Below are 95,124 nucleotides of genomic sequence, written 5' to 3'. Positions count from 1 at the left end.
CACTTGTTGATATAGCTCCCGCACTTGTTGATATAGCTCCCGCACTTGTTGATATGGCTCCTGCACTTGTTGATATGGCTCCCGCACTTGTTGATATGGCTCCCGCACTTGTTGATATAGCTCCCGTAATTGCTGACCAGAAAGAAAAAGGTACAAGCCCCGAAATAAATGATGTTGTTGGCGAATTAACAACTCCTTCAGAAATTCACATATTGCAGGTTGCTACTTCCTTTTAAATTTGGCAATTTTACTGTTTATTTCCCGATACAGAACTTACTAAAAATCCTCTCTAAAACTGATTCTGTTACTTCTTCTCCGGTAATTTCTCCCAAAGCTTGAATCACACCCCGTAAGTCAATTGTCCAAAAATCAAGAGGTAACTGCTGAACAATTGTTGCTTGTACTTGTTCCAAAGATATTTTAGCTTGAGTTAAGGCTGCTGCCTGCCTTTGGTTTATGGCTAAATCCATATCAGCCGCTTGCACTTTTCCCGATTGAACTATCTCTAAAATTGCTGTTTCTAAAGCATCAATACCTTGATTTTGGGCTGCGGCTGTGACAATTGTAGATTTTGGGTCGCACATTTGGTGCATTTCTAGCGCAACTGGAATTTTGGATTGAAGGTTTTCCCGATCGCTTTCTTCTACTAAATCTATTTTGTTAATAACTATAATCAACGGACGATGTTGCACCTGTTGGTAAATTTCTTCATCGCCTTCTGTCCAACCTGCGGAAGCATCGATGGTAAGCAAAACTAAATCAGCTGCATTGGCGGCACGACGCGATCGCTCGACGCCAATTTTTTCCACTTGGTCTGTTGTTTCCCGAATCCCGGCTGTATCTAGCACTTGTACGGGAATTCCCCCAACAACTAACTGAGATTCTACCACATCGCGGGTTGTACCGGGTAAATCAGTCACAATGGCGCGATCGCTCCGACTCCAAGCGTTCAATAAACTCGACTTACCCACATTTGGACGCCCAACAATTGCCACTTTTAAACCAGTGCGTAGCAACTCACCTTGATCTTTGGTTGCCAATAACCTAGTTATTTCTGCGGCAATTTTATCGATTGCTGATATGATTGCTTTATCATCCAACGGCGGCAGGTCTTCCTCAAAATCAATCCGAGCTTCGATTTCTGCCAAAATATCCAAACAGTTAGCGCGTAACTGCCGAATCGGATCAGCTAATTTTCCTTGTAAACCAGCTAAGGCACTTTGAGCAGCTTGGGGCGATTTAGCTCCGACTAAATCGGCAATACCTTCGGCTTGAGTTAAATCCAATCGTCCATTCAAAAAGGCGCGGAGGGTAAATTCTCCAGGTTGCGCTAGTCTGGCTCCATTTTCCAAACACAGTTGTAATACCTGCTGCACTGCCATAATTCCCCCGTGGCAATGAAATTCCACTACATCTTCACGGGTGTAAGAACGGGGTGCTTTCATAATCAGCAACAAGGCTTCATCCACTATTTGTTGCGTCTGGGGATGGCGAATGTAACCGTAGAGAATCCGGTGACTTTCCCAAACTTGTCGCCCTGGTGCATGAAAGAGACTTTGGGCGATTGCCATTACTTGAGAACCGGACACCCGCACAATGCCAACACTACCCTGTTGGGGGACAACAGCAGTGGCGATCGCGGCTATAGTTCCAGTAGTAGCAAAGAGTTCTGACATGAGCGCCCTTTATTAAGAATGAGGAGTAAAAATCATAGCTTATAACTCCCGGTTCGCCTATTTTTTCGGGAGTTAGAAGAAAAAACTCTTTGAATTGCTGGAACATATAATGGGTCGTCGGCTTTTTCTCCTGATAATATTTCAGCTGCAATTGGCATTCCCAAAGGATCTAATGTTGATAACATTATTTTGACCTGTGCCAAGTCCGGACGGTGGTCTTTACTATGACCCATTGGAATAACCCTTAGCAGTACAGGGATATCATCGACTCGTTCGTTTGTGATTATGGGTGCTGTTGCCATAATACCGAACATATACTCATTTACTTGTTGTTAGGAATATGTCTTTTGGTATACTTAGCTTTGCTCTTTTTTTCTAAATTGGCAAAACTAGCGATCGCCTACAGCAGCCACTTGGTGCAATCGTAGTATTCGATAGAGTCTTTCGTTCAGCACATTTTTACCATACTCGAAAACTCTGATAAAATCCTTCAGCTTTTTCTAACTCGATTTTTAATAAGCGAACCGGGAGTTATATAGTGATGATTCGTATTATGGTCAGACGACTGGCTTAATTTTTACTACCTTCGACTTTTAAAACATCCTCTAAATCTTGCATCTTGAGGAATTTTTTTCACCAGGCTGTTTCGTAAATATCTGGCGATAGGCGTTGCAATCTTGGGCAAAGACCATGCCATTCGACCACTGATTGTCGCCATCCAGGCTGTTAATAAACCCCAGCATGACATTCGGCTGTTGGAGACGCACAGAACTTCCCAGATCGCTCAGTAGACGATTCACTTCACTTTGACTTAGCAGAATCAGTTTGCTCATAACGATCGTGTTGTAGGCCGCAGGCACCACATTGGGATTGAAGTATTCGCTGGGGTTGGTGTAGCCCGGATCGTTGATCTTCAGGTAATCGGCGTTGAAGCGTTGCAAGCTGGTATTTTCGCCGGCTCCAATACCCAACACCTGATTGAAGTATTTGTCCGGGCTTGTGAGGTATTCCTTCAGCTCCTGCTTGGTCATGCCGATCGCAGACTTTAGCAACGTATTCAGCAGATCTTCCTTCAGTTTACGGATCGGTTCGAGGAGAAAGTCTGGTGTAATCGCGCTGATAATATTGCTGACTACACCAACAGTCAGACCGACAAAATCAGGAGCTCCTGACATTGACAGCAAATGATCCGTGACATATTGCTGCAACACATCTTCCGCCCGTTGAGTGTCTGCTGATCGACCGGGGTTAAAAAACAGTGCCTTTGCCACCTCATGGCTAACCCCAGGCCAAGCCCGAAGACCACTGTCAATGTCATCCCGCCATGCTTCTTTGTAGGTGACTTGAATCCCATTAGCGGCGACGTAGGCCGCTTTTTGAGCTAGGATGGCCACTCGGCTACAACTAAAGTCCAAGGGGCGACAGGCGTTGGCGCGGCGATCATAGTCCGCTTTTTTGGCATAGTAAGCATCGATATCGCGCTGGAGATTAGCCCGCAAGGTCGAATAAATCCGAGGAATGGATAAGTCTGTGCCATTACCTCCAGCTCGCAGTAGCTGACTATTTAGAGATGTTCCTGGTCGAGCATCGACCATGTTTTGGTAAATAAAGTCGTCAACACCACTAATGCTGACATTAAAAAAATTGGCGTCCAGGGCACTGGCATCTATACGTTTATCAACATAGCCCTCTAGAACGATGTGCTTCACTGCATTGGCAGGCCCTGCGGGTGGCGTGATGGCAAAGGAGCCGCCCGAGAAATTATTGATAAAGGTATGGCCGTACATATCCCCAGCTGCATGGGTGAGGTAGCCCACCGTAAACGCCCGAACTGCTGCGGTATTAGTGACGTTTGCGCGGTTCCATAGATAGGTCAGCCAAGCATCCGACCCCCCAGTAATTCCTGTATCTGACGAGGATGGGTGTATCACTTGCTGCCCAGTTAAGATGTCGGGATAGGCATCGGGCCCCAAAATTCCAGCACGGTATTGGGGGGCATAGCTGCGGAGGGCGGCAAGAATGCTGGGATCGACTTGGTAGGTACCGACTTCTCCAATAATTTGCCCATTATCATAGTTCACCCGAGGAATCGTGATTTTGCCGTCGTCTAAGGCATCATCAAGAGCCTGTTTGCCAAGGTAGACATGGGTAGTCGGCTTCCAAGCCCAAGCTTCCGTAGGATGCGATATCAAACCGAGGGAAATGATAAGTAGGCTCGGACTACCCACTTTTAGCCAGTGCCAGAGAGAATGAAGCGCCGATAGCATAGTGATCAGGGTGTTGCTGAATTAAGAGATGATTGGAGGTAAGTTGCTATTTATTTAACTGTTAAGTTATGAGCGAACACTTTTAAGATTACTACCTACTTTCCTAAAAAACAAGCGATCTTATTCACACTTAGACGCTACCAGAAAATTTATTGAAGATACTCCCTTAGAGAAAATGCTGGAGTTGGCACAAGAACGTCTGCAAAAAAAAATGACGGAACCGCCAAAATGGGTTTTTCCTGAAGATCCATAGCATTTGAGCCAACAGGCACAAGCAAGACAGCGTGGAAGTTAAATGGTATCTGGATCTATATCTAATTCTCGCAGTTTTGCTGCCAAGCGATCGCTACGTTGTTTCTGGTGTTGTGCCACTTCTTCCGGTGTGGGAATCAGTTCTCCTTCACCAGTGTAAAAGCGTAATTTTTCTTGAACAACCCCTAAATATAAACCTAGCTGTTGACTCCATAACCAGCCTTGGGGATTTTGTTCTAGCGGTTGATATTCACCATCCACCAAATGGAACCCTGAAAATTCTAACGTTTCTGGGTCAAACCAGAAGTAATCTGGTGTGCGAAATATATCTTGGTAAATTTGTTTTTTTAAGCCTTTATCAGTGTCGCCTGTGCTATCCGAGATAATTTCTATAATTACATTGGGATATTTGCCATCTTCTTCCCAGACAACCCAACTTTTACGGGGTTTGCGTTCAGTCCCCAGTACCACAAAAAAATCTGGCCCCCGGAAATTTTCTGATTTGCGCTGGCGTGGACTGTAGTAAATGGTAAGATTACCCGATGCATAAAAATCTTTGCGATTTTGCCACAGCCACTCCAAACATTGGATGAGCAGTGTCATTTGCAACCGATGCAAGTCAGTTTCCAAAGGCGGTTCGTCACTATATAAATCCCCTGGGGGAAATATAACATTTTCTGGGGATTCTAAATCTTGGGCGACAGACATGGCAACAAGTGTCTCATTGCTATAAGTTTAGCGTAGCACTCAGCCCAACTCTTAGAGACGCTGTTTGCGTTCAGGGAATTTAAAATTCAAAACTGGTCAGGGTTAAAGCATTCTACAGCAACTAATTATTCATCACCGCATCTAAAAGCACATTGGCATCAAAGCGAACTACATCGGTGCAAGGTAGTCCCGTTTCTGCTATTGTTTGAGCGATGCTTTCCTGAGCCGCAGATTCATCTAAATGGGCTGTGTTCAGTGCTATACCCACTACAGAAACACTTCCAAAAGCACCACCAGCATTAGCAACAGTTTCATAAAGCCGAATCACCTCTGGTAAAGGTGGAATTATGACATGGGGATGATTGCGTACATGAACTTGTCCCGCCCGATGTACTAACAGCAGTTGGGTTGGTTGCGAACCACGGATTAGGGGTAGAGTTGCCGTTGAACCAGGGTGTAGCAGTGAACCTTGTCCTTCAATATGCAAGATGTCGTAGTTTTTGCCATAGCGCATAACAATCTGTTCCACAGCACCAGCGGCAAAGTCTACCCGCACGGCATCTAAAGCCACGCCGTCTCCTTCTAACATCACCCCAGTTTGCCCTGTGGCGAGGAATTTAGAACGCCAGCCCCGCAGTTTTGACGCCCAATGTAACTCTAGACTAGTTGACATTTTACCAATTGCCATGTCGGTTCCCACTGTCAATACCCGCCGACACGGAAGGGTACGTGCCATTCCACTAGCAACACTAATATTAGCTGGCTCTTTGCGGACATCCCAAATTAGTTGCCCTGGTTTGAGCAGTGCATTTAATTCTGGGATACTTGCCATTGGTGTATGTAAACCATTCACTAAAGACATTCCCGCTTCTAAAGCGTCTTTGATTTCCAGCCAGTAATTATCTGGTACAGCACCACCTCCTGGAGCAATACCAATTACCAAAACTTCTGGTTTGTACTCTAGGGCTGCGGCTACCGATGCCACAATCGGCATATCACGCTTGATACCTGTTAATTCTGGTAGGGATTTACCAGCACACTCGCGATCAATTACGGCTACGATTGGGGCTTCACTGTAACGTAAAATTCCTAACCCTGTTTTGCCGTGAGTCCCAATAGTCCCTTCATGTAGCAAGATAGCTACTCGTTGATTAAGTGGTAGACGCACTGTGTTGTACTCCCAAACCTGGTAAATCGTTTGGCAAAACTTTTCCTTCTTTTAGCAATGCACCCGTAAAAGGGTCATCAATTAAGTTAAGGTGACTGTCTAAATCTAAATAATCAGCTAGTGGCGCCAGCTGTAATGCTGCTGTATTAGCTAGCGAACTGTCAGAATAGCAACCGAACATTACTTGCAACCGATATGCTCGTGCTGTATGTACCATTCGCATTGCCTCTGTTAGCCCCCCTGATTTCATTAGTTTGATATTAATGCCATCCACGTAATTTGCCAAATCGGGAATATCGGCGCTGGTGAAACAACTTTCATCGACAAAAATGGGGAGGGGAGAGTGTTCTTTGAGTTTTGCTAAACTTGGTTCCTGTCCTCGTGGCAATGGCTGTTCTACATACTTTATACCTAAATCAGCCAGCCAATTGCACATGGCGATCGCATCTTCTAAACTCCAACCGCCGTTGGCATCAACAAAAAATTCTAGTAATGGTGCTTCTTCTCGCACTGCTAAGAGCATTTTTTGATCTGCATCTATGCCATCTGGACTACCTAGCTTCACCTTAAAAAGACGGACATCAGTAAATTTTAACCAGTCTCGCGCTCTCGCCCTAGCGCCTTCAGGTGAATTAATCCCAATTGTGACTGAAGTCGGGACTATTTGATTGCGATCGAGTCCCCAAAGTTGCCACAAGGGTAAACCTACGCGCTTACCCAACCAGTCGTGGATAGCCATATCTAAGGCAGCTCTTGCAGCAGAAGGAACCTGGTTTTGTGTTAAAACTTGCTCAATTTCTTGACGTTGTAAGGGGCTGAATGTTTGTAACAGAGGCACAACTTGCTCTAGGGCATTTTTGATTCCATCAGTTGATTGCCGATGATTACCGACACCAAATGGTGATGCTTCCCCCCAACCTTCGATCCCATCATGTGAGATCCTCACCCACACATTCGTTGTCTGTGCCGTTGTGCCACGACTAATGGTCAACGGAAATCTCTTGTTTACTGTAAATAAATTTACATTTATTTGCATATTTATTCTGCATATTATGTTATGCAAAAGCCAGTGTAAGTTCAAAGTTTAGATTATCGGATGCATCTGTTATACTTTTTTACATTCATTGCTTAGTTACTAAAGTTTTTATATAGGACTCATATTTGATTTTTGAAAAAACTCAGTACACTTTTATTCCTTCTTCCCAGTCCCCAGTCCCCAGTCCCCAATCCCCAGTCCCCAGTCCCTGGTCCCTGGTCTCTACGAGTAATTCAGAAATCAAATCGGATTGCTATACATAATTTTATTTGTTACTTAGTTTATGGATAACTTAAAAAAATGGAAGACTTTGAAATCAAAAATGGTTTTAGATCACCCTTGGTGTCAGGTAAGGCAAGATGAAATAGAATTACCTAATGGTAAAATTATAGATGATTATTTTGTCAGTATTAAGCCAGACGTTGCGATGATTTTACCTATTACTAGTAGCAAAGAGATAATTTTTGTCCGGCAATACAGACATGCAATAGGTGAATTTTTCTTAGAACTGCCAGCAGGTAATTTCGATCCCACAAAAGAGAGTGCAGAAGTAGCAGCAATTAGAGAACTGACAGAAGAAACTGGTTATATTCCCCAAGAATTTAGAAAAATCGCAACTCTATACGATAAGCCGAGTAAAGATACTAATCAAATACATCTATTTGTAGCAGAAAATGTGAGTAAAGTTGGAGAGCAGAACTTAGATATTACAGAAGAAATTGAAGTTGTATTTATTCCTGTAGAATCAGTTTTAGATAAAATTATTCAAGGTGAAATTTCGGTTGCGGGAACTGTTGCGGCTCTCTTCTTAGGTTTAAAATTTATCACTTACGCCTAATGTGAATTAGAAAAAAGTTACAAAGTCCAAATGACAGCCAACTCCAAAAATATTTCACAAATGATTTAGGACTGCTATATGAGCTAAATCTTTACCCACGACTTAGTATATATTTTTGGCATCTATAATTTTTCCTCTTAGCTGTTATGATCCTGTGCCCTGATTCTACCCTGAGCTTGGTTTCTCCTAGCACTACCGATATTTGCCAACAATTCGCCCCTTTAAAACTGGCAATTATGGCTTCTGGGAATGGCAGCAATTTTGATGTAGTTGCTCAAGCTATCCAAGATCGGCGGCTAAATGCCCAAATTCAAGTTTTAATTTACAATAATCCCTCGGCGAAAGCAGCCGTCAGAGCAGCTAATAGAGGTGTAGAAACTGTCTTATTAAATCACCGCAACTATCAAAATCGAGAAGAGTTTGATGAAAAAATTGTGCAGACATTGCGGCACTACGATGTAGAATGGGTGATTTTGGCAGGGTGGATGCGACTATTAACGTCAGTTTTCATTGATGCCTTTCCTGAGAGGATTATTAATATCCATCCTAGTTTGTTACCTAGTTTCAAGGGAATCCATGCTGTAGAACAAGCCTTGGCATCTGGGGTAAAAATCACTGGTTGTACAGTGCATATAGCTTGCTTAGAAATGGATAGCGGTCCAATATTAATGCAAGCCGCAGTACCAGTGCTGCCAGATGATACAGCAGAAACACTCCACGCCAGGATTCAAATTCAGGAACATCGAATTTTACCATTAGCGATCGCTCTAGCAGCTTCTTCGTCAGAAGTTACACTCAGCTTGTCGTAAAAATACATATATTAAGTAGGGGTACACAGCTGTCATCGGTGTCAACTTAACGTGAAAGCCAGCTGAGAACCAGCTTTTAGCAGATTGTCTCGTTCCCAGGTTAAGAGCATCGCTCCCTTAAGACTCAAGAATCCCCGGACTTTTAATTAAACGAATGTAAAAATTTTTATCAACTTCTGAATTCTTCTTCAATCAGTCCGGGGAGTGCCATTCGGTTAAAACCTAAAGACAGTACGAACCCAAGCAAATAAACTATCAGGATTGCTGGCATCCGAATTCGGTGCAGTAATCCAGATCAAACCGGGCGTAACCTCAATATGATCTCCGATTTTATATTGGTAGAATGCCTCAACGTGCAGGGAAGTATCTTTGTCCGCTTGTCCTGCACCTGCTCCCAAATTTACATTCTGACTGAGCCTAGTGAGTTTCGGCTCCATACCAACTAAAAGCCCTCCTAAAGCACCTTCCTTAAAAAGATCCGGGAATGCTAGTCCTACCGCCCAATCCATTGCACTACCATCTCCGCGTCCCAAATAGCGGTGTATCCCATAACTTACCCACGCATTGATTGCCAACTTGGAATTAACTTGATAGAACGCCTGTAGACCATAAAGATTGCCTAGAGTTGCTACTCCATCCACGGTGCTGTTTACCAAGTTACTCCCGACTGCTGGACCGAAATTTGTCCCACTAAAACCTAGTGTCCTTGGTGGGCTATAGGTATTAACATAAGTTGCAGCCACCCGAAAATTCCTATTACCGGAGTAGTATATTAACTGTGCTAAAGCTAAATACCTGCCTGTAAATAAGCCATTATTAAGTGTGGGATTACCACCGTTTGGTGCGCTGTACGCTATCCCAAGTTGAAGCTGTTTGCCTAATCCCTGGAGTATGGCAATTCCGGGGCCGCTATCTCCATAGTTATAAACCAAAGACCGCCGTGAAAATCGTGAAATCCCATTAGCACCAGTCGCAGAAGACGATTCAAAATATGGGTTAATGGGGCCAGAAAGCCCTATCTCACTAGCTCCATCGGACAAGGGATAAATGTTGACTTGGGTATTTGGAAAAGGTAGAAACCGATAGCGAACACCACTAAGAATAATAGTATTGCGTGCAAAACTAATATTGGAGTTATCAGCAGTTCTCCCCTCATAAGTTCCCAATAATCCACCTGTTGGATTTATCCCAGATGGTGTTTGTCCCAATGATTCAATATTTCCACCTCCTATTGTTATACCTAGTGAATCTTTACCATTAAAACTGGTGTTTAACCGTAAAGAAGTTGAGCCTTGAAGTGTGACATTGTTAGGTGCTGGTCTCTTGCTGACGACGTTATTGCCTGCTATAAGTTCGCCAAGGACAATCTGAGATCGACCTATAAGTTTGGTTGTGGTCGTAAACTGAGTTGATTCTAACTTCGCATTTCGTACTTCCAAGCTATCTAAGCGTCCCCGAAGTTGAGCGAGTTCTGGAGAAAATTGTTCTTGTAGTTTTTTGATGGTATCCAAGTCTTCGCGTTTGACTAAATCTGTTGTCGAAGTCGCTATTAGTTCATTGAGGCGATCTAAAGCTGCATTCAATCCAGCTGCAAATTCATAGCGCGTTAAGGAGCGATCGCCTTTAAATGTACCATCTGTATATCCTGCAATTACACCATAGCGCTCAACTAGAGACTGTAATGCTTGAAATGCCCAATCTGTCGGCTTAATATCTGATAGTTGCGAGACGGATGTTACTTGTCCTGCTGCATTATTTGGAGCTTTTTTGTTAGCTGGCGGTGCAACTTGCAACAATTGCGAGACAGGTGTGACTCGATCTCGGAGATCGTTTGGAGCTTTTTTAAGAGTGGCTGGTGGAATTGAAGTGTCTACTGTTTGATTGACAACTGCTTCTGGAGCTTTGTTCTCTTGTACTTCAATAGTAGATACATCAGATTTAGGTAGTTCAGCCTGACTTTTGGCTGGATGAAAAACTAGGATAGCTAGAATATCTAACAACGAAAGCAGGAACACTATGGATCTATAATTCCAGCGAAAATTTGACATGACTCCTTAACTCCTCAACCTTAAAGATGAATAAATTAGCCCTTAAATAGACAGAAAAACCCAGGTAAATCATTGTTATAATATTTATATAAAAAAATTAGAACATAGATATACCAAAGATTTAGCTCCTAAAAAAGTACAAAATTCTGATAAATATCGAAGCCAGTACTAAGTAGTTGAATGTCCAATCAAAAATTTGCGATAAACTAGCATTTTGATGCTTAAAAATAATCCTAAAAACGTCTGAAATGAGACAATCACTGCCTTAGTAAAGACTTCTCTACTTTTAAGGGGAACTCAACCACACACTAGATGAACTGATACTTCTGAGACATCCTAAAGTCCGTTTTTTTTAGTTATGCTGTACAAAGTTCATCAATGGCTACTGACATTGACGAAAGCTTGATTTCTATTCAAGTGATTATTTGCCAATTAACATTAGTTGAAAACACTATTTTGTAATCAGCTATATTTTGACAGCATCAATCACTATTTAATTACGATAATTCTATCGATTTACCGTACTTTAGTATGATTATCTTTGCATAGAGCTTGGTACAATGCAAGACCTAGTACCGCAAGGCGGAATTCAAAATTCAAAATTCACGCATGTCAAAATTCAAATAGGTAGACAGCGTAAGCGTTTCGTTGATTTGGAATGGTGAGGCAGTGCGGTCTTCTCCCAAGCTTGGGAGAGAGATTTAGGGTGAGGGCTTTTTAGGATCTTCTAAATTATCTAGTTTGTCAGAATTACTCGTTGAGTTAGAGGATTTGCGCTCAAAACCACCTACCTCTGCCAAAGTATAGAGGGGCCTGGCTTTAACTTCTTCATAGATCCGCCCTATATATTCGCCTAAGATGCCAACACTGACTAACTGCACAGATCCGAGGAAGAAAATTGCCATCAAAATAATCGTAAACCCGGTTAAAGGCGAATGGGGGACAAAAAGACGCCAATACAAGACTAATAAAGCCATGAAGATAGCTGCCGCCGCCGCTACTAACCCTAAGTAAGTTGATAACCGCAGTGGCACTATTGAAAAAGACACTAAACCATTGATAGCAAGGGCTAAGGATTTCCTAAAAGTGTATTTAACTTCCCCTGCAAAGCGGGGGTTGCGCTCGAACCGAATTGCTGTTTGCTGAAAGCCAACCCAAGAACGCAGGCCACGAATATAGCGGGTACGTTCTGGCATAGAATTGAGAATATCTACGATCTGCCGATCCATTAGACAAAAATCACCAGTATCAGTAGGAATCTCTACATCTGCCAGCTTCTTAAGGATACGATAAAAGAAATAGGCAGTAAAACGCTTAAACCATCCTTCTTTAAGGCGTTGAGTGCGTTGAGCGTAGACGACCTGATATCCCTGTCGCCATTTTTCAACCATATCGGGAATTAGTTCTGGTGGATCTTGGAGGTCAGCATCAAGGATGACGATAACTTGACCCCGGACAAAATTGAGACCAGCAGTAACTGCTATTTGATGACCAAAGTTACGAGCAAAACTTAGATAGCAAATGCGCGGGTCTTTTTGATGAAGGTCTCGTACTAATTGTAGGGAGCGATCGCGGCTACCATCATTGATGAAAATTAATTCGACAAGCCCATCCATCCGATTCATTACTGCACTCAGTCTGCGGTATAGTTCTGGAATAATTTCTTCTTCGTTATAAATTGGAACAATGAATGAATACTTTGGTAGCATCTAAAAATATGGTTTAATTTTGAACAGCCAAGCTAACAGACTGCTTGCGATCGTAAAGGTTTGCTTCACAGTATACCTAGCAAGACTCAAGTCTCATTCCCATAATTTATTTATTCTTCGGATTGATGTAATCTGAAGAGTCTGATTCTTTAAGACTTTCTACAGCTTTTTTAGGAAAAGTCCGACGATGGCGGTACCAAGTAGACCCTGCTACCAGCATTCCAGTTAAGCCTAATGCAAGTATTAGCGGCAAAAAATCGCCTGTATTTACTGCCTTCAAACCAGAACTACCCAGTAGTACAAAAGGTAAGACACTAGGAACAGTACCAAGTGTTGTACCGAAAACATAATCTTTAAAACTGATCGAAGTCAGTCCCGCGACAAAGTTGACCAAACCATAGGGCATGATCGGTACTAATCGGATGGCAAACATATAAAAAAGCCCTCCACGTCGCACTTCAGCATCCATAGCTTGCCAGCGCCCTGCTAATCGTTTTGCGACTGTTTGGCGTCCAATAGTCCGAGTAAAAACAAAGGCAATTATTGCTGCAATCACTGCTGCCACACTAGTCCAGACAGTACCCAGCCAAGGCCCAAAAATTGCACCTCCAGTCAAATTAAGCACCGTTGAGGGCAAAACTAACATCGTTGCCACAACGTACAAAGCAATATAAATAATAGGTGCCCAGATACCAGAAGATTTCAGCAATGCTTGGATTTGTGCTGGTTCAATGCCACCAAGAAGATATACTGCTATACCAGTTGCAATTATACAACTCAGTGTGAGTAGCAAGATACCAGCTTTCAAGTTCCACACCAGAATACTCCTACTTTTTTTGTAACCCAACCCATCTTTCTTAAACTTCTCCTTTAATTAACTTTTGAAAACTTTGGTTCTGGAAACTAGTACTCCGACACATTAATTTTGATAAATTCGTAGTGTTACCACACTGCTGTTATGTACTTAAGGAGTCCAGTCATCAGCGATCATAACCTTTATCCAAACACAGACTTAAAAAGTGCAAGTTAGCAAGGCTTCTGTTGGTGAAACCAGAAGCGAACACTTCCAAGTCGCAAAAATATGGGTAATTGACACAAAACTTGTATTCTTCACGACAGCTATTGTTGCAAAAAAAGTGTCATGATTATTGGAATTGTGCGTGAAAACGTCAATCTTGTAGGCAGTTATTCTTTATGAATCGTTAATCCATACTGGCGTTTTAAATAATTTCCTGTAAAATGCTGACTGTAAACTACGGCAAATCGATCGATCTACCGTATAAAATATCCTTGTACCCTGCTTGATACAAATGCAAATTCTTTGGTTTATTCCTACTGGATCTCATGACGGACGCTATTTAGGCACAGATATTGGTTCTCGTGTTGTCACACCTGATTATTTACAACAAATTGCCCAAGCTGTGGATAGTTTAGGCTACACGGGCGCACTATTACCCACAGGGAGTTCTTGTGAAGATGCTTGGATAACGGCGGCGGCTTTTATATCTGTCACCAAGCAGATGAAGTTTCTGGTGGCAATTCGTCCGGGAATTACTTCCCCAGGTGTTGCTGCACGGATGGCAGCAACATTTGACCGAATTTCTAAAGGAAGATTGTTAATTAATGTAGTCACAGGTGGAGATCCGGTGCAGCTGGCTGGGGATGGCTTGCATCTTAGTCATGACGATCGCTATGATTTAACCGATGAATTTCTCAGAGTTTGGCGGGGTATCGTCGGTGGGGAAACAGTCGATTTTAAAGGAAACTACCTGAATATTAAAGGTGGTAAACTTCTATTCCCACCAGTTCAAAAACCCTATCCACCTTTGTGGTTTGGTGGCTCATCTGCTGCTGCTAAGAGGGTTGCTGCTAAACATATAGATGTTTACCTGACTTGGGGTGAACCTCCACAACAAGTGGCTCAAAAGATTGCCGAAGTTAGGAAATTGGCGGCAGAACAAGGTAGAACAGTGCGTTTTGGGATTCGCTTGCATGTAATTGTGCGAGAAACCGAGTCAGCTGCTTGGGATGCTGCCAATGAGCTAATTAAGTATGTCGATGAGGATGCGATCGCTAAAGCTCAGAAAGACTTAGCTCAATCTGATTCTGAAGGACAGCGGCGCATGAGTCAACTACATAGTGGTAGTCGAGAAGCCTTAGAAATTAGCCCCAACCTGTGGACAGGAATTGGATTGGTGCGGGGTGGTGCTGGTACGGCCTTAGTTGGAGATCCTGACACCGTTGCCGCTAGGATGCTGGAATATCGCAATTTGGGCATAGAAACATTCGTTTTTTCTGGATATCCCCATTTAGAAGAAGCGTATCGCACTGCTGAATTATTATTTCCCCGTCTACCTTTGCAGAGCGAACCTGCACCTTTAACGCCACCAGTTTTGAGTCCCATTGACGATAATTTCGCCAATGCAAAATTTGCCAAACAACTAACGAGTGCTTCATAACTAATTCGTAGTTCGTAATTCGTAATTCATAATTAAAAAGCAAATTACGAATTATGTGGACGATGTTTCTAGATTCATCTTTGTGGACAATCTAAAATCTAAAATCCCAAATTCAAAATTCCATGACTATTTCCCTTAAACACACCAAAAGCAATAACAATACAATATTTCTGAACGAATTGTGGGAAAACCAACAATTTCAGAAGTTAGTTCCTTGGATTGTGCCTATTACCGTATTAATTGTTTGGGAACTTGCTTCTAGAACTGGTCTACTTTCAACCAGGATTTTACCAGCCCCAAGTGGTGTAATAGCTACAGCGATAAAACTTGGCTCAACTGGAGAACTGTTCCAACATATAGGAATTAGTGCTGGGCGGGCGATATCTGGTTTTATAGTTGGTGGCAGTATTGGGTTCGGTTTGGGATTACTTAATGGCTTTTCCCGTGTAGCAGAAAAGTTATTGGATAGTTCCCTGCAAATGCTCCGTACTATCCCTAATTTGGCATTAATTCCGCTAGTGATTCTCTGGTTTGGTATTGGCGATCAAGCTAGATTATTTCTAGTTTCTATGGGGGTATTTTTCCCGATATATCTCAATACATTTCATGGTATTCGCAGTGTTGACCCTGGACTGATTGAAATGGGAAAAGTCTATGGATTAAAAACACCACAACTTCTGTGGCAAATTATTTTTCCAGGAGCTTTGTCTTCAATTCTCGTTGGTGTCCGTTTTTCCTTGGGGATTATGTGGCTGACACTAATTGTAGCAGAAACGATCGCAGCAGATTCTGGTCTTGGTTATATGGCAATGAATGCCCGTGAATTTATGCAAACCGATGTTGTAGTTTTGAGTATTTTAATCTATGCACTGCTGGGTAAATTAGCAGATGCTGTTGCTAGAGGATTAGAAACAAAATTCTTGGCTTGGAACCCCAATTATCAAAAGTCATAAATGCTAAACTTACCAAAATCAAAGGTTGAAAAATCTTGATTTTAAGTTTTGACTTCTATTGATTTTCAATGTGGTTTGCTTTCTTCAACGTCTGATCAAATAATTCCGTTCCAATTGTTCTCAAAAGGAGGTTTTGCAAGTGAGTTCAAATGTACAGGGTACACAACTAAGTATTTTGGATTTGACGAAAGCTTTTGGTAAGAAAACTGTTTTAAACTCGCTGAATTTAGAAGTTGAAGCAGGTGAGTTTGTCGCTATTGTCGGACGAAGTGGTTGTGGTAAGAGTACCCTATTGCGTCTGGTGTCAGGATTAGATAGAGCAACTTCAGGTGGAATACTACTAGATGGAGAACCACTACATAGACTCAGCCGCTTTGTAACAGTGATGTTTCAAGATTCCCGCTTGCTGCCGTGGAAGCGCGTTGTTCAGAACGTGGGGTTGGGCTTAGAAGGTAATTGGCGTGAAAAAGCTTTGTGGGTACTCAATAAAGTCGGACTCAAAGATAGAGCTGATGAGTGGCCTTATGTTTTGTCTGGAGGACAACGGCAACGGGTATCATTGGCCAGAGCATTAGCCAGTCAACCCCGTTTGTTGTTGTTAGATGAACCTTTGGGAGCATTGGATGCTCTTACTCGCCAAGAGATGCAGGGTTTGATTGAAAACTTATGGCAAGAGCGAAGGTTTACTGCATTTTTGGTTACTCATGATGTGGAAGAGGCTGTGGCGTTGGCAGACCGAGTGATAGTGATTGAAGAAGGAAAGATTTCTATGGATTTGCCTGTGAGACTTTCACGCCCGCGGGATAGAAGTAGCGAAGTGTTTATCAATATCAGAGAAGCAGTTTTAGAACGAGTAATGAGCAATGAAAATACTCAGATAAACAACCAGTTATTACAATTGAGTAGTTGAAATTTAAGCTTTTTGTAGCCAATCAATATTAAACTTGAGGTAGCTGCGGTAAATAGGCTACTTCGAGATTAAAACTTACTTTTAAAAAGCAGCTATCTATAGCAATAAAAAATTATTGATGAACAATCAAAATATTTCCCAACTCTCCTCTCTGCTGGTCTGGGTGATTTTTTCTCTATTCACGATCTAGATAAACTAAAATATAATAATCTATATTGCTTTAGTGAAAACAAATAATACACAAGTATCTAATGATCGTCAAAAAATTAACAACGTATGATGCAGAAGATTATAGACAGTTGAGATTAGAAGCTTTAGAGACAAATCCCGATTCATTTGGCACAACGTATCAAGAAGAAGTAATTAAGACGATAGAACAATTTCGGGATAGAATTCCAGTAGATAACAATAATTTTATTTTGGGATGTTTTGAGGATAGAAATTTAATTGGGATAGTCAGATTTCACCAAGAATCAAGAATAAAACTCCGGCATAAAGCATATATTAGTAGCATGTATGTTCAACAAGAATATCGGGGCAAAGGTATAGGTAAAATATTATTAAATGAATTAATTGAAAGAGCAAAAACTATTAACGCGGTAGAAATATTATTACTTGATATTGTTAAAACCAATGTCTTAGCAAAAGCACTTTATTTATCATTGGGATTTCAAATATATGGAACAGAGAAAAAGGCGTATAAATATAATAATCAATATTTTGATCTAGAGCTTATGTGTTTACAGATTAAATAATCAGCCCGGAAATAAGCTGTTAATCACTTAATTTGCAGTTTAGACCGCTCTTGTGCAGGGGAGAGGGTTTCAGTCATTAATTCATAATTTTAATAGTGCAGTTTGTATGCTCAACAGCTTATTACTAAATATTATCATAATCTGTGTCAAGGAAAAATGGCACTCAATTTTTATCAAACATAGGCAATTTCCAGAGATAGCCTTATAAATAAAGAAGAGGTAATCTACAATGAAACTCATTTTGCCGCTCGATCTGGTTGCTGACATTGAGCCACATCTACCACCCAATACACAGATTGTACGAGTAGATGTAGAAGGAAATTTAGATGGAGATGCTACCGATGCTGAAGTTTATTTCAGTTGGTTTTTATCGAGAAGTCCTATACTGCATAAAATATTAGAAGCAGCACCAGCACTACGTTGGCATCATGCACCAAATGCAGGGGTGAATCACATCCTAACACCAACTTATTTGCAAAGAGATATTATCCTCACTAATGGGGCTGGAGTGCATGGAATTCCGATCGCAGAATTTGTCATTACTTATATACTGGCTCATGCCAAACACCTGCCAGAATTATATGCTTTACAGGCGGAACGTCACTGGAAAAGAGGCTTTGCTATCCAAGAATTAACAGATGCAACCTTGCTAATTATTGGCGCTGGTGGTATCGGTCAAGAAATTGCCGCCCGTGCTAAACCTTTCGGCTTAAGAATTATTGGCAGTCGTCGTCATCCCCAGGAACTACCAAATTTTGATAAAGTAGTGGGTGCTGATGAATGGCGATCGCTCCTGCCAGAGGTAGATTATGTAGTTATTGCAACACCCCTAACTCCCGAAACCAAAGAATTTATTGATGAATCTGTATTGCGATTACTCCCAAATCATGCCTACCTAATTAATATTGCGCGCGGTGGCGTCATCGATGAATCGGCATTAATAAAAGCGCTCAAAGAAGGTTGGATTGCAGGTGCAGCATTAGACACAGTTAATTCAGAACCGCTACCACCAGAAAGTCCTTTGTGGTCACTTCCTAATATCTTTATTACACCTCATACTTCCGGTCATTCCCCAAAAAGTAAACAGCGTTCAATAGCGCTATTTATCGACAATCTAAACCGTTACCAAGCTGGTAAACCATTACGAAATGTAGTAGATAAAAAAGCAGGATACTAAATATTGGGCATTGGGCATTGGGCATTGGTAAAGAATTTAACTTTTAATCTTCTGCCTCTCTGCCCTAATACCCAGTCCCTTTAAAAATTAAAAATGAAATGGAAGACTAGCAAATGGTGAAACTAATTTTACCCGATCATCTCATTGCAGATATAGAGCCACACCTACCATCTAATATAGATGTCGTGGAGGTGGATAGTGAAGGTAATCTTGATGGTGATGCTAGTGATGCAGAAGTTTATGTCAATGGATTTTACCTGAAAACCTCTACACTTGACAAAGTACTGACAGCAGCACCCGCGCTGCGTTGGCAACAGTCACCCAGTGCTGGCGTAAATCACATCCTCACGTCAACTTTTTTGCAAAAGGACATTATTCTCACCAATGGTGCAGGGGTTCATGCAATTCCAATTTCAGAATTTGTACTGGCATTTATGCTCTATCACGCCAAGAATCTGCGGAAATTGCAAACTTTGCAGGATGAACACACTTGGGTAAGAGGAGTGTTTCTCGAAGAGTTGGCAGACGCGACTTTATTAATTCTCGGCACTGAAAATATTGGTCAAGCGATGCCTTCGGCGGGCTACGCCAACGCATCTCGTGCCAAAGCCTTTGGAGTCACAGTTTGGGGTAGTCGCCGCCATCCCGAACCCCTAGCGAATTTTGACAAAGTTGTGGGTGCTGATGAGTGGCGTAGTTTACCGCCGTAGGCATCGCTCCTCCCAACCGCAGACTATGTAGTTATTGCTACTCCATTAACCCCAGAAACTAAAGGCTTGATCGATGAAGCTGCATTCCGCTCTATGCGTCAGTCTGCTTACCTAATTAACATTGCTTGCGGTGCGATCGTAGATGAAGCCGCATTGCTTACCGCACTACGTGAGGGCTGGATTGCGGGTGCTGGATTAGACACTGTTGCAACCGAACCTCTGCCGCCAGAAAGTCCCTTATGGTCGCTACCGAACGCCTTACGCCTTTATCACACCCCATTGTTCAGCCTTATCGCCACGCCTGAGAGAGCGTATAGCACAACTGTTTATCGACAATCTTCAACGCTACCAAACCGGTCAGCCCTTGCGGAATGTTGTAGATAAGCAAGCTGGATATTAAATATTGGGGATTGGGGATTGGGCATTGGGCATTGGGGATTGGGCATTGGGAAGATGGGAGAGACAAGGTGACTCTAATGAGAACTTGCAATAAGTCTTCCCCCATTCCCCATTCCCCATGCCCGATCACTTGATTTTCAGCACCGACTTCCCTAATGACTGGCAAATAACATCATTTTGTGGTGTATGGATACGGCTGCATAAAACGTCACGGTAGTGTCGCTCTAAAGGATTCCTTTTTAATAAACCAGGATTACCAGTTAATTCTAAGGCAATCTCTATAGCATGAATCGAGTTGGTTGTGGTGAGGTATTTAACAGCCTGTGCCTGTAATCCTACGTTAGGCTCATACTCGCCCTTGTCAATATCTTCAGCCAAACTATAAATCAATCTATTATTAGCAAATAGCAGTGCTTCTATCTCACCCACGGCAGTTTGGAAGCGTGGCAGAGTTGCCAGTGGCTCTTGGAGATTAGAAGGCGATCGCTCCCAAAGATATTTAGCAAGCCAGTCTCGCGCACTACTAGCAACACCGAGATATAAGGCACTCACTGTCAAACTGCCCCAAGTGGAAATTAGCGGATCAAAAGATGGCGCAGCAGATATGGGGTTAATATTTAGAGCATACTCTAAAGGAATTAATACATTCTCTAAAATGAGATCGTGACTGCCTGTAGCTCTCATCCCCAAGTGATCCCAGGTTTCGACAATTCGCAAACCTGGCAGATCGCGCGGAACTAAAAAATTACCAACTTGTGGTTCATCTTCAATTGTCCGTGCCCAAACAACAAAATAGCTGAGGATGGGACTGCCCGTGGTGTATTGCTTATGTCCTGTTAAACGCCAGCCCTCTGCTGTTCGTTCGGCAATTGTCGCAGGCAATCCGCCTCTAGCTGGCGTTCCTAACTCTGGTTCAACACGGGCAGCATTCAGCAGGGCAATGCCTTCAATTGATTCACGACACAGCCGCTTATATACTTCTGGATGCCAGCGACGGCTACGGGCTGCATGAGCATGTTGAAGATAGTGCATTGTCAGTACTAATGCGGTCGAAGCATCACCACGCGCTATCCCTTCAATCACGCGGCAGATAGTTGCCAATCCCAAATCCTGACCACCAAATTCACGTGGAATGGTGAGGTTGAGCAATCCTGCCTCATGCAAAGCTGTAAAATTCTCGAAGGGAAAGGAAGCATCTTTATCGTGTGCCCCTGCGCGGGTGGCAAAATCTTTGGCCAGAGCCTCAACTCGCTCGAAAATATTGGGGAGAGTTTCTAAGCCTTTGGCTACAAAGGTTTCTGGCACTGCTTGCTCCAACTGTGACATAAATACTCCTTCACAATTCACTGTACTACTAAACCAGAGATGTTTTTCAATATGGAAGCATCTTAAGTTTGCAGGAACATCAATTTTTCGCACGCCGCCAGTCTTCCCTCAATCCCCAATCCTTATTGCCCTAACTGTATTACTTCTAGCGATCCTGAAGATACTACTTAAAATCGACCGAAATTTAGTAATTAGTGATTTCTGTAAGTATGACACAAACTACTTTCATAGAGCAAGCCAAGCAGAGAATTCAGCGATCGCCCCACAACTTAAGAACTGAATTGCCTACTGGTCTTTTAAGCTAATCGTCATTCAAATTAAATCTCCGCATTCTTGCGTCTTTCTAGCGATTTGAACTATGGAACTTACAGCACTTTTCAAGTAATTGAACTATACTACTCCCCACTCCCTACTCCCTACCTCATCTCACTTGTAATCTAAATCCCTGAAAATTCCTGTAAAAGCGCATCGGTTGATGTTTATTGAGGAGGGAAAACTAAGATGCTCACCTTAAGTCTTTTTTAAAGCCCTGCTCGATCGGCAAAGCTAAAAAATCGGAGAAACAAGCGGGTAAATATTCTCTGCCCAGAGAAATATAAATATCCCTATATATACATAACAAAGGGATAATTTTCTCATCAAGTAGATTTTCCAATAAATAAATATGCAGCAACAGCATTGCCGATCGCAACCGCAACCAAGGTGATATTGATTGCTTTGATAGCAGTTCCTCTGTTACTGAGGTATAACTGGACTTGATATATAAATTTTTTAACTTTGAGGATGTACCTGATCTGATTGAGAACCGCTATGGATAATTTCGTATATTTTACCCAATCTATGGTGTCACACTTTCATCAGGGCACTAGCTGTATAACCACCATTTAATTTATTCATTTATTACTTTACTTGGTCCCATCGCAATCTTCGGTTTTAAAACACGAATTTGCGAGCTATTGTCATTTTTGGAACTATAGGCTCATTTAAACATGATGGTTATTTCTCAACTTCTATCAAGTTGTAATATGTATTGCTGCCATGTCCTTGATGGAAAAAAATGCTAAGATTACCGTAGTTAACTATAGTGTGTGCTCGATCACAACATTCATGTGTTTTAACTCACAGCTAATTCCAACAACTTAAATATCATCTTTAAGTAAACAATAGTCGCCGTTATGACTCCCATCATCTTATGCCGCCTAGCTATTTAAAGATTTCATGTATAAATGGTTGTGAAATATATTTTTTTTGTTAAAAATCATCTATTAGGTGACTTGTCAGAAAATTTACATTAAGAAACTCCTAAAATATCTAAATTTAAGAGCTAAGGAGTGTAAGCTAATTATGTAAATATCATGTTTGTATGTAAATATGATGATGTCCGCAAGTCTCTTTTAGTCACTTGCATTTGTTACACTATAGGAGGTATAATACAAACGTTAAATAACTTGCTAGATGCTCCCTTAAAGATACTAGGCAGTGCTGGAAAAAGATCCATTCTGGAATCTCCAAGCAGACTCCAGCAATATTTGTTTAAGTGGAATTTTGCTTAATTGGTAAAATACTACTTCAACAAAAATTACAATGTGCTTTTATACCTTTATAGTTTTTATAGTCTTCTGTTTCCTGTAACCCACTCAAAATCCTTTTTTATTCCAGGTTGCAGGATCGGGATGAAGCTATCCCGGAGACTATCCCCTAGACTCACAAAGCACTAGGGGAATATGCAGAGCGCTAATTGCACATTGTATAAATTTCTGATTAACATTATAAGGTTAGTCAGATTTGTAGCTATGTTTTTTTTGCTGTCAGGCTTTGATTACACAACTGCAATGAATTACGTTTTCACATAATTTACGACTCAATGCAATTTATAACTGCAATTATGTCACACCATTTAAGTCAATACAAGGCTGTTAAAAGGTTAGGAATGTCCCGATCTAGAAAAAACTTCGAGAGTTTGTGATTGAGAAATGAAATACTTTGCATAGCTATTGTTGCAGATAGCAAATTCCGATCCGAAAATAATTCCTCTTAATCATCACTTCCCACCGCCGCAGATTGCCAAAATGAGTAATCGCTATTTGTGTGGAGTATGTCAATGCAGTTAGTTGCTTTGAAAGCTGAATGTAGGTAAACAAAGCTCTAGCTCGATATTTTGGCATTTAGACTAGTTATTGCCACATGAAGAACTGGCTGCAACAAATGGGTTGTCCACCTAATAAAAATCCTTGATATGTACTTTATATGTAAAAGATAAATGCTTTGCTACTAGACTATTTCTCTCTAACTTTACTCTCAGAAAGCTTAGAGTTTCCTCGGTGGAAATACGGGATTAAATAATATTTTTAATGAATTTTTGAATCGGATTCAGACTGATAACTAAATTTTTTTGTGGAGATGAGAAAATGCCACCAGTGCTTTCTGAGCAACATGTGGGTGAAAGACTTTTGTATACCTTGGGTACAAAACTTTCAGAAAAAGAATTAGAGAACTTATTGGCAGAAATGGAAATTGTGGAGCCACCATCAGCAAAGCAATTTTGGCAATCTGCACAGACGCATCCTGGTATATACATTATTCTTACAGGTAAAGTCCGACTGTTAGATAGTTCTGAGAATTTAATTACTACCTTTGGTGCATGGTCTGTTTTTGGTGAATTGACTTTGTTTCCCGAAGTTAATTTTAGTCCTTATGTAGTTAAAGCTTCGACAAGCTTAAAACTTGGCTATTTCAGGCAAGAAGCATTGCAAAGGTTGATAGACAAGTATCCTAACATTGGCGATCGCCTATTCAGCCGTGCAGAACTTTGGGATTTGTTGTTGTTATGTCGCCAAGTAGGACAATTCCCATGCCATACATCACAAGTTTCAGGAATGCTCAAAGCCTTATCTTTGTTTGAGCGACACCAGTTAGAAACTGGTTCTGTAAGTCCACAAATATCCCAAGATTCACAGTTGTGGCTATTATACAAAGGTCAACTGCGGCATTCTCAAGGCCATTCTTTGACACCAGGTACAATCTTTGCTCAACCAAAACAAGGAGATTGGCAAGCAACGCAACCAGCAATTGCATACATTCTGAAAAACCACCAGATGCAAACAGCACTAGAATACTTCCCGGAGTTAGGGGAGTGGGGATTAGGGACTGAGGATTGGGCACTGGGCACTGGGGAAAAAACTTTCCAATCTCCAAAATCTAAATCTAAAATTATTCCTTTTCCCCAAAGAGAGAAGCAGTCACAACAACAGCCAATAAAAAAATCACGTTTTTACTTTCCCAGTCCGAAAGTACAAATGGGGCATTGGTGGAAACGTATCACCAAAAGCTATCCCTTCTATGCCCAACAAAGTGCAGCTGATTGTGGCTCTGCTTGCTTGGTGATGATTGGTAACTATTGGGGCAAACATTTTAATATCAATCGCCTACGGGATATGACCAATGTCACTCGCAACGGTGCATCCCTAAAGGCGATGGCAGCAACAGCAGAATACCTGGGTTTTGCCACCCGTCCAGTGAAAGCTACTCTTGATAAATTAGCAGAACAACCTTTACCTGCAATTGCTCACTGGGAAGGTAAACACTTTATTGTTGTCTATGAAATCACCCAAAAGCGGGTGATTGTATGTGACCCAGCTCTTGGTCAACGCAGCCTGACAAAAGCTGAATTTCAAGCAGGTTGGACTGGTTATGCATTGTTACTGCAACCTACAGCTCTACTAAAAAGTGCTAAGGACGAAAGTAGAAGCTTCTGGAAATTTTTTGAGTTAGTCAAACCTCACTATCGAACACTGGTAGAAATTTTCATAGCTTCGGTAGTAATTCAATTATTTGGGTTAGTAACGCCAGTATTTACCCAGTTGTTGCTCGACAGAGTACTTGTGCAACGCAGCGTTCCAACCTTGAACGCCATTGGTTTGGGAATGATTGTTTTTGGGTTGTTTGGTGTTGCTGTCAACGGTGTACGGCAATATCTCTTATTTCACACTGCTAACCGCATTAGTATCGCCTTACTCGTAGGCTTCATCAAACATACCCTCCGTTTACCCCTTGCTTATTTCGAGTCGCGTTACGTTGGGGATATAGTCTCGCGCATCCAAGAAAACCAGAAAATTCAGCACTTCCTTACTGGTCAGACACTCTCCATCGTGTTGGATATGCTGACATTAGTGGTTTATCTGGCTTTGATGTTCTCCTATAGCTGGCGGATGGCATTATTCGTGCTGTGTATTGTACCGCCATTTTTTATCTTGGCGCTAGCCAGCACAAGTATTTTGCGCCGCATCTCCAGAGAAATTTTTAATGCAAATAATAAAGAACAAAGCTATCTCATAGAATCCCTAAGCGGAATTCGTACCGTCCGCTCATTAGCAATTGAACAGACAGTGCGTTGGCGTTGGGAGGAACTGCTGAATGATTTAATCAAAAAAGACTTTAATGCTCAAATAATTGGCAATCGCTTGCAAATTATCAGTGGCGTCATCCACACCTTTGTAAATACTTCATTGCTGTGGTACGGAGCAACCCAGGTAATTAATAACGAACTAACTATTGGACAACTAGTTGCTTTCAATATGTTGGTGGGTAACGTCTTGAGTCCTTTCCAACGGCTAGCTTTGCTGTGGAATGAATTACAGGAAATCGTGATTTCTACCGAACGGATTAATGATGTGTTGGAGGCCGAACCAGAAGAAGACTTAGCAAATAAACCTCGCAAGTCGTTGGGTAAACTCCGTGGTAACATTTGTTTTCAGAATGTTACCTTTCGTTATCACTCAGAAAGTGACACTAACGTATTAGAAAATCTCAGCTTTGAAATTCAGCCGGAACAGATGGTTGCAGTCGTAGGGCGCAGCGGTTCTGGAAAAACAACTCTTAGTAAATTGATTTTGGGTTTATACCCACCGACAGATGGCAAAATACTCATTGATGGTCACGATCTCACCAGTGTATCTATGCGATCGCTCCGTTCCCAAATCGGCGTTGTAGACCAAGATACTTTTCTGTTTGGGGGGACTGTTCAGGAAAACATTGCGATCGCTAATCCAAATGCTTCTTCAGAAGAAATTATCCAAGCAGCAAAATATGCTGGAGCTGATGAATTTATTCAAAAATTACCGATGGGTTATGAATCCGAAATTGGTGAAAGTGGCGGAATGCTCTCTGGGGGACAGCGCCAACGCCTAGCAATTGCTCGTGCTTTGCTCGGAAATCCTCGGTTATTACTGTTTGATGAAGCCACTAGTCACCTAGATTCAGAATCAGAACGAATTATTCAAAACAACCTCAAAACAATTCTTAAAGGACGCACAAGTGTAATTATTGCCCATCGCCTCTCTACAGTCCGCAACGCGGACTTAATCCTGGTTTTGGATCAAGGTATTTTGGTAGAAAGCGGTACCCACGACGAATTAATCGCGAAAAAAGGTCATTATTACTACCTGAATCAACAACAGATGTCTCAAGTTAGTTGATGGGGCATTGCGAGACTCTGCGCGTAGTTGCTTCCCTATAAGGGTACAATTTTGAATTGATTTCTCCTGCACTCCCCATCTACTGTTATTGGAAATAAAATCATGCCACATCCCAATAGATCGTCCCCACTTCCCCAAGATAAGCAAGATGAATATCAAGGTTACAAACAGCAAGAGGAATCGCTAGAGTTTGACGAGCAGACAGAGGCAGAAAATGAAAGTCAAGATTTGTACTACGGTACAGAAAAACTACTCGATGCCTTACCTCGAATTTGGACTCGTAGTTTGTTGTATGTGCTCATCGCCTTTGCTGGTCTATTCTTACCTTGGGCAATTCTTTCAAAAGTAGATGAAACTGGTAGTGCCAGAGGGCGTGTAGAACCTAAAGGTGCAACTCAAAAATTAGACGCTCAAGCTGCTGGAAGTGTCAAAGCAGTTACGGTCAAAGAAGGAGATAGAGTTAGAGCCGGCCAGGTTTTACTGGAACTAGATTCTGATTTACTACAAACGGAACTGCAACAAGTCCAGAGCAAATTGCAAGGGTTACAAAATCGGCAATCCCAACTGGAACTGCTGAAAAATCAACTCCTAATGTCAACGAGTCTTTTAGAACAACAAAATAAATCCCAAGAATTAGAAAAATTGGCTCAACTCAACCAGGTGCAGCAAAACCTGGATGCCAAACTGAGTAGCTATAACCTGCAAAAGTTAGAAAAACAATCATTAGTTAAACAAGCAGAGGAGCAAATTTCCACCAGTCAAGACGATCGAGAATCGGCTGAAGCCCGTTTGAGTATAGATTCTACGCAAGCTAAACGTTTTAGCCAACTCGTTGACGATAAAATAGTTGCTCCAACCCAATTTGATGAAATCAAAAAACAAGAGCAAGAAAGCAAACGACTTTATAAAAAGTCTCTATCAGATATTAAACAAGCTCAATTGCGTTTAGACCAAGAGCTAAATAATTATCAAGTAACGATCAAAACGTTAGAGTCTGATATTAAACAAGCAAAACTCCGACTGCAAGAAGAACAAAGTAGCTATAAAAGTGCCACGCAAGCCGGAGAACTAGCTGTAATGAAAAATCAGGAGCAGCTAAAAGATATACAAACACAAATAACAGCAACGCAATCAGAAATCGCTCAGACAAAAAGCCAGCTGATATCTACAAAACTGCAAATTCAGCAGCGAGTGGTGCGATCGCCAATTAATGGGGTGATTTTTGAATTACCCACCACTAAGCCCGGAGCGGTGGTACAAGTCGGTCAAAGGATTGCCCAAATTGCACCCATGAAAACAGACTTCGTACTCAGAGCCAATATACCAAATCAGGAGAGCGGTTTTTTGAAGGTTGGAATGCCAGTAAAAGTTAAGTTTGATGCCTATCCTTTCCAAGAGTATGGCATTGTTCCAGGGAAAGTTACTTGGATCTCTCCTGACTCGAAAGTTAGCCAAACACCCCAAGGCAACATCGAAACCTATGAATTAGAAATCACCTTAGACCAGCAGTATGTCCAAAATGGCAACAAACGTATTCCATTAGGTGCTGGTCAGACAGCAAATGCTGAAGTCATCATTCGTCAACGGCGAGTAATTGACTTTGTTCTAGATCCGTTCAAGAAACTGAAAAAGGGCGGTTTGGAGATGTAGTTAAAGGTATCGCACTGAAATCAGGAAATTGGACAAGGGAGACTGGAGGAATAATCAATGCTCCGTGCCCAATCCCCAATCTGCTTAATTATTGGAGATATCGTGTTATGTCCCACAATCTGAACATTTCCACTTCAGATATCATTCACAGTCTGAAACTCTCCTGTCAGATACCTGCTGTTGTGGAAGCGATCGCATCGCAAAGTATTATTGCCGAAGCAGCTCAAGCGGCAGGAATTACAGTCACACCAGAAGAAGTGCAGCAAGAAGGAGATAACTTACGGTTCGCCAAGAAGCTTGTTAAAGCTAAAGACACTTGGTCATGGCTAGAAAAACACCACCTGTCTGTGGATGAGTTTGATGAATTAGCCTACAACAAAGTCCTTTCACGGAAGTTAGCAAATCATCTATTTTCCAATCAACTGGAAAAGCACTTTTATGAACATCAGCTAGATTATATCGCCGCCGTTACCTACGAAGTCGTCTTCGAGGATCGAGACTTGGCTTTAGAGCTTTTTTATGCCCTAGAAGAAGGCGAAATCAATTTTCCAGACATTGCTCGTCTATATATCTCAGAGCCAGAAATCCGCCGTGCTTATGGATACCAAGGACTCCGATACCGCAAAGATTTTCGTCCAGAGATTGCAGCCGCTGTCTTTGCTGCTGCACCACCAGAAGCTCTCAAACCAATTACGACTCCCAAGGGAGTGTATTTAATTTGGGTGGAAGAAGTCATTCAACCCCAATTAGATGAACAGTTGCGCCAAAAAATCATTACAGAATCCTTTGCTGATTGGTTAAAGCAACAAATCAACGCTATGAAAATAGTTACTCAAATAGACTCAGACGGATCGCAGGAGGAATTAATAGATATGTTATTTACCAAGACTAAATAATTTATGAAATTTAAAATGTTTTTGTTGCTAACTATCTCCTCTGACTTAGAGTAGATATCTCTAGTCTTCAAAAATGTTGCAAATACAGGTTTTGTTTGCTTAAAAACTTAATAACTTTTCTTTTTAGTGTTTTGTGAATACATCTACAAAGTGCTAATTTAGCGTTATTAAAAAAAATAAACTAAATCGCTATAGTTCTTGCTAGGCAGCAATAATTTCAATTACTGCTTAAATTTATCATGCAATTTTTTCTAAATTCAATTATTACTATATTATGATGATTACTCGACTTAAACCTATTAGTTTTTCTAATCAAAATTTTTTCAAAAAAGCATTGACTTCTTTGAAAAATGAAGTATATTAAGTACATAGCCAAACAAAACAAGTTGGTTATACAAACAGATCCCAACAACAGTTACAAATCTTAGGAGAAACTCAAATGATTATTTCTGATCTAAACTACTTGGAAAATACCTCTGAAGAAATTGTTGGTGGAGCCAACAAGGCTTTTGCAGATGCACTTGCTAATGCATACGGCAACAACACCTACACTTCTACCTACACTTTCGCCGTAACCACTAATAATTCTTCTGCTAGTGGTTCATCAAGTACTGCTATTACTTACTAAGTAGTAACTAATAATTAAATTCTACTCGCAAAAAGTATTAACTCCTTCCTGCAAGTAGAGTTAGGCTCGAAAGCCTAGTAGGTTCTATAAATTGCCGAAGGTTCTTTGCTCATTTGAGCCTTCGGCTTTTACCTAAAATACACCCTTTGGTCTCAAAAAACTATTTCCGCAATAAATTTTTACAATATTTAGTTCTCAACTCAGGTTACTGTCTGTAATGTTTGCTAACGCTGAATTAAAACTCTGGGTTAATAGTTATAAGTAAAACACTTTCCCGTAGCCGTAAGCTTCTTGATAGATCCCCGAAAGGTAGAGAAGCGTAAAATTTCTTTTAACTAAGTTTAGTAAGTAATCAAGCAGACATGATATCAGTTGATTTGAACCAAATTCAGTTATAAGTTTTAAAAACTTGAGTTCCTTGCAGATATATAGGACTCGTATTTGATTTTTGCGAAGCTAGGTACATCTTTATTTCCTGTTCCCTGTTAAGAGTTCCCCGTTCCCTGTTCCCTCCCTAGGCAAGTAAGTTCAGTAATCAAATCGGATTCCCATAGGAACAAAAGACATATTAAATAAAAGTAAAGGATATAAACTCCTAAATTTATTTATGGGGATTGTTAATTTTGAACTCGGAGCAAAGCGACGTGACCACAATTCCTGATGCTCTCCAACTCGCTCTTCAATATCAACGAGCCAAGCGCTTCACTCAAGCTGAAGAGGTTTATCGTCAAATTATAGACAAAAATCCCAAGCAGTCAGAGGCATTATATGGATTAGGTATGCTGGCACAGCAGCAGGGAAAATATCAAAATGCAGAACAATTTTTTCAAGCAGCTTTGCAATTACAGCCAAAAGCAGGGGAAATATACAACAGCTTGGGGTTTAGTCTGCAACAACAGGGCAAACTAGAAGAAGCGATCGCCTGTTATGAAAAAGCACTGTTGATTCTCCCCGACTCCATAGAAGTGCAAATCAACATCAGTAATACTCTCCATATTCAAGGAAAGCTGTCACCAGAAGAACAAGTCCACTATGCAGGCTTAAATCACGAGTTTGCTTTAACTAGACACCAAGCAGGCGATTTCAAGTTTGCAGAGTTATATTATCGCCAAGCTATTGCATTACAGCCAGATTTAGGAAAATCTCATAGTAATTTAGGAGAGATACTCCAAAAACAAGGGCGATTAAATGATGCTATCAAATCTTGTCAGCAAGCAATCAAAATTAAACCAGACGATGCCAATGCCTATCACAACTTAGGGTATTTTTTCCACGAAAAAGGCAGATTTGAGCAAGCAATAGAAGCTTATGAAAAAGCTTTAAGTATTCAACCTGATTTGGCAGTCACCTATAACAACTTGGGAAATCTTCTGAAGGCACAAAATAGAATTGATGCCGCCATAGAATCTTATCAGAAAGCTATTAAAATTCGACCTGATATTGATTACATCTATTGCAACTTAGGAACAGTATTTATACCTGCTAACAAAATAGAAGCAGCAGTCGAGGCATTTGAACAAGCCGTAAAGATGACACCAAACTATGATTTGGCTAAATTTGGTGCTTGTATCAGCCAACTGCCAATTATCTATTCTAGTGTTGATGAAATTGCATTCAGACGAAATCAGTATCAACAGTATTTGCAAAATTTAGCTAAAGGTTATGAATTAACTAGTCAGGAAGAACGGGCAAAAGCAGCTGATGCTGTGGGAACATTTCAGCCTTTTTATTTGGCATATCAAGGCTTAAATGACCGAGATTTACAGCAAACTTATGGGGAGATGATTTCCCAGATTATGTCGAGTCGCTATCCCCAAGATAGCCAGCCGCTTGTTCTGCCAAATTTAGATCAAAATCAAAAGGTTCGTGTTGGTATTATCTCTGGGTTTTTCTCTAGCCATTCTAATTGGAAAATTCCTATTAAAGGTTGGGTAGAAAATCTAGATCGAAGTGAATTTGAATTATTTGGTTATCACACTGCCGTCAGAAAAGATTCTTCAACAATCAGTGCCAACAAGAGTTTTGATAAATTTGTCCAAGGTGTTCGCTCAGTTGAAGAATGGTGTGAGGTAATAACAAAAGATAAATTACATATCCTGATTTTCCCAGAATTTGGCATGAATTTAATGACAATCAAACTAGGTTGTCTGAGATTAGCGCCAATTCAAATGACATCTTGGGGACACCCTGAGACTAGTGGACTCCCGACAATTGACTATTACTTGAGCAGTGACTTAATGGAACCAGAAAATGCTCAAGAACATTATACAGAAAAATTAGTTAGATTACCAAATCTATCGATTCATTACACACCTTTAGTAATTCAACCCGAAGAAATTAAGAAACCAGATATAGGTTTAAAAGAGGATGATATTTTCTTCTGGTGTTGTCAGTCATTATATAAATATCTGCCCAATCATGATGATGTTTTTCCCTCCATTGCTAAAGAGTTAGGGAATTCTAAATTTGTGTTTATTGAAAATCCAACTGAAGAGCTTACAGAAGTATTTCGCCAGCGCTTAAACCATGCTTTTGCAGCATTAGGGTTGGATTATCAAAATCACTGTTTATTTTTGTCTCCCCTCAATGAAAGGAAGTTTGCTGGGACTACAGCCTTAGCAGATGTCTTCTTAGATAGTATTGGTTGGTCTGGATGTAACTCTACGCTCGAATCTATTGCTCATAATATTCCGGTTGTCACATTACCAGGAGAACTGATGCGGGGACGACATTCTCTGGCAATTCTCAAGATGATGGGTATAGAAGAGACGATCGCTTCAAATAAAGCAGAATACGTACAAATCGCCATCCGTCTGGGGAAAGATGCTAAATATCGGCAATATATTTCTCAGCAAATTGCAGAAAATAAACATAAATTATATGACGATTTAAAGCCAGTCAGAGCGCTGGAAGATTTTCTTTTGCAGCTGGTTAATAAACCAAGACAATTTAACGCTAAAGATGTTGCTGAACTGTTTCAACTTGCACTTCAAGATCATCGAGCTAATCGCTTAGATACAGCCGAACAGCTATATCGTCAGGTGATCGAAAAACAACCAGACTATTCCGAAGCATTATACAATTTAGGGATGCTGACACAGCAGAAAGGTGACTTGCAGGAAGCTCAGAAGCATTTGAGTGCAGCTTCGCAAGTTCAGCCTAACTCTGTGAAAATTTGGTTTAGTTTAGGCAATTTGCTGCAAGGCCAAGGACAGTTACCGTCAGCTGAAGCAGCTTACCAAAAAGCTATTGCTTTACGACCAGATGCAGGGACAATTTACAACAATTTGGGCTACACCTTGCAACAACAAGGTAAGTGTGAGGAAGCGATCGCATCTTATCAAAAAGCTCTGGAATTTCAGCCCAACTGCATAGAAGCCGAAATCAATTTAGGGAATGCGCTTTTTGCCCAAGGGAAGCTTTCGACAGAGAAACAAGCCTATTATGCTGAATTGAATTATAAATTGGGCATGGCCCGCCAACAAGCAGCTGATTGGCAAACTGCTGTTGTTTACTATCGAACTGCGATCGCACTACAACCTGATTTAGTAGATGCCCATTATAACTTGGGGGTGATACTGCAAGAACAAGGGAAGCTAGAAGAAGCGCTTGCTTGCTATCAAAAAGCTTTGGAGTTAAATCCCCAACACCAGGAAGCCAATATCAAATTAGGAGAGATTTACCAAACCCAGCAACAAGAAGTTACACAAGTGGACTCACTAAAGTTTTCTGGCTAGACGTGTTATTTCATTGCCATCAATCTAAACTTAAATAAAAAATCCAATCACCATAACAACACACCAAAAATTATGTCATTAACAATTTTCGAGAAAGTTAAAGAGTTCATAATCAGAATAGTTAAAGACGAAACTTTTTACACTCAATTGATGAGCGATAAACTTGACGAAGTGATAAAAGTAATGGAAGAAAGTGGCTATAATTTTTCTCAAGAAGAATTTGAAACAGCCTCGATTCAAATATTGGAATTAAAAGAATTAGGTCAGTTTGACGACCTCACTGAAGAGGAATTAGTAGGAGCCTTTGGCGGGGCTATAAACACCAAGGAACAAGTTTTTCAGCCATTGTATGGTGTTGTAGTCTCACCTCCCGAAGAATGTGGAAAACCACCAATTAAATGTAAATGGATTCCTAAACCAAATCCAAAGCCATGGCCAGATCCTACCCAAGGAGTACATCCACCTGTACAAGCGTTATATGGAGTAGTTGTTAGCCCAACAGAAGTACAATAACCCGATAAAACGATGAAGAAATAGAATGCGTTCGTTTATTTTCAGGGTTGAGATTGAGAGTTAACCTATGACATATCACCGCAAAAGCTACGCAGTTTGGGAAATTACCTTAAAGTGCAATCTAGCTTGTAGTCACTGTGGTTCCCGTGCAGGACATGAGCGTGCCAAAGAACTTTCCCCAGAAGAAGCTTTGGATCTCGTCAAGCAGATGGCAGAAGTTGGAATTAAAGAAGTTACTCTCATTGGTGGTGAAGCATTTCTGCGTCCAGACTGGCTGGAAATTGCCAAAGCTATCAACGAGGCGGGAATGTTATGTGGTATGACTACGGGCGGCTATGGCATTTCGTTAGAAACCGCCCAAAAAATGAAGGAAGCAGGAATTCGTACCGTCTCTGTTTCTATTGATGGCTTGGAAGCAACTCATGACCACCTGCGGGGAAAGAAAGGCTCCTGGAAATATGCATTTAAAACCATGAGTCATCTGCGAGAAGTGGGTATTTCTTTTGGTTGCAACACCCAAATTAACCGCCTGTCAGCGCCAGAGTTTCCGTGCATCTATGAGTGCATTCGTGATGCAGGTGCTCGTGCTTGGCAAGTTCAGCTAACTGTACCAATGGGAAATGCAGCCGATAACGCAGATATCCTCCTCCAACCCCATGAATTGTTAGATATCTACCCCATGCTTGCCCGTGTGGCGCGTCGTGCTTACCAAGAAGGTGTGCAACTTCAGGCGGGAAATAACATTGGTTACTACGGCCCTTATGAACGATTGTTGCGGGGACGGGGAAAGGAGCATGACTTCTCATTTTGGCAAGGTTGCGGAGCAGGACTCTCTACTTTGGGAATTGAAGCTGACGGAGCGATTAAAGGCTGTCCCTCACTACCGACTACTGCCTATACAGGTGGTAATATTCGAGAACAGACCTTGCATGATATTATCGAAGGTGCAGAAGAATTACGCTTCAATCTAGGAGCAGGAACACCTGAAGGCACAAAACACCTGTGGGGTTTCTGTAAAACCTGCGAATATGCTGAACTTTGTCGTGGGGGTTGCAGTTGGACTGCCCATGTTTTCTTTAATCAGAGAGGTAATAATCCTTACTGTCATCATCGCGCTCTTGTTCATGCCAAACAAGGTATGAGAGAGCGTGTAGTTCTCAAAGTAAAGGCGCAAGGATTGCCATTTGATAATGGCGAATTTGAGCTAATTGTCGAGTCTACAGATACCTTATTGCCAGCAAACGACCGATTACACTTTACTGCTGATAGCATTCAATGGTCAGAAAGTTGGCAACAAGAACGCGAATTTTATTACTCTTTCGTGAGATAATAAATCATGGCAGAAAATTCAGAAAGTACCACAATTTCAGACAACAAAACTGACATTGAGTCATTACCATCTCCAGAATTAGAGAAAATCCCACTGCTTCCACGTTCAGCTTGGAATAGTCAATTAGGCTATTTAAAAGTGCTGTTAAAAGCAAAGCAAGTCCTAGATAAAAGCTGACCGTTTTATAGGGCTATCGAGAGATTTAGCTCGTAAATTCGGAGAGAATTACTCCCCGAATATTTAGGCACAAATTTGTTAACTCACAAAATCAACACAGGTTTTTTATGGCATCAAGAGTAAGTCTAACACTGACACTTCAAAATTTACTTTCTTTCAATGGGAGAACTAATCTCAATAATAAGCCCAATCCCAAGCCCGATCCTAGTCCTAATTTTGCTACCGCTGAAGGGGATGCTACTTTTTCTAACTATAGTGAAGGTACTTCAAGCATTTTAACTGCTACCCAGACGGACGCATTAGTTCAAGGTGGTGTAGCTGCTGCAATTGCTGACGCTCAAGCAAGTTTTGACCCAACTTTTTCATCACTTTTCACTCAGGCTGCTGTCGTTGGATTAAGTGGTCAATTTGAAGGTACTTCCAACAGCGAAGCAAAGGTACTTGCTAGTTTTGCAGTTGGTCGTAATGAAAACTTCTCTTTTGATTTTTCAGCAGATTTAAAACTGACAGCTAAAGAAATTGAAAATCCTGACGTTGAATATAACAAGGCTCAGTCTACAACCACTTTTTTGGTATTAGATACCACAAATCCTAACAAGGCCAGAGTTTTAGATTATTTTGGCATCCAAGGTAAATTAATCTCCTCCGATGAAATCGGGAATCTAACATTTGGTCGTAGTCGCAATGTCACAATCAATAGTCGTGATAAAGATTCTGATATTGATGGCAACAATGGTACTGACTTCCTGAATGGTAGTGCTGTTGGTACTTATGAGCGGAGTTTTAATCGCAATACCAATCTAACTATAGTCAAAATTAATACTAGTTCTGTGGAATTAGCAGGAGATACTTTAATCGGCAACCTGGGTACAGATGTTATCTATGGCACGATTCGGAAGGATAATCTGACGGGAACCAACGGGGCAGACAAACTTTATGCCAGCTTGGGGGATGATAAGCTATCTGGAAACAGAGGTAATGATAACCTCGACGCCGGCCAAGGTAACGATTCGCTAAATGGTGGCGATGGCAATGATACACTTTATGGCGGTAAAGGCAATGATACACTCTATGGTGGTAGTGGTAATGATGTTTTAGTTGGTAGCGATGGTAATGACACATTTACTTTCAAACGTAGTGATACCTTGCTTAAAAAAGACTTTGATGTGATTCAAGATTTCCAGGTTGGTATTGATAAGCTTGAATTAAATGGCTGGGGAAGTCGAGGTAACATCACAGATACCAACGATGGCGCTCTTCTCACCTTTAATTCTTTGTCTCTCGGTATTTCTTTGTCTGTCGGTAATTCTTTGTCTCTCATTAATAATGCTCAACAAAGCATACTATTTTCAAACGTGAGTGCCAGTGAGCTAAACTCGGTAATATAATTTGCTTAAGGCTAATTACTTTCCAGGAAAACTACTCTGATTCTGGATAATTCTCACCTGAAAAAACAGAGCTATTTCATTCTCTAAAAGACTCTGATTTACAAGCATTTCAGTCAAAACAATCAGGTAAGTCAAAAATCTGATTGGACAATAAAATATTGATAGCTTTTCTGGGAGAGACTCTCTGCCAACAGTAACCCCTATGGTGTAAGTACCGAAATTTACTTGAATTGGTAATTTTTAGATTACTGATTTCAGGCTAGTTTCTCGTACAGACTGTTGACAAAATCTCTCCCTTGTCTAATGAAATAGCCCTGCTTTATTAACAGGTAAAAATAGGTAAAATAAATATTTATTTTCTTGATACCTATCATCTATTTTCTGAAGCTATACTAAAATCTATAACAATAACAATCTAATATCAAATTAATTAAGTTATGGATACTACAAATATTTCAGAATCTAAAGTTAAATCTCTTATTCAAATGGCGGTGCAGAAGCATCTGTCAGGTCAAAAGGATGATGCTGAATCGCTAGATAAAACAGCAGTAGCTGAAATCCTCGAACTAGCAGTTCAACAGCAACGAGACAATCGTTTAGTGGAATCGGAACTGCTATATATTCAAGTTCTGGAAAAACAACCTGACAACTCTGAAGCTTTACATGGTTTAGGGATGTTGGCGGAGCAGATGGGACAATATCAAACTGCTGAACAGTGCCTAAGTGCGGCTTCGCAAGTTCAACCAGATTCTGTTAAGACTTGGTTCAGTTTAGGTAATTTGCGTCTAGCACAGAAACAGTTTTCGGAAGCAGAGAAAGCTTATCGACAAGCTTTAGTTTTATTACCTAACTCACTGCAAATTTACAATAACTTGGGTTATACTCTGCAAGAACAAGGATTATTTGAAGAAGCAATTAACTATTATCAAAAAGCTCTAGAGTTAAAGCCAGACTTTATAGAAGCAGAGGCTAGTTTGGGCAATGCCTTACACGCTCAAGGTAAGCTCTCGGTCAATCAAAAAATGCACTATGCACAATTGAATAATAAATTGGGTGTTGCCCGGAAAAAAGCTCTTGATTTGAAAAATGCTGTTACTTGTTACAAGCAAGCGATCGCACTACAACCAAATTTGCTAGAAGCTCATTATAACCTGGGGTTGGCGCTGCAAGAACAAGGGGAGTTTGAAGAAGCGATCGCATCCTACCAAAAACTCTTGGAACTTAATCCCAACGATGGAGAAGTTTACCTCAATTTAGGCAAAATTTACCAACAGCAGGACCAATACCAGAAAGCAGTTTCTGCCTATCAACAAGGGTTAAAGCTAATTAATCCCCACTATGCCAAAGCATTAGCAGCTGGCAAAGATGCTGAAATTTCTCAAAAAATATCAGTTACACCCCCAATTCCCCAAGGGGAGGTAATTGTAGGCAGGCATAGGTTCCTAGCGATTCCCCCAATCGCCCATGATAGAAAACGACCTTTTTGGAGTGTTGTACTCCCAATTTACAGCACAAATAACCGGACTAATTACCTCTTTGAATGTTTGGTGAGTGTTCTGAGGCAATGGTCTGGAGAAGAAGAGATGGAAATTGTCGTTGTTGATGATGCCAGTCCTGTCCCTTTGAAAGATTTAGTCGATGAAATTGGTCAGGGAATCATCCGCTACTATCGCAATAGCCAAAACAGGGGAGCATATCAAAATTTTAATACCGCAGTTGCCATCAGCCAAGGGCAGTGGATTCATTTACTTCACGATGATGATTATGTTCTTCCAGGTTTTTATGCTCGCCTGAGACAGTCTTTAGAAACATGTTCGCCATCTGTCGGGGCTGCTTTTACAGGCTATGAAAACATTAATGAGCAGGGAAAGGTGGTCTTCTCCCAACAAATTTATGGAGACAACAGAGGGATTGCTGAAAATTTTATACAAATGATTGGGGTAGGAAATCCATTAAATATGCCTGCGGTGGTTGTCCGTCGTTCAACGTATGAACATTTAGGGGGATATCTTCCTGAGTTAAATTATACTGGAGACTGGGAGTTTTATAAGCGCGTTACCGCTTTTTATGATTGGTGGTACGAACCGGAAATCTTAGCTCGTTACCGTCATCACACTCACAATATTACAACCGAATCTATACTATCTGGTTCTCAGAGTAAATGTCTGCGACGTGCGATTGAAATTTCCGAGGATTATATTCCTGTAGAAATCACAGCAAAATCTCGTAGCCATCACTTTAACTATTGTTTGTTACAAGCTCGTATTCCTTTGCAGTTTGACAAAGTTGAAGGGGCGCTTCGCATGGTTCAAGAGGCTCTGAAAATTGATCGGTCTTCTGGTGCAGTGGCAAACTTATTCACCTGGTTGCAGCATGATGAAGCGGCTTTGCTTAGGGATGAGATTACTTCAAGGTTGCTCTCGCTTTCTTTGAATAATAATGTTGCCAAATCTGGAACTTGACTGAATTAAAAAATTTTAAAGTATTAATTAAACACTTTTTAAACTTTCATTTTGCTTGTGGTTATTGAATATAACAGGAATAGATATGAAAACCATTACTGAAGCACTCCAATTTGCTGTTCAACAACACCAAGCCAATAGTCTAGAACAAGCAGAACAGGGTTATCGTCAAGTTCTGGAAGCACAGCCTGACCATCCAGAGGCTTTATATAGGTTAGGCTTGCTGATGCAGCAAACTAGTCAGCCTCAAGAAGCTGAAAAGTTGTTTAGTGCAGCTGTCCAAGTGCAACCAGAGTTAGTCAAAGCTTGGTTTAGTTTAGGCAATTTGCGTCAATCTGGAGGTGAGTTATCAGCAGCAGAGGTAGCTTACCGCCAAGCCTTAGCCCTACAGCCAAAGCTAGTAGCTATACACAACAACCTTGGCTACACTCTGGAACAACAAGGCAAATTGGAAGAGGCAGTTGTCTGTTATCAAAAAGCGTTAGAGTTGCAGCCTAACTGCACAGAAGCTGAAGTCAACTTGGGTAATATTCTCAACGCCCAAGGCAAGCTTTTGCCCGAACAACAAGCTCACTATGCAAAATTAAACAATCAGTTAGGCATTGCTCGGCAAAAAGCAGGCGATATGCAGACAGCGATTGTGTACCATCGGCAAGCGATCGCATTTCAGCCAGATTTGCTCGATGCCCATTATAACTTGGGCAGTGCCCTGCAAAAACAAGAGAAATGGGAAGACGCGATCGCATCCTATCACCAAGCCTTAAAACTCAATCCTCAAAACTGGAAAACCTATACCCGCTTGGTTCAGGTTTACCAAACTCAAAACAAGATCGCAGAGGCGATTTCTGTGTATCGTCAGGGATTGACTTTACTCAATCCCCACTACGCCAAAGCGGTGACTGCTTACCAGAATGCTGGAACCACCCAAGAAATACTCGTTACTCCGCCCATTTCCCAAGACGAAGTTAATATTGGCGACTATCATTTTCCAGCGATTCCACCGATCACAAACCCAGAGAAACCCCGACCATTTTGGACTGTGGTGATTCCGGTATATAACCGCACCGATTATCTGCTTGAATGTCTGGCTAGCGTGTTGGTGCAATGGTCTGGAGCAGAGCAAATGGAAATTCTGGTGATAGATAATGCCAGTACGCTACCGTTGTTCGATCTAGTAAACAGTATTGGGGGAGGAGTAATCCGCTACTACCGCAATCAGCAAAATATTGGTGGAGTAAGAAATTATAACGCCGGGATTGCCCTGAGTCGCGGTCAGTGGGTGCATGTTCTCCACGATGATGACTATGTAAATCGAGGCTTTTATGAACGCCTCCAGCAGAGTCTAGCAACTTGCCCAGATTCTGTTGGGGTTGCTTGTACAGGTTTTGAATATATTAACGAAAAAGGAGAAGCGATCAAGCAGGGGGAAGTAGTTTCGTTGTATGGAGAACACAGGGGTATCATGCAGGATTGGCTGTCGCTCATTGGTGTATGCGGTCTAGTGATGATCCCTGCAATGGTGGTTCGGCGGACAACTCATGAACGCTTAGGGGGGTATTACCCAGAGTTACCCCCAATTTGTGACTGGGAGATTTTTAAACGCCTTGCTTCTTTTTACGATTGGTGGTATGAACCAGATATTTTAGCTTGTTACCGCCTTCATTCTGAGATTAATAGACTCACAAATCAAAGCTTACATTCTGGAACAATGGCGGAAGCGATTCGCCGTGCAATTGAGGTTTCTGATAGCTATTTTCCCATTGAGCATCGCGCCCAGATTACCGCCAAAGCTCGTAGTCACAATTTCAACTATTGTCTGAAGCTGGCAGCAATTCCTCTCCAGGCAGGCAATATCACCGCGGCTTTGTTGGTACTCCAAGAAATTCTCAAAATAGATCACTCTCCGCAAGCGGTAGCAAAGTTATTTGCTTGGTTGACTCAAGATGAAGCAGCTCCCCTACGAGAAGAAATCATTGCTAAGTTGCTACCACTACCTGTAGATAATACCCAAGACAATATTCCTACTGAATTAAAATCCCCACAAACTGCGATCGCACCATAGGATATGAAAATACTTGTAACTGGAACTGAAGGTTATATCGGCTCGTTATTAGCTCCCCTCTTAATCCAAGAAGGTCATGAAGTTATTGGTTTGGATACTGGCTTTTATAAAGTAGGTTGGCTATATAACGGCACTAAGGTAACTGCCAAAACCCTCAACAAAGACATCCGCCACATTACAACAGAAGACCTGCAAGGCGTGGAAGCAGTAGTTCAGATGGCAGAACTCTCCAACGACCCTTTAGGTCAGTTAGCCCCTGATATCACCTACGATATCAATCACAAAGGCTCAGTACATCTAGCGAAGCTAGCAAAAGCAGCTGGAATCCAACGCTTTGTCTATACATCATCATGCAGTGTCTATGGTTTTGCCACTGAAGACTACGTTAGCGAAGAGTCTACCATCAATCCCCAAACAGCTTATGCCAAATGCAAAGCACTTGTCGAACAGGATGTGAAACTCCTTGCTGATGATGGCTTTTCTCCCACCTTTCTCCGAAATGCCACAGCCTATGGCGCCTCTCCTAGAATGCGCTTTGATATTGTCTTAAACAATCTAGCAGGTTGGGCATGGACAATTAAAGAAATCAAGATGAACAGCGACGGTACACCTTGGCGTCCCCTAGTGCATCTGTTAGATATCTGCAAAGCAATTATCTGTACCTTAGAAGCTCCGCGTGATATAATTCACAACCAAATTTTCAATGTCGGTGATACAAATAGCAACTATCAAGTCAAACAAATTGCTCAAATAGTTGCAGATGTCTTTACAGATTGTCAATTGAGCTTTGGCAAACACGATCCTGACAACCGCAGCTATCGGGTTTTATTTGATAAAATTAACCAAAATTTACCAGGATTCAAATGTGAATGGGATGCCCAGCGAGGTGCTCAACAACTCTATAATGTCTTCCAGCAAATTGATATGGATAGAGAAACATTTGAGTCTAGAGGTTTTACTCGTCTGAAACAACTGGAATATCTCATTCGTACTCAGCAAATCGATCAAGATTTTTTCTGGCGAACTGTTTAAATTAGAAATTTGATTTTTGCAAAAAGAATAAATATATGAATTTACTAAAACCAACAAATAATCAGCCAATAACTGGTAACTGTTTGTTCTGTGAAACAGGGTTGCATCATACCTTTGTAGATTTAGGTATGTCTCCTCCCTGCGAAAGCTATCGCAGTCTCAAACAACTCAATGAAGTAGAGCCATTTTATCCTCTGCATGTCTATGTTTGCGAGGAGTGTTTTTTAGTTCAACTCCAAGAATACATTAGCCCGGAAAATATTTTTAGCGACTATGCTTATTTCTCTTCATACTCTGATAGCTGGTTACAACACGCTAATAAATACGTTGATTTGGTAGTAGAACGTTTTCAATTAAACCAGGAAAGTCAGGTAATAGAAATTGCTAGTAATGATGGCTACTTGCTGCAATACTTTGTTGCTAAAAGCATCCCGGTGCTGGGAATAGAGCCAGCAGCAAATGTTGCTGAGGTAGCAATTCAAAAAGGTATTCCTACAGTTGTCAAATTTTTTGGGCAGGAGACAGCAAAAGAACAGGTTGCTAAGGGCAAACAGGCAGATTTATTACTCGGAAATAATGTTCTGGCTCATACACCATATCTCAATGATTTTGTCAAAGGAATGAAAATTATCCTCAAACCGCATGGTGTAATTACTATGGAATTTCCCCACCTAATGCGGTTAATCGAGGAAAATCAGTTTGATACTATTTACCACGAGCATTTCTCTTATTTTTCTTTTATTACCGTAGAAAAGATTTTTGCTGCTCACGGGTTGACAATTTTTGATGTAGAAGAATTAACTACTCATGGTGGTTCTTTAAGAATTTATGTGCGGCACAATGAAGACTCTTCTAAACTTATTAGCCACCAAGTATCAGAACTAAAAGATAGAGAAGAAGCGGCTGGCTTTACGCAATTAGAATACTATTTTTCCTTTGGTGAACAAGTTAAAGAAACCAAACGGAAGTTATTAGATTTCTTGATCAAAGTTAAGCGAGAGGGAAAATCGATTGTTGGTTACGGTGCTCCAGGTAAGGGAAATACCCTCTTAAACTATTGTGGTATCCGCACAGATTTTCTTGACTACACAGTAGACCGTAACCCTTACAAACAGGGTCAATTTTTACCAGGAACTCATATTCCGATTTTTCATCCAGACAAAATTGCTGAAACTAAGCCTGACTATATACTAATTTTGCCCTGGAATCTGAAAAATGAAATTATGACGCAAATCGCTTACGTTCGGGATTGGGGAGGTAAATTTGTTGTACCAATTCCTGAAGTTAATGTCTACTCTTAAATATTTAATATTTTTTCATCATCAAAAAGGGGAAATAACATGAAAGTAGTTTTATTTTGTGGTGGTTTGGGAACCAGAATGAGAGAATATTCAGAAAGTATTCCTAAGCCAATGGTCAATATTGGTTATAGACCGATATTATGGCATGTAATGAAATACTATGCTCACTATGGGCACAAAGATTTTATCTTATGTCTTGGTTACAAAGCTGATCTAATTAAAAGCTACTTTTTAAATTACAATGAATGGCTTTCTAATAACTTTAGCCTTTCCAATGGGAGCAAAATTCAGTTGTTTAATCGGGATATTCAAGATTGGAATATCACATTTGTAGATACAGGTTTAACTGCCAATATTGGACAAAGATTCAAGGCAGTAGAAAAGTATCTAGAAGGAGAAGAAGTATTTTTGGCTAACTACAGTGACGGTTTGACAGACTTGCATCTACCAACGTATATTAATGATTTTTATCAGCGTGATAAAATCGGTAGTTTTTTGTGTGTCAGACCAAGCCAAAGTTTTCACCTAGTTGACATGCATGAGGATGGCTTGGTAAAGGATATCAAAGATGTCAAGCAACGTGATATTTGGATTAATGGAGGATATTTTATCTTTAAAAAAGAGATTTTTAACTATATTAATCGTGGCGAAGAACTTGTTCTTGAACCTTTTCAAAGACTGATTGCCAAAAAAGAACTTTTTGCGTATAAATATACTGGGTTTTTCGGGGTAATGGATACGTTTAAAGAGAAGCAACAGTTAGATGATATGTATGCTCAAGGTGAAAGACCTTGGGAAGTATGGGGAGATGAACAACTAGAAGTTAGCCATATATGATCCAACTTAGCTTGAACAAGACAGAAGAATCTGAGTACAAAATTCTTTGTCTAGGTTCTCATTGTGATGATATCGAGATTGGTTGTGGAGGCACAATATTAAAGCTGATAGAGAATTACCAACATGTTGTTATCTATTGGGTTGTGTTTAGTTCCAATGAGCAAAGAGCAGAGGAAGCAATAACAAGTGCTAATCTCTTCTTAAAAGAAATCCCGATCAAGAAAATTATCATTAAAAATTTTCGAGATGGTTTTCTACCTTTTGAAGGGATAGAGGTGAAGGAATACTTTGAGCAGTTGAAGCAGGAGTTTTCACCAGATATAGTCTTTACTCATCACCGAGACGATCGCCATCAAGATCACCGCTTAATTTCTGACTTGACTTGGAATACCTTTAGAAATCATTTAATTTTAGAATATGAAATACCCAAATATGATGGTGATTTGGGTATTCCTAATTTCTTTGTCCATTTAAATGAGACACTCTGCCGCCGAAAAATTCAATATATTTTGGATGCGTTCCCTACCCAGAATAATAAACAGTGGTTTACAGAAGAGACTTTTCGTTCGATTCTTAGAATTCGTGGGATTGAATCAAATTCACCGAGTAAATATGCTGAAGCATTTTACTGCCGAAAAATATTTTTATAACAAATTATATTTTTAATCTTCTCTCAAATTTACAAAATTCAATGGCCCCTACCTATGAGTGAAATATCTGATAAAGACAGGAATTGGGCTTTATTTAATTCACTTACAATTAAAAAAACGTCATATCTAAAAAATGATCAGTCAATTCACTAACCAAATTGTTGTGGTGACAGGAGCGAATAGCGGTATTGGTAAAGCGATCGCTTTGGAAATGGCGCGGCAAGGTGCTGTACTATGTTTAGTAGGGCGTCGTTTAGAAACACTCTTGGCGATCGCTCAGACTGTTCAAGAGACTTCACCTAGATCCAAAAGCTATCAGATTGATCTGGCATTGGATGAAGACATTCATAAACTCATAGTCTCTATTGGGCAAGATTTTGGGCAAGTTGATATTTTAATTCACAACGCTGCTATTTTATCAATGGGTACAATTGCAACTACTCCCGTTGCAGAATTCGACCAACAATATCGTACCAATGTTCGTGCCCCTTATTTGCTGACTCAAGCTTTGCTACCCATGCTCAAAATCCAGCATGGTCAAATTGTGTTTATCAACTCATCTGTAGGCTTAAGGGCGAGTGCTAATGCAGGACATTATGCAGCAACTAAACATGCCTTAAAAGCGATCGCAGATAGTCTTAGAGAAGAAGTTAATATTGATAAAGTACGTGTTATTAGTGTCTTTCCTGGGCGTACTGCAACTCCTATGCAAGCACAAATTCACGAGATGGAGGGTAAAATTTATCACCCTGAACGCTTGATGCAACCAGAAGATGTGGCAAGTGTAGTCATCAATGCACTTAGCTTGCCTTCTACTGCTGAAGTTACTGACATCAACATCCGCCCATTTACAAAACCCCTACTTCCTTAAAATTTAAAATAGCTGAAAATATATGAATATTAGTAGTATAAAAACATCCTCTGAGGAAATTGCTCAGGAAGTTTATCAACTAGTTTATCAGCTATATCCTATATGTCGCAGTATTACAGGTAATGGTGTTAGAGAAACTCTGAAACTTATTCAGCAGCATATTCCTTTATCAGTTCATGAAGTTCCAACTGGCACTCAAATTTTCGATTGGACAGTTCCGAAAGAATGGAATATTAAAGATGCCTACATTAAAAACTCACAAGGAAAGAAAATTGTAGATTTTGCTAATTCCAATCTGCACGTTGTTAGCTACAGCCTTCCAATTGACAAAAAAGTATTTCTTACAGAACTCAAAGCGCATCTATTTACTCTACCTGAGTATCCTGACTGGATTCCCTTCCGTACTTCATACTATAAAGAAGCTTGGGGATTTTGCCTGAGTCACAATCAATATTTGGAACTAAATGATCAAGAATATGAAGTATTTATTGATTCTTCTCTTGAACCAGGTCATCTTACTTATGGCGAGTATTATATTCCAGGAAAGAGCACCGACGAAGTTTTAATTTCTTGTCATGTCTGTCATCCCTCACTTTGTAATGATAATCTTTCAGGAATTGCGATCGCTACTTTTATCGCTAAATATTTAAGTCAAACTACACCAAGATATTCCTATAGATTTCTCTGGATTCCCGGAACCATTGGCTCAATTACATGGTTGGCTCTCAACGAAGCCAAAGTCAATAATATTAAACATGGCTTGGTATTAACTTGTTTAGGAGATTCCGGCAACTTTACTTACAAAAAAAGCCGTAGAGGTGACACTGAAATCGATAAAGTTGCTGCTTATGTACTCAAAAACTCAAAACAAGATTACAAAATTATAGATTTCTTCCCCTATGGCTATGATGAGCGACAATATTGCTCACCTGGATTTAATTTAGCTGTAGGTTGCTTGATGCGATCATCTCATAACTGTTTTCCCGAATATCACACCTCAGCAGATGATTTAAATTTTGTTCAGCCCCAATATCTTGCGGAGTCATTCTTTCAATGTAGTTCAATATTGCATATCCTCAATAATAATGACATTTATTACAGCAAAAATCCTAAATGTGAGCCACAGTTGGGGAGAAGGGGTCTATATCAGGCATACAATGGTCGTCCAGATAGTAGGCTAAATCAAATGGCAACTTTGTGGGTTTTAAATTTATCTGATGGTCAGCAGACTCTACTAGATATTGCAGAAAGGTCAGGAATGTCATTTGATATGATTAAATATGCTGCCGATACATTATTAGCACATGACTTGTTAACAATTAAAAACAGCTAAATTTGAAAAGTATTGGGAGAATAAAATTTGCGACTACACAAACGTAGGCAAAGCCTTCCGGCAGGGTAAGTAGGTGTAGGTCGGCGTGAAAATTTGTCGTTGTGATCAGGTAGGGGGCAGGGAGCAGGGGCGAGAGAGAGTCGTTTTGATGGGCGTGAAATTGGATAATTTATTTCTTGAAGTTCCCTAAACCCCTAGAGGTGGGTTTGCTCTGTGTAGCCGGGAATTCTATTTGCCGGGGCTGCAAAATTTTTCTGTATTATTATCCTCAACTGTTCTGTGAAAATACCTATTCTGTGTTCATATACTTTAATATTGTTTTTACATTCTATTTATAATTACTGCCCACAAAGTAGCTGAACTTTATAATCTAGAATAAACTTCATCTATTGACTATTGCTTGGAAAAATATCCTATTTAACTTCATGATTACTTAAACTAAATGTCGTTACTTATACCATTGTAAGAGCAGTTTAGATGATTGATATTAGAGAAGTAGTTTAAAAACATACCTTGTCTAGTACATGAATAAAAAATGGGCTGTTAAACGACTTACAATCAATCTCACATCAGGTGAGGCACAGAAGCTTGAACAATACTGTTCAACGACTGGCAGACCAGCAACTGATGTAATTCGGGAGTTAATTCGCTCTCTTTACCCTAAAGATGAAAAAGCCTCTGAAACCTCCTGAATCAGACTGCAAAAAAATCAAACAGGATAAGTACATCTTAATTTGTCAGTGAAATATGCTGCTTAACAGTTATCAGCTAACAGTGAATTCTCATAACTAAAGTTAGGGAATTTAAATAAGAATACTCTCTTACAAAGTTCAGAGCCGAGGAAATCTTCGCTCTGACTTTCGCTTTGGATATAGTGCAATCATCTTGATATACTTGCATAATTAAATATCAAATTAATTGAATAAAAGGTAGAATTTCAAATCAAAATGCTGTTGCTATAGCAATCCGATTTGATGGGCGTGAATTACTCGTAGAGACTAGGGACTCTTTACTGGGGAAGGTGGGGCCCCTGAAGGGGATAAGGGGTAATGGGGACTGGGAAGAAGGAATAAAAGTGTACTAAGTTTTTTTCACACAATCAAATATGAGTCCTATATAGCAGTCCTAAATCATTTGTGAAAACTTCTCTTTCTTTTCTTCTCTACAAGACGCTGCGCGAACGCGAGTGCGTTCCGTAGGAAAGGAAAGGCGCTCTTCTCTAACAAGACGCTTCGCGTTGGCGTCAACTCTTGGAGACGCTTTGCGAACGCGAGTGCGTTCCGTAGGCAAGGAAAAGCGGTTCGTTAATTTTCACAACTCAAATAGGATTGCTATAGCTTGCTTATCCGTAGCGGTAGTGAGTCTGCAAGCGTTTTGTAAACCACCAAATTTCAAGTTTTGTGGGTATCTTTAACCAGTAATTTATCCATTTTTTCGGGCAGAATACCCTTCTTGTATCTGGCTTTGCTTCTGAATTCTTTTTTGACAAATAGTAATATTACTGATCTTTTCAAAAAAAAATTAAGTTAGATATAGTACTTACCACTTACAGCAGTTTTCTTTTGCATGAAGTACAAAGTTACGGGTTTTGAGTCAGGAGGCAGGAGGTAGAAACTATTTTTATCTGATGTTGAGTCTTGCATTGTGTACCTCATTTACTTGCAAACTGCTGTATTTACTTATACTTTCCAAAGTATTAAGAATTTAATCCCTAATTTATTTAATTACAAATCAAATAATGGTTAGAAAAACCTTGGTTATAAATCAGCCAAAGGTAAGCAAGTCCGTGGGCGAACTGAGGATTTTTGCTGGATTTATAACACTCAGCTTTGCGATCGCCACAATATTGTGCAACTGTCAGGATGCAATCGCCCAAACTCCCGCTCCTCAGACATTACCCCCAGGTCGATTAGAGGATATTCCTGACACTCCGTTACCGTCGGATGTGCTACCTAAGCCACCAGATGAGAATCAATTGCTTCCATCCCTAAAACTACCGAATCAGCCGATTCTGGAGCAGAATGACCCTAATACCAAATTTCGGGTCAATCGCATTGAAGTTTTGGGCAGTACAGTTTTCAAAGCAGAACAGTTTGCCACTGTTACAAATCCCTTTGTCGGGAGGGAACTGACATTTGCAGAGTTGTTGCAAGTTAAAGATGCCATCACCAAACTCTACACTGATAACGGTTATGTCACCACAGGCGCAGTGGTTGCACCGCAGACAATAGAAGCTGGGACGATCAAAATTCAGGTGATTGAGGGTAGTCTGCAAGAAATTAAGATTATCGGTAATAGGCGATTAAACACTCAATACATTCGCGATCGCATCAAACTTGGTGCAGGTAGACCCCTAAATATACCACACTTAATAGAAAAGCTACAACTACTCCGCCTCGATCCGCGGATTCAAAACCTATCAGCCGAGTTGCAGACAGGCGTGCAACCCGGAACTAATGTGTTGCAAGTAGAGATTGAAGAAGCGGAAACTTTTAAGCTGACAGCAAACCTGGATAATGGGCGATCGCCAAGTGTGGGCAGCTTTCGCCGGGGAGTGGATCTGCAAGAAGCTAATTTATTGGGCTTGGGCGATACCCTAAGCGTCGGATACGCCAATACCGATGGCAGTAATACAATCAATGTCAATTACACGCTGCCGATTAACGCCCACAATGGCACTGTATCCTTCGGTTTTAGCCAGGGATGGAATCGCGTGATTGAAAAACCATTCAGCATCCTTGATATTCAGTCAAATACCCAGTCTTACGAATTGGGCTATCGGCAACCACTGATACAAAAGCCAACGCAGGAATTGGCAGTGGGGCTATCGTTCTCGCGCCAATCAAGCCAAACTGAGTTGGGTATTGATAACATTGGGCCATTTCGACTCTCCCCAGGTGCCGATGCAAACGGAAAAACCAATATTTCGGCTTTGCGCTTTTTTCAAGAATATACCCAGCGAAGCAACCAGTATGTATTTGCGGCGCGATCGCAATTTAGCCTTGGGGTAGATTGGTTCGGAGCAAATGTCAATGAAAATGCCCCAGATAGCCGCTTTTTTGCTTGGCGGGGACAGGCGCAGTGGGTACGACAGCTGGCACCAGATACTCTATTTTTGGCTAGGGGCGATTTCCAATTGGCAGCAGATTCCCTAGTGCCTTTAGAGCAATTTGGTCTTGGCGGACAGCTAAGTGTACGGGGCTATCGCCAAGACGCATTACTCACAGATAATGGTCTGTTATTTTCGGCAGAATTTCGAGTCCCAATTGTCCGCGCTGCCAAAATTGGTGGGGTGCTGCAACTGACACCCTTCGTTGATATTGGCAAAGGCTGGAATACCAAAGGCGAAAATCCATCACCAAGTACCCTTGTTAGTACTGGCTTGGGGCTGTTGTGGAAACAGAGCGATAAATTCTCAGCTAGGGTAGATTGGGGCATTCCCTTAATCTCAGTAGACGGTGAAAAGCGATCGCTCCAGGAAAACGGGTTATATTTCTCAGTGCAGTATTCGCCGTTTTGATCTCTAGCAACTAAATTTTTATCGACTCCTGTTGATCATCATCTGGCAATTTTTCCATCTCCTTATATTAGTTGAATTACCTGTAAACTTAGTCGATTCATCACAGCAAATTGCTACAGGTTGTTCTCATAATACTGGCAGCAGTTTTGTGGCAACGGGACGGGGTGGAATACCGCAAAATCTCAATCAAGATGTCAGGAGCGATGTCTACGACGGGCTACGCCTACGCACTTGGTCTGATATCCGCAATATCTCTGTATATCGCAAAAATAGCTCCGTCATCGCACAAATTCCTACATCAAAAGAGGTTCTTGTCCAAGCTACTTCCTGGCATGGCAATGCAGAGGGCAAAATTGAGTTAATTGCTGGTAAATCTTCTACTCAGGTGCAACCAGTATTAACCTGTGCTGCGGTTTTTGCAGGTTCATAATGTTATCAATAATACTATTTAGGGAATAATAACTTGAAATCAACCACAGGAAATATTTGGCGATGAGAGTTTTACCCTTTTTATTGATTTTAACAACTGGGTTATTAACTCAAGGGATATTATTACCTACAACTGCTCAGGTAACATCTGATGGTACTACGAATACCACTGTCAACCCAAACGGTAATAATTTTACAATTATTAATGGTATAGAAAAAGGTAATAATTTATTTCATAGCTTCAGTAATTTTTCTGTACCTACTGGTGGTTCGGCAACTTTTGATTTAATTAATACGCCAAATATTACAACTATATTTAGTCGGGTTACAGGTGGAAATGTTTCCAATATTGATGGATTAATTCAAACTCTCAACAGTAATAATCGTGTCAGCTTGTTTTTGATGAATCCTGCGGGGATTGTCTTTGGTAAAGATGCTTCGTTGAATATTGGCGGCTCCTTTGTGGGGACAACGGCAAATAGTATTAAGTTTGCCGATGGAGTCGAATTTAGTGCAGTTAATCTAACTGCATCACCGTTGTTGACGATGAGTGTGCCAATTGGGTTGCAAATGGGGCAAAATACGGGGGCGTTGGCGCAGCCCGCCGCAGGCATCGCAGTGCAAGGCAACGGTCACCATCTCACCGCAGCCAATACCTTTGTCCCCGCGACCCCCAGTGCCACGCCGACGGGCTTACAAGTGCAACCGGGGCAGATTTTGGCTTTAGTTGGCGGCGATCTTGGCTTCACAGGTGGAACTTTGACTGCACCCCAAGGACAGGTAACGATCGGTGCTGTTAGCGATGGATTAATCGGTATCACGTTCAGTCCTCAAGGTTGGGATTTCGATTATAGCGGCGTAAATAGCTTTCGCGATATTCAACTCTCGCAACAGTCGATGTTGGATGCTAGTGGCATTGGGGGTGGGCGCATTCAAGTCCAGGGGGCAAATGTGAGTCTGACCGATGGCTCAACACTATTGATTCAAAGCTTTGGTCTCCAGTCCGGCGGGGGAATTCAGGTACGTGCCACTGATTCATTAACCATTCAGGGTACTACACCTAATCAAACCATTTTGAGTGGCTTACACACCAATCAGTTGGGGGCGATTGGCGGTAGCACGATTACCGTAGACACCCGCCGCTTCAGCCTCCAGCAAGGCGGGGAAATTCGTGCGAATACCTATGCTTCTGGCTCTAGTAGTGCGATTCATCTCGATGCCACCGAGTCTACGACACTCACTGGCTTCACACCGCTTACCCGACAGGTCAGTAGTATTAGCAGTAACTCTTTCGGTGCAGGCGCAGCCGGTCTGATTAATCTTTCAACGGCTCAACTCACACTCATGGGTGGTAGTTTTATCAATTCTGGAGCCTTTGCCACGGGCAATTCGGGGAATGTGAGCGTGAATGTCGATGGGACGATCAATATCATCGGCACCGAACCGATTTTTGCTCAGCCCAGCAACATTTCGGCTGGAACCATTCGATTTGGCAATGGGGGCAATGTTTCCGTGAATGCTCAACGCATTAATCTCCAAGCGGGTGGGCGGATCTCGGCATCAACTCTCGGGTTTGGCAATGGGGGCAGTCTCACGGTGAATGCTTCTGAATCGATTACAGTTCAGGGCAAAGGAGATAGTGTTCTCCTTGACAGTGCGATCGAAGCATCTGCACCAATCATAGATGCTGTTACACAACAACTGTATGGAGTCCCCCCTCTGCCCATTGGCGCATCGGGCACTCTCACGATTAATACACCACGCTTAATCGTGACCGCTAGTGGTTTGGTGAGTGTGAAAAATGATGGAACAGGCAATGCGGGTAACTTGGTCGTGAATGCCAACACCATTCTATTGGATCGCCAAGGGAGCATCACTGCCGCAACCCAATCGGGGGAAGGCGGTAATTTGCAGGTACAAGCGAACAGCATCATATTGCAGCGAGGCAGCAATATTAACGCTACCGCCAGGGGCACGGGAAATGGGGGTAACATTTTCCTCAATGTACCGATTATTCTCGGCTTAGAAAACAGTGATATTGTTGCCAATGCGGAGAAAGGTCGTGGGGGCAATATTAACATTACTACTCAGGGAATTTTTGGATTAAAATATCGTCCCCAACTCACAACAGAGAACGACATCACCACCAGTTCTGAATTTGGAGTTAACGGAAACGTGCAAATTATTAGCCCCGATGTTGACCTCAACTCTGGTTTAGTGCAATTACCAGAGAATGTCACCGATCCATTGCAGCAAATTGCTACAGGTTGTTCTGTAAATACTGGTAGTAGTTTTGTCGCCACGGGAAGGGGTGGTGTGCCGCAAAATCCCACCCAGGAAGTCAGGAGCGATGTCTACGACGGGCTACGCCTACGCACTTGGTCTGATATCCGCGATCTCTCTGCATTCGAGAAAACTGGCACAATTACAGCACAAATTCCTCAATCTCCAAAAGCTATTATCCAAGCTACTTCTTGGCATCGTAACCCCCAAGGCCAAATCGAGTTAGTTACAGATAAATCTCCGGCTCAAGTGCAACAACCATTAACCTGTGCGGCTGTGACTAAAAGTTAATCATGTTATTAATAACATCCTCAACGGGAATACTAACTTGAAATCAGGTTAAGGAAGTTTTTTGTGATGAGAGCCGTACCCTTTCTATTGATATTCATAACTGGGTTATTCACTCCAGGGATGATGCGATCGGCGATCGCTCAGGTGACATCAGACAGCACAACTAACACCATTGTCAACTCAAACGGGAATAATTTCACTATTATTAATGGTATAGAAAAAGGTAATAATTTATTTCACAGCTTCAGTAATTTCTCTGTAGCTACTGCTGGTTCGGCAACTTTTGATTTAGTTAATACGCCAAATATCAATACTATATTTAGCCGTGTCACTGGCGGTAGTGTTTCCAATATTGATGGGTTAATTCGCACAAGAAATAGTAGTAATCCGGTAAATTTATTTTTAATGAATCCTAACGGCATTATATTTGGGCCAAATGCCAAGTTAGATATTGGTGGCTCGTTTGTCAGCACTACAGCAAATAGGATCAAATTTGCCGATGGATCTGAGTTTATGGCCACGAATCCTAATGCAACGCCATTATTAACGATCGCAGTGCCTATTGGCTTACAGTTTGGGCAAAATCCAGGAACCATTACCGATCAAGCCAGTACTACAGGATTGACACTCAAAACAGGCAAAACTATTGGTTTACTGGGTGGCGAAGTCACCATAGATCGGGGAAAAATTACTGCCCCTACTGGTCAGGTAGAAGTGGCTGCTTTAGCCAGTAACACAACAGTCAACCTGGCTCAAACAACATCAGGCTGGCAATTTAGCTATCCTAATTCAGAGTTTGGAAATGTTCGGATTACCAACGCCGCCCAAATTAATGCCGACGGCGTTGGTGGGGGGCGGATTCAAATCAACGGACAGCAAGTGACAATTGACGGACTTTCCTCCATCACTGCTAACACCAGCAAAGCCAGTAATGGTCAAGGTATTTTGATTCAAGGTTCTGATAGCATTGCGATCGCTGGCTCGAACCCTACCTCTGGCATCGTTACCAATATCGGCACTGATATTAAAGCTGGGGCAACAGGTAACGGCGGCGAAATTCGCTTGATTACACCCACCCTCAAAATCCAAGATGGTGCCCGCATCCGCACGCGTGTTTTGGGTGCTGGCCAGGGCGGTAGTGTAATCGCCCAAGCTGACCGAGTAGAACTGCTACAAGACACCACCGACGGTAAGAATAACCGATTTCCTAGCACCTTAGCAGCAAATACTGAAGAAGGATCGCAAGGTCATGGGGGCAACGTCGAAATCACGGCAAAAACGGTTTTGATTCAAGATGGGGCAGAACTGCGGGCTTCCGCTCGTGGTTCGGGTGATGGCGGCAACATCATCGTCAAAGCCAGCGATTTACTCAGCGTTACTGGCGAGTCAAGCACCGGCGATCCAGGTTATCTCACAGGTATGAGTACCAGCATTCGGGAAAACGCCACAGGACAAGGCGGCAGTATTTTTTTAGAAGCAGGCAAGGTTGAAGTACTAAATGGCCCTGCAATTCGCACAGGTACTTATGGTCAAGGCAATGCTGGAAACATCTATGTCAAGGCAAATGAAGCCACCATCGCTGGTTATGCCAATAGCGGTATCGTCAGTCGATTTTTTGCCTCTGCCTATGTGCTGGAAGAGAATGGCACGCCGCGTCTAAATAGATCCACTGGGAAAGGAGGCAATATTACCTTTGATGTGGGATACCTCAAACTATTTGAAGGTGGCAAGATTTCTTCATCTTCGGAAACCCAAGGCAATGCTGGCGGGATTTTAATTAATGCGGATACGGTTGAATTGGCAGGGAAATCTCGCTCTCCAGTGCAACTCAGTTTTGCCTATGCCGTAGATGCAGGTGGTAAAAGTGGTCTTTATGCTTTTTCGGATAACACATCGACCAAAGATTTACCAGTTTCTCAGGGACTTCGGTATGGGGATGCTGGCTCTATTCGCGTCAATACAAACAGCCTGACTGTACGGGATGAAGCCGAAATTGTGGTCAGCAGCAACAACAACAGTAACGCTGGCAACTTAATGGTTCAGTCTGACACCATCAGATTGAGTCAAGGGGGAAAGCTGCGGGCTGAAGTAGCCTATGGTAGTCAAGGGAATATCAACTTAGCGAGTTCACTTTTGCTAATGCGCGATGGTAGTCAAATTAGCTCAAATGCTGGTAGTACGGCTAGTGGTGGCAACATTTCAATTAACAGTCAGCTGATCTTTCAAGCCAATAATAGTGATATCACTGCCAATGCAATCAAAGGTCAAGGTGGTAATATTAATCTCACCACTAAATCGCTGATTGGCGGTGCTTTTCGCCCTCAACTTACACCCGATAGCGACATCACAGCAAGTTCCGAATTTGGTATTAATGGTTCTGTACAAATCAGTACACCAGATGTAAATCCAAACTCTGGCTTAGTTGAATTACCTGTAAACTTAGTCGATTCATCACAGCAAATTGCTACAGGTTGTTCTCATAATACTGGCAGCAGTTTTGTGGCAACGGGACGGGGTGGAATACCGCAAAATCCCAATCAACAAGTCAGGAGCGATGTCTACGACGGGCTACGCCTACGCACTTGGTCTGATATCCGCGATCTCTCTGCATTCGAGAAAACTGGCACAATTACAGCACAAATTCCTCAATCTCCAAAAGCTATTATCCAAGCTACTTCTTGGCATCGTAACCCTCAAGGCCAAATCGAGTTAGTTGCAGATAAATCTCCGGCTCAGGTGCAACCAACATTAACCTGTGCGGCTGTGACTAAAAGTTAATCATGTTATTAATAACACCCGCAACGGGAATACTAGCTTGAAACTAGATATAGGTAATTTTTAATCATGAGAGTCTTAACCTTTCTACTGGTGTTGACAAGTGGGTTAATAACTCCAGGGATGATGCTAAGGGCGATCGCTCAGGTGACATCAGACAGCACAACTAACACCATTGTCAATTCAAACGGGAATAATTTTACAATTCTCAATGGTATTGATAAAGGTAACAATTTATTTCATAGTTTCAGTAATTTCTCTGTGCCTACTGGTGGTTCAGCAACGTTTGATTTAATTAACACACCAAATATTACAACCATATTTAGTCGGGTTACAGGTGGAAATGTTTCTCAGATTGATGGCTTAATTCGCACATTTAATAGTAATAACCCGGTAAATTTGTTTTTAATCAATCCGGCAGGTGTTGTATTTGGTCAAAATGCGGCGTTGAATATTGGCGGCTCATTTGTAGGAACGACTGCCAATAGTATTAAGTTTGCCGATGGAGTTGAGTTTAGTGGCGTAAATCCAGGGACACCACCATTATTAACGATGAGTGTACCCATCGGTTTGCAAATGGGGCAAAATTCAGGGACTATAGCGATTCAAAATGCCGGACATGCTATTCAGTTCAGACCCTTCACCCCGTTGGATACTCGCACTAGTCCACCCGGTTTGCAGGTCAATCCAGGACAAACTCTAGCCTTGATTGGGAATGGGTTGAGCGCTACTGGTGGAATTTTGTCCAGTGTTAGCGGCAATATCCAACTGGGCAGTGTGCAAGATGGACTGATTCGCTTCAACCCGACACTTCCAGGCTGGGGATTTGACTATGCTGGCATCCAAAACTTTGCAGATATTGATCTGAGCCAAAAATCCCTGGTCAATGTCAGTGGTTTAGGGGGAGGCTCCATTCAGTTTCACGGTGAAAATATTCGGCTAACGGAGGGAAGCGTTGCCCTTCTCAAAAATTTTGGCTCTCAAGCAGCGGGGCAAATTAGTATTAACGCTACTGAGCAATTTGAGTTAGGTGGTATCACTCCCAACGGTTCCCCAGCTAGTGCAATCTCTAGTGAAACATTGCGGCTGGGAGCGGGTGCAAATATTCAAGTCACAGCCCGCCAACTTTCATTTCAAGACGGGGGCAGATTGACTGCCTTTACTTTTGGTGCTGGACAGAGTGGCAGCATCACCGTGAATGCCACAGATTCTATTGAGATCAATGGGTTTCTCCCAGCCTCTCCCATTACTAGCAGTTTGATTGGTGTCGGCAATGCTGGTTTTGGTGCAACCGGCAACTCTGGATTCATCCACATTACCACCGCCCACCTCCGGCTCCTCAACAGTGGCAGTGTGAGTTCCCTCACCTTTGGGACAGGGGCAGCCGGAGATGTGCAAGTTGATGCCACTAAGTCGATTGATTTGATTGGGGTGAATCCCCTTACCCTTGTACCTAGTGTCATCACCACTGGGACTTTTAATGCCGGTAATGCCGGTAATTTAACAATTAATACCGCCAGACTTTCTCTCAGGCAAGGCGGTGCCATCGGATCGAGCAGTCCCGCTACTGGTAAGGCGGGGAATATCTCGATTCAAGCTTCAGAGTCGATTTTGGTAAGTGATATGGCTCCTGGTTCAATTTCCTCCAGCCGCATTGCTTCGGTGTCCGAGATTCTCGATCCGGTCACGCAGTCGGTGTTTCGCTTGCCCCCGATACCTCAAAGCAATTCTGGCAGCGTCACCATTGCAACACCCCTGTTGCAAGTGCAGAATGGAGGACGCGTGACTGTGAAAAATGAGGGGACGGGCAATGCTGGACGAATACCGCAAAATCCCAATCAAGATGTCACGAGCGATGTCTACGACGGGCTACGCCTACGCTCTTGGTCTGATATCCGCGATCTCTCTGCATTCGAGAAAACTGGCATAGTTACAGCACAAATTCCTCAATCTCCAAAAGCTATTATTCAAGCTACTTCTTGGCATCGTAACCCCGAAGGCAAAATTGAGTTAGTTGCAGATAAATCTCCGGCTCAGGTGCAACCAACATTAACCTGTGCTGCCATTACAAAAAATTAATCATACCATCAATAATACCCGCAACGGGAATACTAACTTGCAACTAGATATAGGTAATTTTTAATCATGAGAGTCTTAACCTTTCTACTGGTGTTGACAAGTGGGTTAATAACTCCAGGGATGATGCGAGCAGGCATAGCTCAGGTAACATCAGATGCTACAACCAACACCATTGTCAACCAAAATGGTAATAACTTCACCATCACTAATGGGAGCCGTGTCGGCAACAATCTATTTCACAGCTTCAGCCAATTCTCAATTCCTACCAATGGTTCTGCATCTTTCAACAATGCCTCAGATATTCAAAATATTTTTAGTCGTGTGACTGGCGGTAATGTTTCCCATATTGATGGTTTAATTCAAGCCAACGGTAGTGCTAATCTATTTTTGCTTAATCCTAAGGGCATCATCTTTGGACAAAATGCCAGCTTAAATATTGGGGGTTCATTTATTGCTACAACCGCCGAAAGTATCAAATTTGCTGATGGCGCTGAGTTTAAGGCGATTAGTTCCCAAGCTCCCCCATTGTTGAGTATTAATGTTCCCATTGGTTTACAACTAGGTAGCAATCCTGGAGCGTTGGCACTTCAAGGCACAGGACATACCTTAACACTTAAGGATAGTCGGACTCCTATCAATCGCACTCCTAGTCCCACACAACTGCGGGTACAGCCTGGAAAAACCCTGGCGTTGGTGGGTGGTACTCTAAATTTGCATGGGGCAACTCTGACTGCCGAACAAGGACGGATTGAATTGGGTAGTTTGGGTGACGCAGGGTTAGTTAGCCTCGTGCCAACCACTCAGGGTTATACGCTGGGGTATGGCAATGGGCAAAACTTTAGTGACATTCAACTTCAAAAGAAATCTCTACTAGATGTCAGTGGGGTAAATGCAGGTTCCGTGCAGGTGCAGGGTAAACACATTCAACTTACCGATAGCTCCCTAGTATTAGCACAAAATCTCGGTAATCTTCCTGGCGGGAATCTACATCTGCAAGCATCAGCAGGAATCGATGTGACTGGTACACTCAGCGGCATTCGCAGTGAAACCTTAGGCATTGGAACAAGTGGGAACATCAGCGTCATTACTCCCCGATTCAGCCTTCAGCAGGGAGCAGCATTAAATAACATTACTTTTGGAACAGCTACCAGTGGCAATGTCCAGGTTGATGCCTCAGTGCTGGAGATATCTGGCTTCTCGCCCATCAGTTCAACTGGTAGCGTGATTAACACTAGTACCTTCAGTTCTGGAAGTGCAGGTAATGTCTTCGTAAATGGCGATAGTTTACTAGTGTCCGATGGTGCTGGGCTGTCTTCAATATCCCGTGGTAGCGGTGACAGTGGTCAAGTTGTCATTCACAACATGGATACTACCGTCAGGGGAAGCAACTCGGCACCTATGGGTACTAGGATTAGCTCAACTGCCTTCAGTACAGGAAACGCCAAAACCATCACACTGGATACAGGCAGGCTGCATCTGCTAGATGGGGGAGCAATTACCACAAGTTCGTTTTCTGCCGGTCATGGCGGAGATATCAGGATAAATGCCACAGAATCCATCCAAATTATTGGTAGTAAGAACGTAATAAATAATAGCGGCATCAGCAATAGCAGCATCACCTCGTCCGTCCTGAGCCTAAGCCCAACATTACAGAAACGATTTAATGTATTCTATGGTACACCTGTGGGTGATGCAGGTACTGTGAGCATCACGACACCAAACCTGACGCTTCAGGATGGCGGGGCTGTGAGCGTTACCAATGATGGTAGTGGCAATGGTGGTAGTATCAACCTCGCTGCAGATAGTATCGAATTAAAGAATCAAGCTTTAATCCAAGCAAAGACTACCTCTGGTGATGGAGGTAACATCAGCTTAGGAGTTGGCAAGTTATTGCAACTGCGCGACAACAGCCAAATCACCGCCACCGCAGGCGGTAATGGTAATGGTGGTAATGTTAACATCAATTCACCCATCATTGTAGGCTTAGAAAACAGTGATATTGTAGCTAATGCAGTCCAAGGTAGTGGCGGTAATATTAACATTACAACTCAGGGTATTTTCGGTTTAGAATATCGTCCTCAACTGACTCCAGAAAATGACATCACAGCTAGTTCCCAATTTGGTGTTAACGGTACAGTAGATATTAATAATTTTGGCGTTGACCCCAGTTCTGGTTTAGTAGAACTACCCGTAAACTTAGTTGATTCATCCCAGCAGATTGCTACAGGTTGTTCTAATAATACTGGTAGTAGTTTTGTCGCCACGGGAAGGGGTGGTGTGCCGCAAAATCCCACCCAGGAAGTCAGGAGCGATGTCTACGACGGGCTACGCCTACGCACTTGGTCTGATGTCCGCAATCTCTCTGCATTCGGTAAAACTGGCGCAGCTACAGCACAAATCCCCTCATCAACAGAGGTGATTGTGCAAGCAACTTCTTGGCATCGTAACGCTAATGGACAAATTGAGTTAGTTGCACAGACATCTCTTACTCAGGTGCAACCAGCATTAACCTGCGCGGCGATTCCTCAAAGTTAATGGCGTTATTAACTATACCATTTCGGGAACTCTAACTTTACATCAGTTAAAGGGAGTTTTTGGTGATGAGAGTCATACCCTTTGTGTTTCTATTAATCAATGGGCTATTAACTCTGGGGATGATGCGATCGGCGATCGCTCAAGTGACATCCGATGGTACTATTAACACTAGTATCAACCAAAGTGGTAATAATTTTACTATTCTTAACGGGATTGATAAAGGTAATAATTTATTTCACAGTTTTAGTAATTTCTCTGTGCCTACGGGTGGTTCAGCAACGTTTGATTTAATTAACACACCAAATATTACTACTATATTTAGTCGAGTTACAGGTGGAAATGTTTCTAATATTGATGGATTAATTCGCACGCTTAATAGTAGTAATCCGGTAAGTTTGTTTTTAATGAATCCAGCGGGGATTGTGTTTGGGCAAAATGCCTCGCTGAATATTGGCGGCTCGTTTGTGGTAACAACGGCGAATAGCATTAAGTTTGCTGATGGAATAGAGTTTAGTGCGACTAATCCCGTTGCTACACCGTTGTTGACGATGAGTGTGCCCATTGGGTTGCAAATGGGGCAGAATCCAGCAGCGATCGCTGTTCAAGGTACAGGATATAGCTTGAATATTACCAATATTTTGTCTCCAATTATTCGCACTCCTAGTCTGACACAAATTCAGGTACAACCTGGAAAAACTTTGGCGTTGGTGGGTGGTAATCTCAATTTGAATGGAGCAACCCTGACTGCTGAAACAGGTCACATTGAGTTAGGTAGTTTGGGTAGCTCAGAATTAGTTGACCTGGTATCAACGACTCAAGGGTATACACTGGGGTATGGAAAGGTAAACAACTTTGGGGATATTCAACTTGCCCAAAAATCCCTACTAGATGTTAGTGGAGTGAATGCTGGTTCTGTTCAGGTGCAAGGTAAGCAGATTCAATTTAGCGATGGCTCACTGTTACTGGTACAAAATCATGGTAATCTCCCTGGTGGCAACTTGCATCTTCAGGCAAGCGAAAGCATCAATCTAACTGGTGCAGCCAGCGGGGTTCGGAGTGAAACCTGGAGCAAGGGTTATGGTAGCAATATCAGTGTTATTACCCCCAAACTCAATCTCTATGAAGGAGGGATATTAAGTAGTAACACTTATGGGGTGTCTGCCAGTGGAAATATTCAGGTTAATGCCACAAATGTAGAGATATCCGGCTTATCGCCCCTCAATGCCAGTGGCAGTTTCATTAATACCAGTACCTTTGGTTCTGGGAATGCAGGTAATATTTTTGTACATGGTGATAGTTTACTTATATCCTATGGTGGTGGACTGTCTTCTGTATCGCGGGGTGTTGGTTCTAGTGGTGAAGTTGTGGTTCGCAACCTAGATACCACTGTGCAGAGTAGTAATAGCTCTCCTTTCGGCACAAGAATTGCCTCAGTCACCTTCAACGTTGGCAATGCTAAAACCTTAACTCTGGACACTGCCAGGTTAAAAGTGATAGATGGCGGCGAGATCGGCACAAGTTCATATTTTATCGGTCATGCCGGGGATGTGAGGATCAATGCTACGGAATTTGTTGAAGTTAATGGTTACAATCCATTAAAACCGAGTGCTATTAGCTCCTCTGCCCTCATTCTCAACCCAGTATTACAGAAGTTATTTGGGTTATCAGAATATATACTGACTGCTGATTCTGGTACTATCAACCTGACAACCCCAAACCTCATCCTGAAAAACAAAGGAACTGTGACCGTTACCAATCAAGGTACTGGTCATGGTGGCAATCTCAAAATTGATGCTAATAGTATCCAATTAAAAGATCAAGCTTTCATCGAGTCCAGGACAGCATCCGGTAATGGTGGCAACATCGATTTACAGGTGGGGAATTTGTTGCTGCTGCGCGATAATAGCCAAATTACCTCGACCGCAGGCGGTAATGGTAAAGGAGGGAACATTAACATTAATGCATCAATTATTACTGGTTTAGAAAATAGTGATATCATTGCCAATGCTGTGCAAGGAAAAGGTGGCAATATTGCCATTACTACTCAAGGTATTATTAGTCTAAAATTCCGCAATACCCTCACTCCGAGAGAAGACCTTACCAACGACATCACAGCCAGTTCCGAATTTAATATCAATGGTACTGTTCAAGTTGATAACATCGGTATCTCTCCCAATTCTGGCTTAGTCGAATTACCTACAAATGTCACCGACCCATCCCAACAAATTGCTAGTGGTTGTTCTGCAAATCAAGGCAGTAGTTTTGTCGCCACGGGACGGGGTGGTGTGCCGCAAAATCCCAATCAGGAAGTGAGGAGCGATCACCCTTGGTCAGATACCCGCGATCTGACTGCATACCGCAAAACTAGCGAGGTGACGGCACAAATACCCACTTTCCCAGAAACCCTTATCCAAGCTACTTCTTGGCATCGTAACCCCCAAGGCCAAATCGAGTTAGTTGCAGATAAATCTCCGGCTCAGGTGCAACAACCATTAACCTGTGCTGCCATGACAAAAAATTAATCATGCGATCGATAACATCCGCAACGGGAATACTAACTTGAAACCAGATATAGGTAATTTTTAGTCATGAGAGTCTTAAGCTTTCTACTGGTGTTGGCAAGTGGGTTAATAACTCCAGGGATGATGCGATCGGCTATGGCTCAAGTGACATCTGATGGTACTGATAACACCATTGTCAACCAAAGCAGTAATAATTTTACTATTCTTAATGGTAGAAATAAAGGTAGCAATTTATTTCACAGTTTCAGTAATTTCTCTGTGCCTACAGGTGGTTCAGCGACTTTTGATTTAGTTAATACGCCAAATATTACAACTATATTTAGTCGGGTTACGGGTGGAAATGTTTCCCATATTGATGGATTAATTCAAACTCTCAACATTAATAATCCTGTAAGTTTGTTTTTAATGAATCCTGCGGGAATTGTGTTTGGGCAAAATGCCTCGTTGAATATTGGTGGGTCATTTGTAGGTACGACGGCGAATAGTATTAAGTTTAGCGATGGGAGCGAATTTAGTGCGACCAATCTCAGTGCTACACCTTTATTAACAATAAGTGTACCTGTCGGTTTGCAAATGGGGCAAAACTCAGGGAGAATTACTGTACAAAGGAGTGGACATCGCTTGGCCGGCAACCTTTTTACCCCCGCCGATCGCAGCCAGAATCCCATCGGGTTAGAAGTTGGGGCGGGCAATACACTGGCGCTGATTGGCAGTGCAGTTAACTTCTCGGGTGGCATTGCTGCCGTTAATGGGGGCGGACATCTGGAAGTGGGGAGCGTCAGCACTGGGCAAGTCAGACTCAATCCTACTCTTGCGGGGTGGGTGGGGGATTACTCAGGGGTGGGGCAATTCAACGATATCCATTTGGCACATCAATCTTTGCTCGATGCTAGCGGCAGCAAAGGCTCAATCCAATTACAAGGACGGAATATTAGCCTCACTGAGGGTTCCGCAGTCTTGCTCCAAAACCTGGCAACGCAATCATCTCTTGGGATTACAGTCAAGGCATCTGAGTCCCTAAAGCTGACGGGGAATACACCCGACGCAACATTGGGAAGTCTGATCCAAATCGATAATTTGGGAACGAGTCTAACAGGTGATATTACCATCTCTGCCGCGCAACTATCTATCGAAAATGGAGGACAGATTAATAATCGGACGTTTTCTCCAGCACTCGGTGGTAATGTTACAGTTAACGTCCTCGATGCGATCGCAATTGAAGGCTTTGCCCTTAGCGATCTGAGCCGGAACTCCTCGATTTCGACAGTCACATTCAACTCGGCCAATGCAGGCAATATTACAGTCTCAACGGGCAACCTGAAGTTTCTCAATGGTGGCGATATTTCCTCTGTAACCGTAGGATCTGGACAGGCTGGAATGATGCAAATCAATGCCGAAGACTTGATCGAAATTGTTGGTAATGCCTCTCTCTCATTGTCACCGAGTGCAGTGAATTCACTGAGTTTCAGCGCTTCTGGAAATGCTAATGACACATTTATCAATACATCCAGATTAGTGATTCGAGATGGGGGATTTTTAGGGTCTATCACCGTCGCCGCAGGTGCAGCAGGTAACATAACGGTTAATGCTTCAAAATCGGTGGATATCGCGGGGAGAACTCCCGGATCGCTCTTACCTAGCCGGATTGCTTCAACCGCCGAAATTCTCGATCCAGCGAATCAAGCTGCCTTTGGATTTCCTGCCATTCCCAGCGGTAATGCGGGTTCTCTCACCATTAACACACCATCGTTACGCATCACAGATGAGGCATTTGTATCCGTCAAAAATGATGGTCAAGGCAAAGCGGGAGATTTGCTCCTGCATGCGAACTCTATTTTCCTTGACAACCAAGGCCGCATCACTGCATCAACTGCCTCGGGAAACGGAGGGAATGTCAGATTAAACTTACAAGAGCATCTGTTGATGCGTCACGATAGCCTCATTTCCGCCACCGCAGCGGGCAATGGTAATGGTGGTAACTTATCAATTAATGCCCCGGTGATTGTGGGGTTAGAAAACAGCGACATCATCGCCAATGCAATGCAAGGTCGTGGCGGTAATATTCAAATTAGCACCCAAGGGATTATTGGTCTAGCGTTTCACAATACCCTCACTCCTCGCACAGATCAAACAAATGATATCACTGCTAGTTCCGAATTTAATGTCAATGGCACTGTGCAAATTAATAATATCGGCCTTGACCCCACTTCTGGCTTAGTAGAACTGCCAGAGAATATAACCGATCCATCCCAGCAAATTGCTACAGGCTGTGCTGGTAATCAAGGCAGTAGTTTTGTGGCAACGGGACGGGGTGGTGTGCCGCAAAATCCAATGCAGGAAGTCAGGAGCGATGTCTACGACGGGCTACGCCTACGCACTTGGTCTGATATCCGCGATCTCTCTGCATTCGAGAAAACTGGCACAATTACAGCACAAATTCCTCAATCTCCAAAAGCTATTATCCAAGCTACTTCTTGGCATCGTAACCCCCAAGGCAAAATCGAGTTAGTTGCAGATAAATCTCCGGCTCAGGTGCAACAACCATTAACCTGTGCTGCCATCACAAAAAACTAATCATGCTATCGATAACACCCGCAACGGGAATACTAACTTGAAACCAGATATAGGTAATTTTTAGTCATGAGACTCTTAAGCTTTCTACTGCTGTTGACAAGTGGGTTAATAACTCCAGGGATGATGCTATCTGCTATAGCTCAGGTAACATCCGATGGCACAACTAACACCATTATCAACTCAAACGGGAATAATTTTAATATTATTAATGGTATTGAAAAAGGTAATAATTTATTTCACAGTTTTACTAACTTCTCTGTGCCGAATAATGGTTCAGCAATTTTTAATCTAGTAAATACGCCAAATATTAGTACTATATTTAGTCGGGTTACAGGTGGAAATGTTTCTCATATTGATGGCTTAATTCAAACGATAAATAGTAGTAACTCAGTAAATTTGTTTTTAATGAATCCCAACGGCATTATATTTGGGCAAAATGCCAAGTTGGATATTAGTGGATCGTTTATAGCCACGACAGCTAATAGCATCAAATTTGCTGATGGGACTGAATTTAGCGCCATTAATCCCCAAGCTAATACATTACTAAGTATTAATGTTCCCATTGGACTGCAACTGGGTAATAATCCTTCACCGATACAAGTCCAAGGTACAGGACATTTAGATATCGAGAGCGGTTTTACTCCTGTGATTCGCAATCCTAGCCCAACAAGATTGCAAGTACAGGCAAAAAAAACCCTGGCGTTGGTGGGTGGTAATCTGAATCTTGATGGCGCTACCCTGACTGCCGAAACAGGGCATATAGAATTAGGTAGCCTGGGAGATTCAGGATTAGTTAATTTAGTTCCTACCATCCAGGGCTATAAATTGGAGTATGGCAACGGGCAAAGCTTTGGTGACATTCAACTAGCACAAAAGTCACTATTAGATGTCAGTGGAGTAAATGCGGGTTCAGTTCAGCTTCAAGGAAGAAATATTCGCTTGAGCGATGGTTCGCTAGTTTTAGCGCAGAATTATGGCAATCTTCCTGGTGGAGACATTCGTTTGCAAGCATCAAAAGCCATTGAGATCCTTGGCGCATTCGATACCACAATTCCGAGTGGGATTCGCTCTGACGCTTTGAGTAGCGGAACTGGCGCGAATATAAGTATCATCACTCCTCGTTTGGTACTCCAACAGGGTTCAGGGATCAGGAACTCAGCATACGGACTAGCTGACAGTGGCAACATTCAGATTGAAGCGGCAGCACTAGAGATATCCGGCTTCAATACTACTGGCGTGACAAATGGTGTGACAAACATTCTCACTGGCACATACGCTAGTGGGTCAGCAGGTGATATCTTCGTTAATGGGGATAGTTTGATAGTATCTGATGGAACTTCATTGTCTTCGTTTACATTTGGCAGTGGCTCTAGTGGTAAAGTGACAATTCGCAATCAAAATACCACAGTCATGGGGGAAAACCCTTTGGGAATTTATAGTAACATTAGTATCACTAGCTTTTCGACCGGAAATACAAAAGATTTAATACTAGATACTGAGAAGTTACAAATCTTAAATGGCGGAACAGTTGGTTCATCCGCATTCTTTGTTGGAAATGGAGGAAATGTCAGCATCAATGCTAGCCAAGCGATCGCAATTAGTGGTCGCAGTCTTAACAATAATAGTAGTATTAACTCTTCTGTCGTCCGTTTAAATCCACAATTGCGTCAATTCTTTGGTTTGCCGGATATACTGACGGCAAATGCAGGTAGTGTTAGCGTTACTACACCCAGCCTGAGACTGACAAATGGTGGGACTGTGAGCGTTACTAGCCAAGGTACTGGTAATGGTGGCAATCTCAACATCACCGCCGATCGCATCCAACTCAAAAATCAAGGTTTAATTCAGGCACAGACAGAATCTGGTAACGGTGGTAACATCGACTTACAAGTGAAAAATTTGTTGCTGATGCGCCATCGCAGCAACATTACCGCCACAGCAGGCGGTAATGGTAATGGAGGTAACATCAATATCAATGCACCCATCGTCGCCGGATTAGAAAACAGCGACATTGTTGCTAATGCAGTTCAAGGACGTGGCGGTAATATTCAAATCACCACACAAGGAATTATCGGCTTACAATATCGTCCACAACTGACTGCTCTTAACGATATTAGTGCTAGTTCGCAGTTTGGTATGAGTGGTACGGTGCAAATTAACAATATCGGTATTGACCCTAATTCTGGCTTGATAGAATTGCCAGAGAATTTAACAGACTCCTCACAACAAATTGCCACAGGCTGTTCTGTCAATACTGGTAGTAGTTTTGTCGCCACCGGCAGGGGTGGAATCCCGCAAAATCCCACACAGGAGGTGAGGAGCGATGTCTACGACGGGCTACGCCTACGCACTTGGTCTGATACCCGCAACATCTCTGCATTTGAGAAAACAAACCAAGTACAAGCACAAATTCCGACATCGCCAAAGATGCTTGTCCAAGCAATAGGTGTGCGTCGTCGCGCTGACGGCAAAATTGAGTTAATTGCTGCTCAAACAGCCCATGTACAACCGCCTTTAACCTGTGCTACAGTATCACACTAATCAGCCCCGACGCTGGAAATGCTAAAATCGAAACAAGCGGAGGTATTGATATGGCTCAAGCTTTACCTAAAGCATTTACCTTTGAAAAATTTATTGCATGGCTGCCAGAAAACACCGGAAAGCATTACGAATTACACGACGGGATAATTGTTGAAATGCCTCAGCCGAGTGGAAAACATGAAAAAGTTACGGTATTTTTAGCAGGAGAAATTACGGTTGAATATAAGCGATTAAAACTGCCTTATTTTATCCCCAAAACAGCATTAGTAAAACCACCGAGAAAATCATCGGGTTACTCACCAGATGTGGTTTTAATTAACGATGCTAATTTACACAATGAGGAATTGTGGGAAAAAGCATCTACTGTGACTCAAAGTGAATCCATTGCTTTAATTATTGAAGTTGTCAGTACAGACTGGGAAGAAGGAATAAAGGTGTACTGAGTTTTTTTCACGCAATCAAATATGAGTCCTATATGTCTGTTTAATTGTAGGCGATCGCTCATCAAGTGATAGATCGCATTATACGTTGGGCACTATACATCAGAGTGATTTCCTCAAGACCTGTGTAGTGCCTAATAATTAGGTTAAGTAATTATGACTTTCCGAATTAAACAAAGTCGTTGGCTATACGTCAGCCTCAGTATTTTCAGTTTGTGTTTAGCATTTATTATTACACCTGTAAAAGCATCTCCACCAATCACAACCCCAACTATCTCTGCTTCCCAACCTACTAACTGGCTAGAACAAGGACGAAACCTTTACCAATCAGGACGGTTTGTCGAAGCGATTACAGCATGGCAAACAGCAGCAAAGCAATATCAAAAACAGGGCGATCGCCTGAACGAAGCTCTAAGTTTCAGTTATCTCTCACTGACACAACAGGAGCTTAATCAATGGCAAGCAGCCCAACAATCTATTGAGCAAAGTCTGAAACTATTGCAAACTTCTATTCCGTCTGCTGATGCAATTCTTTGGGCACAGGTACTCAATACCCAAGCAAATTTGCAATTGCACACTGGCAAAGCCGAAACCGCACTCGAAAGTTGGCAACAAGCTGAAAAATTTTATGACCAAGCAGGTGACAAAATGGGAAGCTTGGGTAGTCAAATCAACCAGGCACAAGCTTTACAAACTTTAGGATTTTACCGCCGTTCTAAACAACAGTTAGAGGTACTGACTCAAAAACTCCAAGGGATGCCGGATAATGAAATCAAAGTTAGTGGACTGCGATCGCTTGGTTTAGCTCTGCAAATGATTGGTGACTCTAGTAAAAGTCAACAAATTTTAGAGCAAAGTTTAGCGATCGCTCGCCAAATTTCAGCCCAACCCCAGTTAAGTTCTATTCTGATCGGCCTAGGCCAAACTGCCGTTGACTTGCAAGATCCGGAAGCTGCATTAGATTACTTTGAACAAGCTCAACTCTTAACAACTAACCCAAGCGATCGGTTACAAGCGCGTTTAGCTCAGTTCAAACTTTTCCTCAATTACGACAAACTAGAGTTTGTTAACCCACTTGCACCTCAACTACTCCAAGAACTCCAGGAACTGCCCCCCAGTCACGCCTCACTCTACGCAGCGATCAATTTTGTTGCTACCCTCAACCGCCAGTCAAATTCTCACCCAATCCTACCGCTAAAAGATTTGGCGCAACTGATGGCAATCACAGTCAAATCTGCACAGCAAATCCAGGATACTCAAGCCGAAGCTCATGCACTAAATCAGTGGGGAAAACTCTATCATCGTACACAGCAGTTATCACAAGCACAGGAGTTAACTCAGAAATCCCTCAACCTTGCCCGTCAACTCCAAGCTAACGATATCATTGCTCAATCTGCTCGGCAGGTGGGACAGTTGTATAAACAACAAAGCGATCGCTCAAAAGCAATTACCGCCTATACAGAAGCAGTCAAGGCTTTAAAGGCACTGCGGGGAGATTTGGTGGCTATTAACCCTGATTTCCAGTTCTCTTTTCGCACCAGTGTGGAGCCGGTCTACCGGGAACTGGTTGATTTACTTCTAGAGAATCAACCGAGTCAAGCAGAACTGATCCAAGCTCGTGAATTGATTGAGGCACTGCAAATTGCGGAACTCGATAACTTTTTTCGGGAAGCCTGTTTAGATAGAACTCAACAAATTGATCGGGTTGATCCGACTGCAACCGTCATTTATCCGATCATCCTGCCAGATCGTTTAACAGTAATTCTCTCCAAAGCAGGGCAACCACTCCGTTCCTATGTTACTCACAAATCTCAAGCTGAAATTGAGCAAACTCTAGACAATTTTTTGGGTGCTCTTAACCCTGTCTCAGATTCCAAAGACCGAGATCGATTGTCCCAACAGATTTATGATTGGTTGATTCGTCCAGAAGAAGCAGATCAAGCATTTATTGATACCAAGACATTGGTGTTTGTTTTGGATGGTCGGTTGCGGAACATTCCCATAGCAGCTCTTTTTGACGGTAAGCAATATCTGATTGAGAAATATGCTGTGGCGCTCTCACCAGGATTGCAACTGATGACGACGCGATCGCTTGATCAAAAGCACATCAGTGCGATCGTGGGTGGCATTAGCCAATCTCGCGCTGGCTTTAGTGCTTTACCCGCCGTAGAATCAGAAGTGAAACAAATCTCCAAGGCAGTATCTTCTTCTGTGTTGCTGAATCAGGAATTCACCAGTCAAGCCCTTGCCGAACGTGTGAAATCTAGTAGTAAAAGTATTGTTCACCTAGCAACCCACGGACAGTTTAGTTCCCGCCTCGAAGACACTTTCTTACTGACTTGGGATGGAGAAGTCAATGTTAAAGAGTTATCTGAACTCCTGAAAAATCGGGGTAGCGATCCATCGAAAGCGATCGAACTGCTGGTACTAAGTGCCTGCGATACAGCAACAGGAGACGATCGCGCCGTCCTGGGACTAGCAGGCTTGGCTGTCAAATCCGGCGCTCGCTCAACTATCGCCACCCTATGGCCCGTCAAAGATCGGGCAGCTGCGATGCTAATGACTCGCTTCTATGACCAACTGCGACAACCCAAAATCACTAAAGCCGAAGCACTAAGACAAGCACAAATTAGCCTCATTCGCCAAACTGATTTCTACGAACCGTTCTTTTGGTCTAGCTTTGTTTTGATCGGCAACTGGATTTAGCTAAGTAATATAACGGAGTTTCTTGTCAAGGATTTAGGCTATTTTTTTTACAGCATTTTAGCTCAAGCTCGCCTATACTGCTAGTAGAAGTTCTCTGACTTTACTGTTACTTAGACTTATTCTCTGAGCTTCTGACCATAGTCGAAAAAACGCATTTTGTTTGTATCACATTTCAATGATATAAGGAAAAACATCATGAAACGTCGATATTTAGCTAGTACATTGAGCGTCATCGCTCTGATCGCTAGCAGTGCATGGACTAGTGCTCATGCTATTACATTTACCCCACCCGCCAACAGTGGCTCTCCCAGACAAGCAACTGGAGGAGCTTCTCGCGGTAGTATATTTACCCCTGCTGTCGGTAAAGGTGCGCCCAGACAAGCGACTGGAGGAGCTTCTCGCGGCAACCTCTTTACCCCTGCTGTCGGTAAAGGTGCGCCCAGACAGGCAACTGGAGGAGCTTCTCGCGGCAACCTCTTTACCCCTGCTGTCGGCAAAGGCGCTCCCCAACAAGCAAGTGCGGGTGCTTCTCGCGTTGGTACTTACTACTTGAATCCATCAACTACAAGTACAACGCAACCAGCAGCGCTAATCGCCCTCTTGCCTCAAAACTTCTATGGCACAACAGTCTCTGAACGTCCCACAATATTGGTGTATCTCCCAGCTTCCAATGCCGAAGAAGCAGTGTTCAGCCTCAAAGATGAAGCTGGCAATATGCAATATCAGATGAACATTTCAGTTGCAGGGAGAACTGGGGTAATCGCGATCGAATTACCAGCTAATGCGCCCGCTTTAGCTGTTGGTAAAAACTATCAATGGTTTTTAGCACTCAAAGTAGATGGGCAACTCAGTCCAAGTACGCCCTACGTCGATGGTTGGGTTCAGCGTATCCAGCCCAGCGCTGAGTTGGCAACAGCAATCCAAGAGCAAGATGCTCTGAAGCGGGCTACTGTTTTGGGTAAAAACGGTGTTTGGTATGACTGTGTGGCAACACTTGCATCGGTATATACCGCTCAACCTGACAATATAACTCTCCGCAAACAATGGGAAGAACTTCTATCCTCAGTGAGTTTGAAGGAGATTGTAACAGCGAACTTATTAGCATCTACTAACTAATGCCAATTTGGGCATTGGGCATTGGGTACAAGAGGCAGAGGGGCAGAGGGGAAAGACTTACTGCAACTTCTTTCTTGCTCCCCTGCTCCCCTTCTCCTCTGCTCCCCTGCTCCCCTCCACCCAATCCCTAATTAACCCTAATCCCAACCCCCATCGTATGGCACAAATATGTGGCGCAGATTCCAGGCTTTTATCCAACGTACTCGCAGCGTTTTGATTATTACTCCCAGCGTTGCCTTGACGGTTATGGTTGGGCAATCGTTGGGACTTTTCAATTTACCGGAATGGAAAATTCGCGACGAATGGGTTCGTCAGCGATCGCCTGTAGCGATCGCAGATGAGATTGTGATTGTCACAATCGATGAGCGCGATATCCAATCGGTGCGTAAATGGCCAATTCCAGACTGGGCGCTAGCACGATTACTAGAAAAAATCCGGGCGCAGCAGCCGAGAGCCATTGGCTTGGATCTCTATCGAGATTTACCAGAAGGAAGCGGACACGAGCAACTTGTTCAAGTCTTTCGCAACACTCCCAATTTAATTGGAGTTGAGAAAATTACTGGTGAACGCGTCAATCCCCCACTGGAATTGAAAAAACAGGATCGGGTAGGATTAGCAGATTTAGTGTTGGATGGCGATCGCTTTGTACGTCGTGCCCTTTTGACAGCTGAAGATGCCAAAGAGAAAAACACTATTAAAGCCGGACTAGCAACCCTTGTAGCCCTAAAGTACCTCGAAGCTGAAAAAATTAGCTTAGAAAGCATTGACCCCCAACAGCAAAAGTTTCAGTTGGGTAAGGAAATTTACTTACCACTGCAAAATCAAGAAGCAGGTTATACCGATGCTGATTTAGGAGGTTATCAAATTCTGCTCAATTGGCATGGAACAGATGCCGCATTTCGGACAGTTGCGATGCGCGATGTCTTAGCAGGAAAAATTCCGGCAGATTTGATGCGCGATCGCATGGTATTTATTGGGTCAATTGCCTCCAGTACCAATGATTTCTTCAGCACACCCTTCTCTTCTTGGATCTCTGCTCAAAAACCGACTCCAGGTGTGGTTGTTCATGCGAATATTGCTCATCAACTAGTACGAGGAGCAAAAACAGGAAAAGCCAGTCTGCATGGTGTTTCTGGCATTTCTTTATCACTCTGGATTGTTTTGTGGTCTGTGATTGGTTCTACAGGTAGTTGGTTGTTATCTAGTAACAAGCTGCGGGTTCCCGGCGGCAAAATTCTTTGGGCAACTGTAGGCATCAGTGGAGCCTGTATATGGGGTGGCTATGGAATGTTTTTGTCTGGTATTTTAATTCCGGTAACACCCACCTTAGCCGCGTTTATCGGTAGTGTGATTGCAACAACTAATGCCTATAAACAGCGAAAGTTAGAAGAAACCAATCGCCAACTGGAAATTGCCAACAGTCAACTATTAGATTATTCCAAAACCCTAGAGACGAAAGTCGAAGAACGAACTCATGAATTAGTTGAGGCAAAGCAAGCTGCCGATGCTGCCAATCAGGCCAAGAGTGAGTTTCTCGCCAATATGAGCCACGAACTACGCACACCTCTAAATGGCATCCTTGGGTTTGCCCAGGTACTAGAAGGATCGCCAAACATGACAGCTAAAAACCTCGAAGGAGTCAGCATTATCTACCAATGCGGATCGCATCTTTTGATGCTGATCGATGACATTCTCGATCTCTCGAAAATAGAAGCGAGGAAATTGGATTTGGTTATCACTAGTGTGCATCTGCCTAGTTTCTTACATGGTGTAACTGAGATTTGTGGTATCCGGGCTGAACAGAAAGGGATTGGATTTAATATCTTAATTAGCGATCGCCTACCACTTGCCATTGAAGTCGATGAAAAACGGCTGCGGCAAGTGTTAATTAACTTGCTGGGCAACGCGATCAAATTTACAGATAGCGGGAGCGTAATTTTCAAAGTAGAGTTATTAGAGACTGGACAAGAGTCTTCCCAATCTCCAATCGCCAAGATTCGTTTTCAAATTGAAGATACGGGTATTGGGATGTTACCAGACCAACTGGAGAAAATCTTTTTGCCGTTTGAGCAAGTGGGTGAAGCAGGGCAACGATCTGAAGGTACTGGCTTGGGATTGGCCATTAGCCAAAGAATTGCGGCATTGATGGGGAGCCAAATTCAGGTGCAGAGTCACCTGGGCGAAGGAAGTCTGTTTTGGCTGGATTTGATAGTATCAGTACCACTCGCTCATGACTGGCGTGGAGGAGCGATGTCTACGACAGATTACACTCCAACTCCCCAGAAAATTACCGGGATTCAGGGTAGCGCGCCTCAGATTCTAATTGTCGATGACGATCGCAACCACTGTTCTATGTTGACCAATCTGCTCCAAGAAATTGGCTGTCGAACCCTAGAAGCAACCGACGGCAACCAGGGGCTACAGGTGGCAATTAAAGACAATCCAGATGTGATTCTGCTCGATTTAGCCATGCCCAATATGGATGGTTTTGAGCTAATGGTTCACCTGCAAGCGAATCCACAAACTCGTTCTATTCCGATTATCGTCTCTAGTGCCAGCGTCTTTGAGTCAAATCGTCAGCGGAGTTTAGAGGCAGGGGCAACAGCATTCCTACCCAAACCCCTCCAGATTGAGGAACTACTCAATAGACTGCGATCGCTGTTGGGAGTGGAATGGATGTATGCCGAATCTTCGCCTTCCAAAGGTGAGCAGATCAGTAATAGTGAATGGATTCTACCATCCCAAGATGTTTTGCAGCAACTCTATCATTTAGCAATGATGGGAGATATCTCGGCGATTGAAGGAATGTTAACAGAACTAATTGAGCAAAATAGTCAACTAGCTCCCTTTGCAGCAGAGTTAAGCAAACTCACTGCCAATTTCCAAACCGGAAAAATCCGTAAGTTACTCAAATCATTTGTCACAACGGAGTTACATCCATGAACGCTGTTCCGATCTCGAAACCCATACATATTCTATTAGTGGATGACAATCCAAACAATCTCAAGGTGTTATCTGAAGCGATTCAGAGGTGTGGCTGGAAAGCCCTGATGGCAACAGATGGAGAATCAGCGATCGAACAAACAGAATATGCTCATCCCGATCTGATTCTCTTAGATGTGATGATGGCAGGTATTGATGGATTTGAAACTTGTCGCAGACTGAAAAACAATCCGATCACTCAGAATATTCCAGTAATTTTCATGACTGCCCTATCCGATTCTACAGACAAGGTGGCGGGATTGGAAATAGGTGCAGTTGACTACATTACCAAACCCTTCCAACATGAAGAAGTCATTGCCCGTTTAAAGTTACACCTAAAAATTTCCCATCTCACCCGCACATTAGAAGAACGCGTGCAAGAACGCACCACAGAATTAACTCAATCTTTACAGAAGTTACAGCAAACCCAACTACAAATGATCCAGAGTGAAAAAATGTCCACTTTAGGGCAGATGGTTGCAGGTATTGGTCATGAGATTAATAATCCGGTTGGTTTTGTTGGCGGAAATTTATCTTATATTGAGGAACATGTAAATAATCTGCTTCGCTTGGTGAGCCTGCAACAACAAAAGCTAACGCAGCCAGACCCGGAAATTCAAGAGCTTCTTGAAGAAATTGACTTGGAGTATCTGGCAGAGGATCTACCGAAACTTCTGGCATCAATGCACCAGGGCATTACCCGTCTTAAAGAGATCAGTCTCTCTTTGAGAACTTTTACTCGCGCAGATATTTCATCTCAGGTGGAATTTCAGATTCACGAAGGAATTGATAGCACCTTAATGCTGTTGAAACATCGACTCAAAGGCAATGGCGATCGCACTAAAATCCAGGTTATCACACAATACGGTGAGTTACCTCCAATTAGTTGCTATCCCGGACAACTGAACCAAGTATTCATGAATATCATCGCCAATGCTATTGATGCATTTGATGAACTCTATCAAAATCATTCCGATCCAGAGATTGCTGCTTGCGAGAATATCATCACCATTACCACATCGGTTAATCCCCAGCAACAAACCGTCACAATTTGCATCCAAGATAACGGCCCCGGTATGCTTACTGAGGTGCAATCTCGAATTTTTGAGCAATCTTTCACAACCAAGCCTGTAGGTAAGGGAACCGGGCTGGGATTAGCGATCAGCTACCAAATTATTGTTGAAAAACACAACGGACAAGTCAACTGCTTGTCAGTACCTAGTGAGGGGACAAAATTTATTATTACTCTGCCTATGTAACTGAATATACATTAATTCTATCAGAAATTCCGCAACTCTACTTGATTACACTCGATTTAGCCCATAACCTGAGTAAAACCAGATTCACTTCTCTTTAAATTTTCTTTACGAATCAACTCTAAAGGTTGCACCTGATTTTATTGATTATTTAGAAGTTTACAATAAATTAATTATCCAATCTTGTCAGATGGACTGAAAAGCCCGCATTTGTCTACCAGCAGGCGAGATACCCACCCTAATTATGCAATTTTAATCTAGAATAGCTGATTTCAGAGCGCAGAACCATCAAACGCAGTTTTGTAAGCATCAGCAGTTTCTATGCCAAAACCTCCAGCTTCGACATGACGAACTAGCGATTGAATGATGGGTGTAGCAATACTAATACCAAATAAAGCATTGAAGCCTGCAACAACGACTGGTGCTGATAAAATAACTGTAAATTCTGGGAATAAAGCTAACACAGCTATCAAGACCAAAAAAACAATTGGTGTCGCAATACCTGCTGCCTTTGCTGCTTCAAAAATTAGATTTTGATACTCTTCAACAGTAATATCGCCTCGATAAAGATCCAAAGAGTAGGAAATCGCCGTTACTACAACCTGAGTGAGAATAGCTGTTCCTGTTGCAGTAATCCCAAGTTTCGCGATTGTCCCAGAATTGCTGACAATTGAATCTACCGCATTATAAACCCGAATATAAAACTGTTCGCCAACAGTCATGACTTTGGCTCCTCGGCGGAGATTATCAACACCTACTTCCCAAAGGATATTATCAGCAGCATTCGATCCACCTTGGGAACGTGGATTGATGTGGCTACCATGCTTATCTCTAAGAAATTGACGAATTGTATATTCTTTACCTCCAAGCTTTGATGTGCCAGGAATTTTCTCAAAAAGCTTCATGACATCTGCATCAGAGCGAGGTAAGTCTCCCACCCGAACACCAGCATGATATCTCAGCCTATTTGCAATCTTGGGCATTTCTTGGGCTAATTCGGCAGCTGTCTTTGGTAAATTTTGCAAAGAATCAGTCAGAACCATGCTAGATGCAGCAACTTCAACAGCAGTTTGTTGAAATGTTTTACTAACATTTTGAACAGTTTGAAAACCTGATTGTGTTGCGGTGGTTGACAAACTTTGTAAATCATTAACTGCACGGATACTTGAAGTCGTTATATCGCTAGTAGCGTTCTTGATTCCATCAACTACCTCATTCATCCCGTTTACTACATTGTTGGCTGCTTCTTGAGCTTTATCTCTAACCGTATCTGCCAAATTCTGTGCTTGGTTGATAAAATCCATGTTTTTTGCTGTAGAGTGCTTCCTCCAGTTTCTCTTTTTTAAACTAAGAAACACCTCAGCATTCATGACGAATTTACGTCCAAAGTTTTTAAAGATATAGTAATCACTTTATATTGTTTGTGTATGTTACTTTCAAAAACTGTACTATCCGACTTATAACAATCCTAATAAATTAGTTGTTACATTGGACAGCAGACGGTGGTATCAGTTAGTCCGACACCATTGCATAACTAACGGGAGCGATGGTGGCAATAAAAATATTCGCTTGGTAAAGTCTATTTAGTCTAAGCCATAAAGTTGCAAATATACTAATAGCAATGGTCATACCAAGTACTAAAAAACAGTTTCATGATTTGAAGTTTAGCGATTTAATAAAAGATGCCCCATTCGTTTTTAGCTCTTCAGATGATGGGGTTATTATCATAGCCTCAACAGCATAATTATTTTTCATACAAAGCAAACTTCTTTGATATAATAATTTATTATTTATGTTTAATCCTTTTTTCTTAATTTCTTCTTGCAAGTAAGTACTGGGTTTGCCCATTAAAGTAAAGTCTTGACAGTTATATCCACTTTGATTAATGGAGGACTGAGATACTTGTTTACCATCAATAAAATTTGTTTTATTAGCAGTTTTCATTAGAATCTGCAAAACTTTTGGGATTCTTTGCGGGGCTATTTGTTGGAGAAAAGTAGAATAGGTCACTGAATATATAGATTCATTCTTAAGAGTTGTCCAATTCCGGTTATTAATACCTTTTTGTGGAGTACTAATTTCTTCTAAAATAGTCCCTGGCATTAAGATACTAAAATTTCCTTCTTTGGATGTCAAAAGTTTTTCTTGGGATGATGCAGGTGTGCAAGCCGATAAAACAAATATCCCGAAACAATTAATTATCCAAAAACGTTTAATAATTTTGATAAGTAAATCCATAAATGTTATTATATAAGAATTTTTATTTATAATCTAAAGCTATTCCTCAGCTGATGCACACGTTGCCACTCCTGTTGTGTAATCTTGTAATTTGTAGCGTTTGACCGACGAATTACAGTAAATGTCTTTAACACAGGGTCTTATCTTAAGTTTTCCCATAATAGTGGTTTTTCTAACACAAAGGCTGCCAAATCAAATCTTGACCCAAGATTTCCCACCAACACGGCACTCATCACTTCAATAACCCACATCAGCACGGCTTTCAGTAATTTTGGGAAAATCGATTGTTCCTGCGATGGACTACGCCCCGCCTTCTTGCGATGTCTACGACGGGCTGCGCCTATGCGTCCTTGCTTTATTTCAGCTTTCTTGCAACTAAAAAAGGTGACTCGAAAAATACGATTAAATTGAGCTTCAAAACTCAGAACTTGAGCTTCAGAACTTGACATTACGAGTTCTTTACTCAAACTCCGAGTTTCTAAGCTTCTAAGTTTCAACCTCTTAAGCAAAATTGCCGATAGATTTTCTGCACTATTGATGCTTACGGCTGCACTTTTCCAGATTTACAGATGAAATTGCGCTTTCATCAATTTTTAGTTTCTACCTTTGAAAGAGTTTAGCCATTCTTGAACTTGCTCTCGTGCAATATCGCGCCCTCCAAGACCAAAAGCTAGGGCAATAGCAACTGCGATCGCACCTAGTAAAAGTCCAAAGGCTAACTTCACAATATCACTGCCAACTCCAATCTGTTGCAGTGCCATTGCCGAGACTAAGGCAATGATGGCAATCCGCGCCACCTGACCCAAAATCTGCGCCTGACGTTCACCGGAACTGGTAATGATATTAAAAGCCAGATTTGCTAAGAATAAGCCAATAGCAAAGATCGCCAATCCTGCCAAAATCCGCCCGAATATGATTACAATCCCAGACACTAATGCTGTCAGGGCTGGAATATTCAAGATATTCACCGCCGCCACCGTGGCAAACAGCATGATACCCACTAAGGCAACAATACCTGCAATTTCCGATGGAGTGCGGGTTGTAATCGGCTCAACTGTTGGTTGTGTTGAAACTACAATTCGTCTGCTGGGTGTTGTCAGACCCAAAATAGTGAAAATGTTATTAAACCCTAAATTGGTGAGGATACTTGTAACCAAGTCCGCAATAAACCGCCCGACGAAATAGGCAACAATCAAAATTGCCACGGCTGTAAAGATGGCAGGTAGGGCGTTGAGAACCTGTTGCAGCATAGCGATCGCAGGTATTGATATCGCATCAATTCGCAAGGCATTCAGCGCTGCGATCGCCACAGGAATCAAAATCAAAACATAGACAATTGTGCCGATAATACTTGATAGAGGTTGCACCCCCCCATTAGAAGAGAATCCCAACCGACTACCTAAATGGTCTATACCAGTTGTCACCAGCAAGTTCGTCACAATCCGCCGCACCACATTAGCGATGAACCAGCCAACTACAGCAATTAATATCGCTGCTAAAATGTTCGGCAGAATGAGCAGAACTTCTGTAATTAAAGCTTGTACTGGTTGTAGAGCCTGCTGTAGTCCGAGAGTATCCAAAACTGGAGCGAGAAACAGTAGAAATATAAACCAATACAGAGCATTGCCAATCGTCTCACTCAGAGAAAGCTGATTGAGGCTGGGTGCCCTGTCTTCTGGTTCTGGATTCAAACGCTCATCCAGGTTAAATGCCTGTAATGAGCGCACAGTGATAATCTTCACAATGGTCGCCAAAAACCAGGCGGTTACTAAAAGGATTCCCGCACCAACCAACTTTGGCAAAAAGCCAATAAGTTGATTGAGAAAATTATTCAGAGGTCGAGAGGCTACCTCTAAATCTAATGCCTGTAAAACAGCTACTGCCGTCAGTAGGATAATGCTCCAAAATACTAAGCTGGAGATTAATTTCTCTACTTGGGGAACATCTTGACGACCTGTTACCCCTGCGGCAATGCGGTTATCTATATTTGTGCGATTGAGGATTCCTCGCGTCAGTGCGGCTACGCCGAAGGCAATTAGCAAACCTACTAACAAAATTGCCACTGCCCCCAGCAGACGGGGCGTAAATAAAATCAACTGTTGAACAATACCTTGTACATCAGCGATTCCTTGATTCACTGCTGGTTGCGCCGATTGCAGGCTGGGCGATTGTGCTAAAAATTGCTGCACCCTCGTGGATGAACTAACTCCATAGGCGTAGCCTGTCGTAGACATCACCTGGGTTATTTCTTGCCAAGTTGTGTTCATGGTTTTCGGGAATTATGCTTAAGTATTCGCCGCAAACACTAAGTCAGTGTTTTGCCTATCAATTTACCAGTAAAAACATACATATTTACTCATATTTGATTTAATATACGGGCATTGGGCATGGAAAAGAGATAAGGGAGAGGGGGGAGATAAGGGAGAGGGGGGAGAGACTTCTTCAATAATTCCCCTTTGTCCCCTTGTCTCCCCTACTCCCCCTGCTCCCCCTGCTCCCCCTCATCCCCCTCATCTCCCTCATCTCCCCCTGCTCCTCTACTTCCCCTACTTCCCCTCCTCCCCTACTCCCTCATCCCCCATTCCCCAAAATTTTGCGTTACTCTAATTGCAGCAACAGCACCAAAGATGTGGAATGTCCCAAGTTTTGGAACAATCGATTCAAATTAATGCTACAGCTACGGTGGTGGAGCGCTGTATTAGCGATTTAGCTCTCATGCACCGTTGGCTCAACCCCGTTCTCCGTTGCGAACCTGTGGGCGAAGCTTGGAGTACCGATGTCGGCAGTAAAAGTCGTTTTATTATTCAAATTCCTCTACTAAAACCCACCTTGAATAGCGTAGTTGTAGAACGACAACCGGGTTTGGTAGTTTGGGAATTTCAGGGATTTTTTCAAGGGCGCGATCGCTGGGAATGTCAACCCACAGAAAAGGGAACGCTTCTACTCAACTGTTTTGAGTACGATATCCCTAACCCCTTAGTTAGTTGGGGCTTCAACACCTTTGCTGCATCTTGGACAAAAGAAGATATGCAAGCCCAGCTACGTCGCCTCAAACGCGTCGCAGAAGAACAAAATAATTCGTAATTGGGCATTGATTATTTTCCCCTGCTCCCAATACGGTTCAGATAAGCTTTTTTTTCTCCCCCTGCTTCCCCTGCATCCCCTGCTCCCCCTGCCTGCCTCAAGGGAGAAATTTCCTTAACTGAACCGTATTGCCCCTGCTCCCCTTGTCCCCCCACTCCCCACTCCCCACTCCCCACTCCCCACTCCCCACTCCCTACTCCCTACCCAATTCGCTAAGTAGCCGCCGAATCATAAATGCATCCTCGGCATCAGGAACTTTTGCTAAATAATTTTGTAAGTCGTCTACGGCTTGGGGGTAGTAACCGAGTTGATAGTAGATTAAACCGCGATCGCGTAATTCTAAAGTTAAACCAGGAAACAGCAACAAAATTCGTTCAACTGCTGCCAGCGTTTTTTCTAACTCTTGCTGTTTGAGGTAGATAAATTTTAAATTTGTCAGTATCCGGGCCAAAAATTGCCGATTACTGACTACAGCTAAAAATTCTGGTTGTAGCGTCACAGGTTGCTGATAAAGTTGAGACAGCCGTTCCTCGCAATCTTGGGCAAATATTATTTCACCGCCATTGAAGGCATCCACAAAAATCTCTATATCGGGAATATCTGGGCGGATCAAGAAATGTCCTGGCATCCCTATACCCACCATCGGAAAATCAATCCGTCGAGCAACTTCCAGGTAAACCAGTGCTAAGGTAATCGGAATCCCCAATCGGCGATCGATTACATCATTCAAAAAGCTGTTGCGCGGATCGTAATAGTCAATTTTATTACCAGAAAATTTTAAATCATCGTAGAGATACTGATTAATACTTTGAACTATCCGCAAAGGATAACGTGAATCAGGCAGGCGTTCTTGAAGCTCCCATGCCATTGTATCTAAGGTGTTGAGGTATTCCTCTGGGTCTAGCTTGGGATATTCTTCCTGTGCAATGTATAAAGCTGCCTTTGCTAGGTCAATGTGCTCGTCAGACTGCTGAATCTCCTGGTAAAAATATTGTCGTGCTGACGAGAAGTTCATAAGCTGCTGTTCGGTGGAGGTGTGAGGATGAAGCCGCAGCTACGCCCAACTTAGGCATTACGGCTTGGCTAAAAGATGTTTTTTGTATCTATCTTCATCTTATGGATATTCAGAAGTTTTGGAAATGTAGTTTGTCGATAGCTTTTGTGAAAATTCTCGGTGTCCAGATCCCCGACTTCTGTTAGCATACAGCTGTATCCTTCAAGAAGTTGGGGATCTGAGGCTTCAGATAGGATTGCTATATTTCAACTTAAATTCGTCAAACTTTAATACTTCCGAATCAGGCTTGCGAGTATCAAAACGATAACTACTTATCGTACCCCTGCCCGTATCAAAGATACTGAAAACTGTAATATCATTACTCGAAATATAAGGCATCGGCTTTCCATCTTCACCCAGAAAGGGGGCAATTGTTGGCACTATCGGTTCTAACCCGTTGGGATCGCCAAGCTTAACATAATCCTCTTGATATCCAATTGGTACTTGTCGCTTTCTATCGCCCCAAGCAGCACCGTAAGTATTACCCACATTAGATGTTTCTAGAAAGTGCATTCCACTGGAACTAACAAAGCGATTCCACAAATGAGAATGCCCATAGAATACCAATTGCACATTAGCCGCTTCAAGTATTGGGACAACATCGCGGATAATATAATCTGCGTCTTTTGGGTACTCATAACGCACTGCTTTGATATTATTATCATCCCCTTCAATTATTTGAACTGGTTCTGTATAAGCAGGAACTATATTATCACCCAGAGTATGGGGCGGATGATGGAACATCACAACTTTGTATTTTGCTTGTTGAAACTCAGAGCTGTTGAGTTCTGTCTCTAGCCAATTATATTGCTTGCTGCCTTTAGCAATTGGCTCATAAATCACCTGTCCATAACCCCAATTTTCAGGATTATTTAAATCCTTTTCTGCTTCCTGATATCTACCCCTATGCTTTCTGGTTAAACTGGGAGTTCGCCACATATTCGTAATGTACAATACCACCAAACGCACATCACCAAAACTAACTGCATAATACCTTTTTCCACCCTCTTTACTTTTTGGTAAAGAGAAAATTTCTTCATAGGTATTAGTATTAAAAGAATTATCGATTAAAGATTTATTCGGGTAGATTTTTTGAGCAACGACACGGGGAATTGTATCATCAAATTCATCATTTAAACTTCCCGTCCTGGCAAAACGCCCCATCACCTCATGATTGCCAATGCAAGTAAACATCGGTGCATGTTGAATTATTTGTCCACCAGTGTAGATTGTCTTAACACCATCGTGCGTCATTTCATATTTAGCACGACCTTGTAAACCGGGAAACAACGCACCACCAACATTATCATCAAACCATTCTGAGGCGCGATCGCTAACATTGACCAAATCACCGGCAAACCACACACCATCAACTTGTCCTACTGTTTCTACCACCTTTTGCAGATTTGCTGCTGTCATCGGCTTTAATTGATGATCTGAGGTAAGTAGAATTTTCAGTGGTGTATCTGATTTGGGAGTAGCTCCAAGGCTAAAAACATCACTGTCAACACTCTTGCCGTCTTCTTGCATACTCGTGACACGATAGTTAACCCGCACACCAGGAGTTAACCCAGTTACCTCAGCCTCATGTCGCCAAATGTCTCGCTGTACGGGTTTTTGATAAACTTGTCCGTCTTTGGTTTGGTTTGCAACTCTTGACTGTTGGTCTTCACGTGTGCGACTGAGTTTGATAGTACTTGCTCTAGCAGTTTGTTTGAGATTTTCCCCATAGGTTACTGTATGATTGACACCAGCAAATTCAGTAAACCAAACGACTCGTACTGAAGTTTCAGTTGGTAATTGCAAAAATGGGTCGGTGAGCAGTTGGGGTACTGATGTCATAATTGTTTGCCCAAATGAACGCGCACCTACCAGAGTAAAGCATATAACAAGTACAAGTATAGCTACTGAGGAAATTTTACGGCTGCGTAAGCGTCTGAGCATGAGTCACATACCAAATTTTTTAGGGTATTCACCGACTGAACGCATTTTATAGCACAAGCCTTGGTGGTTAGGACATCAAGAGATGATAAAACTTAGACACCAAAAGACTTTTCACCCAGTCCCCAGTCCCTTGCTATATTATTACTTCTGTCCCATTATAGGAATCATAATTTGATTTCTGAAAGAAGCTACGAGATAATACGGAGGGATATATCTGTCTAACAGCGAACAATGATATACCAGGATCATGAAGCACAATCAGAGCAAGCCCATTGATTGCAAAGTTTTAATATCTGCTTGCAAATTTTCTATATCATAGTTAATCCAAATTCCCGGTTTTGCCAATTCATCTTGAAACAATTATCCGAACTTGATATTATGGTTTGATACACACTTTGAACATTGTATTACGCTCAAAGGATTGGGGTGCTTCTGAGTCAAGCAATTATAAAATTGAGCTAGGTGTATCACAAGAATGTGAGCGGTTCTGCTATGAAGACGTTGGCTAAATGGTCTGTAGACGACTATCATCGCATGGTTGAGGCGGGCATTCTGCATGGTCGTCATCTGGAATTACTAGCAGGCGAAATTGTTGAGATGAGTCCAGAAACCCCGATTCATTACACCACAGCAAAACGAGGTGCAAAATATTTAGAAGAGTTGCTCTCAAGTAGAGCTGATGTTCGTTTCAATGGGCCCATTACACTATCCGACTCGGAACCCGAACCTGATATTGCAATTGTTCGACTTCCAGAATCATCCTACAAGGATCGCCATCCTACTCCTCAAGATATCTTCTGGATTGTGGAAGTTGCCAAGACAAGCTTAAATAAAGACTTAAATATCAAGGCTGCGATTTATGCAACGGCTGCGATTCAGGAATATTGGATTTTAGACTTATCTAGCAAGCAGGTGATTGTATTAAGCAACCCTCAAGATGGTAAATACCTTGAAGAACATACTATTAGGGAAGGAATAATTACACCACTAGCGTTCCCAGACGTTTCAGTTTTTATTAACAGGCTTTTCTCATAAGGCAAATTACATCCTGAACCTTTTCTATTTCTATATATATTTATGACAAATTGAGTAAATAGCCGGAGAACTTCTGGTATATATTCAGAACACTAGAAAAACTCTGTTCTCTCCTAAAGGTAGTGAGAATATGACTAAAATATTTTTAAGTTGGAGTGGCAATGCTGGAAGGGACATTGCGAAGGCACTTCGCGATCTTCTTCCTGTGCCATTACCCATGTCAGATCCATTCATGTCAGATATAGACATTACAAAAGGTAGAAGATTAGTGCTAGTAAATACAAAGGAAAAAGATATCGGGTCGTTTAATGCTAATCGCGGTCGAGTTCGCGCACAAATGGTAGTTGCTATCAAGAACTCTGGGCTATTTACCTAGTGCAGGACAAGTCTTAGGTCTGTACTTGGACTGCGCCAGGTCTACGACGGGCTATTCGGCATCGCTCAAATTCATACTTCTATGCAACGCCAGTTTTTTCATTGTTTTAGAATCTTAGCTGTAACTTGCGGTTTTCCGATCGCCCTTTGGGTTGACTTCTGACTTTTAACTCCTGCCCAAACAGTAAGTGGCTGTCCAACTTGCTTGTACAGTAAACTCTCCAAAATTACACCATTATTGTTAGCAGTGAGAGTTTTATTTGGTTGATGCAGAGACTCATAAAAGCCGTTGTACCAACCTTCTTTAGACTTAAGATTGGCTTGAACGAAATCAAATAACTTGCGGGTATAAGCAGTGTTATAAAGTACATGCCAGCCGATCGCAGCTTTGGCACTGACGAATCGCAAATTGTTGTACTGTTCTCTGGTATCTGCGATGGTTGCCCAAGGTTCTCCGTTGACAAATAGGCTACTGTAAACAAAGTATGGCGGGCGATCTAAGTTGTCTTCGGTGACGGCGGTTAATTGTTTTGTGGCTTCATAACGTGCTGCTTGAGCAGCTAAAATCCGATCGGCATAAGCTTTAGGCAAAGCTTGAAACCCAGTTTCGATGCCATCTAAGATATAGGGTTCGCTAAGAACGTAGTTATTGGCTCCAGAATTTTTATAGTCGCGTTTATCGTAAGGAATTCCCTGTCCGTAAAGATCGACAAAGGCAGTATGAGACTGATAATCTAAGGCTTTGTTAACATCCAAGCCCCAAAGCTTCAGACCATAAGCAGCATAATTCTCATAGCCCAAGCGACCTTCTTGATTGTACTGTTCTTTGCCTTTAATAACGGCAGTACCGTACATTTGGCCATTTGTGGTTAGACGCTTGACTTGCCAGTGTTTCCAAACTGCTGCTGTTTGCGATCGCATTTCTGGATATTTTGCCTCGACAATCTTCAACCAGATTGCCATTCTTCCTAAATCAATGGCTGACCATCCAATTTCTTCGCGTTTTTCTAGTTGACCATAATTAACAGGTACGAGAGTTTTCGCATTGTAAACTTTGTTGGGTAGTTCTCCTTTGTACAAGGGCATTGACGCTAATGTATTCAACATTTTGCTCATTTTGGCTGTAAATTCAGCCGCAGGCACGATATTGAGTTCTTTAGCACTGACTAAAGCTGCGATCGCTGCTGTCTGATCCCACATACTTATAGAGGCAAAGCCATCAACAGAATTGATCAAGCCGGTTTCATCGTTCCAGTTGCGCTGGAAGTATGACCAAGCCTGACGAGCCGTTGTCATTTCTTCTGGGGTCAGTTTTCCAACTCCAGGAGCAGTATAGGGAATTATGGCTACTGTTAATTGGTTCTTAGGAATGGGTTGTCCGGGCAAAACCACAGATTTAGCATCAAGGCTGGCAATTATTTCAGCTTGATTTGCAATAGAGACAGGGGGTTGGGTTTTCTGTGGTTGAGAAGCAGTTGGAGATGTTGATATTTCCGGTTTTTTTATAGAAGTATTGGAAAGTTGCTTAGACCAACCATTTAAAAGTGCGATCGCGATCGCAGCGGTAACGATTCCTCCGACAGAAGCTAGTATGGACAAGCTCTTAGGTGGTGGTTGAAAATCAGAACTCATACTGATTAAAGCCTTATTTTGTAAGTCAGGGTTATTTGCGTAGTTTCAACAAATACATTCTTCCCAACTTTGAAATCTAACTAACACCCAGAAGTCCACCTGACTACTACAATAAAATAGTCACGCACCCGATCTCTGGAGTTCTAGCAGTGGGATTATTTGATGATTTGAGTCGGTTTCTAGAAAACCGTTTAGAAGAATTCTTGCGTAACAATCCACATTTGGAGTTAGAGGCGCTGCTAGAACAGCTGCGTGAGCAAGAAGAAGACACATTAAAGCTGATCGCAGATTTAAAATTACAAGAGAAGCGATCGCAAGAAGAAATTCTTTCCACCGCTCAAGAAATTCAGCGTTGGCATATCCGTATTCAAAAAGCCAAAAACGCCAATAGAGAAGATTTGGCAGCGGCGGCAGGTGAGCGAGAAGCAGCCCTGTTGCGCGAAGGAAATCAGCGCTGGGGACACATGCAAGGGCTGAAAGAACGCATTAACCAATCTCAGGAACTACTGCAAAAAATTCAGCAGCGGCGACAGGAGGTGCAAGCGAAAGCAGCGGAAGCACAGACAGTCCGTGCTAAAGCCCAAACCCAGCAGCGTTTTGAAACTAGTGGCTGGTCGAATCAGACTAGCAATTATTCTAGTGGTTTTGATGACTTAGAAGAGAAGTTTCGTAGCTGGGAAACTCAGGATGAGTTAGAACAAATGAAGCGGAATATGCAGAAGTGATGCACAGATGTACACTGATGTCAACTTAAGCCTTGTGTATACACCGTAGCCCAAAGTTGGGAGAGGAGAGCAAATTCTCCAGTTCCCCTTCTCCCATATTGGGAGAAGGGGTTAGGGGATGAGGGCATAGAACCCTTTCTCTTACCTAATTTCTACCTTAAGTTCACAGTGTAGTATGTATATAAACTATATATCTCAAGCAATATGAGCGTAGAGTTATTAGCTATTGTGGGCCCAGTAGTAAAAGCAGTAGCTCCAGAAATTGTTAAGAAAATCAATAGTGCATTAAATCCTACAGACTTAGAAAAAGCTTTGAAAGCAGGTGTACAATCCGCCCAAGAGTGGGATTCTAATCAAGATTATCATAAGCATTTATTTTTTCATTGTACGCAAAAGGATGCGAGAGAACTTTTAGACAGCTTTCTCAAAGATACAGGAGTTCAAGAAGAATTACAGAAGCCTTTTACAGAGAAAACAACCCCAAATCTACAAGTTTTAATTCAAATCTTCCACAAAATCAAATCAGAAAAGCCAAACTTAAAGTTTCCCTATGAGAGTATTGAATATTGGCTCAAAAAGTTTGTAGATGCTTATTTTGAACACACCAATACATATTTAAAGTTTCAAATTGCTAAAACAGATTATCTCAAACAACTATCACACTATTTTGATGGTGTTGAATTTGTCGGGATAAAGGTAAAAACAAAAGAAGAAGAAAAATTTGCTAAACTACCACAAATTTTTGTGATGCCTAATGTAGTTGAGCAGGTGGAAGTTAGAGTAAGCACAGGTTTAAAATTAAATCTAGATTTGGCTTTAGAAGAGACAGCCAACCAACAACGCCAGCAAAATTTACTTTGGGAACAACAAAGTAGTGGCAAGAAATTCTCAGCCCAAAAACTGCTGAAAGAAAGTACACGCAATAAATTTGTTGTGTTGGGAGAACCAGGAATTGGTAAAACAACTTTGATGAGTTACTTTGCTTTGATGCTGGCTAAACAGCAGACTGAAAAACTCGGTTTATCAGCAGACTTAGAGTTACTGCCAATTTTGATTAGAATTAGAGACTTAGGCAAAGCTTCAACGAAGAATCTTTTAGAATATATACGCAATTTTGCCAATAGTATTCATGTTAAAGAATTGCCCAAAGGTTTCTTTGAACATTGGTTAGAAGATGGGAGAGCGTTAATTTTACTTGATGGCTTAGATGAAATTGCTAAACCAAGCGATCGCTATGAATTTGTAAAGATAATTCACAGCTTTCTCGGACAATATTCTCAAAATCGAGCAATTATAACTTCGCGTCCAGCAGGTTATAGTCGAGAGTTTTTTGGTACAGATGAATTTCCTCATTATCAGCTAGAAAAATTTGATGATAGTCAAATTGATTTATTTATTCAGCAATGGTATAACAGCAGACTGCCAAACAACTCAGAAAAAGCACAACAGCTTCAAGAAAGTTTAAAAAAAGCATTAGCAGCACAAGAACGCATCAAATTATTAGCACGCAATCCTTTACTACTGACAATTATTGCTTTGATTCATCGCTACGAGGCACGTTTGCCTAGATACCGATATGAACTCTATAAACAGGCTGTTGATACGCTATTGATTAACTGGGATGTCAACAAGGGTATTGAGTCTTGGAAGCTGAATTATATTCAATTGGATGATATCAAAATATTGATGCAACGCCTAGCTTACTGGATTCATTCTCAAGGTGAAACTGGCGATAAAGAAGGTGGGACGCTGATTGATAGAGATGAGTTAATTACGCAATTAAGCGAATATATTCGTGAATGTAATTATCAAGTTCAGAAACATCAAGCTCAAGAAGAAGCTAAACGCTTAGTTGATCATATTACAGAACGCTGTGGTTTATTAAACGAACAAGGTCAAGATAGATATGCGTTTGTACATAAGACATTTCAGGAATATTTGGCAGGTGAAGAAATACGCGATCGCCAATCAGGAGACTTTAACGAAGTACTAAATCACATTCGAGATTATCTACACAATTCCCACTGGCGAGAGGTGTTGTTACTGTTAATAGCTCAACAAAATCAAAATAACTCGAAAAAAATTATTGAAGCAATTTTGAAACAAGAGACTACTTATGAAGAATGGCTGCACCGCAATCTTTTCTTTGTAGGTACTTGTTTAGCAGAAGATTTAAAATTATCTGATGGTAAATTGATTACAGATATTTTGCAGAAATTAGTTGAGCTTGAAGTTAGCAATTCTCAGCGAATAGGTAGGAAAGTTAAATCACAGGTTTTTCAAATTCTTTGCAATTTAAATGAAACCCGGTTTCAAGCTCAAGCACTAGAACGATTGAAAGCATCAGCAGATTTGGATAAAGAGCGACTGCGAGAATATCGGGCAGCTTTAGGTGAACAACAGGAAGTATTGGCAGAGCTGCTGGATTTACTCAAAGATGAGAGTGCGAATGTGCGTTACTCTGCTGCTTCTACATTGGGCAACTTGGGCAACGCCTCGCCACAGGTAGTTGAAGCACTGCTGGCTTTACTCAAAGATGAGACTGAGATAGTGCGTTACTTTGCTGCTGAAGCATTGAGCAAGTTGAGCAAGTTGAGCAACGCCTCGCCACAGGTAGTTGAAGCACTGCTGGGTTTTCTCAAAGATGAAAGTAATAATGTGCGTGACTCTGCTGCTTCTGCATTGGGCAACTTGGGCAACGCCTCGCCACAGGTAGTTGAAGCACTGCTGGGTTTTCTCAAAGATGAGAGTCAGATTGTGCGTGACTCTGCTGCTGTTGCATTGGGCAACTTGGACAACGCCTCGCCACAGGTAGTTGAAGCACTGCTGGCTTTACTCAAAGATGAAAGTAATAATGTGCGTGACTCTGCTGCTGTTGCATTAGGCAACTTGGGCAACGCCTCGCCACAGGTAGTTGAAGCACTGCTGGCTTTACTCAAAGATGAGAGTGATATAGTGGGTTACTATGCTGCTGTTGCATTGGGCAACTTGGGCAACACCTCGCCACAGATAGTTGAAGCACTGCTGGCTTTACTCAAAGATGAAAGTAATAATGTGCGTAACTCTGCTGCTTTTGCATTGGGCAAGTTGGGCAACGCCTCGCCACAGATAGTTGAAGCACTGCTGGCTTTACTCAAAGATGAAAGTAATAATGTGCGTAACTCTGCTGCTTTTGCATTGGGCAAGTTGGGCAACGCCTCGCCACAGATAGTTGAAGCACTGCTGGCTTTACTCAAAGATGAGAGTGAGAATGTGCGTAACTCTGCTGCTTCTGCATTGGGCAACTTGGGCAAAAACTCCAGCAATGTTACTGCTACTGTTGCTGAATGGATTTCACAACACCAGGATTCAGAATATGTAGGCAGTGTAATTGATGCACTGTGGAATTTGGTAGTCACAGAAGAATAATTTTTGTTTTTTCACTGGAAGTTCCTAAAGAGTACTGAATACTCAGCACTCTGTCGATCAAGCAAACCATTGACATTCAGTTAAAAATCGAAGGTTGTGCGAAGTACACCCACATACTGCGTATCATTTCTGCTGTCGTTTTCTGGGTTGAGAATCACCCAAAAACCAGGAGTCACTGAGATGTTGTCATTCAGGCGGTAACGATAAAATGCTTCGATATGGTAAGCGTTGTCTCGGTCTTGACGAACATCACTGTTAGAGACATGCGGTGGTATACCAAAGAGAATTCCCGGCAAGTTACCTCTACCCCCCATATCAGGAAACGACACACCAATCGCCCCAAACCAGGCATTGGCATTGTCACCATTGTTCACAAACAGAGAATCTGTTCCACCCCTACCATTGGAAATATCACTCAAACCAGAATTCTCGGCATTTGCCCAAATATATCCACCCCAAGCGTGGACTTGGAAATTCGGGGAGAAGCGATAGTATCCCTGTGTGCCGACAATATCGTTGGAAGTAGCAATGTTGTTGCCAAAGGGAGCGTTTGACAGGACGCTACCCGTCCCAGCTGAGAGTTCGATTACTCCAGCAGGACTATAGCCATGAGAGTAGGCAACACCAATTGCTCCTTGCTTACCATAATAAGCTAAGTGCGCTAGGGCGTTGTAGCCGCCATCAAACAAGCCGTTACTAGGCGATGGCACATTAGGACTGCTTGCTAAATAGCCCAAGGTGAGAACCAAATCTTTGGTAATGTTCCAGTTAGCGGCTGCACCGCCGCCACCTCGCCGGAATAAGGGACTGTATGACCCAAATAGTGAGGGAACTCCATTACCGTCATCAGCGATTGTGGGGGGAGTGACGGTGGTGGAAATGTCGGTGTAACCAATGCCTGTAGGCCCAACAACAAAGTTAAGGGAATCACTGACTGGGAAGTAATAACGGATGTGGGGGACATAAAGTGTCTCGTTGCTGTCATAATCGAAGTTCAGGCGTGTCATCCCTGTGCCTGTGGCTGCGGCAATTTGGCTGCCAACATTGGACGCAAAGTTACCAAATTCTAGCCGGACTCGCAATAAATCTTTGCCAGTGAAACTGCTCTCAAAGTTGAGACGACCCCGATTTGCAAAGTAGATGCGGGATTCATCATCTTCGCCACCTACTCTATCACCAAAGGTATCACTAATGGCGGTAATAATTTGAGCATTTAACCTAGTAGTAGTGGAAAACTGCTGCGCCTCTAATGTTGCTGTATGTGCCTCTACGGTATCTACTCGTCCGCGCAGAGTTGTGAGTTCTGTGGCAAAGTCTGACTGCAACTTTTGCAGCACTGCCAAATCTTGCTTATTAACTAAATCGCTAGTTGCTGTGGAAATTAACTCATTAATCCGATCCAAACAAGCATTTAAACCTGCGGCAAACTCATAACGGGTTAAGGCACGGTTCCCGCGATAGGTGGAATTGGGATAACCTGCAATACAGCCGTAGCGTTCCACCAACGATTGCAATGCATCAAACGCCCAATCCGTTGGTTGTACATCAGAAAACTGGGAAACAGAATTTACTTGTCCCTGCAAATTACGATTAGCATCTGCTGCATTAGAATCATCTTCTGGAGGTGCTGCCCAAACTGCTGGAATTGCCAAAAATAGAAGAAAAAAGCTATAAAAAAGAGTTTTGATCATTGACTTGTTAGTTGAAGATGATTAAATTTTGACTTTGTAACGAAAGAGATTACACTCAAACCAAAGCTTACAACTTATGAGCTCATCTACATATTTTGAACTTGGGTTTTAGGTCACTTAAAGCAACGCTATGACTTTTTGTTTATCGCTGCTTTTAATAGCCGTTTCTATAATTTGCATTACATTAATTCTGTTTTTGACAGTAACAGCAATTGGCTGATTATTAACAATAGATTGATACACTGCATCGTAATAACCTAAATAGCTTCCCTGTGAACTTTTGACTTTTTCTCGAATTATAGCAATCGTCAAGGTGGTTAGGACAAACAGTATAATCTATGAGTAAAG

65 protein-coding genes and 3 pseudogenes are annotated in these 95,124 nt (G+C 42.1%); 47 read left to right on the top strand and 21 right to left on the bottom strand.

The genetic code is table 11. The features are described from left to right. On the top strand, window positions 1-236 hold a 236-nt coding region (locus RMY63_RS19765), incomplete at its 5' end, for a hypothetical protein (RefSeq protein WP_322730332.1). Window positions 237-254: 18 nt separating this feature from the next. On the opposite strand, the gene mnmE is transcribed toward RMY63_RS19765, so the two are convergent. The 3 genes from mnmE to RMY63_RS19750 all read right to left on the bottom strand — a co-directional run bounded on the left by mnmE (window position 255) and on the right by RMY63_RS19750 (window position 3,943). Beyond that, on the bottom strand, window positions 255-1,676 hold the full coding sequence (gene mnmE, locus RMY63_RS19760) for a tRNA uridine-5-carboxymethylaminomethyl(34) synthesis GTPase MnmE (RefSeq protein WP_322730331.1): 1,422 nt from the start codon (window positions 1,674-1,676) through the stop codon (window positions 255-257). A gap of 32 nt (window positions 1,677-1,708) precedes the next feature. Further along, window positions 1,709-1,978: a hypothetical protein gene (locus tag RMY63_RS19755; RefSeq protein ID WP_322730330.1), complete on the bottom strand. Its 270-nt coding sequence runs from the start codon at window positions 1,976-1,978 to the stop codon at window positions 1,709-1,711. Between the two features lie 303 nt (window positions 1,979-2,281). Beyond that, a complete protein-coding gene (locus RMY63_RS19750) occupies window positions 2,282-3,943 on the bottom strand; it encodes a hypothetical protein (RefSeq protein WP_322730329.1) in 1,662 nt (553 codons plus the stop codon). A 58-nt stretch (window positions 3,944-4,001) separates the two neighbouring features. On the opposite strand from RMY63_RS19750, the gene RMY63_RS19745 reads away from it, so the two are divergent. Beyond that, window positions 4,002-4,196, top strand: coding sequence for a hypothetical protein (locus tag RMY63_RS19745; protein ID WP_322730335.1), 195 nt, complete (start codon window positions 4,002-4,004; stop codon window positions 4,194-4,196). A gap of 38 nt (window positions 4,197-4,234) precedes the next feature. Here RMY63_RS19745 and RMY63_RS19740 read toward each other — a convergent pair whose 3' ends face one another. From RMY63_RS19740 to RMY63_RS19730, 3 genes are all read right to left on the bottom strand, one after another. After that, on the bottom strand, window positions 4,235-4,903 hold the full coding sequence (locus RMY63_RS19740; protein WP_322730328.1) for a Uma2 family endonuclease: 669 nt from the start codon (window positions 4,901-4,903) through the stop codon (window positions 4,235-4,237). 121 nt (window positions 4,904-5,024) lie between these two features. Continuing rightward, complete coding sequence (locus RMY63_RS19735; RefSeq protein WP_322730327.1) at window positions 5,025-6,071, bottom strand: DUF1611 domain-containing protein; 1,047 nt, start codon at window positions 6,069-6,071, stop codon at window positions 5,025-5,027. Then, window positions 6,055-7,107, bottom strand: coding sequence for a dipeptide epimerase (locus tag RMY63_RS19730; protein WP_322730326.1), 1,053 nt, complete (start codon window positions 7,105-7,107; stop codon window positions 6,055-6,057). Before RMY63_RS19730 ends, RMY63_RS19735 begins: the two co-directional genes overlap by 17 nt. Before the next feature lie 283 nt (window positions 7,108-7,390). Here RMY63_RS19730 and RMY63_RS19725 point away from each other — a divergent pair, with 283 nt between their 5' ends. After that, on the top strand, window positions 7,391-7,945 hold the full coding sequence (locus RMY63_RS19725; RefSeq protein ID WP_322730325.1) for an NUDIX hydrolase: 555 nt from the start codon (window positions 7,391-7,393) through the stop codon (window positions 7,943-7,945). Between the two features lie 146 nt (window positions 7,946-8,091). Further along, window positions 8,092-8,754 (top strand): phosphoribosylglycinamide formyltransferase, encoded by a 663-nt coding sequence (gene purN, locus RMY63_RS19720; protein ID WP_322730324.1) that lies wholly within the window; start codon window positions 8,092-8,094, stop codon window positions 8,752-8,754. Between the two features lie 215 nt (window positions 8,755-8,969). Here the strand turns inward: purN and RMY63_RS19715 are convergent, their stop codons facing one another. The 3 genes from RMY63_RS19715 to RMY63_RS19705 all read right to left on the bottom strand — a co-directional run bounded on the left by RMY63_RS19715 (window position 8,970) and on the right by RMY63_RS19705 (window position 13,328). After that, on the bottom strand, window positions 8,970-10,802 hold the full coding sequence (locus RMY63_RS19715; RefSeq protein ID WP_322730323.1) for an iron uptake porin: 1,833 nt from the start codon (window positions 10,800-10,802) through the stop codon (window positions 8,970-8,972). A 701-nt stretch (window positions 10,803-11,503) separates the two neighbouring features. Next, complete coding sequence (locus RMY63_RS19710; protein WP_322730322.1) at window positions 11,504-12,511, bottom strand: glycosyltransferase family 2 protein; 1,008 nt, start codon at window positions 12,509-12,511, stop codon at window positions 11,504-11,506. Between the two features lie 106 nt (window positions 12,512-12,617). After that, window positions 12,618-13,328: a TVP38/TMEM64 family protein gene (locus RMY63_RS19705; protein ID WP_322730321.1), complete on the bottom strand. Its 711-nt coding sequence runs from the start codon at window positions 13,326-13,328 to the stop codon at window positions 12,618-12,620. A gap of 493 nt (window positions 13,329-13,821) precedes the next feature. On the opposite strand from RMY63_RS19705, the gene ssuD reads away from it, so the two are divergent. From ssuD to RMY63_RS19675, 6 genes and pseudogenes are all read left to right on the top strand, one after another. Continuing rightward, entirely contained in the window at window positions 13,822-14,970 is a 1,149-nt protein-coding gene (ssuD, locus tag RMY63_RS19700; protein ID WP_322730320.1) for an FMNH2-dependent alkanesulfonate monooxygenase, read from the top strand. Between the two features lie 122 nt (window positions 14,971-15,092). Continuing rightward, window positions 15,093-15,923, top strand: a complete 831-nt coding sequence (gene ssuC / locus RMY63_RS19695; RefSeq protein ID WP_322730319.1) for an aliphatic sulfonate ABC transporter permease SsuC — start codon at window positions 15,093-15,095, stop codon at window positions 15,921-15,923. A 139-nt stretch (window positions 15,924-16,062) separates the two neighbouring features. Then, window positions 16,063-16,833 (top strand): ATP-binding cassette domain-containing protein, encoded by a 771-nt coding sequence (locus RMY63_RS19690; protein WP_322730318.1) that lies wholly within the window; start codon window positions 16,063-16,065, stop codon window positions 16,831-16,833. A gap of 251 nt (window positions 16,834-17,084) precedes the next feature. Next, a complete protein-coding gene (locus RMY63_RS19685) occupies window positions 17,085-17,588 on the top strand; it encodes a GNAT family N-acetyltransferase (protein ID WP_322730317.1) in 504 nt (167 codons plus the stop codon). Between the two features lie 229 nt (window positions 17,589-17,817). After that, window positions 17,818-18,765, top strand: coding sequence for a D-2-hydroxyacid dehydrogenase (locus RMY63_RS19680; RefSeq protein ID WP_322730316.1), 948 nt, complete (start codon window positions 17,818-17,820; stop codon window positions 18,763-18,765). Window positions 18,766-18,878: 113 nt separating this feature from the next. Then, window positions 18,879-19,875 (top strand): annotated as a pseudogene (locus RMY63_RS19675) (D-2-hydroxyacid dehydrogenase). A 125-nt stretch (window positions 19,876-20,000) separates the two neighbouring features. On the opposite strand, the gene RMY63_RS19670 reads toward RMY63_RS19675, so the two are convergent. Further along, complete coding sequence (locus tag RMY63_RS19670) at window positions 20,001-21,200, bottom strand: acyl-CoA dehydrogenase family protein (RefSeq protein ID WP_322730315.1); 1,200 nt, start codon at window positions 21,198-21,200, stop codon at window positions 20,001-20,003. A gap of 1,991 nt (window positions 21,201-23,191) precedes the next feature. Continuing rightward, window positions 23,192-23,365 (bottom strand): hypothetical protein, encoded by a 174-nt coding sequence (locus RMY63_RS19665; RefSeq protein ID WP_322730314.1) that lies wholly within the window; start codon window positions 23,363-23,365, stop codon window positions 23,192-23,194. Window positions 23,366-23,608: 243 nt separating this feature from the next. On the opposite strand from RMY63_RS19665, the gene RMY63_RS19660 reads away from it, so the two are divergent. The 32 genes and pseudogenes from RMY63_RS19660 (at window position 23,609) to RMY63_RS19505 (ending at window position 77,593) form a co-directional block, all read left to right on the top strand. Next, a complete protein-coding gene (locus RMY63_RS19660; protein ID WP_322730313.1) occupies window positions 23,609-26,674 on the top strand; it encodes a peptidase domain-containing ABC transporter in 3,066 nt (1,021 codons plus the stop codon). A 102-nt stretch (window positions 26,675-26,776) separates the two neighbouring features. Next, window positions 26,777-28,324, top strand: a complete 1,548-nt coding sequence (locus tag RMY63_RS19655) for an HlyD family efflux transporter periplasmic adaptor subunit (protein WP_322730312.1) — start codon at window positions 26,777-26,779, stop codon at window positions 28,322-28,324. A 107-nt stretch (window positions 28,325-28,431) separates the two neighbouring features. Next, complete coding sequence (locus tag RMY63_RS19650) at window positions 28,432-29,220, top strand: peptidylprolyl isomerase (protein WP_322730311.1); 789 nt, start codon at window positions 28,432-28,434, stop codon at window positions 29,218-29,220. Between the two features lie 439 nt (window positions 29,221-29,659). Continuing rightward, on the top strand, window positions 29,660-29,848 hold the full coding sequence (locus RMY63_RS19645) for a hypothetical protein (protein WP_322730310.1): 189 nt from the start codon (window positions 29,660-29,662) through the stop codon (window positions 29,846-29,848). Window positions 29,849-30,492: 644 nt separating this feature from the next. After that, window positions 30,493-33,585 (top strand): tetratricopeptide repeat protein, encoded by a 3,093-nt coding sequence (locus RMY63_RS19640; protein ID WP_322730309.1) that lies wholly within the window; start codon window positions 30,493-30,495, stop codon window positions 33,583-33,585. Window positions 33,586-33,657: 72 nt separating this feature from the next. Beyond that, the gene (locus RMY63_RS19635; RefSeq protein ID WP_322730308.1) at window positions 33,658-34,098 is read left to right on the top strand and encodes a Nif11-like leader peptide family RiPP precursor; all 441 of its coding nucleotides are present in this window, start codon (window positions 33,658-33,660) and stop codon (window positions 34,096-34,098) included. Between the two features lie 67 nt (window positions 34,099-34,165). After that, the gene (locus tag RMY63_RS19630) at window positions 34,166-35,428 is read left to right on the top strand and encodes a nif11-class peptide radical SAM maturase 3 (protein ID WP_322730307.1); all 1,263 of its coding nucleotides are present in this window, start codon (window positions 34,166-34,168) and stop codon (window positions 35,426-35,428) included. Between the two features lie 6 nt (window positions 35,429-35,434). Continuing rightward, entirely contained in the window at window positions 35,435-35,605 is a 171-nt protein-coding gene (locus RMY63_RS19625) for a hypothetical protein (protein ID WP_322730306.1), read from the top strand. 107 nt (window positions 35,606-35,712) lie between these two features. Beyond that, window positions 35,713-36,993, top strand: coding sequence for a calcium-binding protein (locus RMY63_RS19620; protein ID WP_322730305.1), 1,281 nt, complete (start codon window positions 35,713-35,715; stop codon window positions 36,991-36,993). A 437-nt stretch (window positions 36,994-37,430) separates the two neighbouring features. Further along, the gene (locus RMY63_RS19615) at window positions 37,431-39,455 is read left to right on the top strand and encodes a tetratricopeptide repeat protein (protein ID WP_322730304.1); all 2,025 of its coding nucleotides are present in this window, start codon (window positions 37,431-37,433) and stop codon (window positions 39,453-39,455) included. An 85-nt stretch (window positions 39,456-39,540) separates the two neighbouring features. Continuing rightward, the gene (locus RMY63_RS19610; protein ID WP_322730303.1) at window positions 39,541-41,517 is read left to right on the top strand and encodes a tetratricopeptide repeat protein; all 1,977 of its coding nucleotides are present in this window, start codon (window positions 39,541-39,543) and stop codon (window positions 41,515-41,517) included. Window positions 41,518-41,520: 3 nt separating this feature from the next. Beyond that, window positions 41,521-42,549, top strand: a complete 1,029-nt coding sequence (locus tag RMY63_RS19605; RefSeq protein ID WP_322730302.1) for an SDR family oxidoreductase — start codon at window positions 41,521-41,523, stop codon at window positions 42,547-42,549. Between the two features lie 35 nt (window positions 42,550-42,584). Beyond that, window positions 42,585-43,850, top strand: coding sequence for a class I SAM-dependent methyltransferase (locus RMY63_RS19600; protein ID WP_322730301.1), 1,266 nt, complete (start codon window positions 42,585-42,587; stop codon window positions 43,848-43,850). Window positions 43,851-43,889: 39 nt separating this feature from the next. Beyond that, window positions 43,890-44,687, top strand: coding sequence for a sugar phosphate nucleotidyltransferase (locus tag RMY63_RS19595; RefSeq protein WP_322730300.1), 798 nt, complete (start codon window positions 43,890-43,892; stop codon window positions 44,685-44,687). Continuing rightward, window positions 44,684-45,337 (top strand): PIG-L deacetylase family protein, encoded by a 654-nt coding sequence (locus tag RMY63_RS19590; RefSeq protein ID WP_322730299.1) that lies wholly within the window; start codon window positions 44,684-44,686, stop codon window positions 45,335-45,337. Before RMY63_RS19595 ends, RMY63_RS19590 begins: the two co-directional genes overlap by 4 nt. A 133-nt stretch (window positions 45,338-45,470) precedes the next feature. Then, window positions 45,471-46,208: an SDR family oxidoreductase gene (locus RMY63_RS19585; protein WP_322730298.1), complete on the top strand. Its 738-nt coding sequence runs from the start codon at window positions 45,471-45,473 to the stop codon at window positions 46,206-46,208. 22 nt (window positions 46,209-46,230) lie between these two features. Further along, entirely contained in the window at window positions 46,231-47,541 is a 1,311-nt protein-coding gene (locus RMY63_RS19580; RefSeq protein ID WP_322730297.1) for a DUF4910 domain-containing protein, read from the top strand. Window positions 47,542-48,065: 524 nt separating this feature from the next. Beyond that, window positions 48,066-48,233: a CopG family transcriptional regulator gene (locus RMY63_RS19575; protein WP_094348841.1), complete on the top strand. Its 168-nt coding sequence runs from the start codon at window positions 48,066-48,068 to the stop codon at window positions 48,231-48,233. 1,046 nt (window positions 48,234-49,279) lie between these two features. Continuing rightward, window positions 49,280-51,061 carry a ShlB/FhaC/HecB family hemolysin secretion/activation protein gene (locus tag RMY63_RS19570; RefSeq protein ID WP_322730296.1) on the top strand — a complete coding sequence of 594 codons (1,782 nt, stop codon included), beginning with the start codon at window positions 49,280-49,282 and terminating at the stop codon, window positions 51,059-51,061. 67 nt (window positions 51,062-51,128) lie between these two features. Further along, window positions 51,129-51,491: pseudogene (locus RMY63_RS19565) on the top strand (S-layer family protein); the annotation flags it as partial. Between the two features lie 62 nt (window positions 51,492-51,553). Continuing rightward, on the top strand, window positions 51,554-54,064 hold the full coding sequence (locus RMY63_RS19560) for an S-layer family protein (RefSeq protein WP_322730295.1): 2,511 nt from the start codon (window positions 51,554-51,556) through the stop codon (window positions 54,062-54,064). A 66-nt stretch (window positions 54,065-54,130) separates the two neighbouring features. Beyond that, entirely contained in the window at window positions 54,131-56,842 is a 2,712-nt protein-coding gene (locus RMY63_RS19555) for an S-layer family protein (protein WP_322730334.1), read from the top strand. Window positions 56,843-56,908: 66 nt separating this feature from the next. Next, window positions 56,909-58,918 carry a filamentous hemagglutinin N-terminal domain-containing protein gene (locus RMY63_RS19550; RefSeq protein WP_322730294.1) on the top strand — a complete coding sequence of 670 codons (2,010 nt, stop codon included), beginning with the start codon at window positions 56,909-56,911 and terminating at the stop codon, window positions 58,916-58,918. Window positions 58,919-58,984: 66 nt separating this feature from the next. Beyond that, on the top strand, window positions 58,985-61,453 hold the full coding sequence (locus RMY63_RS19545; protein ID WP_322730293.1) for an S-layer family protein: 2,469 nt from the start codon (window positions 58,985-58,987) through the stop codon (window positions 61,451-61,453). Window positions 61,454-61,518: 65 nt separating this feature from the next. Continuing rightward, window positions 61,519-63,975, top strand: a complete 2,457-nt coding sequence (locus RMY63_RS19540; RefSeq protein ID WP_322730333.1) for an S-layer family protein — start codon at window positions 61,519-61,521, stop codon at window positions 63,973-63,975. A 66-nt stretch (window positions 63,976-64,041) separates the two neighbouring features. Beyond that, window positions 64,042-66,549 carry an S-layer family protein gene (locus tag RMY63_RS19535; RefSeq protein WP_322730292.1) on the top strand — a complete coding sequence of 836 codons (2,508 nt, stop codon included), beginning with the start codon at window positions 64,042-64,044 and terminating at the stop codon, window positions 66,547-66,549. 66 nt (window positions 66,550-66,615) lie between these two features. Further along, window positions 66,616-69,090: an S-layer family protein gene (locus RMY63_RS19530; RefSeq protein WP_322730291.1), complete on the top strand. Its 2,475-nt coding sequence runs from the start codon at window positions 66,616-66,618 to the stop codon at window positions 69,088-69,090. 50 nt (window positions 69,091-69,140) lie between these two features. Beyond that, window positions 69,141-69,515: pseudogene (locus tag RMY63_RS19525) on the top strand (Uma2 family endonuclease); the annotation flags it as partial. A gap of 171 nt (window positions 69,516-69,686) precedes the next feature. Then, window positions 69,687-72,236, top strand: coding sequence for a CHAT domain-containing protein (locus RMY63_RS19520; RefSeq protein WP_322730290.1), 2,550 nt, complete (start codon window positions 69,687-69,689; stop codon window positions 72,234-72,236). Window positions 72,237-72,431: 195 nt separating this feature from the next. After that, window positions 72,432-73,352, top strand: a complete 921-nt coding sequence (locus tag RMY63_RS19515) for a DUF928 domain-containing protein (RefSeq protein WP_322730289.1) — start codon at window positions 72,432-72,434, stop codon at window positions 73,350-73,352. Window positions 73,353-73,520: 168 nt separating this feature from the next. Next, the gene (locus tag RMY63_RS19510) at window positions 73,521-76,295 is read left to right on the top strand and encodes a CHASE2 domain-containing protein (protein ID WP_322730288.1); all 2,775 of its coding nucleotides are present in this window, start codon (window positions 73,521-73,523) and stop codon (window positions 76,293-76,295) included. Further along, a complete protein-coding gene (locus RMY63_RS19505) occupies window positions 76,292-77,593 on the top strand; it encodes a response regulator (RefSeq protein ID WP_322730287.1) in 1,302 nt (433 codons plus the stop codon). Before RMY63_RS19510 ends, RMY63_RS19505 begins: the two co-directional genes overlap by 4 nt. 269 nt (window positions 77,594-77,862) lie before the next feature. Here the strand turns inward: RMY63_RS19505 and RMY63_RS19500 are convergent, their stop codons facing one another. From RMY63_RS19500 to RMY63_RS19485, 4 genes are all read right to left on the bottom strand, one after another. Beyond that, window positions 77,863-78,894 (bottom strand): HNH endonuclease, encoded by a 1,032-nt coding sequence (locus RMY63_RS19500; RefSeq protein WP_322730286.1) that lies wholly within the window; start codon window positions 78,892-78,894, stop codon window positions 77,863-77,865. Window positions 78,895-79,240: 346 nt separating this feature from the next. Then, window positions 79,241-79,828 carry a hypothetical protein gene (locus RMY63_RS19495; protein WP_322730285.1) on the bottom strand — a complete coding sequence of 196 codons (588 nt, stop codon included), beginning with the start codon at window positions 79,826-79,828 and terminating at the stop codon, window positions 79,241-79,243. Window positions 79,829-79,968: 140 nt separating this feature from the next. Next, window positions 79,969-80,277 (bottom strand): hypothetical protein, encoded by a 309-nt coding sequence (locus tag RMY63_RS19490; protein ID WP_322730284.1) that lies wholly within the window; start codon window positions 80,275-80,277, stop codon window positions 79,969-79,971. 144 nt (window positions 80,278-80,421) lie between these two features. Then, window positions 80,422-82,095 carry a mechanosensitive ion channel gene (locus RMY63_RS19485; RefSeq protein WP_322730283.1) on the bottom strand — a complete coding sequence of 558 codons (1,674 nt, stop codon included), beginning with the start codon at window positions 82,093-82,095 and terminating at the stop codon, window positions 80,422-80,424. 367 nt (window positions 82,096-82,462) lie between these two features. Between RMY63_RS19485 and RMY63_RS19480 the strand changes: the two genes are divergently transcribed. After that, a complete protein-coding gene (locus RMY63_RS19480; protein WP_322730282.1) occupies window positions 82,463-82,912 on the top strand; it encodes an SRPBCC family protein in 450 nt (149 codons plus the stop codon). 11 nt (window positions 82,913-82,923) lie between these two features. Here RMY63_RS19480 and RMY63_RS19475 read toward each other — a convergent pair whose 3' ends face one another. The 3 genes from RMY63_RS19475 to RMY63_RS19465 form a co-directional block, all read right to left on the bottom strand. Beyond that, complete coding sequence (locus tag RMY63_RS19475; protein WP_322730281.1) at window positions 82,924-83,067, bottom strand: hypothetical protein; 144 nt, start codon at window positions 83,065-83,067, stop codon at window positions 82,924-82,926. A gap of 38 nt (window positions 83,068-83,105) precedes the next feature. Continuing rightward, entirely contained in the window at window positions 83,106-83,927 is an 822-nt protein-coding gene (locus tag RMY63_RS19470; RefSeq protein ID WP_322730280.1) for a SirB1 family protein, read from the bottom strand. Window positions 83,928-84,152: 225 nt separating this feature from the next. Next, window positions 84,153-85,808: a metallophosphoesterase family protein gene (locus RMY63_RS19465; protein ID WP_322730279.1), complete on the bottom strand. Its 1,656-nt coding sequence runs from the start codon at window positions 85,806-85,808 to the stop codon at window positions 84,153-84,155. Between the two features lie 594 nt (window positions 85,809-86,402). Between RMY63_RS19465 and RMY63_RS19460 the strand changes: the two genes are divergently transcribed. Both RMY63_RS19460 and RMY63_RS19455 read left to right on the top strand, forming a co-directional pair. Further along, on the top strand, window positions 86,403-86,945 hold the full coding sequence (locus tag RMY63_RS19460; RefSeq protein WP_322730278.1) for a Uma2 family endonuclease: 543 nt from the start codon (window positions 86,403-86,405) through the stop codon (window positions 86,943-86,945). Between the two features lie 130 nt (window positions 86,946-87,075). Continuing rightward, window positions 87,076-87,321 (top strand): hypothetical protein, encoded by a 246-nt coding sequence (locus RMY63_RS19455; protein WP_322730277.1) that lies wholly within the window; start codon window positions 87,076-87,078, stop codon window positions 87,319-87,321. Window positions 87,322-87,419: 98 nt separating this feature from the next. Here the strand turns inward: RMY63_RS19455 and RMY63_RS19450 are convergent, their stop codons facing one another. Beyond that, the gene (locus RMY63_RS19450; RefSeq protein WP_322730276.1) at window positions 87,420-88,952 is read right to left on the bottom strand and encodes a DUF3131 domain-containing protein; all 1,533 of its coding nucleotides are present in this window, start codon (window positions 88,950-88,952) and stop codon (window positions 87,420-87,422) included. 149 nt (window positions 88,953-89,101) lie between these two features. Between RMY63_RS19450 and RMY63_RS19445 the strand changes: the two genes are divergently transcribed. Together RMY63_RS19445 and RMY63_RS19440 are read left to right on the top strand one after the other, a co-directional pair. Further along, window positions 89,102-89,677 carry a TIGR04376 family protein gene (locus RMY63_RS19445; protein ID WP_322730275.1) on the top strand — a complete coding sequence of 192 codons (576 nt, stop codon included), beginning with the start codon at window positions 89,102-89,104 and terminating at the stop codon, window positions 89,675-89,677. Between the two features lie 204 nt (window positions 89,678-89,881). Then, a complete protein-coding gene (locus RMY63_RS19440) occupies window positions 89,882-93,085 on the top strand; it encodes an NACHT domain-containing protein (protein WP_322730274.1) in 3,204 nt (1,067 codons plus the stop codon). A gap of 80 nt (window positions 93,086-93,165) precedes the next feature. On the opposite strand, the gene RMY63_RS19435 is transcribed toward RMY63_RS19440, so the two are convergent. After that, the gene (locus RMY63_RS19435; protein ID WP_322730273.1) at window positions 93,166-94,776 is read right to left on the bottom strand and encodes an iron uptake porin; all 1,611 of its coding nucleotides are present in this window, start codon (window positions 94,774-94,776) and stop codon (window positions 93,166-93,168) included. 117 nt (window positions 94,777-94,893) lie between these two features. After that, the gene (locus RMY63_RS19430) at window positions 94,894-95,088 is read right to left on the bottom strand and encodes a hypothetical protein (RefSeq protein WP_322730272.1); all 195 of its coding nucleotides are present in this window, start codon (window positions 95,086-95,088) and stop codon (window positions 94,894-94,896) included. Window positions 95,089-95,124 lie beyond the last annotated feature (36 nt).

Origin of the sequence: Nostoc sp. ChiQUE01b (assembly GCF_034531255.1) — a bacterium.
Taxonomy (GTDB): Bacteria; Cyanobacteriota; Cyanobacteriia; order Cyanobacteriales; family Nostocaceae; genus Nostoc.
Note: the sequence above shows the minus strand (reverse complement) of the source record. Positions and strands in the feature narration are given on the sequence as shown.

What these genes read in the sequence shown, in the direction of transcription:
- RMY63_RS19725 (WP_322730325.1), top strand. Translation starts at nt 7,391, where the DNA reads ATGGATAACTTAAAAAAATGGAAGACTTTGAAATCAAAAATGGTTTTA.
- RMY63_RS19650 (WP_322730311.1), top strand. Translation starts at nt 28,432, where the DNA reads ATGTCCCACAATCTGAACATTTCCACTTCAGATATCATTCACAGTCTG.
- RMY63_RS19610 (WP_322730303.1), top strand. Translation starts at nt 39,541, where the DNA reads ATGAAAACCATTACTGAAGCACTCCAATTTGCTGTTCAACAACACCAA.
- RMY63_RS19605 (WP_322730302.1), top strand. Translation starts at nt 41,521, where the DNA reads ATGAAAATACTTGTAACTGGAACTGAAGGTTATATCGGCTCGTTATTA.
- RMY63_RS19455 (WP_322730277.1), top strand. Translation starts at nt 87,076, where the DNA reads ATGACTAAAATATTTTTAAGTTGGAGTGGCAATGCTGGAAGGGACATT.
- RMY63_RS19580 (WP_322730297.1), top strand. Translation starts at nt 46,231, where the DNA reads ATGAATATTAGTAGTATAAAAACATCCTCTGAGGAAATTGCTCAGGAA.
- RMY63_RS19635 (WP_322730308.1), top strand. Translation starts at nt 33,658, where the DNA reads ATGTCATTAACAATTTTCGAGAAAGTTAAAGAGTTCATAATCAGAATA.
- RMY63_RS19545 (WP_322730293.1), top strand. Translation starts at nt 58,985, where the DNA reads ATGAGAGTCTTAACCTTTCTACTGGTGTTGACAAGTGGGTTAATAACT.
- RMY63_RS19570 (WP_322730296.1), top strand. Translation starts at nt 49,280, where the DNA reads ATGGTTAGAAAAACCTTGGTTATAAATCAGCCAAAGGTAAGCAAGTCC.
- RMY63_RS19440 (WP_322730274.1), top strand. Translation starts at nt 89,882, where the DNA reads ATGAGCGTAGAGTTATTAGCTATTGTGGGCCCAGTAGTAAAAGCAGTA.
- RMY63_RS19595 (WP_322730300.1), top strand. Translation starts at nt 43,890, where the DNA reads ATGAAAGTAGTTTTATTTTGTGGTGGTTTGGGAACCAGAATGAGAGAA.
- mnmE (WP_322730331.1), bottom strand. Translation starts at nt 1,676, where the DNA reads ATGTCAGAACTCTTTGCTACTACTGGAACTATAGCCGCGATCGCCACT.
- RMY63_RS19665 (WP_322730314.1), bottom strand. Translation starts at nt 23,365, where the DNA reads ATGCCAAAATATCGAGCTAGAGCTTTGTTTACCTACATTCAGCTTTCA.
- RMY63_RS19600 (WP_322730301.1), top strand. Translation starts at nt 42,585, where the DNA reads ATGAATTTACTAAAACCAACAAATAATCAGCCAATAACTGGTAACTGT.
- RMY63_RS19575 (WP_094348841.1), top strand. Translation starts at nt 48,066, where the DNA reads ATGAATAAAAAATGGGCTGTTAAACGACTTACAATCAATCTCACATCA.
- RMY63_RS19530 (WP_322730291.1), top strand. Translation starts at nt 66,616, where the DNA reads ATGAGACTCTTAAGCTTTCTACTGCTGTTGACAAGTGGGTTAATAACT.
- RMY63_RS19625 (WP_322730306.1), top strand. Translation starts at nt 35,435, where the DNA reads ATGGCAGAAAATTCAGAAAGTACCACAATTTCAGACAACAAAACTGAC.
- RMY63_RS19505 (WP_322730287.1), top strand. Translation starts at nt 76,292, where the DNA reads ATGAACGCTGTTCCGATCTCGAAACCCATACATATTCTATTAGTGGAT.
- RMY63_RS19490 (WP_322730284.1), bottom strand. Translation starts at nt 80,277, where the DNA reads ATGTCAAGTTCTGAAGCTCAAGTTCTGAGTTTTGAAGCTCAATTTAAT.
- RMY63_RS19550 (WP_322730294.1), top strand. Translation starts at nt 56,909, where the DNA reads ATGAGAGTCTTAACCTTTCTACTGGTGTTGACAAGTGGGTTAATAACT.
- RMY63_RS19750 (WP_322730329.1), bottom strand. Translation starts at nt 3,943, where the DNA reads ATGCTATCGGCGCTTCATTCTCTCTGGCACTGGCTAAAAGTGGGTAGT.
- ssuC (WP_322730319.1), top strand. Translation starts at nt 15,093, where the DNA reads ATGACTATTTCCCTTAAACACACCAAAAGCAATAACAATACAATATTT.
- RMY63_RS19500 (WP_322730286.1), bottom strand. Translation starts at nt 78,894, where the DNA reads ATGGATTTTATCAACCAAGCACAGAATTTGGCAGATACGGTTAGAGAT.
- RMY63_RS19630 (WP_322730307.1), top strand. Translation starts at nt 34,166, where the DNA reads ATGACATATCACCGCAAAAGCTACGCAGTTTGGGAAATTACCTTAAAG.
- RMY63_RS19585 (WP_322730298.1), top strand. Translation starts at nt 45,471, where the DNA reads ATGATCAGTCAATTCACTAACCAAATTGTTGTGGTGACAGGAGCGAAT.
- RMY63_RS19660 (WP_322730313.1), top strand. Translation starts at nt 23,609, where the DNA reads ATGCCACCAGTGCTTTCTGAGCAACATGTGGGTGAAAGACTTTTGTAT.
- RMY63_RS19560 (WP_322730295.1), top strand. Translation starts at nt 51,554, where the DNA reads ATGAGAGTTTTACCCTTTTTATTGATTTTAACAACTGGGTTATTAACT.
- RMY63_RS19485 (WP_322730283.1), bottom strand. Translation starts at nt 82,095, where the DNA reads ATGAACACAACTTGGCAAGAAATAACCCAGGTGATGTCTACGACAGGC.
- RMY63_RS19450 (WP_322730276.1), bottom strand. Translation starts at nt 88,952, where the DNA reads ATGAGTTCTGATTTTCAACCACCACCTAAGAGCTTGTCCATACTAGCT.
- RMY63_RS19755 (WP_322730330.1), bottom strand. Translation starts at nt 1,978, where the DNA reads ATGGCAACAGCACCCATAATCACAAACGAACGAGTCGATGATATCCCT.
- RMY63_RS19515 (WP_322730289.1), top strand. Translation starts at nt 72,432, where the DNA reads ATGAAACGTCGATATTTAGCTAGTACATTGAGCGTCATCGCTCTGATC.
- RMY63_RS19465 (WP_322730279.1), bottom strand. Translation starts at nt 85,808, where the DNA reads ATGACATCAGTACCCCAACTGCTCACCGACCCATTTTTGCAATTACCA.
- ssuD (WP_322730320.1), top strand. Translation starts at nt 13,822, where the DNA reads ATGCAAATTCTTTGGTTTATTCCTACTGGATCTCATGACGGACGCTAT.
- RMY63_RS19470 (WP_322730280.1), bottom strand. Translation starts at nt 83,927, where the DNA reads ATGAACTTCTCGTCAGCACGACAATATTTTTACCAGGAGATTCAGCAG.
- RMY63_RS19655 (WP_322730312.1), top strand. Translation starts at nt 26,777, where the DNA reads ATGCCACATCCCAATAGATCGTCCCCACTTCCCCAAGATAAGCAAGAT.
- purN (WP_322730324.1), top strand. Translation starts at nt 8,092, where the DNA reads ATGATCCTGTGCCCTGATTCTACCCTGAGCTTGGTTTCTCCTAGCACT.
- RMY63_RS19480 (WP_322730282.1), top strand. Translation starts at nt 82,463, where the DNA reads ATGTCCCAAGTTTTGGAACAATCGATTCAAATTAATGCTACAGCTACG.
- RMY63_RS19520 (WP_322730290.1), top strand. Translation starts at nt 69,687, where the DNA reads ATGACTTTCCGAATTAAACAAAGTCGTTGGCTATACGTCAGCCTCAGT.
- RMY63_RS19535 (WP_322730292.1), top strand. Translation starts at nt 64,042, where the DNA reads ATGAGAGTCTTAAGCTTTCTACTGGTGTTGGCAAGTGGGTTAATAACT.
- RMY63_RS19435 (WP_322730273.1), bottom strand. Translation starts at nt 94,776, where the DNA reads ATGATCAAAACTCTTTTTTATAGCTTTTTTCTTCTATTTTTGGCAATT.
- RMY63_RS19615 (WP_322730304.1), top strand. Translation starts at nt 37,431, where the DNA reads ATGGATACTACAAATATTTCAGAATCTAAAGTTAAATCTCTTATTCAA.
- RMY63_RS19540 (WP_322730333.1), top strand. Translation starts at nt 61,519, where the DNA reads ATGAGAGTCATACCCTTTGTGTTTCTATTAATCAATGGGCTATTAACT.
- RMY63_RS19590 (WP_322730299.1), top strand. Translation starts at nt 44,684, where the DNA reads ATGATCCAACTTAGCTTGAACAAGACAGAAGAATCTGAGTACAAAATT.
- RMY63_RS19645 (WP_322730310.1), top strand. Translation starts at nt 29,660, where the DNA reads ATGATTATTTCTGATCTAAACTACTTGGAAAATACCTCTGAAGAAATT.
- RMY63_RS19685 (WP_322730317.1), top strand. Translation starts at nt 17,085, where the DNA reads ATGATCGTCAAAAAATTAACAACGTATGATGCAGAAGATTATAGACAG.
- RMY63_RS19680 (WP_322730316.1), top strand. Translation starts at nt 17,818, where the DNA reads ATGAAACTCATTTTGCCGCTCGATCTGGTTGCTGACATTGAGCCACAT.
- RMY63_RS19620 (WP_322730305.1), top strand. Translation starts at nt 35,713, where the DNA reads ATGGCATCAAGAGTAAGTCTAACACTGACACTTCAAAATTTACTTTCT.
- RMY63_RS19670 (WP_322730315.1), bottom strand. Translation starts at nt 21,200, where the DNA reads ATGTCACAGTTGGAGCAAGCAGTGCCAGAAACCTTTGTAGCCAAAGGC.
- RMY63_RS19495 (WP_322730285.1), bottom strand. Translation starts at nt 79,828, where the DNA reads ATGGATTTACTTATCAAAATTATTAAACGTTTTTGGATAATTAATTGT.
- RMY63_RS19555 (WP_322730334.1), top strand. Translation starts at nt 54,131, where the DNA reads ATGAGAGCCGTACCCTTTCTATTGATATTCATAACTGGGTTATTCACT.
- RMY63_RS19510 (WP_322730288.1), top strand. Translation starts at nt 73,521, where the DNA reads ATGTGGCGCAGATTCCAGGCTTTTATCCAACGTACTCGCAGCGTTTTG.
- RMY63_RS19715 (WP_322730323.1), bottom strand. Translation starts at nt 10,802, where the DNA reads ATGTCAAATTTTCGCTGGAATTATAGATCCATAGTGTTCCTGCTTTCG.
- RMY63_RS19730 (WP_322730326.1), bottom strand. Translation starts at nt 7,107, where the DNA reads ATGCAAATAAATGTAAATTTATTTACAGTAAACAAGAGATTTCCGTTG.
- RMY63_RS19740 (WP_322730328.1), bottom strand. Translation starts at nt 4,903, where the DNA reads ATGTCTGTCGCCCAAGATTTAGAATCCCCAGAAAATGTTATATTTCCC.
- RMY63_RS19710 (WP_322730322.1), bottom strand. Translation starts at nt 12,511, where the DNA reads ATGCTACCAAAGTATTCATTCATTGTTCCAATTTATAACGAAGAAGAA.
- RMY63_RS19460 (WP_322730278.1), top strand. Translation starts at nt 86,403, where the DNA reads ATGAAGACGTTGGCTAAATGGTCTGTAGACGACTATCATCGCATGGTT.